A 115343-nucleotide genomic window follows, 5' to 3' on the forward strand; every position below is an offset into this window, starting at 1 on the left:
CCTGAACAAGGAAAAAAAGAAACCCGAGAAGAGAAGAACCGATGAAGGAATTTGAGCTAACCTCACCCTCAGTCCGCTCTACTTGGGAGATGGGTGACTAGGTAGTTAGCCATTAGGCTATATCTGATGACGAGTAGGTCAAGAACTTTCGTGAACGAAGAGATTGCTTCGTCCAACGTTTACCGTTTCGGATTTTACTTCTGCATGGCCGTTTTCCAATCTTCTGGAATGGCAACTGATGCATTTGTCTCATAATCGAAGGCTACAATGATGTTGGTGCCTTTTGCCGCAGGACGCTCGCCTTTTTTGTCGGTTTTGGTGATGAGGCATTCGAGCACTACGCTCTTCCCTCCTATTTTAGCGGCACGCATGTAGACCTTTACCTTGTCGCCAAGGAACACTGGCTCCATATAATCGATGGAGACATGGGCGAGGATGAAGCCGATTTTTTTCCAATCTATTTCGGGTAGTACGGCATCTGTAAACGCCATTCTTCCCAACTCCATCCAACTCAGATACACTGCGTTGTTTACATGTCCGAGGGCATCGGTGTCTCTAAATCGTAGCTGCGCCTCTACCGTTGCTTGAAATTCTTCCATTTTGATCGTTCGTTCTGTCTGATTGCTGTTATTAAAATCCCCCGCCTCTATCGATCCGCAAGCTCCACTTTAGAGCCACCCCCTTTTAAAGAGGGAAGGGCTCTTCACGTTTTGAATACGTGCGGCCCGATCGTTGAACTTTCGGATTTATCTGGTTGATGGATTTTAATATGCGAATAGCGGTCGTCCGCTCATCATTTCGTGTACTTCCTTTTTCACTTCGGCAATCACTGCTTCATTTTCTGAATTGGTGATCACGCGGTCCATCAGGTCAACAATGGTTTTCACTTCTTGTTCTTTAAGACCACGAGTTGTGATAGCTGGTGTTCCAACTCGGATACCTGAACTGATCATTGGTGGCTGATCATCGAACGGAACCATGTTCTTATTGACGGTGATTTCGGCCTTGCCCAAAGCTGCATCGGCATCTTTTCCTGTGACGCCTTTAGAGCGTAGATCGATAAGCATGGAATGGTTGTCTGTGCCGCCAGAAATGATCTTGTAACCACGGTCCATAAATTCTGCGGCCATCGCTTTTGCGTTCTTCACCATTTGCACGCAGTATTCCAAGTATTCGTCTGAAAGAGCTTCTCCGAATGCCACCGCTTTTGCAGCAATTACGTGCTCTAACGGACCACCTTGCATTCCTGGGAACACCGCACTATTAATGAGCATGCTCATTTTCTTGACGGTTCCTTTCTGTGTGGTCAAACCCCAAGGATTATCGAAATTCTTTCCGATCATGATCATACCTCCACGCGGACCACGAAGCGTTTTGTGCGTGGTAGTGGTAACGATGTGGCAATCTTCCATTGGATCAGTCAACAAACCTCTTGCAATCAATCCTGATGGATGCGAAATATCGGCCATAAGCAATGCTCCTACTTCATCGGCAATCTGACGCATGCGCTTGTAATCCCAGTCGCGGCTGTAAGCAGATGCACCAGCGATGATCATTTTCGGCTTGCATTTTTTGGCCGTTACCTCCATGGCATCGTAATCGACCGTTCCTGTTTCGCGACCAACACCATAGAAATTCGCTTTATAAAGAATGCCGCTATAGTTGACCGGTGAACCGTGGGTCAGGTGTCCGCCATGCGAAAGATCGAAGCCAAGAATATCATCTCCAGGCTTTAGACAGGCCAAGGCCACGGCCGAATTGGCAGATGCGCCAGAATGCGGCTGAACGTTCACGAACTCGCAATTGAAAAGTGTTTTAGCACGTTCTCTTGCAAAGTCTTCTACTTGATCTACAAACTCGCAACCTCCGTAATATCTAGCTCCCGGAAGTCCTTCTGCATACTTGTTGGTAAGCACAGAACCTTGCGCTTCCATCACTTGCGGACTGACAAAATTCTCTGAAGCGATCAGCTCCACTCCTTCCAATTGTCGGTGATTTTCCTTCTCGATGAGGTCAAATATTTCTTGGTCGCGTTGCATAAAATGTTGGTTTTTCTGTATGACTTAGTGGGCAATCGTAAGCGTCAAATGTACCTAGCGAGGTAGAAATTCGAAGCACGAAATGAAGAAATTCGAAACGGGTTTTGAACATGCACTTCTTGAAATCCCAAATGAGAAAATTCGAATAATTGAAAGCCGAAATTCGAAACCGAAATGTGTGAAGCACCAAATTCGAAATCAAGAAATTCGAAAAAGGGAAATTCGAAATTCGAAACGGTGATGTGTGAAGCACGAAATTCGAAATCAAGAAATTCGAAAAGGGAAATTCGAAACGGTGATGTGTGAAGCACCAAATTCGAAACAAGGAAACTCGAAACCGAAATGTGTGAAGCACGAAAGTCGAAGTGAAGACGAAAAGTTTAAATTCGAAACGTGACTGGCGAGAAGAAATACGATTTAGAAGACAGAACCCTAGAGTTTGCGAAACGAGTTAGGAGGTTTATTCGAGAATTGAAGATGGATGTTCCTAACCGCGAAGACGGGAAACAACTGGTCCGTTCATCGGGATCTATTGGCGCAAACTACCGAGAAGCTAATGATGGATTGAGCAAGAAAGATTTTATCTATCGAATCAAGATCTGTCGGAAGGAAGCAAAAGAATCGTGTTACTGGCTCCATCTGCTTGACACGCTCGGAAATCAAATTATGGAAAATTCCAGAACTGAATTACTTCAAGAAGCGAATGAACTTATGCTGATTTTCGGTTCAATTCTGAGAAAGTCTGAATAGAACCGTGTTTCGAATTTTAATTATTCGAATTTCGTGCTTCTTCTATTGTTTCGAATTTCCATCTTAGGATTTCGTGCTTTATACTTCAAATGTCGTGCTTAATGAAAAACAGAATAACCGAACTCTTTCAAATTGAATATCCCATCATTCAGGCAGGCATGATCTGGTGCAGCGGCTGGCGATTGGCAAGTGCCGTGAGCAATGCTGGAGGCCTCGGAATCATTGGTGCAGGGTCCATGTATCCAGATGTGTTGCGGGAGCACATTCAAAAGTGCAAAGCCGCAACCGACAAACCGTTTGCTGTTAATATCCCGTTGCTTTATCCGGATATCGACAAACACATTCAGATCATTATTGAAGAGAAAGTTCCCATCGTTTTTTCATCCGCTGGAAGCGCTAAAAAATGGACGCCTTTGTTGAAAGAGCACGGAATAATCGTGGTACATGTAGTGGCCAGTTCTGCCTTGGCGAAGAAGGTGGAAGATGCTGGTTGCGATGCCGTGGTGGCAGAAGGATTTGAAGCAGGTGGGCACAATGGGCGAGAAGAAACAACCACAATGGTTCTGATTCCGCAAGCGGTGAATGCCGTAAAAATCCCAGTGATAGCTGCCGGTGGAATTGGCACTGGAAGAACCATGGCCGCGGCATTTGCTTTGGGGGCAGAAGGCGTGCAGATAGGAAGCCGATTTGTGGCTTCGCCCGAAAGTTCAGCACACGAATATTTCAAGCAAGCGATAATTGAAGCCAAAGAAGGCGACACCAAATTGAGCATGAAAAAATTGGTTCCTGTGCGTTTGCTGAGGAACAAGTTCTTTGAAGAAGTTCAAACGCTCGAAAACCGTGGTGCTGAAGGTGACGAACTATTGGAATTGCTTGGACGAGCGCGCGCCAAAAGAGGCATGTTTGAAGGCGATATGGAAGAAGGCGAATTGGAGATCGGGCAGATTTCAGGCTACATTGATGCCATGAAACCAGCTGGTGACATCGTGAAGGAAATTGTGGGAGAATTCAACTACGCGTGCGAACAATTAGGAGGCCTTCGGCTTTAGATAGAGAATAGAAAAACCAGTAATGGCGTATGACCATACGCCCCTACATAACGAGACAAAATGAAACAACTGACATTCAGAAACGGAGACAAACTCGACATTCTCGGACTTGGAACTTGGAAATCTAAACCTGGTGAAGTTTACACAGCCATCCGCGAAGCGATCAAAATCGGATACCGCCATTTCGATTGTGCCTTCATTTATATGAATGAAAAGGAGATCGGGCAGGCTTTTGCCGATGCGTTCAAAGATGGTGACGTGAAACGGGAGGATGTGTGGATCACTTCGAAGCTTTGGAACAACTCTCATGCTCAAGAAGATGTGATTCCGACCTTGAAGAACACGCTTACCGACCTTCAGCTCGATTACCTCGACCTATACTTGGTGCATTGGCCGCACGCGTTCAAGAAAGAATTTGTTGGAGCGAGTTCGCTAGAAGAAGTGCATGTGGCAGACACGCTTCCGCATATTGAAACATGGCGAGGAATGGAAGCGGCAGTAGCGCAAGGCTTGGCCAAACATATTGGCGTTTGCAATTTCAATAAGCACAAACTGAAAGCGCTTTCGGAGCAAGCAACCATAGTTCCTGAAATGAACCAAGTGGAATTGCACCCAATGCTTCATCAAACGAATCTGTTGGATTTCTGTAAGAAGAATGGAACACACGTTACGGCCTATTCCCCGCTTGGATCGCCTGATAGAAGTGCAGGAATGAAAGCGGCCGATGAACCGAACTTGTTTGAAATTCCTACAATCGTTGAATTGGCTGAAAAGCACAATTGTTCTCCCGCTCAGATCATGATCGCATGGGCCATGGAACGCGGAACGGCCGTCATTCCAAAATCGGTGAATGCTGGAAGATTGAAGCAGAATTTTGAATCTAAGGAAATCCAACTTTCAGCAGAAGACATGGCCAAAATGACTGCATTGGATAAAGGCTATCGCTTTGTGAAAGGACAGTTTTGGGCCTTTCCAACAAGTGGTTACACGGTAGAATGGCTTTGGGATAAATGAGTCTTAAGACGTCAGATTTCAGATGGTAAAGTCTGTTGCCTGATATCTCTCATCTGATATCTAGTTAAAAACCTTCGTTCGATTATGTTTCTTTGGGGCATGAAAAATCTCGTCACCCTTTTTTCCTTTTTCGTTTTCTCTTCTTCCCTTTTCGCTCAAGGAAATATCATGCTGATGCCCTTTGAACCATTGATGAACGCCACTTGGAAGGCTGAAGGAAAATGGAGCGATGGAAAACCTTTCAAGCAGGAAATCGAATACAAATGGAGCGATGGTGAAGAAACTGTGGAAATGAAAACCATGAGTTATTTGGACTCGACTTTCAAAGAATTCGGTCACTTTTCAGATGGTGTTCACACTTGGGACACGACTTCCAATTCCATCCAATTCCGTATTCAAGATGTGAACGGGAAGGTGATAGAAGGCTCTATTATGACCAAGCAGAAAACAATCATGTACAATTATGCCATCGAATCTGAAAACGGCATGAAAACCTACATGACCGATGCGCTTATCTGGATCAAACCAGACAAGTACATGTACAAAGTGGGCACCATGAAGGATGATGAGTGGGAAGCTATTTATCTAGAAACGTACTTCTTTAAGAAATCAATCGATTAATCAGATTTTGATTCAAAATCCTTTAAAGAGGTACCGTCTTTCTGTTTCCACTCAGTGAGCCCATTTGCATTTCTTCCCAAAACGAGGCAGGCTGCTGCTGAAGGACTGCTGAACACATAATCCTCCTGTAGGAATAATCGTCCGTCTTTGTTTCCTACGGAGGAAGAATTTACAATTCGATTTCTCTGATCATCAATGCTTTTCGTGATTGAAGGAACAGTTGAATTGGCAATTTCAGAACCTTCGAATACCACAAATCCATCAGATGTTGGCTCTCCGCTTGCATTGGCCCCTCTGGGCGCCTTGATGTGAAACGCGCCTTTTGATTTCTTCCCGACCGGGGTTTCTCTTTTGTCCTCGAAAACTTTATGACCTAGGGTGTTCACCAGGATTTTAACGTTACTAATGAACTCCTCCATCTCCGAAGTATCTGATTCTGATATAGATGATTGAGTTGGAATTGTATTGTTGTCAATTTGATATCGATTGACTTTCGTGGCTATTGTATGAAGTCGGTTTTCGAGATACTTGACGTGCGCCTTGTTTAAATTTTCGTCCTTACTAACGAAGACGATTGCTTCATTCCAAAATTCTTTTTGAGTGAGGTGTTGTCCGAGGCGCTTTAAAACAGTCTCGGCTTCTCCAATGTAAACCTTATCCAAACCGGATTCATCCTTGCCAAAAAGAAGATATATTCCGGTATTGAGAAGATCAGGACGGTCGGAACATTCTTTAATCTTAATACGAGGAATTTTGTAAGCTTTTCCTGTCCAGTTTGATAGTTCGCATGTCATCCGGCCATTCGGTTCTCCATCAATCAAGAATAGCTTTATCGTTTTTCCAAATCCCATTTCGTTTGAATAATTGTTGGGTTAAAACTAAGAGATCACAATCCCAACCGGACAATGATCCGATCCTTCCACTTCGTTCAGAATGAAAGCATCTTTTACTCGCGGAGCAAAGCTTTTGGAGACCAAAAAATAATCGATCCTCCAGCCCACGTTATTCTTTCTTGCTCCAGCGCGATAGCTCCACCAGCTGTATTTCTCGGTTTCGGGATTGAGGTGTCGGAATGTGTCAACCAATCCTGAATTGATGTAATTGTCGATGCCATCGATCTCTTCCTGCATGTATCCAGCGCTCTTGTTGTAATTGGCCTTGTCGTTTTTCAGGTCGATGCCGCGATGTGCCACATTCAGATCACCACAGAAAACCACTGGCTTTTTCTCTTCCAGTCCTTTTATATAGGAAAGAAGCGCTGCATCCCACGTTTGACGATAAGGCAAACGCGCCAATTCGCTTCCCGAATTCGGCACATATACATTGAGAAAATAGAATTCTTCGAACTCGCAGGTAATGGCGCGACCTTGATCATCGTGTTCTGGAATACCGATTCCGTATGCCACGCTCAACGGCTCTTTTTTGGTGATGACAGCCGTACCTGAATAACCCAATTTCTGAGCAGAAAAGGCATATATATGATAATCCAAACCGAAGAGCACTTCGCGCACTTGCGCTTCTGTCGATTTGATTTCTTGGAATCCCATGATGTCGGGATTCATTTCCTGAATGCTTTCCAGCAGGCCTTTTTTAGCCGCTGCGCGAATTCCGTTTACGTTGAAAGAGATGAGTTTCATAAATGACAATTTGCCGCAAGATGCTAAATCATGTGCAAGTTTTAGGCTTGATCAACTCAATTTTAATCCTGATCTTGGGCGCCCATGGCGATAAGGGTTGTAGAGCTTTTTGCAGGTGTTGGTGGTTTCCGTTTGGGCTTGGAACGCGCCAGTCCTGAATTTGATGTTGTGTGGAGCAATCAGTTTGAGCCAAGCTCTAAAATTCAGCACGCGAGCAGGGTTTACGAAGCACGGTTTCCGCATGCCAATCATTGCAATCAGGATATTTCTAGCGTTCCAACCAAGGAAATTCCTGACCACGACCTCTTGGTTGGAGGTTTCCCTTGTCAGGATTATTCGGTGGCTTCTACACTGAAGCTTTCAGGCGGATTGATCGGCAAGAAAGGCGTGCTGTGGTGGCAGATCTTTCGCATCCTAAAAGAGAAAGAAAAGCATGCGCCCAAGTTTCTGATGTTGGAAAATGTGGATCGTTTACTGAAATCGCCTGTGGCGCAGCGAGGCCGCGATTTTGCTGTGATGCTTTCGAGTTTGAATCAACTTGGCTATGCGGTTGAATGGCGCGTGATCAACGCTGCCGATTATGGCATGCCGCAGCGCAGAAGACGCATTTTCCTGCTTGGGTACAAAAAAGGAACGGCTGCTTTCAATCAGCTTTCGAAACTGAAAAATCCTGAAAGTTGGATTTTGGAGCAAGGCTTATTTGCAGACTCCTTTCCTGTTATGGCTGATGGAAAAGTGACAAGTGACAACCTGGAAAGCGACCTTGTAGCGCTTAGCGAATCTTTTAACAAAGGCAAGAAACTGAGTCCGTTCTTCAATTCGGGATTCATGATAAATGGTAAGTTCTATACCATGAAAACAAAAGCGAATGCTGATGAGCAAGAAGTCCAGTTGAAAGACATCATTCTTCCTCTGGATGAAGTGCCTGAAGCATTCATCATCGATGAATCTGAGCTTGAGAAATGGAAATATCAGAAAGGCGCGAAGAGCGAACAGAAATTCAGCAAGGCGGGAAATTACCACTACAACTATGCGGAAGGCGCCATGGTTTTTCCCGATCCATTGGACAGACCATCTCGCACCATCATTACGGGAGAAGGCGGTAATTCGGCTTCGCGTTTCAAACATGTGATCTTTCAGGATGGCGTATACCGCAGACTGACACCCGTGGAATTGGAACGCCTGAATCAATTTCCGGACGACCACACGAAACTGAAAGGCACCACCGATGCCAGACGCGCCTTTTTTATGGGCAATGCCTTGGTGGTTGGTATCGTAGAAAGATTGGGCAAGGCCATTGCCAAACAAAACAAGGCGTGATAATCTGATAGGATTATTGGAAACCTAAGGGTTATCAGTCCAATCATTAACGTTTCCTCAATGTTATAAACAATGATTCATTTGGATCTTGGGTAGTCTTTCTATCAGAACAAACTTCTACTGTTAGAAACTAATTTCCAGCGAAATATCAGAAACTTAAACCATCGACATTTTTGTTCTGTTGGTCGTCTATTAATAACATCTGATTGACGTTTAACACCAACTGTTCTTATATTTTCGTTGGATACTATTCGCTTTGGAACTCCAAAACAACACGATCAATATGCTCAGCGCCATCTGGTCTTCAACGGCCTTCCGTTCCTTCAGCAGAATAGCATCGTTTCTCATTGTCCTATATACATTAACGGCACATTCGACTGCTTTTGGACAAGCAACATTACCTGTTTCAAGAACTACCTGGACTGGAGCTGAACCAACGGGTTGGACAGAAAACGGCACAGTTGACAGGACTTCCTCGTTTGCTTGCTCAGGAAGTAATGGATCCACTTTTAACAGTACAGGTGACAAAACGACTATCAATTTCTCTTCAGCACCGGATGAATTGGTATTTAAATTGAAGAAAGCCAGCATGAGTGGCGCCTCCAGTATGTTGGTAGAACGCTCTGACAACGGTTCGGTATGGACGACTATTGGAACGTTCGGAACTGCAAGTGGAGCTACAGCAATCTCAGATTGTGCAGACATTTCGATTTCATTGACATCAGCAACAAGATATGTGCGTTGGACTTACACAAAAGCAACCGGCAATTGCGATTTTGATGATGTTTCCATTTCCGCTGCCACAGTGGCTCCAACCATCGTTCTTTCATCTCCATCGCAAACAGGTGTAGCAAACATCGCTCAAAGTTCGACAGACAATATTCTATCCCATTTTCAAGCAGAAGTAACTGTGGCAGACGCTACACTCAATTCGCTTGCGTTCACAACAACCGGTACATACGGAGCTTCCGATCTAACTGGAACATTTAAACTTTATTATGGAACTTCAAGCGTATTCGGTTCTGCTTCAAGCATAGCAACTGTCGCAGTTGGCGCTGCAGGCACTTACACTTTTTCAAGCCTTTCGCAAGCGATCAGTAGCGGTAATACTGGATACTTTTGGATTGTTGCTGATGCTTCTGGCACCTCAGGTGGCAACAGAACTTTGACTATTTCCGCTAATCCAACGCTGAGCTTTGCTTCGGGCAGCGTATCAGGAACCATAGACGTTGGTGGAACTAAGACCTTCGTCATTCCGTCATCGCCAACCTTATCTACTACATCCATTACGGCATTTGGCACGCAGTGCATTGGAGGCACTTATGGTCCCAACTCATTCGATATTTCGGGAACAAATCTCACCTCGGCTGATATAACCGTTGCAGCCTTGAGTGGATACACATTCAGCACCACAACCGGTGGAACTTACACGCCAACACTTACACTTACACAAGCTGGCGGCACGTATTCGCAGACCGTTTATGTGAAATTCTCGCCTGTTGCTGCTAGCGTATACAACGGCAATATCACCGTGGGCGGTGGCGGTGCTTCAGATGTAGATGCTGCAGCCTCTGGCACAGGAACCTACGGAACACCGGCCGTTACAACCGTAACTGCAACAGGCGTTACCATCATCTCGGCATCAAGCGGTGGAAACACCATCAGTACCAGCTGCGGCACCATTACAGATAAAGGCGTGGTTTGGGGCGCATCGGCCAATCCGACCATTATATCCAATTTGGGAATAACCAGCGATGGAACAGGAACAGGAAGCTACACAAGCAGTATCACCGGACTAAGTGCCGCTACCTCCTATCATTATCGTGCGTACGTAACCAATAGCAATGGCATAACCAGCTATGGTGCTGATCTTACTTTCGTTACTCCAACACCTACCCTTTCGGCAGGTTCGCTCACGGCTTTTGGAGCGCAATGTCCTAATGTGACCTACGGTCCAAACTCATTCACCATCACAGGTACAAACCTCAGTGCAGCCAACGTGACTGTTGCTTCATTAACGGGTTATACTTTCAGCACAACAAGTGGAGGAACTTATACGCCTTCCCTATCGCTTACACAAGCTGGCGGTGCGTATTCTCAGGCCATTTATGTGAAGTTTACACCAACAGCAGCTACTACTTACAATGGTAATATTGTAGTTGGAGGCGGTGGGGCATCAAACATCAACGTGGCTGCATCTGGCAGCGGACAGACAACCGTTCCGACCGGACTTTCCATATCATGCAACAACGGCACAGCAACTGCCACTTGGAGCAATCCTGCCTGTTATGATGAGTTGATGCTGGTAGTTTCGGCAGCATCTTTCACTGCGGCCATGCCTTCTGGCGATGGTTCGGCCTACACAGCAAACTCGGCCTTTGGTTCGGGAACTGTCTTTGATGCTGGAAGAGTGGTTTACAAAAGCACAGGCGCGGCCAGCGGAACGATCACAGGACTAACCAACGGAACTGCTTATAACTTCAAGTTGTTTGCGCGCAAAGGATCTTCGTGGTCTGTGGCAGCTACAGTAGAAACCTGCACACCAGAAAACATCTGCGAAACGGAAGATATGGATGGTGGAAATGTGGGCAGTGGCTCTTACTGGAATTCATCTTATTCCAAATATTCAGGAGCTGTCGTTTACAGTTGGACAAACGCCATCAAGGAAACCTCCACGGCTTACACACACAATTCATCCACCTTCGCTATTCGATTACGTGATGTTGCTGGGTCTTCGTTCACTGCTAAACTGACCGATGGCGGCATGGGCATATTTTCGGCCTATGTTAGAAGATGGAATAGTACTCCTGACCCTAATTATACCGTAGAATATTCTACCAATAATGGTGGAGCTTGGACAGCAGTGACGACCATAAACAATGCTTGGCTTGGCAATAGCGATGCTTACAAGGAATTGACCTTTTCTGTGAATGCGTACAGCGCCCCGGCAAACAGTGCCGATGATATTCTTGTAAGATTTACGAACGTGAGTGGCGAGCGTCTCATAATTGACGATGTGATGTGGAGTTGCTACGCAGCTAACCCTGTCGTTTCGTTGGGAATCAGCCCGTCTTCTGGAACGGAAACGGCAGAAACCACCGTTAGACTTACCGCTACGGCAGATGCTGCTGTGAGCGGAGATCAATCAGTGAATGTGATCATAACCGCAGGCGGAACTGATACCGATTTTTATAATGGTGCCGATTTCAGTGGAACGGTGAGCATCACCATTCTGGATGGACAGACCTCAGGATACATCGAATTCGATATTAAAGATGATTCGGACATTGAAGGCGATGAGACCGTAACGTTCTCTTTAACAGGTCCTTCAGCAGGTGTCAACTTGGATGTTCCTGCCAATATTTCTGTAGATCTTGACATTACGGATAATGACAATATCACCTCTTACGAAAGTGCGGTTGTTGAACAAGGCGGTGAGATAGCCACCATTTCATCTTTGACCACTGGTTCTATAGCAAACGTTTCTAGTGGTGTACAGGTTTGGAAATTCCGATTGTATGATGGCGATGGATCAGGCAGTGATGTGGATGATCTTCCGACCATTTATTCAGGTTGGACCATTCGAGCTTCTGCCGGAAACGAAGTTCCAGATTGGGATTTGGCCATTGGCGATCTTGCGTTCTTCAATGGTTCAACAGAATTATCAGCTGGTGGCGTATTGATCAGTGGTTCTTCCATCACCTTTTCCTTTCCATCACCTGTCAACTACATTAGTGTAACAGATAATGGCTATGTGGAAATTGACATGCGCCTTACACTTCAGTCATCGCTTCCATTGGGTTCTGATGGTCAGCATTTCGGATTCAGTATTGACGATGCAGATGTGTACGTGGATTCTGACCTATTGGCATCATCGCAATTGGGAACGTTTACCGAAACAAGTGATGCTACAAAGAATGAGATATCGGTAGTTGGAACGTTACAGTTCATCAATGCACCGGCTGGCGTTACGTTGGGAACAAATTTCAGCGCCACGGTCAGTGTAGTTGATGCAAACGGCAATATTGATGCTGATGTGACGAATTCCATCACATTGTCGCTCACGAGCGGTTCTGGCACGCTTACAGGTGTTCCGGTCACTGCCAGTTTGGTTGGTGGCACCTACACCTTTTCTGGACTGAATCACGATACGGAAGAAACCATTGAGATCACAGCACATGATAACGGAAGTGTCTATGCAGATCTATCGGTATCCATCATAGTCAGTATTGAACCACATCAACTATTCGATGATTTCAATCGGGCAAACAATGCAGTTGTTGGAGTTCCGAGCAGCGAAACGGTTACCGCTTATTCGGAAGTAGGTACTGGTAATGGAACACGAACAAGGATTGAGGATAACCAATTGCTATTGACGAACTGCGATAACGGTTCGGCCACAGGAGGAACCAACGGCATGGAGCGCGTGATGTTCAACGTGGAGAGTCGCTACGAGACCATTTACGATAATACCGCAACAGATATGGAGTGGGTATTCAACATCAATCAGAGTAGACCCAGCCCATCAGGTCTTGGTACTGGAACGAACAACACCTATGCGGCAGCAGTTATCTTGGGCTCAAGCCATGAAGATGTATATGACCCATCTGCATTAGGATACGCGGTGATCATCGGGCATCCAGGCGCTACACCTGATTATGTTAAACTAATCCGTTTTGCAGGAGGACTTGGCTTAGATGCCAATACAACGGATGTTGCTCTGTCTACAGAATCCAATGCAGACAATCATTTCAGTGTGAAGGTCATCTATTCTTCTTGCAGTGGTGAATGGTCCATATCCGTCAGGGATGACGGAGGCAGTTTCGCAGATCCAAATGTTGGAAGTTTGGGAACTCCAGTTACCGCCATTGACCAAACCCACGTTTTAGAAGATCTGAAATATTTTGGATACGTCTGGAAGCACGGTACCAGTTGTACTGAAACTGCCACCTTCGATAACGTAAGTATTCCAAACTCAGTATCAGGAACACCCACATCCAGCAATAAGATCTGGAACGGTTCGGCCAATAGTGATTGGCACGTTGGAGAAAACTGGGGTCCTTGCACTGGAATCCCCACACTTTCTGATAATGTGACTATTCCTAATACCACAAACAAACCTCACATTTATACAGGTCTACTGGGTCTGTGCAATACAATTAGTGTACAGACTGATCTAGGTGCAAAATTGTACATAGACGGCACTGGAAAATTAAAGGTTCACCTACCTTAGAACAGCAATAAAGATGGATTACATAGCCAATAGAACAGCAATGAAAAATGTTTTCAAACCGTGGATAGCACTTGCGTGCACTTGCATTTTGACCGCAAATGCATTAGACCTGAAGGCGCAATCGGTCGGAATTGCCAATACCAGTATTGTGCCTGACGCCCAGTCCATCTTGGACATTCAGAGCACTACAAAAGGAATTCTGATTCCTCGAATGCTTACAACGGAAAGAGTGGCCATTTCGCCTACCAATGGCTCAGACCTTGGTCTGTTGGTATATGATACCGATTTTGGTTCTTACTGGTACTGGAATGGTACTGCATGGCAAGAGATTCCAAACAGCGGAAGTCTTCCATCTGGTGGTGATTTCATTGTGAATGGAACTGCGCTTCAGACAAGTGCCAATTTCAACATAGATGGAAATGGAACCTTATCTGACCTTTTCTTAACGGGAGGAGACATTGAATCTTCGGGAATTCTTCGAATTGGATCTACAACGGATGTAAGAGTGAGACTAGATACAGATGGAAACGGTTCTCAAGAATTTCAGATAACGAACGATGGTGGCTCAACACCTGTTTTCACCGTTTCGGAAGTTGGAAACCTGATTGCAGAAGGTCGAGGACAGTTTAACGGAAACCTTACGCTGATCGGAGCCAATCGCAACCTAGTTGCAGGAGATAATTTTAGAGTTGCTGGAACTTCGGGTATAGATGTGGTGATTGATAGCGACAATACTTCTACCAACGCAGCGTACAGAATTCAGAAAGACGGCTCTACAAATCTGTTTGAAATTCAGGAAGATGGAGATATTTTCTTCTCAGACCTTGTAGGCGTTGGAACGAATCTTCTTCAAAGTGATGCTGCAGGGCAAATGACACGATCAACTACAGATGCTGCCACGCTTATCTCAGGAACAGGAACTGCTACTCAGATCGCCTATTTTAATGCTACTCAGACCATTACAAGCGAAGCAGCTCTTTTTTGGGATGCAACCAATGATCGACTCGGTGTTGGAACTGCTTCTCCAGCAGCCAAGCTGAACATAGATGCCGCTTCGGGCGATTTGTTTCTTGTAGCACAAGGAGGGGCACAACGAATGCTGATCGATGGTAGCGGAAACACAACGATCACTGGTAAATTCAATTCAAACGGAATTGAAGAAACATCTGATCTCCGATTCAAAACCAACATCACTGATCTATCAAGTTCATTGGAAAAAATCACCCAATTGCGAGGAGTAACCTACAATTGGAAAGTGGCGGAGTTTCCAGAACGCGCTTTCAACGATAGAACAGAGATCGGTGTGATTGCTCAGGAAGTTGAGAAGATCTTCCCTGAGTTGGTAAGCACAGATGTCAACGGCTATAAGTCTGTTCAATATAGCCACATGGTTCCAGTACTGTTAGAGGCGATCAAGGAACAACAGTCCATCATCAATTCGCTGACATCAGAAGTTGGTGGTCTTCGTTCGGAATTTGTGAGTTTGAAGAGCTTGATCGAAACTCAGTTAGAATCTGCCAACAAATAATCAGAGAAATACAGGTGTAGGTTCATCTCTCCGCAACCAACCCGTAATGCTGAATCGCGTGCGATTGGTTGTGAGTACTTCGTGTGGCACCAGATCACTTCTGAAACACACCAAGCGCCCGATTATGGGCTGAATATCTACGAATTCATCGCCCTCGTACACGCGTAATTGTCCACCATCTTCTGCTTTCCAATCTACGTTCAAATAAAGAATGACGGAGAAGATGCGGTTGTTCGTTTCGCGGAATTGATCAATATGTCTGGTGTAAAAGCTACCGACCGGATAAGTAGCCAAATGGCATTCGAACCAAGGCAAGGAAATTCGGAAGTAATTAGATAAATGCTCGCGAAGCTGCTCAAGGAAAATGAAATATTCTGTTTGGGCAGAAGTGAGATTTTCCTTTTCCAACCACTTGATCTTATCGCCACGCACCTCTTTTATGCGTTGAACAGCTACGCCTCTTCCTACATGAGCAGGCTCAAAATCGCCCTCATTCAGCAATTGCCTTGCATCAGATAAAAGTTCTTTCAGTACGAATTCAGGAAGAATATCGTCTACAATCGCGATTGCGTGCCGATCAAGCTGTTCGGCAATCAGCTTAACAGTGTTAATCACGCGCTTGGCTTAAGAAGTGCACGAATGTACGCGCGAATCACGATTCAAAAACCTGATTATATTGCACGTTCAAAATCTTAAAACATGAAATCAATTTTCCAATTCGCGCTATTCCTTCTGCCTGTTTTCGCCATCACTTCTTGCAACTCGAATGATGATGACAATAACTCATTTAGCATCAATGATCTGAGCGGAACTTACACAGGCGCCATGAATGTTACTACTCCCGATTTTACCAACGCACAATACAACGTGGTGGTAACAAAGGTGGGTTCAACATCCGTTAAGATCACTCCTTCTGGTTCGGCAGGTTCTGAATGGACAGCCACGCTTACCAATGTACTTGGAGTCTACACTTGCTTGAGCTGTGCACTGAACAACCAGATTACCTTCACCAACGTGAGTGGTTCCATTCAGTTGTCGTACAACTACGATGACAATAACGAGCAATTTGCTGGAGCAAAGCAGTAAAAGCGAGGCTGCGCTTCAAAGTACTCAATCCACCGTTTCTTAGCCATCCACCCTCTTTTTATGTTGACCATGAACAAGACAATCCAACTCAGTCTAGGTATACTTAGTATGTTGGCCATTACCGCCTGCAACTCAAATTCCGAAGATTCTTACCGATGTGCCACTGGCCTTTGCGAGTTAGTTTCGAATGGCAATTATGACAACGCTGAAGAATGCCAATTGGCCTGCAATGCTGGTGCTGAAGTCACGGATATTGATGGAAATGTCTATGGTACCGTCATCCTATCAACACAGGAGTGGACCAGGTCCAACCTCGATGTGGTCACCTATAGAAATGGAGATCCAATTCCAGAAGTTCAGGATTTTACAACTTGGAAAAATCTGACCACTGGAGCTTGGTGCCATTACGAAAACAACTCTGCAAATGGACCTATCTACGGTAGACTTTACAATTGGTATGCTGTGAATGATCCACGCGGGTTGGCGCCCGAAGGATGGCATGTGGCATCTGATGCCGAATGGGCAGTAATGGTTGAACTCCTTGGAGGAACGAATGCCGCAGGCGGGCCGCTTAAATCAACTGGCACTTCGCTGTGGATGGCTCCAAACGAAGGAGCCACTAATGCAAGTGGTTTCTCTGCCCTTCCTGGCGGTAAGCGAGATTCAAATTTGGACTTCGTGAACCAAAGTGAATCAGGAAGCTGGTGGACATCCAGCGATCAGAGCATTCCGTTTGCAAAGTTGAGGATCATTGAACACGGATCGGATGCGGCATTGGGCGGCTATTATGGCGATAAAAACAATGGCTATGCTGTGAGGTGCGTTAGAGATTGAAACGCTGAAACGCTTATTTATCCTTACCGCAGGTCTCGTTGTAAGATTCGGAGAGTCTTATAACACCCGAAAAGAAATCGCTGAAGCCGCTTTTGTTCATCTCTTTGCATTCCTCAAAAAGAGGCATCAGATACTTCTTGTAATTCTTGATACTTGGAATGAACAGCGGACCGCCATCCACTGACGCAAGGATGTATTGAATGGTATGCACACGACCTAATTCATTTGGCATTTTGAATTTATCAATATGCTTGTGATTATTTGACCAGATAGTGATGTATCCTTCTGTTGAACGGAACATGTGCTGCTGCGCCTTTTCCGGTTTTTCCGGATTGGCAGGCATCAGTTCCATAATAGCCCCTTCGGTTTTGAACGCGATGGCGTTCCTACAGTCAGTTCCTTTTATTACTGTATCGCGTCCATCTATCTGAAAAGATAGTTTTATTGGATCATTGCTTGACATTTTCATTTCCACTTTATCGCAGAATATGGTGTCTTTTCGTCCTTTCAGAACCACAAAATCGGGCCCATCATAAAGCTTCTTGTATTGTTTGGCCTTTTGTTCGGATTCTCTGAACATGTCTTGAGCGTTTGCTGAAACAACGAATAACATAAAGAGGATTAGAGGAAGTGTTTTCATAAGATTTATTTTAAAACGCAATATAGGAATGCGCGGTGTTTAAACCTTCGCAAATTTCCTGCTGGCGCGGATGATGTGGTAGATGAAGAAACTGTAGGGGCGTATGGCAATACGCCCGTTATTGAAACATTGGTAAATGGGCGTAAATCCTTACGCCCCTACACCTTCGCAAATTTCCTGCTGGCGCGAATAATGTGGTAGATGAAGAAACCGGAGGAGAGACGCATGAAGAAATCTACAATGAGCATTCCTCCATGTGTATCGGGAAGTTTATGAACGGGATTTAGCAAGTAGAGATAGCTTCCAACGAAGTCTGCCGTTGCTCCCCATTCTTCAAGGTTTGAAGTGAAATAGAACCCGTTGTAACCAACTGCAATTGCAATCAGGAAAAAGAACATGTGAAAAACAAACAGCCAAAACAATGGTCTCATAAAACTTTGACCATGATCACTTACGTGATAACCTAGCCACAGTAAAAACTTGTTCTGCCAGTCTTGAAGCCCTCTTTCGACACCGTAAATCCGAGAAAACAGGAATGATTGGTGAAGACCTGTACTCTTTGGGTGTCTAACTAACGCCCAATGCGCTTCCATTTCGTTGCGATATAGAACTAAGCTGTCAAAATTATTCCCATCATTCAACATAGCTTTTTTGAGTTGGCGATACGACTCTCTTAAGGAAGCATACTTCTCTTTACTATTCTCGGGGTGAATAGAGCATAATTTCATGTCTTTAGGCCAAGTAACGTTCGAGAAAACACAATTACTTAGACGGGTGTTGTCAAAGTATAGTGAGCAATCTTGTAAATCGAGGTTCAAGGCATGTAGTTCATGTGGTGCTGCATACTTCATATTCCACGAAGACTTAATCTTACTATTCAAAAGCCTAAAAGATGACTTACCGATTTCATAGTCTAAAGTCAATGTTCCAATCTCAGCATTTGCAACTAACACCTCTATCGTACTTCCAAAAGAGTCAATTAGTAGTTTGTCAATTATGTTTTTTACTCCTATTATCTGAAATTGCTTAATATTCGCATGCGAAGAAATTGAAGAAAATGTTCCGCTTTCTAACAGAACTCTTTCAAATGCCAATCCATGACTTAAGCTCAAATTCCCGCATTCAGAGCTTGAAATTCGGACTTGATCCATTTTCAATGGAAGTCCATAAGCATCAAAGGAAATTTGGCCCTTAATGGTTGATGACCGAATATAGAGCGATGCATTATGGCACGTCAAGAACTGAATTTTATTCTCAACGAGTGATTCTCGTATTGTTATTTGCGAAGACCGAAGGTCTTCCGCTTCAATCGAAAAAATAGATGGGCAGGCATCAAACAATACAGTTGCGCCTTCTTTATTAGATTCAATGTAAAATCTTCCTTTGATCTCAGAATTATAGAATCTAATTGAATTCACTTCATCAATGTGAACCACAAGCTCATTTGCAAAAACACATTCACGAAAATTGATTATTCCAGTCCTTTCAGGTAACCGAACATTAACGTTTCCAATTATCCGCTTACACGAAAATTCTTCAATTCCAGACTTAAGTTGTTCAACAAACTTATCAGCAGAGATGTTGATTAGTTGAACACCTTGGTTTTCTGAATTCTCTTCCATCACATATTTCTTCGGTATTGTCCTCCAACCTCAAACAGCGCATCGGTAATTTGTCCTAGGGAGCAATGCTTGGTGGCTTCCATTAGTTCTACAAACATGTTGTCGTTTTGAATGGCCGTCTGCTGTAGTTTTTTGAGAGCCGTTTTGCTCAGTTCTTCCTTGCTCTTGTGGAGGTTCTCCAGCATGGTGATCTGATACTGCTTTTCCTCTTCCGTAGCACGGATAACTTCCATGGGTAGCACCGTTGGAGAACCCTTGCTGCTGAGGAAGGTATTCACGCCAATGATCGGGAATTCGCCCGTGTGTTTCAGCGTTTCGTAGTACAGGCTTTCTTCTTGGATCTTGCTGCGCTGGTACATGGTTTCCATCGCTCCAAGCACGCCTCCGCGCTCCGTCAGGCGGTCGAATTCCATCAGAACCGCTGCCTCCACAAGGTCGGTCAGTTCTTCGATGATGAACGCACCCTGAATCGGGTTCTCGTTTTTGGCGAGGCCCAATTCCTTATTGATGATAAGCTGAATGGCCATGGCTCTACGCACGCTTTCCTCAGTAGGTGTGGTAATGGCTTCATCGTAGGCATTGGTGTGCAGCGAATTGCAGTTGTCGTAAATAGCGTAAAGCGCTTGCAGCGTGGTGCGGATGTCGTTGAAATCAATCTCCTGCGCGTGCAAACTGCGACCGCTTGTTTGAATGTGATACTTGAGCATCTGTGCCCGTGGGTCAGCGCCATATTTCTGCTTCATGGCCTTGGCCCAGATCCTTCGTGCCACACGACCGATAACCGCATATTCAGGGTCGATTCCGTTGCTGAAGAAGAAGCTCAGGTTTGGCCCGAATTCGTTCACGTCCATACCACGACTCAGGTAGTATTCCACAAACGTGAAACCGTTGGCGAGCGTGAAAGCCAACTGCGAAATAGGATTGGCACCTGCCTCGGCAATGTGGTATCCCGAAATAGAAACGGAGTAAAAATTCCGCACGTTCTTGTCAATGAAATACTGTTGCACGTCACCCATCAATCGCAGCGCGAATTCGGTGCTGAAAATGCAGGTGTTCTGCGCTTGGTCTTCCTTCAGGATATCTGCTTGAACCGTACCGCGAACTTTGCTTAATGCATCGGCTTTGATCTTGGCGTACACATCGGCAGGAAGCACTTCATCGCCCGTCACGCCAAGCAACATCAAACCAAGACCATTATTTCCTTCTGGAAGCTCTCCTTGATATACAGGTCGCTTCAGACCTTGGTCATCCCATTTTTCCTTTTTCTTTTTCTCTACTTCACCTTCCAAGCCATTGGCTTGGATATATTTTTCACATTCCTGATCAATGCAGGCATTCATGAAGAAGCCGAGCAACATCGGTGCAGGACCGTTGATGGTCATCGAAACCGAAGTCAAAGGATTGGTCAGATCGAAACCCGAATAGAGTTTCTTCGCATCATCCAAACAGCAAATACTTACACCCGAGTTTCCGACTTTTCCGTAGATATCAGGGCGATGGCCGGGGTCGTTTCCGTAGAGCGTCACGCTATCGAAAGCGGTGCTCAATCTCTTTGCTGGTAAACCCATCGAAACGTAGTGGAAGCGTCTGTTGGTACGCTCTGGACCGCCTTCTCCCGCAAACATCCGCGCAGGGTCTTCGCCTTCGCGCTTGAAAGGATAAATACCAGCCGTGTACGGGAATTCTCCAGGAACATTCTCTTGCAAAATCCATCTCAAAAGATCGCCCCAGTTCCTGTATTTCGGTGTGGCAACTTTTGGAATTTGTAAGTGTGATAAAGACTCAGAATGCGTCTTGATTTTGATCTCTTTGTCGCGCACTTTAAAAATGTAGAACTCATCCTTGTAGCGCTGCGCCTGTTCGGGCCAACCTTCAATAATGAGCCAATTGCGCGGGTCTAAATCCAACTTTACACGGTCGAACTCTGCTTCCAACACCTTCTTGATCTCTGCGTCAGCAATCGTTTCAATCGTTCGCTGAATAGAATAGAGTTTATCCGCAGTCTCCGCCTGTTCCTTCGCCCATTTATCATAGGCGCGGTTGTTCTCCGCAATCTCCGATAGGTAGCGCGTTCTGCTCGGAGGAATGACGAACACCTTCTCACTCATCTCGTCCGTAATTTGGAAAGTTGAGTTCAGGTCAGCGCCCGTTTTCTTCACCACCTCATCCATAATGGCCTTGTAAAGCGAATTTGTGCCAGGATCGTTGAACTGACTGGCAATCGTCCCGTAAACAGGAACATCCTCATCCTTCATGTCCCACAACTGGCGGTTGCGCTTGTATTGCTTCTTCACATCACGAATAGCATCCAGTGCACCGCGCTTATCAAACTTGTTAATGGCCACCACATCGGCAAAATCCAGCATGTCGATCTTCTCCAATTGCGTGGCCGCACCGAACTCAGGCGTCATCACATACAACGAAACATCGCTGTGATCCATGATCTCCGTGTCGCTCTGCCCGATGCCCGAAGTCTCGAGAATGATCAGGTCGTACTGTGCGGCTTTCAGAATATCCACCGCTTCCTGCACGTGCTTGCTCAACGCCAGATTACTCTGACGCGTAGCCAACGAACGCATGTAAACACGTGGGTTACGAATAGAATTCATTCGAATTCTATCGCCCAAAAGCGCACCGCCCGTTTTACGTTTCGATGGATCCACCGATACAATCGCAATCGTTTTATCAGGAAAATCAACCAAGAACCTGCGCACCAATTCATCCACCATTGATGACTTTCCGGCACCTCCCGTTCCTGTGATTCCCAAAACTGGAACCCCTCCTGACCTCCCCGAAGAAACCCCCTCCGTCTCCCCCGAAGGGGGAGTGCCCGCAGCTTCAATCAGCGTGCGATACTCTGAATTGTATGTATCTGTCTTGTTCTCAGCGATAGAAATCAAACGAGCAATGATGTTGCAGTCCTTTTCACGCAGACTCTTCACAATTTCCTTCCCTTTGGGAAGGTCAGGATGGGTCGTATCACAACGCCCGATCATATCGTTGATCATGCCCTGTAAACCCATCTCGCGGCCATCATCCGGACCATAAAGCCGTGTAATACCGTAGCCATGCAATTCCTCCATCTCCGAAGGAAGAATAGTGCCGCCACCGCCACCGAATATCTTGATATGACCAGCGCCTTTCTCTTTCAACAGGTCGAACATGTACTTGAAATACTCCGTGTGCCCGCCCTGATAACTCGTCATCGCAATGGCCTGCGCATCCTCCTGAATGGCGCAATTCACCACTTCCTCCACACTGCGGTCGTGCCCCAAATGGATCACCTCCACGCCCGTGGCCTGAATAATCCTCCGCATGATATTGATAGCCGCATCGTGCCCATCAAACAGACTGGCTGCGGTCACAATTCTGATCTTGTTCTTCGGTTTGTATGGCGCTACTTCCTGCATCTTCAATTCTTATTTCGCGAATTTACGATTTAGACATTGCCCACACTTGATGACTCAATCGCAACTCCATTCATCGTAATAAACCCCAAAGCGCATTTCGGTGCCTGAGAGTTCTGGGATCACAGCCTCCATCTTTTCGAAAAGTCGCTCCAAAATCCATGGTTCGGGCACGGCCATGGTGTTCGTTTGCTGGATGTAAAAGAGATTGACGTAGAAACGCCAAGCTGCGTCTGTTTGCACGCAAGCCGTGCCAACTTCATCCGAAGGTTTATCCTTTAAGCAAACATACCCGTACGGGTCATCGGCACTATAAAGATGCCAACCACAGGACCGCGGTGCGAGATGCAGCATGGTAGCAATTGGCAACAGCCAGATCATCGCCATTGGAACGATGGTACGCCAATTCCACACCACTAGTTCGTGCTTCGTTTCGAGGATGAAGGAACTTAAAATGGCCATCATAAACAGATTCCAAGGCCAAACGGTAGGATTCCACTGAAGACCAAAAGGCCCGATGGCGAGCAATATAATGACATGTGTTGCAATGAGAAGTAAGGCTGCATACTTCCGAAAGGCTCGGAACAGCAGTCCAGCCCCGAATAGAACTTCCAAGAATGCGCTGAAATACGCAAGCAGCGGCCACCTGCTTTCGGCCCAATAAGAAGGCAGATGGAACAGCTGGTAGAAGGTGTTGTAGAAGGCCGATTCGGCATAATGCGCATTAAATTTGTGCAGCCCGCTCCACACATAGATTCCCGCTAGTAAATAAGGCAAAATAGACACGGCAATTGACGTTCGTTCCTTATCGGCACAGAACAAGAACAGCAAAAACAGGTACATGTAATTGTAGGGTTGCAACAGGTTCACGTCTACAAAAAGCACATATGATAAGAACAAACCAATGGTTAGAATTGCCAAGGAAGTACGAAGCAGAATCGCTGCAACTACGGCTGAAAATCCTGTAAGAAACAAGATGGAAATGGCAAATGCGTACGAAACGTTCATATCCCAAACGGGAATCCAAAGCCACTGGTTGCTCATGCTGAACAACTTTACACCAGCCAGATTGGATAGCAGAAAACCCAACACTGTGAGAACTGAAAAAAGTCGTTTTCCTGCAATCATCAATCAAAAAGTCTGGATATGAAAGGGCTGGAAAACTGCCCATCGGGGTCCAGATCGCGTTTCAATTTCTGAAATGCGTTCCATTGCGGATAAACCGATCTCAGATACTCGGAATCCAACGTGAATTCCTTTCCCCAATGCGGTCGACCATTGTGTTTGACGGCCATTTCTTCGAAGTCAGAAAGCAACTGATCCCAACCACGGTTATCTGCATTATACGCCCCGACATAAACACTATCTCGACCATAGCACGGACTGAGCGCAAAGTCATCGCCTTTCACAAATCGGATTTCCTGAATGAAGTTGATCAGGTGCCCCTTCTCCTCTACCATACGTTTGTATTCTCTTAGCAAAACAGGCGTCAACGAAAGATCAAAAGCCCATTCCGTCTCTCGGTGAATGGGCGGTTCGGGCACGTTGAAAACCTTGTAGCTACGCTCAATTCGATCCACGTTGGGCAACATTCCTTTCACGATCTGTTGGTTCACCCATTTTCTGCGAATTGGTTTACGATCAGCCCACCAAAGCATCAATCGATAGGCATGAACCGAGACCCATTCATCCATGAACTTCTGACGGAAACGACTGTCATTTTCGGGTTCGTAAGTGGTGTTGTAGCGATACACCATCATCTTATCTGTGTGCGGAAACCACCACATTTTGATGTGATTTTCATGCTTCACCCAATCAAGAATATTATCGCACACCTCCTCAAAATCCATCAGTCCAGACCGCTCGTGTAAATTGAACTTCGGCACCACACGGATTGTCATTTCCGTAATAATTCCCAAAGAACCAATAGAGATAATTGCGGTCTTAAATAACTCCGGATTCGCTTTTCTATCCACTTCCAAAACCTCGCCATCAGCTTTCACCATGGTAAAACGTTCCGCCTGCGAAGCCAAGATCTGATGATGGATTCCAGAGCCATGGGTTGCGGTGGAAATGGCTCCTGCCAAACTTTGCCTTGCAATCGAACCAAGGTTTGAAAAGGCATAACCCTTTGCCCAAAGGATCAAATTAAGATGCTCCAATTTGGCGCCTGCTTGAATGGTTGCGAGATTGGTGACCGTATCAACGGAAAGCACTTGATTCAGGCCATCGGTCGCCATCAGAATATCTTCTGTTGGCGCTAGCTCGCTCCAAGAATGGCCCGTTCCAATGCAACGGATCTTTCGTCCCGTCTTAACGAGTTGAACCACATCCTCAGTACTTTCGGGATAGGCGACCTCGTTCGGAGTGAATTTGACGTTACCTGCCCAGTTTTGCCATTCCATGCGGCAAGTTAGGTTTTGCTACTGCAAACTGAAACTCCATTCACACCGACATTTTAGCATCTTTACCGTTCATGCTACTATCCATTCAATTTCTGATCAGACGAACGGAATTTTTTCTCTATCCATTCACGTGGGTTCTGATACTGCTCGTTCTTGCTCTCTTAACATACGATCAGAAAAAGCGTAGGAGACTGCTTTTGTGGGGTTTAGGAGTGATGTTGATCTTCTCCAACTCATTCATCGTGGATGAATTTGTGAGGCTTTGGGAAACCGAGGTAACGCTTCTTTCAGACATTGACCCGCAGATCAAAACCGCCATTGTGCTAGGCGGTGGTGTTTTCTATGATAATGAGACCGACATGGTAAAATACGGTGGAAATGCCGACCGTTACCTTGGCGTTTTACGACCATATCGTAATGGAAAAGTGAAAAAAGTCTTAGTTTCTGGAGGTGCCGCCAATTATCTGGAGCCTAACACGCGGGAAGGTGAAATGCTTGCGCGACTTTACCTCTTGTGCGGCATGGATCAGAACGACATATTGATAGAAGACCAGAGCCTTAATACCTACGAGAATGCCCTGTATTCCAAACCGATTTTAGAAGCTACAGGCGAACAACGATTTCTATTGATCACCTCTGCAGCTCATATCAGACGAGCTGTGGCATGTTTCGAAAAACAAGGATTGAACGTACAACCATTTCCAGTGATGCAAGGCGTAGGAAACAGACGCTGGGAACTCGATTATCTGTTCGTTCCACAGGTCGCCAATTTTCACAAATGGCACAGCCTGATCCACGAATGGGTCGGTTTCGCGACCTACAAATTCCGTGGTTATATCTGACCTATTTCTTAAAAATGAAATAGACAGCCAAAATCAGAAAACCAAAACCGATCAAGTGGTTCATTCTTAGCGTTTCGGTCTTAAATACCAGCACAGCGATGAGTGTGAAAACCACCAATCCCACCACTTCTTGTATGATCCGTAGCTGAAAAAGGTTGAAAGGGCCACCATTGCCTTCATAGCCGATACGGTTGGCCGGAACCATGAAATTATATTCGAAGAACGCCAATCCCCAGCTCAATAGAATGACGCCAAATAGGCTCAAATTCTGCGCCCACGACATGTCCTTGAATTTGAGATGTCCGTACCACGCAAAGGTCATGAAGGTGTTGCTCAAAACGAGCAATGCGATGGTATAGACCGCCTTCATGATCTACAGCGCCTGTAATTGCTCTTCCAAGGCTTTTATCTTGGATTCAGCGTCAGCTTGTTTGTTACGCTCGGCAGCAATCACCTGTTCTGGAGCACCCGCCACAAATCGCTCGTTGCTTAGTTTTTTTAGCACGGAAGCAAGAAATCCTTTGGTGTATTCGAGTTCTTTCTGAAGCTTTTCCTTCTCTTCGCCAGCATCAACCAATCCCTCCAATGGAACGAAATATTCCACTCCTTTAACCACAAAACCAGCGGCAGAAGCAGGGGCTTCCGCTACAGTTTCAATACTAATCAGGTTGGTTAGTTTGCTGATGACCGGACCGAATTTTGCTTCCCAATCGCCTTTCACAAGTAGACTCAATTTCTCCTTCGGAGCAATCTGTTTCTCGTTTCTGATTCTGCGAATTTCCATAATGGCCTTTTCGGCTTCCTCAAATCCAGCAAGAAGTGTTGAATTCACGTTGCCGCCTTCTGGCCAAGCTGAAACAATCATACGGTCTTTCTCAGTTCGTTCGCCCATCAGATCCCAAATTTCTTCGGTGATGAATGGTGTGAATGGATGAAGAATTTTCAAGAGTTCTTCCAAGAATTCAACCGTAGAATCCAGCGTTTTCCGATCGATCGGTTTCTGATATTCAGGCTTCACCATTTCGAGATACCAAGAACAGAAATCATCCCAAACCAACTTGTAAGTGGTCATTAGTGCATCGCTCAAACGGAACTTATCGTAGTGCTCGTTCAGCAATTCCAATTCCTTGTTGAAGCGAGAACGGAACCAATCAATGGCAATTTTTGCTTCCGCTGGTTGTGGAATATTCTCATCAATCTCCCAACCTTTTATCAGTCGGAACGAATTCCAGATCTTGTTGCTGAAGTTTCTTCCTTGAAGGCAAAGTCCTTCGTCAAACAAAAGGTCATTTCCAGCAGGAGAAGAGAGCAACATGCCAACGCGAACGCCATCTGCACCGTACTGCTCAATCAGTCCGATCGGATCAGGCGAATTGCCCAAAGATTTACTCATTTTCCGACCTTGCTTATCGCGCACAATTCCTGTGAGATACACGTTTTTGAACGGAAGATCACCACGCCATTCGTAGCCGGCCATTACCATTCGTGCTACCCAGAAAAAGAGAATTTCGGGAGCCGTAACGAGGTCATTTGTTGGATAATAATAGTTGATGTCCTTTCCATCGGGATCTTTGAAACCGTTGAAAACCGAAATCGGCCACAACCACGAAGAAAACCAAGTGTCAACCACATCCTCATCTTGCTTCAGGTCCTCAACTTTGAACTTGGAACCTTGAACTTTGAACTTCTCAATCGCTTCTTCCACAGATTTAGCAACTACATATTCTCCATTCGGAGCGTAGTAAACAGGAATACGCTGTCCCCACCACAATTGGCGGCTGATGCACCAATCGCGCACATTCTCCATCCAATACTTATAGGTATTGATGAACTTGTTCGGGTGGAATTGAATATCTCCGTTCAGCACGTGCTCCAAAGCTGGTTCGCTGAGTTTTTTCATACTCACAAACCATTGCTCTGACAAACGCGGTTCAATCACAGCATCGGTGCGTTCAGAATAGCCAACCTTATTCATGTATTCCTCCACTTTCACCAGACTCCCTGAGGCTTCCAGTTCTTTCGCAATTTTCTTACGAACGATGAATCGGTCTTCACCAACGAAAAACTGAGCAGCTGCGCTCATCGTTCCGTTCGGGTTCAGAATATCAATGGTTTCGAGCTTGTGCTTTTTGCCAAGATTGTAGTCGTTCTCATCGTGTGCGGGTGTCACCTTCAAACAACCCGTTCCAAATTCCATATCCACATATTCATCTTGAATGATCGGTATGCTGCGGTTTACCATCGGAACAATGGCGCGCTTGCCATGCAAATGCGAAAAGCGTTCATCATTCGGATTGATGCAGATAGCTGTATCACCCAAAATGGTCTCAGGGCGAGTAGTGGCAATTGTCAGCCATTCATCGGTTCCCTCAACCTGATAGCGAACGTAATAGAGTTTGGATTGAACCTCTTTGTGGTTCACTTCCTCGTCAGAAACCGCGGTCAAAGCCGATGGATCCCAATTCACCATTCGGTGACCTCTGTAAATCAAACCTTTATTGTACAGGTCGATGAAGGTGTCGATAACTGCTTCGCTCAGGTCCTCTTCCATCGTGAAACGCGTACGTTCCCAATCGCAGGAAGCGCCTAGTTTCTTCAATTGTTCGAGGATGATGCCGCCATGTTTGTGCGTCCATTCCCAAGCATGCTCTAAAAATTCCTCACGAGAAAGGTCCCACTTGTTGATGCCTTGCTCCTTGAGCTTGTTCACCACTTTAGCTTCAGTAGCAATTGAAGCATGGTCCGTTCCAGGAACCCAGCAGGCATTCTTTCCTTGCATACGCGCTCTTCGCACCAACACATCTTGAATGGTGTTGTTGAGCATGTGCCCCATGTGCAAAACTCCGGTCACGTTCGGTGGTGGAATGACAATGGTATACGGCTCACGCTCGTCCGGCTCCGAATGGAAATATCCTTTTTCCATCCAGTAGCTGTACCATTTGTCTTCGGTTTGGCTTGGGTCGTACTTTGCTGCAATCTCGCTCATCTGCTCCTTTTTTGAAGGTCGCAAAATTAGGGATTGCGTTCCAAGATGAACGCCTTAATACCGATACTACACGGAGTAAGCTTTGAGCAGCATTTCGCCAACTTCCTGATATCCGAATTTGCTCGAAAAGCGACTGGCGATTTCAGGTTTGTCATAAGGAGTAGATGTGGCTTTGATGATTCCGTTTTTCCACTCAGAAATCTTGTTTTCCACGAGAATACCGTTCGAATCATTGATCAACTCAGGAATGGCAGCCACATTCGATGCCACCACAGGCGTTCCACATTTCAGCGCTTCGGCAATCACCACCGAAAAGGTTTCGTATTCGGAACCGTGCAATAGAAGATCGGCCCGTTGAAACTCGCGGGCTACCATTTCCTTATTCAGAAATCCGTGAAACTGCGCGTGAACATCATTCTGAGCACAGAATTTTTTGAGTTCCGGAATTCGGTCGCCATCGCCAATAATGCCAAGAATGACCGGTTTGTCCAATTCTTTCGATGCCTGAGCAACTGCTCTGATGATGAGTTTCGGGCGTTTGATTACGCGTTTTCCTTTATTCCATTTGGCAGCCATCACGAAGTAATAACTGGAGCCAATAGGCGCTGGCCGAAACTTGAATTCTTGAGACGAAACCACATTCGGAATAACCTGAAGCTTGCTGTCATCCGAAACGAATTCAGACGTTTTCTGCTTCAAAAATTCGGATACCACAAAAATTTTCCTCGCACTCGCGTAAGCTTCCTTTCCCCAATTGCTAAACAGATTTTTGGAGAAATAGTAAGCCAAATTCGACCAATGCTCGCTGATGAAATGAGGAAGCTTGTGTTCCTGCGCCAATCGGTGACCAATAGCTCCTGCAGGATGAATGACGTGCGAATGAAACACATCAAACGAACTAAAATCGAGTCCGCTTTTCTTCAACAATCTTCTGATCAGAAAGAGTTGAACGGGATAAACCGTGTAAACCAACTTCCAGAGATTGCCAGAAAGATCAATTCGCAACAATCGGATTCCATCTTTCTCTGATTCTTGGAATTGATTTTTGACCAGTCCGGAACCTTGCGTAACGTGAATGTGAATGATGGTTACATCAACCCCAACAGACACAAGCGCTTTGGCCTGTTCGAGAATAAAAATGCCCGCCTGAGGATTCTCTTCTGTAGGAAACCAATGTGTGAAAAACAGAGCCCGCATCAGAATCCGAATCGTTTTTTGATGGCCAACACAAATTCGTGTGCATCTTCCGACAATCGTAAGGAGATGGCCAAAGGGATAAAAATGACCACAATAATCGCTGACCTCACAGCAATATCAATTAAAAGCGGTTGTCGCGGCAACAGTAAACTGACTCCGAATGCTGCGCCACCCAAAATCAACACGGCAGCAGATTTCCAAGAGAACGGTTCGAAATTGAACTTGATCTTCAAAAACAAATACTTGGAAATATTGAAGACAGTGAGTGAAATGGCCGTGGCCATGGCGGCTCCTTCAATTCCATAAATAGGGATAAAAATGAGGTTGAGAAGAACCGTAACGATCAAAAGCACCACATTGGAATACGTATCGAACTTATAATGTTTGGAAGTCGTGATGATACCACCATTCACTCCGAAACCGACATCTGCCAAACGGGCCAACCCAACGAAAAAAAGCACCCACTTTCCGCCAGCATATTCGGGCGGAAGTATCTCGAAAATATTGGCCTGATTGGCCCAAATTCCCACAAAAAGCAATGTGCCGATCAACAATTGGTTGATAGAGGTTTTCGCATAGATCTTCTGAATGGTCTCTCTATCGTCCCGTTTCCAAGCGTCAGAAATTACCGGAACGGCAATGTTTCCGAGTGCGTTCCTTGGTATGTTGAGCAGCGCTACGATGTAAAAAGCCACAGCATAGAATGCGGTCTGATCCAACCCGATCATCGAGGATATCATGATCACATCAATATTCATCAGGAAAAGAGCGCTAACACTCGAAAGGAGCGTAAACAGTCTGTAATGTGTGAGTTCTTTCTTGAAATCGGAAGTGATGAATTGGCGCTTAACGGCTAGACTGAACCGACCGATGAAAAGGAGGTAAAGACCTAGTCCGAGGGCGCAAAAGCCAAACTGCGCAATGAACAACTGCATGAACAATTCGAACTCAATAATACCAAAGTGAAACAGCAGAATGAGAACGGTTGTGCTTGCCCGAAGGAATATCTCCCGAAAGAAAACATTCACAACTGCATGATACAAGGCACGGGAATAACTTGTGAATATTTGGAACAGCACTTCGAACAAGAGGTACGGCAAAAGCAGGTAGTAGAAATGAACGAACAATTCGGACTTCTCGCGGTAATGGTCCACCACAAACGGTTGGGCCAAGAGCAATATCCCAGCAACAACAGCAGTGCCGATAAATCCAGAAATAAGCGACCAACTCAGAATTCCGTTCTGCGTTTTCTCATCTCCTTCGCTGAATTTTGGAAAGTAACGAATGATCGCATTCGTAAGTCCAAAGAGCGCAAACTGAGAAGAAACACCGATAACCGCTAGCAACACACGCGTGAGGCCAAATTCCTCAGCAGCAAAAAACTTCGGGAACAGCAGCACCACATTGACGTAGCCAAGCACAACTCCCAAATAAGAGAGTATGGAGGTTTGAATGCTTTGCTTGCGGATGATGCCCATCGAGGATCAAAGGACGTAATTCACAACTGCTTATTAAACAGCATTTGCTAAAAAGGGTTAATTGTGCCGATAAAGAGTAACCGTACCCTTAAATACCTTTGGTTCGAACGTATTGAATTCTCTTAGTCTGAACTTGTAGACATATAACCCTTGTTTGACGCGCTCATTACTGTTCATGTGCGTTCCATCCCACCACTTTAATGGATTGTCCGTTCGCCAAATGAGGCCTCCCCAACGATCAAAAACTTCCAATTCATAGCTAGCTACCTCGTAATTCAACCCAACTGGACCCCACGTATCGTTTTTTCCGTCACCGTCAGGAGTAAAAGCATTGGGCACGTAAAAAGTGAAAAAGGGATCAACCTCAACATAACCATAAGTGGTATCAACGCATCCAAAACCTGGTTGACCATAAGCTATCAACATCACGAGATAAACTCCAGCCGTATCATACGAATGTTCAGGGTTTTCCTCGTAGGTTGTTTCTCCATCTCCAAAATGCCATTCAAACGAATTTGCTCCTATACTTTCGTTATCAAACAGAACAGTAGGATCGGTGAATTCAACGGGTTTTGATCTTGTTTCGAACGCTGCCGAAGGAGGCTCAATTCGTGGCACAGTTACCACTCCAGTTACTTGGTAGCCGTCTGAATCCTCAACCACCACCGAATAGTTACCCGTTAATAATCCATCAATCAGATTCGTATTTGTGACCGTATCCGTATAGAAATGTGAAGAGTCAGCAATCGTATTCCACATGAAGATATATGGCGGTGTTCCTCCTGTAACCTTCACTTGGGCAAACCCCGTGTGTCTGTAACAAGTGTCTGTACCAACCTCAAACTCCAAAATGAATTCAGGAATTTGCGTTGTATCTATCACAAAACCAGCCAATCCTCCGCTGTTCATTCCGACCCAAGGCCTGTTCAGATTCGAAATATCTATCGTTTCAATATAATTGTCTGGAAGAGTTGAGTTGGTAACATCAAATATCTGAAACGAATTTCCATCATATTTTGCCACGCCTCCAGTCACCGTTCCAATCCACAAGTTTCCGTTCTGATCTTCTGCCAAAGACGAGAGGTCGTTGGAAGGAATACCTGAGTTGGACATCACGTAATCTGTCAATACGGTCCCAACAATGGATGTTAATCTAGTAGTTGAAGCACACCAAATTTTTCCGTCCGTTGTTTGAATCACAACTCTTGAAAAATCGCCTGAGTTGTAATTGGTCCATGTGGCCCCATCAAATTTGCTAATTCCACTGCCCGTTGCAGCCCAAATATTCCCTTGAGAATCTTCCAATACATAGTTAACCCAGTTGTCTGCTATTCCAGAATTAGTTGTGTTGTAAACTGTCCACGTGGCTCCGTCATATTTTACCAATCCTTGTTGACCCGCTGCGGACCAAAGGTTTCCAAACTGATCGGTGGTCATTCCCCAGCTTTCGTACGAAGGAAAACCCGAATTGCCTGGGTTGTAAGTCGTGAAAACAAGAGAATTGGTATCCAACGAAATAATGCCTTGATCCTTAGTTCCCATCCACAATATTCCGTTAGGCGCAAAGGTTAGCGTTCGGAGTTTATCAGACGGAATATTCGAATTGGAGGTGGTGAAACTTGTAATCGTTTCTCCAACTACTTTACCTAATCCGCCATTGAAAGTAGCAACCCAATGCACCTGAGATTGTTGATCATACAATAAAAAATACGCCCGATTGTCCGCTAAACCAGAGTTACCTGTGGTGAAAATATGCCAATTAGGTGGTTGTTGTAATTGAGCAAAAGACGTGATGCTCGACAACAAAAAACCTATGAACATCAGCCATTTTACAGGCGCTGAAATCAGATTTGAGTAAAAACGAACCATCGGTTAAATATAAACCGAAAAAATGTTTCTCCTTGTTCTTTGTTGTAAAATGATTTTCTTGAACTCAACCGTTCGTACTCATATTCTTGCAGAACCAAGCCAGCAACCTCATTCGCGCAAGCAATTTCAATAGGAAGAAGGTCATTTTTCCAACGGTCGGCATGTTTATCAGACACTGCTTCAAATTGTTCCCCTGTCGTACTATTTCCGCCCCACGATTCGCCCAAATGCGATGGACGAAGAAGAATCGGTAGAAATTCGATGTTCAGGAATTCAGAAATCGATTGCATTGTCGATTCTGTTTGAGATAGAATATCCTCGTAGCGAACAACCTTGTAATTCTTGATGTATTTCTGGTTCTCGAACAGATAATGATAACTGTTCCGAAATGTCTTCACCATTCGGTTCAGCAACGGAAACCCTACTCCTACACTCTTGTATTTTCTTAGCGATACAAAGTTGGAATATGGATTGCGCACGATATGAATGAACCGTGCGTCTGGAAACATCTCCGAAAGTTCTATGGCGAATTCGGCATTCTCCACAGATTTTTCGACCACTCGCTTCGAATCGGGCAACAAGCCAGAACTCAAACTTTGATGAATGGACTCCATATATTTTTCAAACATCTGTTTTGTCGAATCATTCTCGCTTAAACTGATGCTATTCTTAAACCGGTCAAGGTCCAATTTACCTGTAACAAAAGTATCTCCCATGGGATCAACAGCTTCGTTGCTGGTCTTGATCCAATCTACCAGATTTTGCTCAATCTGCTTTTTACTTAATCCTTTGGCAGTGTTCTTCCTGTACTCATAATCTACATTTCGATCCGTCAATTGAAAGAAGTGAGACTCGAACGGAACAACAAACAGATCAGGATGACCGCTCAACAAATTCCGAAGCAAGGTTGTGCCTGATTTGTGTGCTCCAAGAATGAAAATTGGCTTCTGATTCATTTTGGAAGATCATCAATCAATTTTGAAAGCGACTTGGTCAACGACCGTCTCGAATACTTTCGAAACGCATCATTTTCAATATTGGCATCATCTCGTTTCCACAAATCAAAACTTGATTCGATAAACGCTGAAATCCCAGCCTCATCAGCATAATTGAACATTTTTCCAGCTCCGGTTTCTGATAGAATTCGTGCTGCATCGCCATCTGTCGGACCAATGGCCAAAATGGGTCGTTTCAGTGCTAAGTATTCAAACATTTTCCCTGTTAGAATTCCTTTGTTGCTTTCCACTTTTGGAATTACCAATAACAGAATACTGCAAGAACCTGCTTTGGCAATGGCCTTTTCGTGACTGAGATAGCCAGTAAATTCGCATCTGGAAGAAACAGATTGGAAATGCGCTTTCAACTCGGAAGGCATATCTCCAATGAATCTGAAACCCACATCCAAGTTGTTTTTTCGCAATGCCGAAAGCAATGAACTTGCGTCATATTGCTCCGTTATCGTTCCCATATAACCAATGGTGAATTCTGGATCTAACGAATAATCGATCTTAAAATCATCTTCATCAAATCCGTTTGGAATCACAGCAACATTCTCTGGTTTGAGATTGGGAGCCAACTCGCGGAATTCATCAGCCAAATTTTGGCTCACCGTAATTACTCTATCAGCCGTTTCCAACACCTGTCGTTCCAACCTGGCATTTCGATTTTTGGCCCAGTTGGTCTGAAGCAGTTCCGATACATAATAGATTTTGGTCCAAGGGTCGCGCATATCTGCAATCCACTTGATCGCTCTTGTTTTCTTCAATTCGAGCCCGATCAGCTGTGTAGAATGAGGTGGTGAAGTAGTGATCACTGTTTCAATCTGAAACTGATCGATCAACTCCTTCGCCTTCGCCACAGCAAAGCGATTCCAGCCTTTCCGCGGATCAGGTATGAACACATTTCCTCTTACAAAACGGGCAAAGCCCTTTACGAGTCCTGAAAGCCCCGATGCACTCTCGTTGGCAAATCCGCTCGAAGGAGCATTTTTACCGAACATCTTGTAAATGGCGTAGGGCTCTGAAGTCTTTGTCGTGTGAACAAATATCCGGTCAGAAACATCAGCAATCAGCGACTCATCGCGTTGCGGATATGTAGCATATTCTGGAGCCACAGTGAGCACATGAACCTCATAACCGAGCTCTGGTAAATACTTTGCGAATTTGAGCCATCGTTGTACTCCTGCGCCTCCGCTAGGCGGCCAGTAGTACGTAATGATGAGCACCTTTTTCAAGGTTACGCTGCTTTTTTCGAGCGGCCATCCAAAGCCACTCCACCAACCACAAATAGAACCAGAAGAATTGAGCCAGCAAGTGACATACTTTCTCCTGTGTAGTACACTTTAGGTTCGAATTTGAACTCTACTTCGTGCTTTCCAGCAGGGACACGCATACTTCTGAGCACATAATCTGCTCTGAAATGTGGCTTCAATTGGCCATCTACGTACGCATTCCAACCATTGGCGAAATAGATTTCGGAGAACACAGCTAACTGTTCTGTACTTGCCTCAGTGGCATACTTCAAATAATTCGGTTTGTACTCCAAGAAGTAGATTCCAGCAGCGCTATCTACCGAAGCTTGAAATCCACTTAGTTCTTGCTCAAATCGTTTGTCGATAATGGCTAGTCTTTGTGGGTTGAAATCATCATCACTAAGCGCTGCCAATTCCTCGTCTGCATTTTCTACAATTCTCAGATCATCCACAAACCAAGCATTTCCAAGTGCCAATGGATTTCTTCTTACGGTTGGACGACCTTCCTTATCTGGTGTGATGAAATATTTGGTATTCAACATATTCAGCACTGCCAAATTGGTTTTGCTGATACACGAATCAATCAGTTCCTGATAACGTTTCAACTTGGCGCCATGATATCCACCAATGGACTTGTGGAAATAGGAAGTCTTAGAATCGTTGAACGTGTTTGCTGCTAAGTTGATGACGCGGAAATTCGGGTCTGAATCTGCCAGTATCTGCTGATCAGCAGCAGTTGGGGTAATGATGTTCTTGTTCTTGCGAGCACTCACAAAATCATCCTCATCCAAATAGCGCTTGTCCACTTGAACCAGATCTATTAACACCAAAACCGCAATAATTATGGCGGCCACATTCGCATTCACCTTTTTGTTGATGGCTCCGAAAAGTATAGCTGCGCTGATCAGAATGAACAACAGCGACCTCAAGGCATCCGACTGCAACAGTGATTCTCTGTCATTGAGCAGAGCAGCTACCAACCAATCAGGAAATCCTGCATTGGCCAATTGCGCATCGTTTGGTGATGAGAAATCGAAGAACGCGCCCGGAAGTAAAACGAAAAGAAGGCAGATTCCACCCACGATGCCAACAGCGATCATCAAATTCTTCGTCATCGCTTGCTTATCGCTTGCATCGAGGAATTTTTTCAGACCAAGAACAGCAGCAATGGGCAAAATGAGCTGCGCGATAACCAAGGTCATGGAAACCGCTCTGAACTTGTTGTAGCCAGGAACATAATTGAAAAACAGGTCGGAGAAGAATGCGAAATTGTGTCCCCACGAAAGCATGATAGAAAGAACAAATGCTGCGATCAACCACCATTTATTGCTTGATTCAATGATCAGAAAACCGAGCATGGCCAAAAAGCAAATGATGGCGCCCAAATAAACCGGGCCAGAAGTGAAGGGTTGCGTTCCCCAATAAAGCGGCAGACTGGAAATGATGCCTTTCGCCTGATTTTTCGGAATTCCCTTATCAACCATTGCTTCGAAAACTTCCGACTTCTCGTCCAAACTTCCTTGCGATGAACCTCCCATGAAATCGGGAATGAGCAATGTGAAGGTCTCTCCTACTCCATAACTCCATCGCATGGCGTAATCTTTATCGAGGCCGGAACTTTCCTGTTTGCTGGAAAGCTCAGATTTTCCGCGCATGGTTTCCGCGCCATAATCGGCAGTGGTCCAAAGGCCAGAAATATTGGGGCCAATGGCGATGAATGCTGCCACAACCATCACTCCTGTTGCTTTGGCAAAATTGGGAATCGTGCCATTTTTGATGGCATCAACCAATTTAGATGCTCCAAGAATGAGTACAACGAGAAGCAGATAATAGGTTATTTGAAGGTGATTGGTGGCAATTTCCAAGGAAAGAAAAAGGGCAAGAAGAGCCGAACCAAGGAAAAATCTGCCTTTGTAAGTGAGCAGAATGGCACCGATAACTGGAGCCATGAACGCCATAGCAAACGCCTTGGAATTGTGTCCCGCTTCAAGAATAATAACCGAATACGATGCCATCGCGAAGCCGATTGAACCGACCAACGCATAGCGCCAACCCACGCCCATCATCAAGAACATGAAATACGCTCCAGCCATCATCCAAAAGAGATAATTGGCAGGTTTGGGCACAATGGAATTCATGGCCGTAAGCAATTGCCGACTCCAATTGTTCGGGTACAATACGGAAATCTGATAAGCAGGCATTCCACCGAACATGGAATTGGTCCAAAGCGGTTCTTCTCCAGTTTCCTCTCTAAAATCAGCAATCTCTTGGCTCATCCCCAAGAAGTTGACAATATCCGATTGGAACAACTCCTTACCCTGCAACAATGGATGCATGTAGGCCAAAGCGATGGCAGCAAAAACAAGCAGTACCACAACATGTGGTATGAGACCTTTCAGTTTTTCCATAATGGGGAGATTGAGATGTTTTCCGAAGCCATTTTCAGCTTCTAATCTTTGATTTCTTCGAACTCTACATATTCACCTTCAGAATCGGAAACCGTTCCTGATTTGTGCTTTTCTGCACCTTTCTGAATGATGACATCACCTTCGTGATCTGCGTAGTTATTGCCTGCTTGCTGATCGTAAGCCTGACGCATTCTGTCCTCCATGTTCTGCTGCGCCTTTTCGACCACTTTTTTGGCAACTACAGGAAAAAACAGCCTGAAAAGCAGTTTCCAAACGTAATAGACAACTACAAGAAATAGTATGGTTTTCAGTACGCCAAACATGCAGCACGATAAAGTTTAGCGGCTAAGATATAGGTTACGCTCCGAATAAATTTCGCGGAAGAACTCGTCATTGAGGTCATCAATAAAACGTATTGCTTCTCCAGTCGACTTCATTTCGGGGCCTAATTCCTTGTTTACGTTCGGGAATTTATCGAACGAGAACACCGGAATTTTAATTGCGTAGCCTTCTTTATGCGGATTGAATTTAAAGTCTTTTAACATCTTCTCGCGCATCATCACCTTGGTGGCGTAGTTCACATAAGGTTCGCGATAAGCCTTGGCGATGAACGGAACCGTTCTCGAAGCTCGTGGATTGGCCTCGATAATGTAAACCAATTCATCTTTGACAGCAAATTGAATGTTGATCAACCCGATGGTTTTCAGCGCCATGGCAATCGTGCGCGTGTGCCGATCAATCTGTTCAAGCACATTTTCGCTCAAGTCGAATGTTGGAAGCAGCGCGTAGCTATCGCCAGAATGAATTCCAGCTGGTTCGATGTGCTCCATCACTCCAAGAATCTGAACATCTACGCCATCGCAGATTGCATCCGCTTCGGCTTCGATGGCTCCTTCTAAGAAGTGGTCGAGAAGAATTCGATTGCCTGGAATATCTTTCAACAGATCAACCACATGATTTTCGAGTTCTTTCTCGTTGATCACAATCTTCATGTTCTGTCCGCCAAGAACGTATGAAGGGCGGACAAGCAGTGGAAATCCAAGGTCTTTGCAAAGCTCCAGAGCTGTATCTGCATCTTCGGCCACTCCAAATTTCGGATACGGAATTCCGTGTTCTTTAAGTAGTTCGGAGAAACGACCGCGATCTTCGGCAAGATCGAGCGATTGAAAATCGGTTCCGATGATCTTAATGCCATATCGCTCCAGTTTCTCTGCCAATTTCAAGGCAGTTTGTCCACCAAGCTGCACAATGACGCCTTCAGGCTTTTCGTGCAAAATGATATCATATATATGTTCCCAAAAAACGGGTTCGAAATAGAGCTTATCGGCCACATCAAAATCCGTAGAAACCGTTTCGGGATTACAATTGATCATGATGGTTTCGTAGCCACATTCTTTGGCCGCCAAAACGCCATGAACGCAGCAGTAATCGAACTCAATTCCTTGTCCGATACGATTTGGACCTGAACCTAAAACAACAATTTTCTTCTTGTCGGAAACAACACTTTCGTTCTTATCCTCAAACGTGGAATAGTAATATGGTGTTTGAGCCGGAAACTCAGCAGCACAGGTATCAACCAATTTGTAAACACGTTGAATATTGAAATCCTGCCGTTTATTGAACACTTCGCTTTCCCAACAATTCAGGAGGTGAGCAATTTGTCTATCAGCATAGCCTTTTTGCTTCGCTTCGTAAAGCAAGGCCTTCGGCAATGTTTCCAATTTGTGGCGCTCAATCTCGTTTTCCAACTCAATCATCTCGTGGATCTGATTCAGAAACCACTTATCAATGCGCGTTATCTTTTGGATGGTAGAAACCGGGATTCCGAGTTTAAAAGCATCATAAATGTGGAACAAACGGTTCCAACTCGCGTGCTTCAAACTATGGAGAATCTGGTCTTGATTCCGAAGTTCCTTTCCATCGGCACCAAGTCCATTCCGTTTAATTTCCAGTGACTGACAAGCTTTTTGCAATGCCTCTTGGAACGTGCGTCCAATTCCCATCACCTCACCAACAGATTTCATCTGAAGTCCCAATTCGCGATCTGCTCCTTTGAACTTGTCGAAATTCCAACGTGGAATCTTTACGATCACGTAATCGAGCGTTGGCTCAAAAAACGCTGAAGTTGTTTTGGTTATCTGATTCTGAAGTTCATCCAAATTATAACCGATGGCCAGTTTGGCTGCAATCTTAGCAATTGGATAACCTGTGGCTTTTGATGCTAAGGCAGAAGAACGACTAACCCGTGGATTGATCTCGATGGCGATGATGTCTTCCTTTTCGTCATCGCTAACAGCGAACTGCACGTTACAACCTCCAGCAAAATTGCCGATAGAACGCATCATGTGAATGGCCATATCGCGCATTCGCTGATAGGTCTTATCACTCAATGTCATGGCCGGTGCAACGGTGATTGAATCGCCCGTGTGAATTCCCATCGGGTCGAAATTCTCGATGGAACAGATGATGATAACGTTGTCATTATTGTCGCGCAGCAACTCCAACTCGAATTCTTTCCATCCGAGCACGGCTTTATCGATCATCACCTCATGGATAGGAGAAAGATGCAATCCGCGATTCAATAGATTATCGAAATCTTCTTGCTCGTAAACAATGGCTGCTCCTGCTCCACCAAGTGTGTAAGATGCGCGGATGCAAAGCGGAAATCCGAATTTCTGAGCAACTTCTTTTCCTTCCAGAAATGATTTGGCCGTAGCCTGCGGTGCCATTGCAACTCCGATCTTTTCCATCAGTTTGCGGAACTTCTCGCGGTCTTCTGTTACTTCGATGGCTTCCACATCCACACCGATCATTCGCACACCATACTTTTTCCAAATTCCCATTTCCTTGCATTTGATGGCAAGGTTGAGTGCTGTTTGACCACCCATTGTAGGTAAAACACAATCGATCTTGTGCTTCTCAAGTATCTCAATGATACTTTTTGGCTCAAGCGGGTTCAGATAAACGTTATCGGCTGTAACCGGATCGGTCATAATGGTTGCCGGATTGGAATTGATAAGTGTCACCTCAATTCCTTCCTCGCGAAGTGAGCGCGATGCTTGAGAACCAGAATAATCGAATTCGCATGCTTGGCCGATCACTATTGGACCGGAACCAATGATCAAAACTGATTTTATGGAAGTATCTCTAGGCATATTTCACTTATTTTTTTGGACGGCTCAAATTCCTGCGAAGTTAGTATCTATGCGGAGGCGACTTTGTCAAAAACAAGGTCAGTTTTAAACATTTTATCCCCGAAACGAAACTTGCGCAAAACACTTAAAATAGGACGCGTTGATTGGACCTATCTTGACAGTGGTAGTGGTGATGAGGTTTGGCTTGCATTTCACGGCTTTGGGCAAGAAGCAGAAGTGATGATGCACTTTATGAAAAACATGAAGCCAACTGCCCGAATCCTAAGTTTCGACCTTCCGCTTCACGGGAATACGATAATTAAGGGTGAAGCAATTAGAATAGGAGACGTTGCAGATCTCCTAGGAAAAGCACTCCGCGAAACTGGTGCTTCAAGTTGTTCCTTGGTTGGCTTCAGTTTGGGTGGGAAAATCGTCTTGAAACTGGTAGAACTCGTTCCAGGAAGAATTAAAGAAATCATACTTATTGCACCTGATGGACTCAGAGTAAATCCGCTTTACTGGTTTGTGACCAACACATTAATAGGAAAAGGATTATTCCAATTGGTGATCAGATTCCCGCAGCCTTTGCTATCGACATCCAAACTGCTTGGCAATTTGGGCCTGATGAATAAAAAGATCGATGAATTTGTGTCGTCTCAACTCAGCACAAGGGAAAAACGTGAAAAAGTGCTCAAAACCTGGATAACCTTTAAGAACCTGACTCCAAACTTAAAAGACGTTCGAAGTAAGATATGGCGCTATCATATTAAACCAACGTTGGTTTTTGGAACATACGACCGCGTAATTCATCCAAAGTTGGCGAAGAAGCTTTCTGGCAGCAATTGCACGACTTCTGAAGTGATAATGATCGATTCCGGCCACAACCTCATTACAAAAAAACACGCGTTGTTCCTCAAGTCCAAGCTAGATCCCGATCAGCAGCTTACCAGCTAGACACCAACTTCAAAATCGTCACCAAATTGGATGATTCCATCCATCGCAGTTCATTTAGTTTTCGCGGCTGCGTATCTTGCGGAAAATTCAGCGCAGCCAAAGCAACCTGCAGAAATTACCCTCGTTATCTAATCGCGTGCAACCAACCGACCAAGAGCTCCAAGATCTAATAGCGGGTTGTCTTAAAAACGACCGCAGATGCCAGCAGAAGATCTATGAACAGTTTTATGGAAAGATGTTGAGCGTATGTATGAGGTATACGAAAGACCTTGATCAGGCAAAAGAGTTGGTGCAAGAAGGATTTATCAAGCTTTTCGGAAACTTAGAGAAATACAAGAACGATGGTTCTTTTGAAGGTTGGGTACGAAGGATTTTCACAAACAATGCGATTGACTCGTTCAGACGGAAAAAACATCAAGATCTGGTGCCAGATGATGATTATCAAGTACTGAATTTGGCAGATGAGAAAGATGAACATGAATTTTTAGATCCGGAAGAGGAAACCATTCAGCCAAAACACGTCATAGAAGCAATGCAGCAACTTTCACCAGCATATCAGATGGTTTTTAACCTGTATGTGATGGAAAATTTCTCGCATCAGGAAATAGCAGATGAACTTGGAATAAGCGTTGGCACATCCAAATCGAACTTGGCGAAAGCCCGAATGAACATGAAGAAGCTTTTGAAGAAGCAATTTGCCGACCGATTTTAATATAGAATATGAGCAACCCATTCGATAATAAATTAAAGGAGAGTCTCGAGCAATTCGAGATGCCTTATGATGCAAATGCCTGGGCAGAGCTGGAGAAGCAGCTTCCTAAAAGTGGCGGTGCTTCAACAAACAGGTTTAGCTGGAAAGCGGCTGCGTTAATAGCAGTGCTAGCTTCATCCGTTGCAACGCTTTTGTATTTGAATTCAGATACGGAAAGCACTAATTCGACTGAACAGACTGAATTGGTTCATGAGCAATCAACCATTCAAGAATCAGCTTCCGAACAAAAAGATGAAGTGATTGTAGCTAAGAAATCGAATCATACCATCAACGCTTCTGAATCTGAGGCTGTAGAGTCTGAAAAAATGGTTCCAGTGGTGGCAGATCAAAATCCTGAAGCCCAAAAATCTGATTCTGAGAATGATGCACAACTACCAATTCCTCTTACCGCAAGTACTGATACGAAAACAGTGCCTACCGAAAAACCTACCACACCTAAGCCTCAAATAAAGCCTTTGGTTGTGAATGTCATTCCGAGTGCTTTGCAGGTTTGCGTTGGAGAAGATCTCAGCTTCCTCGTCACATCATCTGACCCTAAGGCAATCATGAGCTGGGATTTTGGTGATGAGACATCAAGTCGAGAGCAGAATCCATCACACAGATACGTAAACCAAGGCGATTATTCAGTTGTGCTGAAAGCGGAAAACGCCAACCAAACTACAGAACAATTGGTTGCCATAACGGTTAAATCGAAGCCAATGGCAACGCTTGAGTCAATCAAAAGGTTGGATCAATTTGAATCTATTCCTCTCTACGATTTTAACACAACTCTACAACCTAGAGAAACGGCTATTTGGGAATTTTCTGACGGAGCAATTGTAAAGGGAGAAAAATCAAGTCGTTTATTCACAGAGGCTGGTAAGCCAAGTGTCAAGCTAACTGTAACAAATATTTCAGGTTGTAGCACTTCTGAAATCTGGGAAGAAGATAGTCGTGATAAGTTCGACATTTTGGCTCCAACGATATTCACTCCAGACGGAAACAATGATAATGAAACATTCATGCCTGCTACCTTGCCATTTATCGGAATAGACTTCGAATTCAACGTCTTGGACCAGAAAGGCCAAACGGTTTTCCGAACAAATAATCCTGATGAAAGATGGAATGGAAAACTGAATAATACCGGTGAAAAATTAGGCCCGGGAACCTACATCTGGACCGTTGTTCTAAAAGAAGACATCGCGAAGAAAAAAGTATTCAACGGAACAATTATACTTCAGCGCTAGGTGCAATTCGTATCTTTGAAAATTAGCAAATTGTTAAAATGAACTACCTCAACTTGAACAAATCATTAATCACCATTGTAGGATGCTTGGCAATCGTACTTTTTCATTGCTCGCCTAGTTCCGTCAGTGCTCAAACTGTGGATGTCGGACCACCCGACACTTCCGTTTGTAACGGAACGCCAATAACCTTAACTGCCATTACCACAGGTGTTGTTGGGACTCCAACATTCACAGATTTTTCATTCAATGTGGATGACCAACATGGACCTGTTGTAGATATTGGATTTCCATTCGATTACTTCGGAAATACTTATACTCAATGTGTTGTGTCCACTAACGGGTATATCACCTTCGATCTTGCTACAGCCAACACTGGCTCTCCGTGGAGCATCAACAATGCTAGTCCAACCCCTGGAGTTCCAGATAATTCAATCATGTTCCCATGGCAAGACATCAATCCTGGATCAGGGTCAGGAGGCACGAAATCTGCTGATTGCGGTGACGGAACCTTTATCGTTGATTTCGTGGATATTGCTATGTTCAGCTGCACAAGCTTGAACTTTTCCATGCAAGTGAAACTTTATCAAGGCAGCAATATCATAGAAACATATATTGCAAACAAACCATTATGCACAACATGGAACGGAGGTGCAGCCATCCATGGTCTTGAAAATGCAACAGGAACACAATCGGTTATCGTTCCTGGAAGAAATTTTCCAACGCAATGGTCAACTACTAACGATGCTGTGAGATTTACACCTGATGGTTTTGGAAGCTATACCATAGACCAAACCATTCCTTTCAATCCTACTCCTGTTGGAAATGAGACAATAGAATGGACAGATGGCCAAGGCAATGTGCTTGGTTCTACCAATTCTATTACTGTAACACCAATTGCACCCACATGGTATTATTGCACTTATCGTTCTGCTTGTTCAGCCATAACAGTTTCAGATTCAATTCTAGTCACACTTGGTAATGTGAATATCTCAACCCAGCCAACAGATGCTTCATGCTTTGGCTTTGCAGATGGCTTTGTAAAAGTTGACCCTGTTGGAAGTGCTTATCCAGTATCACTTGCATTAAGCGACCCAAGCGGAACACAACTTCAATTAGTAAACGGTGTTTACGGTATCGACACCCTTTTCGGATTGGTTGCTGGAGATTATACGGCAACAGTTACCGATGGTGTAGGCTGCCAAACATCATTGGATTTCACTATTGACGAGCCGACCCTTTTGGTTCCCAATGCCGGGCATTTCGATATATTATGTAATGGTTATGATGACGGCAAGGCGTATTCGTATCCTTTCGGTGGAATTGGTCCGTATGAAACTGTTTGGAATGACCCACTGGCCCAAACAACCGATACCGCCTATTGGCTTGCTCCTGGCGCGTATACACTCACGGTAACTGATGCACAAAATTGCGTTTCCGATACGACACTATCCATATCTGAACCGCTACCGCTTATCATAACGATGAGCTCAGGAGCTGATACTTGTTTGTATACAAATGGCGCGGTTAGAGCTGTTGTGCAAGGCGGAACTGTTCCGTACATCTACACGTGGAACAATCTTGGTGGCGATTCTGCCAACTTCGACATGGACAGCGTCAATTACGCTTGGAGTTTGCTCTCCAACCTTTCCCAAGGTGAATATGGCGTTCTTGTAACTGATGCTAACGGATGTTTTATTGAAAGCAGCATTTCTGTACCTGTGATTCCACCTCCCTATGCAGACTTCTTAAGCCGTTCAAAGCCGCTGGAATTCGTAGACCCTGAGGTTCAGTTTGACAACGAAAGCTCTGCGGCATTGACATACGAATGGCATTTTGGAGACAGTCAGATTTCTTACGAAGAGAACCCACTGCATTCTTACGACACTGCAGGTGTGTTCTTAGTGATGATGATAGCCTACAACGACCCACAATATGGATGTGCTGACACTACATTCAAGTACATTGAAGTGGAGCCGATGTTCACCTTCTATATTCCTAGCGGATTTACGCCAGATGATGACGGCCTGAACGATACATGGGGACCTTCTGGTCAGAATTTCCAATATGCAAGCTACAATGTCAAGATTTTCGACAGATGGGGAAAATTGATCTGGCAAACTGACAATCCAGACAAGTTTTGGGATGGAACTTATCAAAGCTCACTTAAGCCAGTAAAGCAAGGCATGTATGTTTATGTGTTCGATCTGAAAAAATCGAGTACGTTTGAACCAAAGACAATTACAGGAACTGTTTCTTTGTACAGGCACAAGTAAATTACATGAACTTGCAGAATCCAGAATTCAAATGATTTTCCACTATATACGAAGGACCGTTTGTCTTTTATTTATAATTGGTATCTCATTTCATACTGCCTTCGCCCAACCTGGCTGTCCAAACATTACCTGCGGACCAAACCAAATTGTTGATTGCAATGTAAATTGTGCGAATCTGACTGCAACTGTTCTGGAAACAGGAGCAACCACGACCTACACCGTTTCGTCAACTCCTTATGCACCGCCAGCGCCATTTACAGGAGGCACGGCACAGTTCATTAACACCGATGATATTTGGGGCGATATTATCACCTTACCCTTTAACTTCTGCTTCTACGGTACCAGTTACAATCAACTTGTGATCGGAGCAAATGGTCTACTGACATTTGACCTTACTCAAGCAAATCAATATTGTGCTTGGGAATATACCGCAACGTGTCCAACTACCACCCCGCCTGGAGCTCCAAATTACGGTCTATATACAAACTCGATCATGGGTGCATATCATGATATTGATCCATCTGTGTGCACCGGTTTGTTTAATCCAGTCTGTCCTGCAGACATTAACTACATAATCGGAGGCTCTGCTCCATGTAGAACTTTTACTGTGAATTTCACAACCGTACCACTGTATAGTTGCAATAATCTGGAAACAACTCAACAGATCGTTCTGTACGAAACAACAAATATTATTGAAGTATATCTTCAGAATAAACCAGCATGCGCAAGTTGGAACAGTGGAAACTCAACTGTAGGAATCCAAGACGCCACGGGTGCAAACGGCATCACACCTCCAGGAAGGAACACTGGTAATTGGAGTGCCAGCAATGAAGCTTGGAGGTTTACGCCAAGCGGTGCTCCCAACTACGTTGTAAACTGGTACGATGGAGGAAATCTTGTTGGAACAGGTCTTACGCTCAATGTTTGCCCAAGCGCTACCACTACGTACGATGCTGAGGTTGTTTACACAAATTGTGATGGTGCCGTAGTAACGGTAACGGACCAAGTAACTGTTACTCAAAACAGCACCGTTTCTGTAAACGTTAATCCAACCATTGCTAATATCTGTAGTGGTCAATCAGTAAGTGCTACCGCAAGCAGTCCAAACGCAGGCATTGTATACTCTTGGTCGCCTGCAACTGGTCTTTCAACTACTTCTGGCCCTACAGTCACGGCATCTCCTACTACTACTACACTTTACACTGTGACTGGTGATGATGGTAATTGTGCAGCGAGTGCAAACGTAAATGTGGTAGTGGTAGATATTCAATTGCAAACTAGCTCAACTGATGCTTCGTGCGCAGGAGATGATGGTACCGCAACTGTGACTCCTTCGGGCGGAGTTGCTCCATACGCCTATTCGTGGTCGACAGTTCCAGCTCAAAACACACAAACTGCAACGGGATTGGCAGCCGGAAACTATGATGTGACGGTGACCGATGCTACGGGGTGTTCTCAAACAACTACCGTTACAGTTTCGCTTACGCTAGGTTCTTTATCACCTCCAACAATGACTTCAACAGATGCTGTGTGTACCTCAGCAAATGGAACAGCAACTGCGACCCCGATAGACGGGATTGCTCCATACACCTATTCTTGGAATACGAACCCAGTGCAAACGACTCAAACAGCAACAGGGCTTACCGCTGGCACGTACACAGCAACAATCACCGATAATGGAGGCTGCAGTGCTTCCAATACTGTAATTGTAGGAATTGATCCTGGTAACTTGAGTGTTGCAATTTCTTCGTTCGCAGACGCCCTTTGCAACGGTTCATGCGATGGAACAGCCACTGCTTTGGCGCAAAATGGCACAGCACCTTTCCAATATGCATGGGACGACCCAACATTTCAACAAACAAGCGTTGCAACAGGGCTTTGCGCGAACACTTATAACGTTGGTGTTGCGGATGCAAACGGATGCCTTGCAACGGCTCAAGTGGTCATTACAGAACCAACACCAATTGTAGCAAATGCCGTGATGGACAACCAATCCAATTGCGGTAATCCTGATGGTGGAGCCAGCGTTGTGGCTAGTGGTGGTACTGTCGCGGTTGATTATACTTACACTTGGAATTCAGTTCCTCCTCAAATAACCGCAACTGCTGTTGGACTTCTTCCTGGAAACTATACGGTTTCCGTTACTGACGATAATGGATGCTCTGAAATAGCAAATGTGGTTGTTACTTCAACACCTGGATTTACTGCTAGCATCACGTCATCTACCGATGTTAGCTGTTTCCTAGGCTGCGATGGCAACGCTACAGTTCAAGAATCTGGAACTGCCGTGTTGCCCGTTACATATTCGTGGAACACGGTTCCAGTTCAGCAATCTGCAACAGCAACGAACCTTTGCGCTGGCAGTTACACGGCAACGATCACCGATAATGTTGGGTGTATCGCTACTGCTAGCGTTACCATCGCTGAACCTACCAAGGTTACTGCGAATGCTATCAATAGTTCAAACTTGATCTGTATTGGAGAATCTTCGGATTTAACGGCTTCTGCATTTGGTGGAACTCCTCCGTACCTAAACTTTGGCTGGACATCAAATCCGAACGATCCTACTTTGAATGCAACGCAGCAAAATCAAACTGTTAGCCCGTTGGTGACCACCACTTACACGCTAATTGCTATTGATGCCAACGGCTGCACAACCGCTCCAGTGACTACTACTGTGCAAGTAAGAGACCCATTGACATTGAGCGTTACGCGTCCGATTTTCAGTCCAGACACTGGAATTTGCCCATACGATTTTGCCGTAATTGACCTTCAGGCTTTTGGAGGTGATGGTGATTACAGATACTTCTTAGCCCCAGATAACCTCAACCCAGTTGTATTGCCAATGCAGGTTCAACCAAATACAACAACTACTTACAATTTCAATGTACTTGATGGTTGCACAACGCCACCAGCATTTGCATCTTCCACTATTACTGTGTTCGTTATTCCTACCGTAGATTTTATCGGAGACGACCTTTCAGGATGTGATGTGCACACGGTTCAATTTTCGGATGAAACAACTCCAAACCCGGTTCTTTGGAACTGGAGTTTCGGTGACCCAAATTCATCGGCAAATACCAGTACGGCAGAAAATCCTGTGCACGAATTCTCTGGTCCTGGATTGTATAGCATCAGTTTACATGTTAAATCGGCTGAAGGCTGTATTTCTGACAGTACTAAGAATTCGTATGTGGAAGTTTTTCCGCTTCCAATTGCCAGATTTGATCTCAATCCTGAAAAAACCAATGTTTTGGATGGAACGATTCAGTTCACCGACCAATCTATTGGAGACATAGCCGCTTGGAGCTGGAATTTTGGAGACGGTGAAATTTCCGACATACAGAATCCTGAACATAATTATCAAGATACTGGAACTTTTACCGTTTGGCTTTTGGTGACAACCGTGGACGGCTGTGAGGATGAAACGACACGTCAAGTGGAAATTGAACCTGACTTCATGTTCTATGTTCCTAACGCCTTCTCTCCAAACAGAGATGGAAAAAATGATCTATTCCGTGGATACGGAGAGGGAGTAGATTGGAACACGTACCAGATGAGCATTTTCAACCGATGGGGTGAAGAATTGTACTTCACAAGCAACATTGATGAGCCTTGGAATGGATGGTTCAAGAACCAAGAGGTTCCGAATGATGTGTATGTATATACGATCAGAATATTCGACCTAAAGGGTAACGAACACAATTACTGGGGTCACGTTACACTCTACCGCTAGAGGCATTTCAAGTCTGTCATTCGCATAACATTTAGATCTTACCTGAATAAATACCTTTTCCAAGAAATCTTAACATTAAACCGTTAAGATTAAACGAATTTGTGCAACTTGACCTTTGAATGAGCAACCTACGCAACCGTAGATAGTCTTGTTCAGTAACCAATCAAAATAACTCGTGCAATCGACCAACCTCCTTCATTTTAGGACCAGCAGTCTACTCTTAATACCGCTTCTCCTATTTTCATCGTCTTTATTCTCACAAAATCCTGAAGCGCTTGAGAACGCTGAAATCTACAGTCAGCATGGCGTATCTATTTCCTCAGCTTTGGAAAACTGCGAAAACATCCACAATGGAACAGCCAAGCAATTCCTACTGCTGACTATAAAGAACGAAACCACTTCTCGATTAGAGGTTTCTTTCAAGCGAAACACTTGGTACAACGGAATATGCAGCTCATGTGATTCCAGTAGCTCGGAAAACACGATAGAAGTGACAATTGAACCCAACAGTGAACTAAAAGGCGAATGTGATGCGAACAATGGACTTCGCATTTTCTCAAAAATGCTGAACTTGAATAACGTTCGGCAGCTCACTCATTATGAACTCGTAGATGTTATCGTTCATGAAGCAGACTAGACCATTCTATTCTCGGGGCATTTGGTTTGCTCTTATTTTAGCTCCGTTCATTTCGTTAAATGCATTTGCACAATGCGATGTAATTGCAAATGCCACTTACTCGGAAATAACTTGTGGAGAATGTGTGACGCTTTCTCACTTTGGTTCCACTCAAGGTAACATTAGCTTCTCCGAAGATTTCAACAGTGGGCAACCGACTGGTTGGTCGTTCACGCAGCAGGCTTCCTTCAACAATCCTTGCAGCCCGAATGGAGTTGATGGAACCACGCATCTTTGGATGGGAGACCAATCAGCTGCGCCTCGTTCATTGGAAACACTTCCATTGAATTTTGGTCCTGCTGTAGCACCCGCAGGCGGTACCATTTGCTTTGACATGTTGTTTGCCCAACAGGGAAACGCATCACCATGTGAAGGCCCTGACGAACCTCAGGAAGGCGTATATCTACAATATTCGATAAATGGAGGTGCCACATGGATCACTATCAACTATTTCGATCCAAATGGCGGTAACGACCCTCAATTGGTTAACTGGAACAATTGGTGCTTTCCAATTCCAGCTGGAGCTTTAGTCAACGGGGTTCAGTTCCGCTGGTTTCAAGATGCGGATTCAGGTGCTGAATACGATCACTGGGGAATTGACAATGTGGAAATTATTGTGAATGATCCCACCGTACAATACACTTGGGTTCATGATGGGTACACAACTCCGCTTCCAGGAGACAATCCAACTCCAGTATGTCCACTCGCGACAACCACTTACACGGTGAACATGACTTCTGCTAATGGCAACTGTACGGACAACATTCAAGTTGTGGTAGTGAATCCAGTAGTAACGGTTAACGCTGGGCCAGACCAACAAGTCTGCCCTGGCGATTGCATTAATTTAGCTGGAACGGCCACTGTTATTTTTGATCCAGGAGGCCTTACAACCTTCTCCAATAATCAAACTGAGGATTTTGATGCATCTATAATTGGCGGAGCAACGGTCAATGTAAATGTTCAGGATCTGAACATGACTACAGTTAATCCTAATTCACTGGTTGAGGTTTGTCTTTCTAGTCTGACCTTTGAAGGTGGTCTTCTAGGTACGGATGGAGTCGAACTGTTAAGCCTAACCCTTGTCTGTCCTGATGGTACAACAGTATTGCTAACTCCAGATGGCATTGCACCAGCAGGCGGAGGATTATTCGGTAATCCATCATATTATGAAAACGCGTGTTTCGTTAGCTCAGGTGGCACCGCATTGTCTGGTGCTAATCCCGAGCCAATAACCGGAACATTCAACTCAAACCAATCTCTTTCCGGTATGGACGGGTGTACAGCAAATGGAGTTTGGTCCATTGAAGTATCGGCTGGTGGCTTAATTGGAGGCAATGGAACATTTGATGGTTGGTCCATTACTTTCAATGATGAACCAGAAGAATACACTCCTGATGTACTTTGGTCTCCTACGACCTATATGGCCGCTGGACAGGAAACAACATTAACTCCTCAAGTATGCCCCAACGCTGCTACCACATATACGCTAACTGCTTCAGACGATGCTGGTTGCGTAACCGTAACTGACAACGTTTCTATTACTATCGACCAGAATTGCTGCGACCCGCAAACACCACCTATCCAAGGACCAACGCCTCTTTGCCAAAACGCAACTGGAAACGTTTATTCAGTAACCAACACCCCTGGTTCCACTTACGCTTGGACTGTTCCTGCGGGAGCAACTATTACAGCTGGCCAAGGAACAAATTCGATCACTGTTAGTTTCGGCACTTCTGGCGGACAGATCACGGTTGTGGAAACCATCAACTGCGGTGATGGACCTGCCATAACCTTTGATGTGGTTGTTGACCCAGCTCAAACATTGGTCGTCACAAATCCGGCTGCTGTTTGTCAACCAGGAACGGTTGATCTTACATCTGCTGCAGTCACCGCAGGAAGCACTGGTGGAGGAGCATTGACATATTGGACAGATGCGGGTGCCACCAATGCGTTGGCAAATCCTGCTGCAGTTGCAACATCTGGAACGTACTACATTCAAGCAGGATCGGGAAGTTGCTCCGACATTCAACCTGTGTCTGTAACCGTTAACAATTGTGTTGGATGCACAATGGACGCCTTGGACATGCAATTGAGTGATTGTTATACTTCTGGTCAAGGATTTCTGCAATATGATGTGGAAGGAACTTTGACATTCAGCAATCCACCAGCCACCGGTCAATTGATAGTTTCTGACTGCTATCAGAATATTCAAACCTTCAATCCACCGTTCGTCAGTCCATTGGTATTCACCTATTCTGGTCTTCCTCAAGATGGTCTTCCATGCGATTTCGGAGCCGTTTTCACAGACGATCAGGCTTGCCTTATTTCTGCCACTTATATCGCTCCACCAACCATAACATATTATTTTGCGGAATGCACAAGTGGTGCAGGAGTGGTAGATGGAACAATCGAATTCAATAACCCGCCAGCTACTGGAACAATTGTCGTTAGCATTTTTGATGGGACAAATACGCAGGTCACTAATATTCAACCTCCTTTCAATAGCCCAGAAGCATGGCAGGTTACTGGACTCGATCCAGCGGCATCTACTTACGTTATCACCTATTATTTCTCCGATTTTCCAACGTGTGAACAGATTCAAACCATACAATGTGGTTGTGCAGCAGAAGGAGGAACGACAACTACGACAGTTTCCGGAGATGGAACCATCGATTTCATTCTCTGTGATGGCGATCAATTGGATATTGTGAATAATGGAGATTATAGTTTCCCTGAAGATGAAGGTCCTCTAGGTCCATATCCTTACCAACCGGCTTACACATTCCTAGTGTATGGTTGCCCACCGACACCTGGGGTTTTTCCTGGAGATGATCCTTGCTTTGCCGGAATCATTCCGAGTGATGGCAGTATGATGGATATCAATGATCCAAACTCCATTTTCGCATTATTCCCACCTGGACTTCTTCCAAATAATGAACTTTACTTCGTTCCAATAACTCTTTACCACTACGACCCAGTTGCAGGTAATTATATTATTAACGCCAATTGCTGGAATATTGGAACCGTAACAACCGTTAGTTATCTCCCACCAGTAACGTCTGTAGTAACCCCAGATTGCCAGACAAATACGGTAACAGTTACTGTAAATGGAGGTTATCCAGAGGTTTTTGGAGGTGACTTCACTGCATCCAATTTGGTTCCAGCTACGGCCAATTTCGTAAACATCACATGTCAGAATGGAGGTGATATTGTGATTGAGAATCTACAGGATGGTGACAATTATTCGTTCGATATTACCGATGCAAATGGCTGTCCACATCCTATTACCGGTGGACCATTTGTTGCGCTACCAATTGCAGATGCTGGTATTGATGCCCAAACATGTATTCTTTCCTATGATCTAGAGGCAATTGCCAGCTACGGAACGGGCTCTTGGACCGGAGGACCTGCTGGAACAGTATTTTCTCCTAGTGCCAATACCCCAAATGCAACAGTTACCGTCCCATCTGCTGGCACCTTCACTTTTACATGGACAGAAGACAACGGAAACGGGTGCGTTGCATCGGATGATGTTGTCATTACCTTCTCACTAATGAGTATTCCTGCTGTGATAACAGATGCGGCTTGCGGATCAACAGACGGACAGATCGTTGTTGCGCCTCAAGGTGGAGTTGGTCCATACACTTACAGTTGGACCAGTGGAGGAAACTCTCCAGTAGAAACAGGTTTGGGAGCTGGCATCGTCACCGTGACGGTAACAGATGCAACCGGTTGTAGCCTAGATTCTACGTTCGTGGTAATGCAACCTATCACGTTCAATTATGTGGTGAACACCGCTGATGAAACATGTTTCGCTGCATGCGATGGGCAAGTGAGTATTGTACCTGACGGCATTGGTCCTTACACCTACGGATGGACTCCGAATGTGGGTAACTCTGGACAAGAAAACAACCTTTGCCGAGGAAACTATCAAATCCTAGTAGCTGATCAAGATGGTTGCACGCAAGTTGTACTCCTTACCATTGGCGGTCCAACAGAAGTCGTAGCTCAAGTAAGTTCCGATGTAAGCGAAGTGTGTATCGGTAGCTCTGCGAATCTCACAGCAGTAGTAGTCGGTGGAACTCTTCCGTACAGCGCGTATCAGTGGACCTCCAATCCAAATGACCCTTCTTTGGTTGCCAATGTTCAAAATCCAACTGTAAGCCCAACACAAACAACGACTTACACGCTTGTAGTGACAGATGCAAATGGCTGCACATCAGCTCCTAAAGTTGTGACCATTGATGTCCTTCCTCCTCTTACGCTAAACGTGATCAGGCCGTTTTTCAGTCCTGATACCACGATTTGCCCATATGATTTCGCTACACTGAACCTAATAGCTGGAGGAGGCGATGGAAACTATCAGGTCTACCTTCTCCCCGATAACGTCAACCCTGTAACACTTCCACTAGACACACAACCTGCTGTTACGACCACATTCAATTTCATGGTGCTTGACGGATGTGGAACACCTCCAGCGTTCGCATCAAGCACGGTTACTGTAGTTCAGCTACCATTAATTCAAATTGATGCACAACCTGATAGTGGTTGCCACCCACTCACAGTTGATTTTACCGATCTAACGCAACCAACACCCACATCGTGGAATTGGAATTTTGGAGACCCAGAATCAAACTCGAATTCTTCAACTGTTATTGACCCGACACACGTTTATTCCAGTCCAGGGCTTTATGATGTATCGCTGTCAATCACAACAGCGGAAGGCTGTGTTACTGATACTGTATTGAGTGATTTCATCGAAGTGTTCCCACTCCCTTATGCGAATTTCGATATGAACCCTGAAGTGACAAACCTTCTTGATGCAGAAATAGATTTCACCGACAATTCTACAGGAAACATTGCGAGCTGGAATTGGAACTTCGGTGATGGATCCGCATCAAATATAGAAAACCCAACACACTTGTATAGCGATACTGGAACCTACACCATAGACCTTTTAGTCACAACTATTCACGGCTGTACAGACGAAGTTTCGCGCCAAGTAATCATCGAGCCAGACTTTATGTTCTACGTTCCAAATGCTTTTACACCAAACGTTGACGGAAAAAATGATGGCTTCCGAGGTTATGGTCAAGGTATAGATTGGGACACTTACCAAATGTCAATTTTTGACCGATGGGGAGAGCTCATTTATTATACCGAAGACATCAATGACCCATGGGACGGAAGCTACAAAGGAGCTCAAGTAGAAAATGATGTCTACGTGTGGAAAATCGGATTCAACGACTTTAGAGGAAACGACCACCAGTATTATGGACATGTCACATTACTTCGATGATTAATCAGTCAATGTCAATCAAAGCTCTGCAATTCACCCATTTACCGAGGTTGTTGCTGATTGAATGGATTGAACATTTACTTACATTTGACAATTCTATAAAACCCCCTTCAATGAGAATATATTTTAGATTGTTTGCGACAGCAATGATTATGTTGCAATTGTTTTCCAATGGAACTAGCGCTTTAGCTCAAGACAACGTTGGTATTGGCACTACAACTCCTCATGAGAATGCCATATTGGATGTTTCTTCCAATAAGAAAGGACTTCTTATCCCCCGATTGAATACACTTCAGAGAACTACACAGATCAACCTAATTGCTGGAGCCGATGGTCTAATTGTGTATGACACTGATCTTTCTCAATTCTGCTACTGGGATGAAACCAATGCACAATGGGTCTGTATTGGAGGTGGCTTTGGGTCTACTGGCCCAACAGGTCCTACAGGAGCTCAAGGTGCTGCGGGCCCAGCTGGAGCACCCGGCAGTAATGGAGCAACAGGCCCTCAAGGCCCAACAGGTGTTGGAGTTGCTGGCCCAACTGGTCCAACCGGTCCCGTTGGAGCTAACGGATTACCTGGAAGCACGGGAGCCACTGGCCCTGCTGGCCCTGCTGGCCCAACTGGAGCAGACGGAATTGCTGGTCCTACTGGCCCACAAGGACCAACAGGTCCTTCGACAGGAGTTCCTGGCCCGACAGGACCTGCTGGAGCGAATGGTGCAACTGGTCCCGCTGGTGCGAACGGTGCAACTGGTCCTGCTGGTCCTGCGGGCGCTCAAGGGCCTGCGGGAACAAATGGTACGAACGGAGCAACTGGTCCTGCTGGCCCTGCCGGTCCTCAAGGGCCCGCTGGAACGAATGGTACGAACGGGGCAACAGGACCTGCTGGTGCTCAAGGCCCTGCGGGCCCTCAAGGTCCCGCTGGACCTACAGGCTCTTCCGGAACTGCGGGTCAAGGAATTAGTCAAGCCTCCGCAACATCTGAAGTTCGAATTATTGGAACAAATGACGGTTCATACAGCAGTTCAGCTGGAGTGGGTTACACTCCTGGGGCGTTTCAATTGGTTGATGCTATGTCTGTCACACGAACTGTGACGAGCGGAAGCTCCTTATTGGTCTCTTTCAGTGGTCATGTCGAAGTTGACGACCTAAACTGGTATGGACCTGAACTAATCTATTTCAGAATTTTGCGAGATGGAACAGAAATAGGTAGAACAGCAACGTACACACATGATGACGCTTACTATTTCATTAATTCTAATGTTGCCTTGGTTGTAGGTGATACGCCCGCAGCTGGCAATCGAACGTACACTGTGGAATGCTGGATTCCCGACACTTATGGTTCAGGAACGGAATCTTTTAACATAAAAGAGAGGTATCTGACCGTAACGGAAATTCGACCGTAAACCGTTGATGCAGAGCATTAAGCTAAAACTTTTACAGAAACTCAAAACACATAACACAATGAAGTCTACATCCGCAATCATACTAGGATTTTCGCTGGTGGTACTATGCTCCAGCAATGGATTTAGCCAAGGTTCACCCGTCAAACGCAATACCAATTTTGAAGTTGGAGACGTCCTTAGTTCTTCTACAGGAACTATAACTGGAGACCTTCGAAAAGCTACTGTCGGAGATGACGAAGCGATTGCTGTGTTCACTGGTTCAAACTCGAACCTACGTAGTGATGTAATTAGAACCAGCGGTGTGGTCTCAGTCAAAGTATCGGAAACAGTTAAAATTTCGAAAGGCGATTTGTTAGCCGTTGCTGAAGACGGAAAGGTTGGGAAATTAGAGAAAAGTGGAACTTCGATAGGAACAGCTGTATCAGAACCACAAAACGGTATGGTAAAAGTGAGATTGAACTTTGAATATGTAACAGTTAAGTGATTATAGCTCATTTAATGAGCAATACAGAGTCAATTGCAGAAAAAAGGGGTGTTTCAAACGAAACGCCCCTTTTTTTTGTAGCTAAAAACCAAATTACGCATCAATCTTAGCGTATTTCGCGTTCTTTTCGATGAACTCTCTACGCGGTGGAACTTCATCCCCCATAAGCATGCTAAAGATTCTATCTGCCTCTGCAGCGTTATCTATAGTGACTTTTCTTAGGGTTCTGAAGCTAGGATCCATGGTCGTTTCCCAAAGCTGCTCAGCATTCATCTCTCCAAGACCTTTATAGCGCTGAATTCCTACAGAACTCTCTTTGCCTTCGCCTTTCAACTTCATCACTGCAGTGTCGCGTTGAACATCATTCCAGCAATATTCTGATTTAGCACCTTTTTTCACCAAATAAAGTGGAGGAGCAGCTATGTATAGATAACCTGCCTCTACCAATTCGCGCATATATCTGAAGAAGAATGTCAGAATAAGGGTAGCGATATGACTACCATCAACATCAGCATCGCACATGATGATGACCTTATGGTAACGAAGTTTCTCCATGTTCAACTCACGCTCATCTTCAGCAGTACCAATGGTTACGCCAAGCGCTGTGTACATGTTCTTGATCTCTTCATTCTCAAAAGCCTTGTGTTGCATGGCCTTCTCCACGTTCAGAATCTTTCCGCGCAAAGGAAGAATGGCCTGAAACATTCGGTCACGGCCTTGCTTGGCTGTTCCGCCCGCAGAATCTCCCTCGACAAGGAATAATTCGCAGTTTACTGGGTCTTTATCAGAGCAATCAGACAGTTTTCCTGGAAGGCCAGAACCGCTCATTACGTTCTTACGCTGAACCATTTCGCGCGCTTTGCGAGCAGCATGACGAGCAGTCGCTGCAAGAATCACCTTCTGAACGATGATCCTCGCATCAGCAGGATGTTCTTCCAAATAGTTCTCCAGCATTTCACTCACTGCCTGGCTAACTGGAGCTGTTACTTCTCTGTTTCCCAATTTGGTCTTTGTCTGACCTTCAAATTGTGGCTCTTGAACTTTAACAGAAACAATTGCCGTCAAGCCTTCACGGAAATCATCTCCTGAAATCTCGAACTTGAGTTTGTCCAACATTCCAGAAGCATCTGCGTACTTCTTCAATGTATTGGTCAAACCTCGTCTGAAACCTGAAAGGTGCGTTCCTCCTTCGTGTGTGTTGATGTTGTTTACGTAGGCATGGATATTCTCCGAGTAGGAGGTGTTGTAAACCATCGCCACCTCAACAGGAATCCCTCCTTTCTCTCCTTCAATACTGATGACATCACTGATCAGTCTTTCACGATTTCCATCAAGAAAAACGACAAATTCTTTCAATCCTTCCTCTGAATGGAACGTTTCTGTTGGAAACTCTCCTTTATCATCTGGATTTCTTCTATCAGTTAGCGTTACGGTAATTCCTTTGTTTAGGAATGACAGTTCGCGCATTCTTGTAGCGAGCGTTTCGTAATTGAACACCAGCGAATCGTCAAAAATCTGATTATCAGGGTAGAACTCAACTTCGGTTCCGCGAAGTTCAGTTGTTCCAATTTGCTTCACCTCATTAATTCTCTTACCTCGGCTGTACTCCTGTTGCCAGATTACACCTTCGCGATAAACGGTTGCCCTCAAATTGACCGAGAGCGCATTGACCACGGAGACTCCTACCCCGTGCAATCCGCCAGATACTTTGTACGAGTCTTTATCGAACTTACCACCTGCACCGATCTTGGTCATTACAACCTCCAAGGCAGAAACGCCTTCTTTCTTGTGCATATCAACCGGAATACCTCGACCGTTATCACGGACAATGATTCCATTGTTTTCGGTAATGGTGACATTAATGTGGTCGCAATGTCCAGCAAGTGCCTCATCAATCGAGTTATCGACAACCTCGTAGACGAGATGATGAAGTCCTCTTATTCCTACATCTCCAATGTACATGGATGGACGCATTCTTACGTGCTCCATCCCCTCCAAGGCCTGAATACTATCGGCCGAATACGCCTTTTGCGGCTTATCTTTTTCTTCCACTGTTTTCGATTATTTTGGGTTAAATCAAATCAACCCCCGAAGATACTCAAAACACCCCCGAAAGCCCCGTAAATACTGGGGTTTCGTTCTCATTTATCAACAAAAAACGGGCAGTTTTACACACCCTGAAATCAGAAGCTGAAATGCAGTCCGGCAATGAAGCTGAACCGTTGTGCTTGATACTGATTCCATACTTCATAACGAAGTGCAGCAATGTTTCTTAGGTCCACAAAAGCACCCAGCCATCTTCGGTAGCGGTATTCTACTCCGATATTGGCATCCGCATATCCTTTAAGCGTTATTGGAGTCATGCTCACAACTCCCATGGAATCGGTACTGAACCCGCGCGCAACTCTTGCTCCATAGGCGCTGATGGAAGCCTTGAAGATGAGTTTGTCTTTGAGATTGTAATTACCTGCAAACGTGAACCGGAATGGTGCCTCGTGCCAAGGTTTGATACTGTCTGTTGGCATTACAAAAAGTCTATATTCCGCTTCGGCAACCAGTTGAAGTTTGCTTTTCAATTGATAACTCAAAGCTCCTTTAAAACTCGTTACGCGCACGTCATGGAACTCAGCGAGAAACTTATTGCCCAAGCCGTTTGATGTGTCATTGACGAAGAACATCTGCTGTCCGGTAATGATTTCTGCTACGGAAAGATCATAACCAATGCTTCGTGTGATGCTTCCTTTAAAGCCACCATAAATATTCAACCTTTCCCAGCTATTGCTAAGCGCTTGGTTTGTGTTGAAATATGGATTGACCTGAGAAATGGAGCGCAATCCATTACGTTGAACTCCGCCTTTTGCTCCTACATAGAATCGGAGCATGTCTTTCACGATGAAATAATGAAAATTCACCACTGGAAAAAGGAGAATCTTGGTAGTCGTGTCGTTTACATCGAGTGCGAAATTCACTCCAAGATCAATTCCCCAACGTTCTCTTCTTGCTCTGAATTCAGGCTGAATTCCCCAGATTAAATTATTGGTCTTAAGACTTGGTTGAGCCAGATTGTAATAATCGAACGCAGTTCGGATGAACATCTGTTCTTTCTTGATCTTGAATGCAACTCCAGCCGATAGTGCGGCATAATGCTCTTCGGCTTGGAAATTATCGCGCGTGTATTTATAGGCAATGGCTGCTTCGTTGAGCAGATGAAGCTTTTTCTCGCGCAGCGCATTCAGATCTAAATTGAAGCCCACATGATGAAATACCTGATGCATGCTATCACCTTTGGCCGCATTGGCATTGCCAAATGTGACATCTGAAAACTTGAATCCGTAGTAGTAATTTTCATCCACATCATATTCCAGTTTGCCAGCCAACACATGATTCTTCATGAAATATTTACCAAATCCGGTGATGCCAGCATCAGTAAAACCAAAGTTTCGAACCTTGTTCAGCTTTGCGAATGAAGCGTGGTAGCGAGCAAAGAAACCTGCTTGATATTTTTTACTGCGTAGGCTGCTAAAACTCGCCTCGAAAAACGGCATGGTGTAATTCCCGAATCCAGCTTTCACAAATCCGTTGTAAAGCTTTGCCAATGGCTCGTTCGAAAGTGTTGCTGCCCGCAATGGCTCCGCTTCATAACCGATCTCCTTGGTTTTTGGCAGCACAGAATAATTGACTGGAGCCAAACTGGCCGAATCGTGTTTTACTTCTGGCTTGGAAAGGATTTTTCGGGCATCTCTGGCCACAGGACGATAATCTTTGCGAATAGTGAAGCGCAAACTGTCTGGAAGTTGCTGACTTGTCTGCGCAAACAGACCGCTACCAACACTGGCTAAAAGCAGCACAAGAACGATTCGAGAAACCATCTTTTTCATTCTACTTCCATTTCAAGTTGATACTCCTCGTCCTCATCTACTTCAAAAATGTCGTCACGCACTTTTCCTTCCTGCTCAAATTCAATATCCCAGCCAGCGCCATCTTTTCGTTCTTCCAATTTTGGCTGCATATCATTCACTCGTTCAAGCTTGAGCTGCGCCTCTTTCTTTAGTTCTCCGTCATAATTGTCGATGAGATTTTGAAGCGTCAGTTTGGCCTGAAACAGGTCATTCCTAGCGATGTAATCATCAGCAAGAAGCAGGAACGATCTCGAGATCCATTCTCCGTAACTCGGGAAGATGTTGACCATTTCGAAGACCAATTTTTCTGATTGGTCATACTCCTGCTCCAAATAATGAATGTAAGCCAAGTTGTAGAGCGCTTCTGCTCCAATCTCGCTGTTCGACTCAAGTAAGGTTTGCTTGAATCGCTCTTGCGCCATACGCAAATTGTTCTCCGCTAAGGCACATTTGGCCGATGTCAAGCTCGCTTCGGCAAGAATTTCTTCGGGCACTTTATCCGAGCGCTGAAGCTTTAAGGCATATTCATGTGCTTGCTCGAAATTGTTGAGCAAATAATTGCAGCGCATCAAACCAACTCGTGCTTCCATGAGGTTTTCTGCGTTTTCGGCAACTTCCTCAAGCATGGTAAATCGTAATAATGCATCGTTGTACTTTTTCTGGAAGAAATAGATCTCCGATGCCGACATCAGCGACCTTTCGGTGAATCCGTTCTTTTTGAACTCCAGCACATGATCAAATCCAACAAGTGCCTGATCATAATCCTTTAGCTGAACCGCAGCTTCTGCTCTGTAGAAATTGGCGTTCAATTTAAAATATCCGTTCGGGAACTTATCGAGATAGGACTTGAACTCTGTCATTGCTCCCGCAAGGTTTCCGCGCAAGTACATCAACTCAGCACTTTCGTAATAAGAGGTGTCCAATGCGCCAGTTGTGATGTCAGGGAAATTGTTGGCGGCCACGTATTTTTCAAATCCAGGAACATCGCCCCGTTCCACGTAGATCTTTTGGATCTTCATCAATGCTTCCTTGGCTTCTTCTGTTGCCGGATAATTCTCCGCCACATCTTCAAACAATGGCAGCGCCTGCGCGTCCAAACTTTGATTGTAGAACAAAAGTCCTTTGTTCAGTTTGGCTTTAGGCACATAACTCGAATTCGGATGTTCTGAAATCACCTTATCGAAATACCTGATGGCTTCGGAACTGTTATCCGTAAAGAAGAATGTCTCGGCAATTTCATATTTGGCATCGGCTGCAAAATCGGTTTCAGGATAGTTCTCCAACATGGCTTTCAACGTTTCCACTTTTGAAGCATTTTGCCCATCTAGCCCATAGCAAACAGCAATTTGGAAGATCGCGTAGTCAGTATCGAACTTATCGAACTTGATGGCCCTATCGTAAAACTCGATGGCTCGCTTGTTATTCTTTTGCAGATAGTAAGCATCGGCAATTCGTAGCAAACCATCGTTCACTCGAAGCGAATCCACTTTTTCGTAATCGACAAAACGTCTGAACCAACTGATGGCATCATCAAAGCGCTGATTCTCGAAATAAACGTAAGCCAGTCCGTAATGAGCCAAACCGAATTCGGAAAGATTGATGGCGCTTGGCGCCTCCATGAATAGCTTGTAGTGTGACTCTGCAGCATTCCAACGCTGCATCCTAGAATACGTTTCTGCTTGCCAAAAAATAGCCTGTGCAGTGATTTTCGGATTGACCGGATACTTATCTGAACGTTGGAAAAAATTGACCGCTGTCTTAAATATCAGGTCATTGAAGAGTTCAGTTCCGCGCAGATAAGCAATGCGCTGATAGGTTTCCTTCAGCCCATCGTTCACCACTTTCATCTTATCTATAGATTTCAGCGCGCTTTCGTAATTGTGAGTCGTGAGATAAACCTTCAACAGAAAATTGTAGGCTTCGTCAACCCGTTCGCTGTTCGGATTCTTATCAATGTATTCTTCAAACGCTTGAACGGCCTCATTATAAGGGTCGTATGAAAGTTCGTATGCTGCCTTGGCAAAATTGAACAGCGCGTCTTCTTGAATCTGCTTATCGAAGGCGTATTTGGATGCAGAACGGAAAGCACTTCTGGCTTCCATTTTCTGATCGGTCTTCAAGTAACAATCGCCCATATGATAATAGGCCAATTGCGTAAGCTCGTCTTCTTCGTCTGTTACTTGTTTATAGTACAGTAATGCCTTTTCATAATCTGCTCCGCGATAGGCTGCATAAGCCAATTTGTATCGGTCATCGCGATTTCCACCCAATTCAGAAATGGCAATTTCCATCTCTGGAACAGCTTCCTTATACTGGCCCAAATTGTAATAAGCTTCGCCAAGCATGCGATGTATTTCACCACTTTTTGACTTTGCAAAATCCTTTTCCAGCAGCTGCTTTCCGTAATCTATCACCTCTTGGTCCTTGCCTTGCCGGTAATAGATCTGTAGGATATAAAATGGCACCACATTACCGAACAGCTTATCCGATTCCAGCTCCTTGAATCCCGTCAGGGCAACTTCGTTCTTTCCTTCCCTATATAATATGTAAGAACTGTAGTAGAGTGCCGGAGATCGGTATTTCTTTCCTCCATTCAGCACATGCGAAAGCGCCTCCTTGGCCTTATCGTACTCTTCTTGTTGAAAATGCGCGTAGCCTTTTTTGAAATAATACTCTTCGAGATATTGCTGATCAAGCTTCAATTCATCGACCAGATCAAATTGGTCGAGAACGGATCTGTACTGCTTCTTGGTGAAATAATAAGTGCCCAATTGAAAATTGGCCATGTTGACCATTGGATGTTCGGGATGAAACTCAATGAAAGTTTGCATCAACGATTCTCCATCCGCATTGAAAAGCTCCAATGCACACGAAGCCTGATAGTAAATCGCATTTTCCTGTTGAATGCTTGGAAGCGCTTTGGTGTGCTGGAGTGCTCGCGAAAACCGTTCTTGCGCTGCCGCGTACTTCCGCTTTTGAAAAAGCTCTATGCCTACGGAATACTCACGGATCGGGTCCACATCCACCGAAACACGCTGAGCCATTGAACCTTCAATTCCCAGAAACAGAATTGATAAGCCAAAACTCACAAAAAAGCAATATTTCTTCCACATTTTCGGCCAGGTCATCCGTGCTAAATTATTGTGATAGCAGCCAGCCATTTTTTTAAAACACAATACTTTTCAACGCGAACATGTTAAGAGTTAAAGGCAAAAACCATCTGCTTGCCAGTTGTTCAGAATATTAACTTTGAACCCATCTCAATGGAAAATCACGATCATATTGTTCAGCTTTCAGACGTCACGGTTTACATCCGCGAAAATGTGGTATTGAATAAAGTTTCTTTCGCCATCGATAAAGGCGAATTCATCTATCTCATAGGACGGACAGGCGCTGGAAAAAGCAGTCTGCTCAGAACGTTGTATGCTGATCTTCCATTGCGCGATGGCGAAGGCTACGTAGCTGGGCATGCATTGGCGGGTATTCAACAAAAGGAAATTCCATTCTTGAGACGGAAATTGGGAATCGTTTTTCAGGATTTCCAACTGCTGACAGACAGAACAGTTGAGAAAAACTTGAAATTCGTGATGGAAGCCACTGGCTGGAAAGACAAGGCAAAAATGGACGAACGCATAGACGAAGTTCTGACGATGGTCAACATTTCCCTTGAATCTAAGTTCAAAATGTCGCATCAACTATCTGGAGGTGAGCAGCAGCGTGTTGCAGTTGCCCGCGCATTGATCAACCAACCGGAAGTTATTTTGGCCGATGAACCAACAGGAAATCTTGACCCCGAAACTTCGGATGGCATTTTGCAGCTGATGATTGACATTACCAAGACAGGAACAAGCGTTCTTCTTGCTACTCACAATTATTCCTTTTTCAAAAAACACCCTGCGCGCACCCTCAAGTGCGAATCTGGTTACGTGATTGACACGCTTCAACGAGTGGGCCCAGAGGATTTCTGAGAACATTCTTTGTCTTCATATTAACCAAAGCCATGGTTAACGTTATGATAATTGAATTCAGGGAAGTAATTTCACGTTCCAATTAATTATCAAACCCAAATGATGAAAAAATCTACTTTATTCATTCTGCCATTGGCCCTTTTCGGCAGTGCCTTTGCTCAGAACCGTGCTACACTGCCTAATTCAATCTCTACTGTTAAAGCGACATCTGGAAAATCATTCTCTGGCAATGAATCGCAACAGCTTAGCAATCCAAGCGCTACTCCATCAACCGCTGAGGCTGGAGAATTTGCAGAGGAAATAATTGGCGATACCAAGTACGATCTTCAGACAAACTCTTCACTGTGTAACAGAATCGTGAATCACGAAACTGGAATTTCAGCCACTTGGACCATGTCTCAAACTGGCGGTCAATACGTTGATCGTGGAACAGGTTACAATTATTGGGATAGAATTCTTGACCAATGGGGATCGCAACCAACAACACGAATAGAATCTGATAGAAACGGTTGGCCATCAATTGCTGTTAACGCAGATGGAAGCGAACACGTGATTTCTCACAACACAAATACAAACAATCTTATTATTAGCTCTCGAGCAGTTGCTGGAACAGGAGCTTGGACTGCTTCTGAAACACTTCTTCCTCCTGTAATTGCAGACGGAAACTATTGGCCAAGAATGGTTGCTGGTGGTGCAGACGGAAATTCACTTCACGTTCTTAGCATCTCTTATCCTTCTGACCCAGTAACTGAAGATTGGATTCTTTACAACGGACAGGCTGGTGCCATCTGTTACTCAAGATCCACGAACAGTGGTGCAAGTTTCGATATCGTTCATGAGGTTATTCCTGCAATCGATTCTACGTTCTACTTCGGTTTTTCTACTGACGATTATGCGATTGATGCAAACGGTGACAACGTAGCCATTTTGATCGGTGGTCTTTCAGCTGGTGTGACATTACTTAGCTCTACAGACAACGGTGATAACTGGACCAAAGTTGTTGTGGATGAATTCCCAATTGCGAAGTATGACTACAAAACAATGATCTCTGACATCGATGATGACCAAATTGCCGACACCGTAGAGTGCAATGATGGATCATTGTCTGTGTTGATAGATGACAACGGAACAGTTCACTGCTTTTGGGGAATTACCCGAATGCTTGATGATGTGATCGCAGAACCTTACTCTTATTTCCCAGGTTGGGATGGTTTGGCCTATTGGAACACCACACGCTCCGTTGAAGATGTAGATACCATTGCTTTTGCCCTTGACCTTAATGGAAATGGCACATTGGATGTACCGACAACAGGAAGCCCAACTTTCCGATTCGGAATTTACAGTACAGGTCTTACCTCACATCCATCTGCCGGTATTGATGCGGACGGAGTACTTTATCTTTCTTATAGCTCGGTTGTGGACGGATCTGATGATGGCGCTGGCCGACTTCTTCGTCACACCTACGTAATGGAATCAGGAGACAACGGAGATACTTGGTCTCCACCAGTTGATATCTACGAAGATGATTTTTCTGAGTGCGCATTCGCTTCTATGGCTAGAACTGTAGACGATTGTATTCATATTCTTTATCAACGAGATGACCAAGCGGGACATTCACTTTCTCAAGATGCAAGCGGAAACCCAACAGACCCAGGAAACACTGGAGGAGAAATCGTTTACACATGCGTTCCACGCGATGCTGTTGGAATTCAAGAATTGATTCCTGCAAGCAGTGCATTGTCTACTTTCTCAGTTTACCCAAATCCATTTCAGGGACAAACTCAATTCTTTATTGACCTGAAAGAGCAAACACGCATTACTGCTTCTGTTGTTGATCTTACTGGTCGTACAGTACTAGAAATTGTAAGCGGAGAATTGAACCAAGGTCGCCACAACTACGTGGTTGAAATGGAATCAGTAACAAGCGGAATCTACTTCGTGAATCTGAAATTGAACGATGAGATGTACTCACAAAAAGTTGTGAAATTCTGATCTGATCAAGAATAAAATCAATAAACCCGATTCAGAAATGGATCGGGTTTTTTTATGCCTTTACATCCGCAAAAATCAGCGAATAGAGTTTCTTGGCATTCACCTTATTGCAAAACCGTGCATTCAAAATCTCCTCACGTCTTTCCACACTATCGCCATTGAACTCTTCTGAGAACAAGGCCTGAACCGCTTCAGCAAATCGTTTATCGGTATTTTCCACTCTACACAACGATTCCAATCCGGTGTTTTCGACCATAAAGGAATTCACCAAGCAGTGGCGTCCCATGTAGAGTGCTGCCAATAACTTCAACTTAATGCCTGTAGCTTGAAAAGTGGGCAAGACATTTATCTGAGCATCCTTGATCAATTGATGGATATCCTCGGTATTCAGGTTTGACCGAATCTCGACATTAGAATATTTAGCAACAGCCAACCTCAGCTCCTGAGATGGCTTATTTCCAGCAATGACGAGCGGGACATCGATCTTGGAGAAAATCCGGTTTACCAGGTAAAGTGCAGCTTCATTGTTTTCTCCTATTTCCAAACTTCCATGATACAGACAGAACGTTCCCATTCCTTCAGAGATCTCGACTTTGTCGTTTGGATGAAAAGCCGAGACATGCTGAACATTCGGATACTTAGGGTCTAGATATGCCGCGTCTGCTCTGGAAATAGCCGCAATCAATTGGGCATTGCAAAGCGTTCGTTCAAAGCGCTCCAACTTCACAGCTTCGTTCAAAAAGTAGTATTTCTTAAAAAAGTCCTTTTCAACCTTCGCCAGATTGCGGTAATAATCATGTTCGATATTGTGCGTTCTCACAATTTTGAATTGACCTGAAAGTCGTTCATCTTCCAAGTGATAACAAGTATGTAAACCCTCAAACAGTATTGGATGATCATCTTTAAGTAAGCGCTGCACAAGTTCTTCTGATGAACGGGTTACGGCAATGAACGGACGCCTTCGAAAAAGATAGCCTCTTGTGGTTTTTCGATGGTAGTAAAAAACCTCCTCGCAGTATTGTTCTAGCTCGGGCGCTTGCTTTCGGCCGTATTCGTAGCAATGCAGATGGATCTTAACGCCTTGCGATGCAAGCGCTTTCAGCTTATAGAATACATCGATGACGCCTCCGTAATTGGCAGGAAGCGGCACATCAAATGCTATGACGTGCAAGTGCTTAGACATGGATAGAATCAATCATTGTTGAAAGAGCCTCAGTTTCGTTTTCCCAGTTAAGCTCTGCCCTTGCTTTGAGGGCATTCTGCTTCCATTCGTTCACCTTTGGTGAAAAAAGCATTTCGCGAATCTGCTGAGAAAGCAACGGTGGATTGAACGATTTCACAATCTCCCCTACTTCATATTGCTCCACAATCCGCTTTACTTCTACAAGATCTGAAGCAAGAATAGGAATTCCAGCATGGATATAATCAAAGAGTTTATTCGGCAAACTGAAGCGGTAATTCACGTTCGTATCCTTATCCAGCGAAAGCCCAAGATCAGCCAATCGTGTATGTGCCATCATTTCCTGATAAGGCATTCGCCCCTTGAAGATCACTCGGTCAGAAATCTCAAAATCAGCGACCATTTGCTTCAACTTTTCCACAACATCTCCTGAACCTACAATCAATAGAACAGCATCATCGATGTAACGCATAGCCTCCACGGCTTCTTCTGCTCCGCGATGCATGTTAATGCCAGCGCCTTGTAGGATGATGACCTTCCTGTATTCCGGAATGCCAAGTTCCGATTTTGACAATTCGCCAGTGAGTTCAGAAACCGGAGGAATATTGCGCAGCACCTTCATTTTCACTCCGTACTTCTGCTCATACAGGTCCGCAATGGACCTATTGACTGTAAGTGAAAAACGAAGTTTAGGCAAAATGCGCTTTTCAATAGCCAACCAGATCTTTTGCACGCGCGGCCTTTCTACCAGTTCAGGAACTTCGGTGAAGAATTCATGACTATCGTAGATCAGTGGTTTGTGTTTGATCTTGCTTGCCAGAAAGTTAGGAAGCAGCGTGTCCAGATCATTGGAAAAGAGCAGGTCTGATCTTCTAAAAAGAAGATGGAAGAACAACGCGATATTGAACGAAGCATAGAACAACGGTCCCTTTTCGAATGGCAGTTTCATGCGGTGCATGGAATAGGTCCGCTGCTCCAATGGGACGCTCGTTGAGGTGTGCCGTCCGATAAGAACCACTTCAAATCCTTTTTGACCCAACAACAGGCAATGCTTGTGCACGCGCTGGTCGGTAGAAAGATCGTTGATGACTGACACGATGGCCCTTTTCAATCTGTAGGTATTAATCCAGAATCAGAATAGGAAAAGTGTATCGATGCGCGCTTGTGTTACGGAATTATAACGGCCAAATTAAGCCAATTTTCTGGCTACGAGCAAACCATCTCTAATGGGCATCATTACGTGTTCAACACGGGAATCGGTCTTCACTTTTTTCGCGTAATCTTTCAAGGCAATCGTGTCCTTATCCAAGGTGGAATCATCTTGCAACACTTTACCACTCCAAAGCACATTATCGGCAATGATGTAAGCGCCAACGTTGACCTTATCGAACACCAGGTCATAATAATTTGAATAATTCTCTTTATCGGCATCGATAAAAACAAGGTCAAACCTCTTATCCAAGTTTGGAATGATCTCTACCGCATTTCCGATCAGAGAATCGATACTATCCAACTTTCCTGCCTTTCGGAAATATTTAAGAATGATGTCTTGCAACTCCTCATTCACATCAATGGTGATGAGTTTTCCACCTTGCTGAAGACCATCGGCCAAGCACAGTGCCGAATACCCGGTGTAGGTTCCGATTTCCAGAATATTCTGTGGCTTTATCATCATGGAAAGCATGCGCAGCACTTGACCTTGCAAATGCCCCGAAAGCATTCTTGGTGTCATGATCTTGGCGTAGGTTTCCCTGTTCAGTTCTGCCAGAATTGCCCCTTCTTCCCGAGTAAATTCCTCGGCATATGCCTCTATTTCCTTTGGAAGAAAATCCATTTTAAAATTGCCAGCTTAAGCCCAAACTTGGCAGTATCGGCAATTGGTTCACACGCTCATAACGAACGCGATCGATGTAGAACACATTCTTACGATTGTAAACATTGGTCAGACCAACAACTATATCCAAGGTGGTGCTTCCCACCTCAAATTTACGTTTCACAGAAAGGTCCAATCGGTGATAATATGGAAGTCTTCCTTTGTTGAGTTCGCCATATTGAACACCCAGCGTACCATTCTGAGTGGTATAATCGGTATTGACCCCGTTGGTGAACACAAGATTTTCGTAAAAACCAGCTGTTTGCGTGAACGGGAAGCCTGAACCCAGATTCCAACGTACGCTTGCTTCCCAATTAAGGTCTTTTCCGAAGGTGTAAGCCGCTACCAGATTGACGTTATGACGTCTATCGAACAGTGGGTAGTATTCTCGTATGCCATCATATCGCGTTACTTTACTCAGCGAATAAACCGCCCACAGATACAAGCGTTTGTGGCTGTATTTGAACACGAAATCGATTCCCATCGCTTTTCCGGTTTCGATGATGAAATCCTTTTTCAACAGATCAGGAACGCCTGCGTTCTGATCATCGTCTGCAAAAAGTTTATTCCTGTTCACATTGCTCAATTGAAGGAAGTTTTTCAGATATCCTTCCACATTCAAGGTCACACGTTTTCCGAGATCAACTTCAAACCCAACGATATTGTGCATGGCACGCTGAAGTGGATTATTGATCGTCTTACCATCGAACTCTTTCGGAAGATTCTCTGGCGCTGTTAGAAATCCGTAGAACAAGTTCACAACATCTCTATCGGAATTGGCGCTGATCATGTTCTGCGCAAACAGACCGAATGCATATTTCAGACGGAGCCATTTGGTAATGTTCCACTTGGCACCAAGGCGTGGCTCTGGAGATGCAACGCCTAACGATGCATAATAATGGAGACGGAAGCTAGGCTCTAGGACGATCTTGTCTTTCCAACTCCATTTGAACTTGGCAAAGACTCCGAAATCGGTCGTGTTCTGCGATTCGTTGTTGCCTATCTTCTGTCCAACCGAATTCACAAACTCATATTTGGTCTGGAAACCCTGTAGGAATGGGCCGAATTTCAACTCGCTTTTGCCGAAATAATAGGTGAAGTTCATTCCACCGTTGAAACCACCGATCTGGCTGAAGCGTCTGTCATCAACACCCCCACCGGTAAGTTCAATCCGATAGCTGGAATAATTGAAAAACGGCTCCAACAATACTTGCGAACCAGAAGGAACTACAAGCACATTCATTGCCACTCCATAAGAGTTCCATTTGTAGTTATTGATAGACTGATAGGTGACCTGATCATTGAAGCTGAAACCTGACAGATTGATCTTACTTCCGCTATTCGCATTGTAAGACAACTTGGCAAAAACGTCCGTGAAATTGAAGGGAAGTCCATCACCATTGTTCACGTAAGGGTAAAGCACTTTTGAAGTGTATTTCAGGTAAGAGGTCTTACCAGAAACCATGTAAGTAAGCGTTCCCCCACGCTCTTCTTTCAGCTTAATGATGGGCCCTTCCAACAAAAGATTGGTACCAAAAGGATTGGCCGAAACTTTACCTGAGAATTTAACACGGTTACCATCGCGGGTCTTGATATCCATGATGGAAGAGATACGATCGCCATACTCGGCATTGTAACCGCCCGTATAGATGTCGGCAGTTTTGATGATATCGGTTTCAAAAACAGAAAAGAAACCAATGCTATGAAATGGATTGTAAACGATCATCCCATCCAAAAGAACCTTGTTCTGAATTGGCGAACCACCTCGAATGTATAACTGTCCGCCTTGGTCGCCTGTGAAGATCACACCAGGTTGCACCTGAAGTACTTGAGCAAGATCCGATTCTCCACTTACGGTAGGAACCTGCTTCATTTCCTTAGGCGTAAGTTGCGTTACGGATGTTCTCACTTCCGAAAGTGCTTCTTGGCGCTCTGCACTGATCTGAACCTCACCCAGTTTTACCGAAGATTTTTGGAGATAAAGATTGACCGAAGCAATACGATCGGCCTGCACCTCCACAGCAGAATAAAGTGTGTCATATCCCAAGTAAGTGATCATCAGTGTTTGGTTGCCAACAGGAACATTGGTGATGGTGTAATATCCATTCACATCGGTGGCAGCGCCCAAGGTGGTGCCTTTCAGCGTCACATTCGTAAACAGAACAGGTTCTCCGTTCTCCTTATCGTACACAAAACCTTTAACCTTTCCTGTTTGTGCCTGAGCAAGCGAGCACACAAATAGCAGAATGATTGCGATAGAGATGTCGCGTGTTCTTTTCATAAAACGAATTAAGCGCGCAAAGGTAGAAGTAATCAAATGCGATTTTGTCAGCACGAGGATAATTACGGGCAGCATCCCCTGCTCCAACAATTCGAGATCTTATTCGATACCTATTGATTTTCAATACATTGAAAACCCATTGAAATTCAGAAGTGTAATTAATGGAAGATTGTTGCTTGCCGACAGACACAGTTCGCTGAACCGACCTCAATGTAACTCCCCCAATGGTAAAATGAACTCCCTCGATGGCGGAGGGGACTCCCTCAATGACTGAGGGAACTCCCTCGATGACTGACGGAACTCCCAAAATCGAAATTTGACTCTCCGCTAGGTCAATAGCAATCCTATTTCAGCTGCGGAGCATTCTTTCTGATTCCTTAAGTACATATGGTTCCCTCCACGCAACGAAATCGGCTCAGCCATCAAACATTTGAATAGAATATCTCCAAAAACCAATTCAGCAGAAGCGTTACTTTTTGCCGTTAACCCTAAGCAACCCGAACCCAATTTCCATGTCTAAAGCAGTGAGCAGATAAGTTGTTTTTCCAATTGGAATAAAGCCTTGTTTGAGATACTTTAGAAGACTCATTCGCCAACCCGTCAAATGATGATAACCCGTAGCGGTTTTTCACGATACATACTGATCATTGCAACGCTTATCGCTTGCCATGGGAATGCCTTTGGGCAACTTACCACCACAAGCGGTTTGACGGCCACTGCCCTTGCCCAATTGCTTGCCGGACCGGGAATTACCGTATCAAATGCTACGCTTACGGGATCGCCTTTGGCTGCTGGGTCTTTCAATGGAACCGCCAGTAATATTGGACTGCCAAGTGGTGTGATCCTATGTACTGGTCCGACAACATGGGCTCCAGGACCAAATAATTCTGGAAGCGCAGGTGAAGACAACGGCCTTCCGGGAAATGCTCAACTCAATGGCCTGGCAGGCGCTGGAACATTTAACGCAATCGTGCTCGAGTTCGACTTCATCCCTCTTTCCAATACCATTGAATTCGATTACGTATTCGGTTCGGAGGAATATCCTGAATTCGTGAATTCGGGCTACAACGATGCCTTTGCATTCTTCATCAGTGGGCCAGGCATTGCAGGTCAACAGAACATTGCACTTGTTCCCGGCACTGCTATTCCTGTAACCATCGATAACGTTAACGCTGGTTCATACGCTCAATATTATGTGAATAATGCAGGAGGCGCCACTGTTCAGTATGATGCCTTCACCACCGTACTCACCGCTTTTTCCAATGTTCAGGCATGTGAAACATACCATTTGAAAATCATGATTGCCGATGCTGGTGATGGCATATGGGATTCTGGAGTATTTCTTGCCGAAGGCAGTTTAACCAGTTCTGTAGTAGAGATAACAACCACAACTGCCACTGCCGATTCTACTGCGTACGAAAACTGCTCAAACGCTACAGTCACGTTTACGCTGAGTGAGAGCATCTCGACCGATTATGTGGTGAATTTCAGCGTGACCGGAACAGCAACAAATGGTGTCGATTTTCCGGCTATTCCAACATCAGTCACCATTCCGGCAAACACACTTAGCACCAGTTTTCTGATAGAACCCGTGTTTGATGGCACGGTAGAAGGCGTTGAAACGGTGATCATTGATGTACAGACCAGCGTTTGCGGTTCAGACACGATCTTGATCTACATCAACGATGTTTCTCCCGTAACGGTGGAAGCGTTTGGAGACACGGCTTTTTGTGGAGGAACGGCCAAGCTTTGGGCAACTTCTACTGGCGGTGCTGGGGGAAACACCTATTCTTGGTCTACTGGCGAAACAACGGATACGATTTTTGTCAGTCCGGCATCAACCACCACTTATACCGTCACTGCAAATGATTTCTGTGCCTCAACGGTTCCAGAACCTTCTGCTACAGCTACGGTCACCATCGACCCAACTCCTGTTGCAGATGCTGGGCCAGATATCCCTTATTGCGCTGGCGACCCTGTGACCTTAAGTGGTTCTGGCGGAGTGGTGTTTGAATGGTATGACATCACCAACGGAACCGTGGTTGGAAATGCGGGAACAATCACCATCAATCCCGTGGGGAATGTCGATTACCGAATGATCACGTTGATAGGTGTTTGTAGCGATACGGATTACGTTTCAGTTACCGAATTGCCAGCTTCGCCTGCAAATGCCATTGGCGATACTTCTTTCTGTGCTGGCGGAATGGCTCAACTAGATGTAGTAGGTGCCGTAAATTCTACTTTTTCTTGGTCGCCAACCAACGGATTAAGCAACTCACTCATCAGAAATCCAGTGGCATCGCCAATGGTAACAACCGTTTACACCGTTACGGTAACGAGCAATAGCGGATGCATTAAAACAGACTCCGTAGTGGTAGTAATCGACCCACAACCGATTGTTGATTTTGTGGTAGATGATGTTTGCTTGAATGCACCTTCATTCTTTGGCAACCTTTCAAGCATTTCGGGTGGCGTGGTTCAAACTTACCAGTGGCATTTTGGCGATGGAAACAGTAGTTCAAACCCAAATCCTACAAGTGTTTACCTCTCGGATGGCGCATATCAAGTTCAACTTGTGGCAATTTCTGACCAGGGTTGCAAAGACAGCCTTACGCAAACCACCACCATTCACCCTTTCCCGATAGCAAACTTCAATTTTGCGAGTGATTGTGAAGACAAGTTGATTCCATTCTTTGATCAATCGACCGTTTCAAGCGGACAAATCACATATTGGAACTGGGATTTTGGAAACGCAAGCAGTTCAACACTTCAAAACCCTCCATCACAAGCATATCCCAGCGATGGATTTTTCCAAGTGAACCTAAGCGTGGCCACTGCCTTCGGATGCGAGGATGACACGACAGGAACCATTGAAGTTTTCCCAGTTCCCGTTGCTGCCTTTGCCTTCGACTCGGTTTGTTTGGGCAATGCGAATCAATTCACAGACTTTTCCAATCCTAACGGCTCTTATCCTATTGGAACTTGGAGTTGGGTTTTCAGCGACAACCAAACTTCTCTTGTTCAAAATCCAACTATCACTTTCGGGCAGCATGGCTTTTACAATGCAACCTTGACCGTTACTACAGCAGCAGGTTGTGCCAATGCCATAACGTTAGGCAATGCAGTTGTTCATCCGTTGCCGGTCTCTGAATTCAGCAATGCGATCAAAAATTGTTTGGAAGACACCACTTGGTTCGAAGACCTTTCATCGGTTCCTGTTCAGTTGAATGATGTGATCATAGATTGGAGTTGGGATTTTGCCGATGGCGCCAATTCAAGCAATCCGAACACCGAACATCTTTATTCTGATCATGGCTTTTACCCAGTTTCATTGATCACAACCACGGATAAAGGTTGCACCGATACGGTCGTTCATCAAGTGGAGATTTTCCCATTACCAGAGGTGAGTTTCACTTCTGATGTTGTGGATGGTTGCCAGCCGCTTCGGGTCACGTTCACAGAAACCTGCTATATACCTGCCCCCTATTCCATTTCTCAATGGACATGGAATCTGGGCGATGGCGATGGCCCGACAAACAATCAGAACCCAATGAACGTGTATTACAACGATTCGCTGGATGATCTGAGCGTGGCCGAGTACACGGTTTCACTGCGTGCAACCTCAGGCAATGGATGTGTGAGCTACGATACGGTGGTCAACTACATTACCGAATATCCGAAACCCGATGCCTTGTTTTCAGCCGACCCATACATCACCGATCTTCTCAATCCTGAAATCAATTTCACCGACCTATCTTCAGAAAATGTAGTTGAGTGGCACTACGATCTGGGCGATGGAAATTACAGCGCAGACCAGAATCCATCCAATAATTACAATGAACCTGGCACGTATGACGTGACGCAATACGTAACCACTCAATATGGTTGCAAGGACACAATTGGCACTTCCGTAAAAGTGGAACCTATCTACACCTTTTACATCCCGAATGCTTTTACTCCGAATGCCGATGGGAATAACGAGGAATTCTATGGCGATGGAGAAGGTTTTAAATCCTATTCCATGTATATCTACGACAGATGGGGAGAAGAGATCTTCACATCATTCGATCGAGATTACACATGGGATGGTTCGTACCAAGGACAACAAGTGGAGCAAGGCGTTTACATCTACTATTTCTACATAATAGATTGGAAAAATGATGACCACGCGTACAGAGGCCACGTCACGTTAACGCGTTGATGGAAATGAAACTGAGGTTATTTCCTGTAGTACTCGTATTTCTGTCGGTCATACTCATACCGCTACAGAGTGCTGCGCAGTACCAGATAAACGGAAATGCCGCGCAAACGTCTTGTAATTGCTATAGACTTACGCCAGCGAATAATGGTCAGAACGGTTCAGTATGGAACGTGAACCTATTTGACCTGAGCAACTCTTTCAATTTCACTTTTGACGTTTTTCTAGGTTGTAATGGTGGTGGTGCTGATGGTCTAGCATTTGTCCTTCAGCCGTTGAGCGTGAATGCTGGTAGCTCTGGAGGAGGCATCGGTTATCAAGGCATTAACCCAAGTTTTGCGGTAGAATTAGACACCTACCAAAATGGTGGCGAGCCAGCCTATGATCACATGGCTTTTCAGACTAACGGAGTGGTATCTCACGGTGGCCCGAACACGCTTGCCGGACCGACCCCGATCAGCGGTAGTGTGAATAACGTAGAAGATTGCGCTTGGCATCAATTGAATGTTGTTTGGGATGCTGTCGCGATGACCATGACCGTTTACTTCGATGGTGTGCTCCGCTTGACCTACACTGGGAATATCGTGAACAATCTTTTTGGCGGAAACCCAAACGTGTATTGGGGATTTACAGCGGCCACTGGAGGCGCAAACAATCTTCATCAATTTTGCAATGCACTGAACCCTGCACTCATTGTCACTTCTCCTGTTCAATGCGCAGGAACACCAGTAGATTTTCAAAGTTCGTCTGTGGTTTCCACTGGACTTATCACTGGCTTTCAGTGGGATTTTGGGGATGGAGCCACTGCAACAGGAACACAGGTTTCGCACACTTATGCTGCTGCGGGCACATATACAGTTACGCTTACTATCACTTCAGAAGGCTGCACTGCCAGCAACTCCGTCCAAGTCACAATCAATCCAGCGCCTTCATTCAGTTTAGGGTTAGACCAGTCAATCTGCGCAGGGGATTCATACCAAATGGCGCCAACAGGTTTGGCTGGAGGAGAAACAGCTCAATGGTCGCCAACCACAGCACTCACCAATCCAAGCATTTCGAATCCATCATCAAACCCAGCCTCAAATACCACATATACATTGACAATTACCGATGCGAATGGCTGCACGAATACAGACGATATCGGGATAACGGTCAATCCGCTTCCTACCGCCAATGCAGGACCAGACCAAACTATCTGTACGGGCAGTGCCACTGCAATGGCAGCTTCTGGTGGTGTACAATACAGCTGGAACCCAACAACTGATCTTGCAAACGCAAGCAGTGCAACAACACAGGCCTCACCAACGATCACTACAAATTATACGGTAACGGTTACCGATGCCAATGGCTGCATCGATACGGATGACATGTTACTCAGCGTGAATGCACTTCCTGTGGTGAGCGCTGGAGCAGACAACAGTATGTGCAATGGTCAGACGGTGCAGCTTTCCGCTTCTGGAGCTGTTTCTTACAGCTGGTCGCCAAGCACAGGATTGAGCAATGCAAGCATCAGCAATCCGATTTTCAGTGGCGTTGCAACGAGCACATTTACAGCAACAGGAACTGACGGAAACGGATGCGTAAACACGGATGATGTCACAATCACTGTTTTTGCGCTTCCAACAGCAAGTTTTCCGCAGCCAGCTGATGTCTGCCTTGGCAATGCTACTGAGTTTACGGATAATAGCGTAGGCACAGGCCTGAATTACACTTGGGATTTTGGCGATAGCAGTCCCCTGAACTATTCGCAAAGCCCAACCCATACGTATGCTAGCGATGGAACTTTTACGGTAACGCTATCCATCACTGATGTGAACGGATGTTCCAATACAACAACTCAAACAGCAACGGTAAATCCACTACCAGTTGCGATTGCCGGTATCGATCAATCCATCTGTTTGAACACACTCACCACAATGGCTGCATCGGGAGGTTTACAATACAGTTGGAATCCCGTAACAGACCTCGTTGATGCAACAAGTGCTACCACGCAAGCTTCTCCAAGCTCAACCACAACTTACACCGTTACGGTTACTGATGCTAACGGCTGCATTGATACGGATGACATGACGATTACTGTAAATCCGCTGCCCGTTCCAACAATCAACGTGGTTGGCGGATCAGTGTACTGCGAAGACGAAGTCATTCAATTCCAGAACGCCACCGTTGGGAACATTACCGATGTTTTGTGGGATTTTGGCGACAACAATTTCTTGCCCGCATTTCCGAACACCACAAGCACGCTGAACAATCCAAGCTTTGCTTATGGGAATTTTGCTTTCGGTCCGTATACGGTACGACTTGGTGTGACCGACAACTTGGGATGCTACGATCAAGCATCGATTCAGATCACCATCAACGATAATCCTGTTGCAGAATTTGATCAACCTACGGACGTATGCCTCGGAGATCCAACGGTCATTATTGATAATAGCACAGGAACAGGCCTTGTGTATGCTTGGAATTTCGGTGACGGAACAGCGATAGATGCTTCGGCAAGCCCAACCCATACCTACGCCATAGATGGAACATTCAACATTGGTCTGACATTGGTAGATGTAAACGGATGTCAGGCCACGGCAAGTTCAACGGCAACAGTATTACCACTTCCTAATGCAGCCATGAACATCAATACTGGAGAAGATTTCTGTCAGGATGAAGTGATTCAGTTCATGAATGAAAGCACAGGAAACATTACCGATGTTCTGTGGAATTTTGGGAACAACGCTTTTCTTCCTGCATTCCCCAACGCCACAAGTACACTGGATGATCCGACCTTTGCCTACAACAATTTCGCATTCAGTCCATATACCGTTACACTTGGCGTCACCAATTCGGCCGGCTGCTACGATCAAACTCAAGTTGTAGTGGTTATCCATGATAAGCCAATAGCCGAGTTCAGCTCAACGAATGCCTGCGAAGGAGACGCCACACAATTCACAGACGAATCAACCGTGAATTCTGCTGCAATTGATGGCTGGAAATGGCAATTTGGGAACAACAACAGTTCGTCAGTACTGCAAAACCCAACTTATTCGTACCCTCAAGCGGGCGTTTATCAAGTACAATTGATTGTGGAAACCGAATTCGGATGCCTGGATACGGTCCTTCATGATGTGATTGTGAATCCGACACCTGTTATGAGCATTTCGGGTATTGATACGTGCTTGAATGACGAGACTTCATTCGTAAACAACTCTGTTCCACAGGATAACACGATCCTAAGTTGGGATTGGGATTTTGGCGATGGAACAACTGCAAACAGCATCACCACAGCACATACCTACACGAACCATGGTGTCTACACGGTTTCGTTGACTGCAACATCAGACAGCGGTTGCGTGGCAACAGGTACAACTCAGATTGAGGTGTTTCCGAATCCCATTCCTGCATTCCAAGCGATTGAGGCAGAAGGTTGTGCTCCGCTGGATGTGCTATTCTTGAACCAATCTACCATTGCAAGTGGATTCATTTCGAGCTACGAGTGGAACTTGGGAGACAGCACTTTTTCTACCGCTTCAAGCCCACAGAACACTTACCCTGATTCTGGCTACTACGACATTACCCTTTCCGTGACCAGCGCAGAAGGCTGCAACACTGTTCTGTTCGCAGACAATGCCATCAGAGCCAATATCACTCCCATTGCCGACTTCACCATAAACGAAGATGTGCTTTCACTTTTGGATGCTGAAGTCGTACTAACGGATCAATCTCAGCACGGATTGATCTGGGATTGGAATTTAGGCGATGGCACAAGTTCATCAGCTGTTAATCCGACCCACATTTACACGGAACCCGGGATTTACGATTTGAGCCTTACTGTTATTAACGGAGATTGCGAAGACACGAAATACGGGCAAGTAAAGGTAGAACCGATCTACACCTTCTATATTCCGTCTGCGTTTACGCCTGATGATGATGGACTCAACGAAACGTTTTTCGGCACAGGCGAAAGCGTGAAAACCTACAACATGAAAATCTCTGACCGTTGGGGTGAAATGATCTTTGAATCAAACGAACCCGACTTCCATTGGGATGGCACTTATAAAGGAAAACAAGTGGAGCAGGGAAACTACGTTTATGAGTTCAACCTGCTAGATCTGTTTGGCAATCAGCACCGCTACTTAGGAGTAGTGACACTGATGCGATGATGCTAATGCATGATCTTGAACACCAGTTCTTTCATCAGATCACCCGCATCTGTTCCTGAGTTTCCGATGCCTTTGCTTTTCAGATCCACCTCGCGCAAGTAGCCGATAATGCTGCGCAGTTTCTTTTGTGTGAAATTCCGCGAACCCAATTGATAATCCTTTACAAAGTATGGATTGACACGAAGCACTTTTGCCGCCTCATTTGCCCGATTATTTTTCTGCAAATACTGCAACATGATGATCTTGAAAAAGAAGCCATAAAGCGTGGCCGTCAGCATCTGGATCGGGTGTTCTTTCAAATTCTTTGAGAAGTGAATGATGATGCGATTCGCCTTGTTCACGTCTTTATTGATCATCGCATTCTGGAGTTCAAAAACATTGAAATCCTTGCTTATACCGATCTTCTTTTCAATTAAGTCCAAGGTGATGGAACCGCCTTTTTCGAGGTCGATGAAAAGCTTCCCTAACTCGTTATCGATCTTGGCAAGATCATTTCCAAGATACTCGGCCAAAATACTGGCCGTTCTTGGGTCGATGTGATAACCGAGTGTTTGCACATGTTCGGTTATCCATGTACTCAGCGTCCAATCCTTTACTTTTTCTGACGTGTAGAAAACACCATGTTTTTCTACGGCAGTCTTGAGCTGTTTTCCAAGCTTTTTCCGAGCATCGATCTTCTTGTATTTGTGACAGAAAACCAGAACGGTGCTTGGCAGCGGATTCTCTAAATAGGAAACCAATTCGCTCTTAGCGTCATCGCCCGCTGGAATCAGATTCCGAATTAGCTGCGCTTCTTTTATGATGACCACTTGCCGCTGCGCCATCATCGGGAAACGCTTGGCTTCTGACACGATTGTTCCCACATCTGTATCCAGACCATAAAGCACTGTTTGGTTGAAGCTTTTTTCGTCCTCGGTCAGCGCGTGCTCCGCAATATAATCTGAGATGCGGTCGATGTAAAACGGCTCCTCTCCTTGAAGAAAATAAACAGGCTTGTACTTTCCGGCCCGCATATCGGCCATGATGTTTCTGATCGGCATTCTAGAAAAGCAAGTGTTTTACCGTAAGTCCGTTATTGATCAATTGCTCCAACGATTTGATGCCGATACGAACGTGACGATCAACGTACTCAGAGGTCACTTTTCTATCGCTTTCCTCGGTTTTCACACCTGCAGGAATCATTGGTTGATCAGACACCAAAAGCAAAGCGCCTGTTGGAATCTTATTAGCGAAACCCGCTACGAAAAGCGTGGCCGTTTCCATATCAATGGCCATGCAGCGCACTTTTCTCAAACGCTTTTTAAAACGTTCATCGTGCTCCCAAACCCTGCGGTTGGTAGTATAAACCGTTCCTGTCCAATAATCGTGACCGAAATCGCGGATGGTAGTAGAAACAGCTTTTTGAAGTCCGAAAGCTGGCAATGCCGGAACTTCTGGCGGAAGGTAATCGTCCGAAGTTCCTTCTCCGCGTATCGCTGCAATCGGAAGCACAAGATCACCCAACTGATTTTTCTTTTTCAATCCGCCACACTTACCCAAAAACAGGCACGCTTTGGGTCCAACCGCACTCAGCAGATCCATGATGGTCGCTGCATTTGCCGTACCCATTCCAAAATTGATAATGGTGATATCGCCAGCAGTGGCCGAAGGCATGGAATTTCCTTTTCCATTCACTTCCACGCTGTTCATCTCGGCAAATTTTTCCACGTAATTCTGGAAGTTGGTGAGTAAAATATACTTCCCAAAATCTTCAACCGCCACGCCCGTGTAGCGCGGTAGCCAGTTCTGCACAATTTCTTCTTTGCTTTTCATTGGGCGGTGAAGTTACAGAAGCTGTGTGCTCTTCGCAAAAGCTGAATTGCTTGTACTTGTGCGATGATGCGGAAATCCAATTTCACAGACTACATTTTCCGTTCTTTGCAGCAATGGCGCACGATCTATTCAGAAAGCGGAACCTTGGGTTCGTCATCAAGTTGGTGATCGCTTGTGTGGCGCTGTGGTTCATTTACCGCGAAATCCAACTCAAAGACCAGAACACCGACCTTTCTGACGGAATCGGATTTCTTCTTCAAAAGGAACAACTGCTCACATTTGCTTGCCTGGTTGGACTCATGTTCTTGAATTGGCTGCTTGAAGCACTTAAATGGAGGCTTTTGGTCAGTTACATCGAAAAGATAAGCCTTTGGAAATCGCTGAAAGCCATTTTCTCAGGAATAACGATTGCCATTTTTACGCCAAACCGTGTTGGAGAATACGGTGGGCGGATCTTCCATTTGCAAAAAGCCGATAGGCTTGATGCCGCGCTTCTCACCATTGTTGGTAGCTATGCTCAATTGGTGGTAACGCTCGTAACGGGAATTTTGGCCACCATGTTCTTCCTTCCGGATTACATTGGTTTGGGACCAATAACACCGATGCAGTACAATCTCATAGCTATTTTGATGGTAGGATTGTGCGTAATTCTGGTCGTGCTTTTCCTCAACACACGCTTACTCACTACGATCATAAAATGGCTACCCATTCCTAAAAAGTATGGTCATTATGCCGAGGTTTTTCAATATCACAGCTCATTTACACTGGCGAAAGTGTTCTTGGCCAGTTTAGGTCGCTACTTCATTTTCACGCTTCAGTTTTACATGCTGCTACAGATCTTTAAGGTAGAAGTGAACTACCTGCAAGCCATGATGATGATCTCGATGACCTATTTTGTCATGACGGCCGTACCGACCATCGCCATTACAGAATTGGGCGTACGCGGTTCCGTTTCGGTCTACTTTCTCGGAATGATTTCCGAAAATCTGTCGGGAATCTTCATGGCCAGTTCCATGCTTTGGCTCATTAATCTGGCCATGCCCGCACTGCTCGGAGTTGTGTTCATTTTCCAACTCCGTTTTTTCAGAAAATCCAATTGATGATGCATTGGCTCTTGGATGCTCTATTCGGATTATCGATTGTGGTGATGGTGCTTTATTCTGCCATGATCTTATCTGCCATTTCCGGCTGGAAGAAATTGAAGGTCGAAGAAGAAAAAACGCCTGAATTCGGTGTCAGCATTCTCGTTGCTGCGCGAAACGAAAGTGCCAATATCGAAACGGTTATCCGCGATATTTTCAATCAGAGTTATGCAAAAGATCTGTTTGAGCTGATCGTTATTGACGATCATTCTGAAGACGACACCTTGGCCAAATGCGAAGCGCTGAAAGAAGAATTCACGCGTTTGAAAGTCATTTCGAATGTAAATGGCGAGGGTAAAAAATCTGCCCTGCGAAGTGGAATGCAACAAGCGCAATTCGGAATCATAGCCACAGTTGACGCTGACTGTCGCGTGCCATCTGAATGGCTGATAAGCATGATGTCGCATTGGCAAGAAAAGCAAACCAAAATGCTGCTTGGCCCGATCGTTTTGGAACCAGGAACTTCGACACTGGAACATGTTCAGTCGCTGGAAATGTTGGCGATTATGGGACTGACAGGCGGCTTTGCGGCAAACAACAATCCGATAATGGCAAATGGTGCCAATCTGTTCTTCGATAAACAAGCATTTGAAGAGATCGGAGGTTACGGAAATTCAGACAACCCTTCGGGAGATGACGTTTTCACCATGCTCAGTTTCAGCGAAAAATGGCCCGATTCTGTTCGGTTTGTCAACCATTACGAAGCGGTGGTTTCAACCCGACCTGAACCAAAATTCTCAAGTTTTTGGCAGCAACGGAAACGTTGGCTTTCAAAGAAAAGCGCTTACAGTAGCGTTTTGGTAAAAGGAACGGCCATCGTCACTTACCTGGCAAATGTGGCCGCTTTTTGTTCGCTCATTGCCATTATGGTAGCGCTCGGAAGTTATTGGACAGACCGATTGATGTGGATTCTATTCGTCAAAACCATTTTGGATCTGATGATCACACGAACGGTGAGCCGCGACCTTCAACCGTACTGCGGCATTGCGAATATTCTGGTCGCAGAAATTTTCATTTCGGTCTACGTTACGTTTCTTGGCATTTTTGGCAACGTGAGTAACTATGTTTGGAAAGGAAGAACCATCGACCTAAAAGCACGAAATTCGAAATGATAAATTCGAAACATGCAATTCTCTGTGTATCTCTGAACCCCAAACTTTCCCTGTGCAATAAATGAGCAAAGGCACATCACTCGGACAATTGGCCTGGCGCAGGTTCAGTATGGATGGCGCAGCCATTTTCGGTGTGGTCGTAATTGTGATTGCGGTGATCTTGGCTATTCTTGGACCGTTGATCACACCGGACGGAAGTCCGCATGCCAATCGCCAGATCATTGAATTGGCAGCCAAAAAACCTGGTTCGACTTTCACCTTTCTGAAAATTCCGCGCTCTTCTGTTTCGGCTGACGATTTTACGGACAGATTACTTGTTGGCAAGCAGGAAGCCTATTCTTGGGTTCCAATTTTCAGTCATTCGTTTGTAAATGACTCTCTCATCATCGAACGCTACACGGGCGATACTCCGAATGATGGTGAACTGGTGAAATACAGCTTTGGTTCCCTTTCATCAGAAGGAAAAACCTCCGCAGAAATAGAAAAGGAACTCATCGAAACCCGCACCTTCTGGCTCGGCACCGACCGTTTTGGCCGCGACCTTTTGAGCCGAATGATCCTTGGAACACGCATTTCCCTTTCCATCGGTTTTGTGGCGGTGTTCATTTCGCTGATCATCGGAATTCTGATGGGTTCGCTGGCAGGTTTTTTCCGTGGATGGATCGACAATGTGGTGATGTGGTTCGTGACGGTAGTGTGGAGCATTCCACTGCTACTGCTCGTTATTGCCATCACATTGGCCATGGGAAAAGGGTTTTGGCAGGTGTTCATTGCCGTTGGATTGGCCATGTGGGTAGACGTGGCGCGTATCGTACGCGGCCAGATCCTCAGCATCCGCGAAAAGGAATACGTGGAAGCTTGTCGCGCTTTGGGTTATTCGGGTTTCCGAACCATCGTTAGGCACATACTTCCTAATATTCTCGGTCCGGTCATCGTAATATCCGCAGCCAATTTTGCCTCAGCAATCTTAATTGAAGCAGGTTTGAGTTTCCTAGGAATTGGCGCACAACCGCCCATACCAAGTTGGGGCGCCATGATCAAAGATCACTACGGTTACATCATTATGGATAAAGCATATTTGGCCCTCATTCCCGGAGCGGCCATCTTGCTGATGGTGTTGGCCTTCACGTTAGTTGGAAATGGAATTAGAGACGCGCTAGATGTGAAATCCAATAATTAGCAAAAAACCACCAGCAAATAGTAAACAAGACTATCTCAAAACCTTGAAGGTGTTTCACTAACTTTGATAGCATGGACGTAGCACATCTGAAATACAGCATCATTGAACGTTTGATTCGAACGGACGATGAAAAGCTCTTGGAGCGAGTAGCTGAACTCATGAAATCTGTTCCCATTCCCTATGTAGAATCGGAACTGAAACCGATGACGGTGGAAGAATTGAACGAACGACTTCAAAAGGCTGAGGAAGATATTATTGAAGGAAGGATTTATTCTACTGAGGAGGCAAAGAAAAAACTGGGGCTCTGATGGGTTCTCCAACCAAGATTATTTGGACGGAACGTGCAATCGATGACCTTCAATCAATCCGAGAGTTCATTTCGAAGTATTCGGAATCTCAAGCGATCAAACTGCTACAGCGAATTTTCCAGAGAGAAATTCAATTACTTTCCAATCCGCACAGTGGTGGATTACTGCTTGGTTCAAATTCAAAATTTGAGATCAGATACTTAGTGCAAGACAACTACAAGATCCTGTACCGTTACACGGAAAGCGAAATTTACGTACTGACCGTTTTCGATACCCGCCAAGATCCTGAAAAACTGAAACTCTGATCATGAAAAAAGCAGCTTACTCCGCACTCATCCTCATTATTGGGATTTCTGTAGCATACATGATTGGACCCCAAGCGCCAGAACCAAAGCTCGACCCAACGCCTGTTTCATTATCCGTTGGAATCGATTCATTGGACAATTGGATTGCCCATCGCGAAGCCAATCACACGGCCATGAAGCCCGGAAATCAGGCCGAGATTGTATGGTTTAACGATTCGGTTTCCGCAACCGAATATGCGGTGGTTTACATCCATGGCTTCACCGCTTCTAAGGTTGAGGGCGAACCCGTTGATAAAGATTTTGCTGCGCGCTATGGCTGCAACCTTTACCTACCAAGATTGTACGGTCATGGTTTGGACACCACCGAACCGCTTATTGATCTGACACCGGAGAATTACCTACAATCGGCAAAAGAAGCGGTGGCCATTGGAAAGAAGATCGGAAGAAAAGTGATTCTGATGTGCACTTCTACTGGCGGAACATTGGGACTTTATCTGGCAGCACATGACCCCGAAATTGATGCAGTGATCTGCTACTCTCCCAACATCGATATCTACGACAAGAACTCGCAAGTACTTACCAAACCGTGGGGACTGCAACTGGCGAAAATGCTTGTGGGAAGTGATTACCGCGAATATGAAGCAACGGATGAATTCAAGAAAAACTGGCAGACCAAATACCGAATTGAAAGCTTGGTTGCTCTTCGCTCATTGGTTGACGCGACCATGACTTCCGAAACATTCAAAGCAATCAATCAGCCTGTTTTTGTTGGCGCTTATTATAAGGATGCTGAACATCAAGACAATGTGGTTTCTGTGGATGCGATGCGATTGATGATGCCTCAGTTGGCAACATCCAACGACCAAAAGCGCTTTATTGAATTCCCAAACGTAGGCGCACATGTGATGACAAACCCGCTACGATCCGAAGATGTGAAAAGTGTAGAGACTGCAACTTTTCAATTTGCAGAAGAGGTCATTGGTCTAAAACCGATTGAATAGGACGATACCATTAAAAGTTAGCGTTCTGTTATTTTCTTATCTTAGCCTCATGCGTTGGAACGTCTTGGTTTTCCTTGTCATTTCTTTCTCTTGCTTTGCGCAGGAAAAGGTGGATTCAACCATCGTTTCTGAACCCGAATGGGAAACAAAAAACTACAGCCAAGAAGACAAGATCTTCAACCGCTCGGTTTGGACCTTTGTAGACAATCCCGCATTGGCTGGCTTTGACCGAAAATTGTCTGTCGCCTATCGCTATCAAATGAAAAACCTAGCGATGGGTGTTCCGAACAAGAAGGGGAATTTGACTTTGGGATTCCAACGGCACGAAGCCTTTGTTGACCTTCCTTTTGGTGGACCCAAACAAAATTGGGGAATGGGATTGTACTATTCCTACGAGAAAGAACTTCAACACACCTATCATCGGGTTCAGATGGCGCGTTCGCTGAGGATCAAACTGATCAAGGAACACTATCTGATCTTGGGTTTTTCCTTTGGAGTTCAATTTGCAAAACTCAACGACTGGGACAAGCTGATTTTTGGTGATGCGATTGACCCGAGGTATGGCTTGGTCTATCCAACGAACGAGATCAGGCCGAACACTAAAACGATCATAAGCTATTTTGATGTGGGGCTGAGATACTATTGGCGAAGATTTTCTTTTGATTACGCATTTCACCAAGGACCTAATGGACTTGGAGGCTTAGCTGGATCCAGTTCTATAGTTTTCGCTAACCGAATTAAGGCTGCTTACCATTTCAATGTTGGAGACGGAGTGACAATTTCGCCTGAAATGGCACTTAATATCACTCGAGTCAATGTTCGAACAAATGCAGCTTCCATCCTTTCTGCCTATGCAACCGTTACCTATAAAGACATGGCCTTCGGACAATTGGGAATAACCGATTTGAATAAACTCAGTTTCCGAGCTGGTTATCAATTGAAGGATATGATGGTCGTTCAGTTTGGGCTTTCCTCATATTTGGACAAGACCATGCAACGTATAGGCGGCATTGCAAGCATTGACTTAGGAATCAGGTATCAGATAAAAGCTTGGAACCGATGAAAAAACTTGTGCTACTTCTTATGATTCCACTGCTTTCCGGCTGTTTCAAAGACGAACCGAAACTTCCACAGTACTACGCCAAACAAGAAATTGATGTTGCAGTAGATTCGGTTATCTGTTATTCGGCTCAAGAAGATTTTGACTATTTCATACTCACTTGTTCCACTCCTTTCGATTCCATCCATTGGTACAACGGCTATCAAAATCAGGTTTTTCTGGGAAGCGGGCAGCCATTTGAAATTCCAAACAATCCACATGAATGGGAGGTGATAAAATGCATTGGGTTCAATTCCTCTGATACCACCGAGATTCTCTTGAATTTGAATTATTGTGCTCGGAATCTCTATATCCCAACATCTTTTACACCAGACGACAACGGAATCAATGACAAGTGGTATCCTATATTTTATCAGACCGATTGGGATACAAAACCATACTCTATTCATTGGGAAATAAGAACGACTGATGGCCTCAAAGTATTTGAAGCAGATGACCTGAACGGTAGTGCTTGGGATGGCGAATACAATGGATATGGAATGCCACGTGGTATTTACTTCTATCAAATCGAACTGACCATTTCTGGTGAAGAACCGATCGTGTATACTGGTTGGCTTGACATGATAGGCTAAAAAAATCGTGCCTCGTCCGAAGATGATTTCGCCTTACTTTCGGAGCCAAAGGCATGAAACACGCAAGGCGATTCGGTAAGTGGATGGTGATGGTGAGCGGAATCATTGCGCTTGTCATGTTTGTGCTGGCTTTCACAGATGTTCCTTATCTCGCCTACCACCAACTTGGCACGCATTGCAGACCGCTGAAAGTAAAACCGAATGTGATCGTGATTTTTGGTGGAAGCGGCATGCCAAGTGCTGATGGTTTGATGCGAACGTATTATGCTTCGGAGGCTGCGCTCAAATTCCCGAAAAGTGAGATCATTATTGCGCATCCTTTCGACAACGATAGTTCGAATACTTTTCAACTCGACCTGATGAAGAAGGAATTGGTGATTCGTGGTGTGGACAGTACGCGCGTCAGCTACGAACCTCGCGGATTCGACACGCATTCTCAGGCAGAGAATATTTCACTTTTGCTGAAAGGCAGAACGGAAGCTCCTGTATTGGTCATCACGAGTCCCGAACACATGTTTCGTTCCATTCGCTCGCTTCAAAAAGCAGGATTGCAATTGGTGGGCGGACTTCCATCTTTCGAAAAACCCATCAGCGAACGAAAACTGAAAAGCACAAAATACCCCAAACGCTCAGGCGATCTGCCTTGGCGCTACAACGTTTGGAGTTACCTCAAATATGAAATTGTGGTGCTCCGCGAGTATTGCGCCATCTCTTACTACAAGCTAAGAGGTTGGATATAAAAAAAGGCCCTTCCGTTTTCACGGAAGGGCCTTTGCTAATCGCTAAATCCTAATGCTAACAGCTATTAAGAAAGTGCTTCTTTTACTTTCTCAGCAGCTTCTTTCAACGCAATAGCAGACATTACTTTCAGTCCACTTTCGTCAATGATCTGCTTGGCTTCTACAGCATTGGTTCCTTGCAAACGAACAATTATCGGCACGTTTATCTCGCCCATGTTCTTGTATGCATCAACCACACCTTGTGCAACTCTATCACATCTTACAATTCCTCCGAAGATGTTCACCAGAATGGCTTTTACATTCGGGTCTTTTAAGATGATTCGGAACGCTTGCTCTACACGTTTTGCATCGGCAGTTCCTCCCACATCTAGGAAGTTGGCAGGCTCAAAACCAAGCAATTTGATCATGTCCATGGTGGCCATGGCCAAACCAGCACCGTTTACCATACAACCAACGTTTCCATCCAATTTCACGTAGTTCAAGCCAACTTTACCAGCTTCCACTTCTGTTGGATCTTCTTCGCTTTCATCGCGCATGGCAGCATAATCCGGATGACGATAAAGTGCATTTCCGTCCAATGTTACTTTGGCATCAACAGCAAGGATCTTATTGTCTGATGTTTTGAGAACAGGATTGATCTCAAACATGGCGCTATCGCTGCTCACATAAGCTTTGTAAAGCGCAAAAACGAACTTGGTCATTTCCTTAAACGCATCACCCGACAGACCCAAGTTGAACGCGATCTTACGTGCTTGAAATCCTTGAACTCCCAAACCTGGCTCAATCTCTTCTTTGAAGATCAAATGTGGCGTGTGCTCGGCAACTGATTCAATGTCCATTCCACCTTCGGTAGAATACATGATCATGTTCTTTCCAGTGGCACGGTTCAAAAGAACGCTCATGTAGAACTCTTCCGTTTGCGATTCGCCCGGATAGTAAACATCCTCCGCGATCAAAACCTTGTTCACCTTCTTCCCTACTCCATTTGTCTGAGCGGTTTCCAAGTGCCCACCGAGAATTCCTTTGACAACATCCTCAACTTTATCTAACCCTTTGGCAAGTACAACTCCGTGAGAACCTGTTTCTTCAACAACTCCTTTTCCTCGTCCACCTGCGTGTATCTGCGCCTTTACCACAAACCAAGAAGTTCCTGTTTCTGCACTCAACTCCTTTGCAGCAGCTACCGCATCTTCCAATTTATCGACAACTTTTCCGCGTTGTACCGTAACTCCGAAACCGCTAAGAATTCCCTTAGCTTGATATTCATGAATGTTCATATGCTTTTTGCTTTTGAGGTGCCGAAAATAGGTCTTTTTTGAACGGATTTCTGTCGTTTTTCCACATAACTTTTCAATATCCGTCTACAATCGGTTTAGAAATAGAAAATGAGGTCAGGAGACGGTGTGCTCCTGACCCATTTCATCCTCATTTACTCACGCCTCCGTACCAATCCACTTTTCGGCTCCAGATCATGATGGTGGCCAAAATGATGAACAGTCCGATGCTACCAACCAGCAAAGCGGTGTCTTCCAATTGTAGAATGGTGAAAATGAAACCGTACATCACAGTAAGCAAGCCCAAAAGAAATGCCGTGAGTTTTTTGCTTGAGAGAATGCTGGAACTATAGATGACAATCAACAGCGTGGTGGCTCCAGCTCCAACGGCATAGGCTGCATTGAAGCCAATGAACTCAGACAATGAAAGCAACAGTACAAAGAAGATGGAAAGTGCCAATCCGACCAAAATGTATTGAATTGGGTGAATCCGCTTTTTGTTGATGGTTTCCATAAAGAAGAATACCATGAAGGTGAGCGAAATGAACAGGATGGCATACTTGGCCGAACGCATGCTTTGCTGATAATGGTCGTTGGGCATAAAGAGTTTGAAACCGAAAGCTGACTCGAATATTCCTGTACGCACGCCTTTCCATGCTTGCGGGAAATTTCTGTTCAGATCAAGTACTTTCCAAGATGCAGTGAAGCCATTTTCATCAATCAAATGCTCATCTGGCAAAAACGCTCCTTCAAAACTCGGATGCGGCCAATCGGACGAAATACTGACCTGCGTTTCTCTACCGATCGGAACAAAATTGAGTAGCTGACTTCCCTTCAGATCTAGTTTGATTTCGAATTCGGAAGATGCAGTTGGCTTCAACGGCATTCGAACAGAAATCCCTTCATCAAAGAGGTCGTTGGTTGGAACACCCGGACCAAATTCGGCAACCGTATCATTGAAATGCAGACTCACTTTCTCATTTATTCCGCGCATATCTGGAATGCCCATGCTGATAATGGCCTGATCCGTGAGAAAGTACTCGGGGTCGATATTCAATTGTGCTGGGTCGGGATTGGTGAAGTTTCCGCTCAAGGTCATATCCGAGCTATAAACCACCACTTCATAAATACCTCGCTTCCGATTTTCAGTGGTGATATCAGCCACAATATTCAAGTTCTCGGGCAAGAAATGACTCCAATTCTTGGTGAAGGTCCGTTTTCCTTCCTTGTCTTCTGTGTAGGTCAAATACGGCACAGACACGACCGGGCCGACTACCGTTTGTTCGAAGCCCCACTTGGCGCTTACTTCGCTAATGGCATCGTTGCTGGTCATCTGCCGTTCGCGAATGATGTCGCGGATCATTGAGTTGGGAATCATAAGCAGTAGCACGAGAATGGTGATACTGAAAATACGCACGGTAACCGAGCCGTTGAGCCAGAGATTGAAACGTTCGATTGTGCCAGGGTTTGAATTGTTGTTTGGTGTTTCCATAATGTTTTTTGTGTTAAGGTTTGCTCGCTAACGGCCGTGTTGCTCCGATCATTTGACGGTTAACAGACTTTAAGATTTGGTGCGCGCAATGCTTATCATTGCAACCCAATGGGAAAGATCAGTTTTGAAAAATTCGTGCTGGACAATGGCCTTACGGTCATTGTGCATCAAGACACCTCCACGCCACTTGCCTGCCTCAATATCATGTATGATGTAGGCTCGCGCGATGAAGACCCCGATAGAACAGGATTTGCGCATCTTTTCGAACACTTGATGTTCGGAGGCTCCGTGAATATTCCTGACTACGATGGTCCGCTACAGTTGGCAGCGGGTTCAAATAATGCCTTTACATCCACCGATATCACCAATTATTACATCACGCTTCCCGTAGAAAATCTGGAGACTGCCTTTTGGCTAGAGAGCGACCGTATGCTGAATCTGGCCTTCACCGAAAAGAGCCTGGAAGTGCAACGGAATGTGGTGGTGGAGGAATTCCGTCAGCGTTATCTGAATCAGCCTTATGGCGATGCGTGGTTGCTGATGCGCCCTTTGGCATTTTCTACCCATCCATACAAGTGGGCAACCATTGGTAAGGAGGAAAAACACATTGAAGAAGCGACCATGCCGATGGTAAAGGCCTTTTTCGAAAAACACTATCGCCCGAAAAATGCAGTGATGGTGGTGGCGGGAAACGTGAAGACCGAAGAGGTAAAACAACTTTCAGAAAAGTGGTTCGGCCCAATTCAAAAAGGCGAAAAACCAGTTCGAAACCTTCCTGTAGAACCTGTTCAAACAGAAGCCAAACGATTGGAAGTGGAGCGGCCCGTTCCTTTAGATGCCATTTACATTTCGTTTCATATGTGTGGAAAGGAAAATGATGAATACTATAAATGGGACCTTCTTTCGGACGTGCTTGCTGGCGGAAAATCGAGCAGGTTACACCAAAAACTGGTGGAAGAACAACGGATGTTCACATCGGTAAACGCTTTTGTAATGGGCGAACGCGACCCAAGTCTTTTCACCATTGCCGGCCACATTTCTCAAGACCGAACAACAGCCGAGGCGGAAGAAGCCATTTGGAAAGAAATTGAACTGTTGCGGACCGAATCTGTTGGAGTAACCGAATTGGAAAAGGTGAAAAACCAGGTGGAAGCAAATCACGAATTCTCTGAAATGAACCTGCTGAACCGCGCCATCGGATTGGCCTATCATGAATTGTTGGGAGATGCAAACAGCATCAATGAGGAAGCAGAGAAATATCAGCGGATCACCCGCGAAGACCTTCAATCTCTTGCGCATGAAAACCTGACCGTTTCCAATTCATCAACATTGATATACAAACGAAAAAGCTGATGTTGGACCGCACGCAAAGCCCTTCTTTCGGGAAAATTGAAAGTATTGACCTGATGGAGCCTAAAGTCTTTCATCTGGACAACGGATTGCCTGTTTTCTGCATTGATGCAGGCGCACAGGAAGTACTGAAAATAGAATTGGTGTTTCGGGTTGGCACAGCTACTTCCGATAAAAAACTGGTTGCATCTAGCACTGCAAACCTGCTGACATCAGGCACAAAACATCGCTCTGCGCATGAAATTGCCGAATCGGTCGATTTTTACGGTTCACATCTTCAAACAGAGGTCTCACACGATGAATGTTCGCTGAGTCTTTACACGTTGAACAAACATGTGGAACGAACCATTACAACGCTTGCAGAAGTGTATAGCGAACCTACTTTTCCTGAAAGGGAAGTGGAAACCTACATGATGAACAATCGGCAGGAAATGCTGGTGAATGAGGAAAAGGTGAGCTATTTGGCGGCCAAGGCATTTTCGTCCACGCTTTTCGGTTCCGACCATCCGTATGGAAGAAGTGCAGATCTGGATGATTACAATCAGATTGACCGATCAGAGCTGGTTGATTTTCACGCAGCTTTCATAAAAGACTGTATCGCTTACATTCTTGTGGCAGGCAAACGTGATGAAAAAACCATCGGAATACTGAATGCTCATTTTGGAAAAAGCGCTAGAAAATCGAATTCAGCCAATGACATTCCAAAGGAACACGCTACTCAAAGTTCAACGCACGTAGCAAAGGCTGGTGCTGTTCAGAACTCAATTAAAATCGGTAGAGTACTTTTCAACCGAACCCACGCTGATTTTGTCGGAATGCAAATTCTGTCCACCGTTTTGGGTGGGTATTTCGGTTCACGGTTAATGGCCAATATCAGAGAAGATAAAGGTTACACTTATGGCATAGGAGCGGGCGTAGCGAGTCTCCAACATAGCGGTTACCTTACTATCTCCACTGAAGTGGGATCAGATGTGTGCGATGCAGCCATCAACGAAATCTATTTTGAAATCGAACGATTGCGTAAACATCTGATTCCAATAAATGAATTGGAACTCGTTCGGAATTACCTACTTGGCTCCATTCTTAAAAGCATTGACGGACCTTTTGAGATTGCCGGAAAATGGAAAGGCTACATGAAATATGACCTGGGAATCAGTGCTCACCATGATTTTATCCGCCAGATAAAAACCATTACACCGGAGCATCTGCGCGAACTAGCAAACAAGTATTTGCAAAAGCACGATCTGGTGCAAGTGACAGTAGGATCGGGCAAATAATTTGCGAAGCAACTTAAAGCGCGTAAGTGCGTTCTTAATTACAGTTCATCGCCCCTACAGAAAGGGCAATAAATCATAACTTCGCACGCTTAGGTTTCTCCTATCTCTGATGAGTTCAATCAAACACGTTTTCAGGATTCTTGCATTGGCAATATTTGCCGTGTTGATGGTTCCGAAACGAACACAAGCGGCTCACATTATTGGAGGAGACGTGTATTGGGAATGTATCAGTTCAGGTCCAGACGCTGGTAAGATCGTATTCTATCTCACACTTTATAAGGATTGTTCGGTCAACACTTTCGTAAGTCCCGCTCAAGGAGTCTGGATCCGAAACCATCCTACGTTGAGCGAAATTCCAGTAACTCTTATTTCTCAGGTAGACATAAGTGCTGCGCAATGCGGGCTAGATTGTGCTTCAGGCGCTGTCGGTGCCGTAGAAAAATATGTTTTCGCTTCAGACCCTATTGCCATGACCGGAGTTCCGCCTCCGAACGGTTACCGAATCGAGTATTTCAAATGCTGCCGTGGCGACTCTGACAATCTACAGAGTGCGGTTGATCAAGAAATCTTCTATTCTGCCACCATGTATCCGTACAACGGACAGAACATGTTTCCGTGCTACGATTCAAGTCCACAGTTTGCCGAAGAACCGACATCCGCCATTTGCCTAGGTTACCAGCTGAGATACAACAGCAACGCAATTGACAACAACTTGGATTCGCTCTCGTACGAATTCATTGACCCGTTTGGTACGAGTGGAATTCCAATACCGCATATTTCAGGTTACAGTGCCAACCAACCGATGCCTGGTCCAAACCCGATAAACCTTGATCCAGTGACCGGGCAAATGGAATATGATGCACCTGCCAACAATCCTGGCAGATACACCATGGCAGTAGCTGTAAGTGCTTGGCGATGCGGTCAGCGTATTTCGGAGACCATTCGTGAAATGATGATCACCATGGTGAATTGTCTGGAGCCAAATAATGTTCCAACCGTAAGTGTTCCAACGTGGATTGCGCCTGCAACGGGAAGCAACTATGCGGTTACCGTTCAGGCAGGAGACCTTGTCAATTTTTCGTTGACAGGAACAGATAACGACCTGTCCAATGGCGTTCCGCAGATATTATCATTCTCTGCATCGGGCTCTCAGTTCGGAACCAATTTCAACAACCCAAACGGTGGTTGTCTACACACTCCTTGCGCCACCTTATCCAGTGTAACGCCTCCTTCTACTGGCACAGGAAGTATTTCTACCGAATTCAACTGGCAAACCTCTTGCGACCACGTATCTGTAACAAACGAATGCGCCACTCTTACCAGCACGTATAATTTTCTATTCAAGTATCAGGATAACTACTGCCCAGTTAGAGCTACACGCATGGTAAATGTGTCGGTTACCGTAGTTGGAGAATCGATTGTTAACAGTCCTGATCCGCATTGCGTAAGTCTTGATGCCAGTGGAGACGTGACACTTACTTGGGAACCGGTGACCGACAATAACGTACCGCCAACTTTTGTTGAATATGTTATCTATCACAGCACTTCGCCCAATGGGCCCTTTCAAGAAATAGGAACTGAGCTCAATATCAGCACTGGCACGTACGTGCATAGTAGTGCAAATCCGGTGGCGGCACCCAATGTATCAGGACCAAATTACTACCTGATAAAAACCCGTTCAGGCTGCAATCAACTGGATGCGCCTATAGATACAGTTGCATCCATTTATCTGACGTTTTCTGATGGAGGCACTACGGCCAACCTTTCTTGGAATCCGGTGGCTACACCAGACCTTCCTTCTTCCAATGGTAGTGGGTCAGCCCTTTACGAGGTTTGGCGTTTAGAACCCGGAGGTGTTTGGGAAATTGCTGGCACCACGAACAATCTTTATTATTCTGACCCTGTTATATGGTGCAACAATGAAATTATCACCTATCGCATTGAGCTTTCTGATGATTTCGGCTGTACTTCTGTGTCGAATGAGGCTGGTGGTCCGCTAAACAACCCAAATCAGCCTGACCCACAACCATTGGATTCATTGACGATAGACCCGCAAACAGGATTCATTACCATATGCTGGCCTCCCAATACGAGTACTAATGTAGTGCAATACAACATTCTGCTCAATCCAGATGCTTTTGCCTGGGTTCCGATGGACACGGTTTATGGATATAATAACACTTGTTGGACAGACAGCACATCCGATGCGTCATCCAATTCTCTATGGTATCAGGTATACGCCACCAACAGTTGCGGAGTGCCTGGAATCCCTGCAGGGTCTATTCAAAATAATACGGATCATCATGAAACAATCTTATTACAAGCAGAATACGATAGTTGCCAGCAAACAACCTCGCTTAATTGGAATCGGTATTGGTACTGGCCCGAAGGTGTTCGGGAATACGATATTTACACATCGATAGACGGTGCACCGTATTCCAAAATAGGAACAACTGCTGATACGGTTTTCGTACACGAAGACCTTCAAGCTTCAGCAGAGTACTGCTACATCGTTCGTGCAGTGAAAGATGTAAGCATAAGAGTCACATCCACTTCCAACAGAAGATGTATAGTAGCTGTCGTGCCAAAACGTCCAGATTATCAATATAACTACAACACCACTGTGCAGACCGGAAACACCGGTATTGAGGAGTTTTTCTACGTTGACAGCACTGCTGGCTATCTTGGCTTTCAGATCATGAGAGGCAAGTCGCCTGATGCGATGAGCAACCTCTGGTTCATTCCGTTTGATCCTAGCACCCGTTTTTATCAATACACCGATCCAGGGGCTCGGCCTGCCTTCTACAGTTACTACTATTCCATCATAGGTGTAGATAACTGCAACCTCAATGCAGATACGCTGAACATGTCGCGAACCATGTTGCTGGAAGCAGAGGCCAATCCAGATCGGACCAACGATATTCAATGGAATGCATACGAAGGTTGGCGAGGTCCAATCTCCGCATACAATATCTATCGGAGCGTGGATGGCGTTTACGACTATCTAACAACTGTTCCGCCCACGCAACTTACCTACACTGATACGGTAGAAGAGATTATTATTGGTGAAGGAAGGTTCTGCTACTACATTGAAGCGGTAGAGGGCATTGCTGGACCATTGGCGAACGACCCCGACCCTGCATTGGTCCCACAGCTCAGTAATTCCAACGAGGCTTGCGCGCTGCAACATCCGAACGTTTTCATGCCAAACGCATTTATGCCAGAAGGCGTGAACAACGTTTTTAAACCGGTTACGGTTTACGTGAATGCCGAAAGCTACCTGCTGCAGATCTATAATCGTTGGGGACAACGACTGTTTGAAACAACCGACCCCAACGAAGGTTGGAATGGTACCTACGGCTCACATAAAGAACCACAGGGCACCTATGCCTATTTCGTGAAATTCGTCTCCTCTAAAGGAGAAACCTACACCAAAAGCGGAACGGTGACACTTATTCGATAGTGAGGTTCTGCGAAAGTTTAGATTTGCAATTGAAATGAGGATCATCCCGATCATATTAATTGCCTTGCTGGCGCAATTAGGCAATCTGAGAGCGCAGCAACTGCAATGTGGAACATCGCAACGTATGCTGGCACAATTGGCCACAGACCCCATGTTGGAATCGCGAAGAGCCGCCATTGAGGAACAGACCCAACGATGGATTGAAGAGAACGTAGGGAACGTAGGGCGTGCAGTCATCACCATTCCTGTGGTAGTGCACGTGGTTTATAGCAGTAGTGCTCAGAATATTTCCGATGAGCAAGTCCAAACGCAGATAGATGTGCTGAATGAAGACTACAGGGCACTGAATGCCGACATCTCTGGGGTGCCATCTATTTGGACAAACCGTGTGGCTGATAGCGAAATTCAATTTGCCCTTGCCGCCCGCACACCTGACGGATTCCTTACCAACGGCATCACGCGTACCGAAACAACGGTGACAAATTGGAACGGCTCCGATAATGTAAAATTCACCTCCCTGGGCGGACATGATGCATGGCCCAATGACAAATACCTGAACATTTGGGTATGTAACATCGGCTCTGGGCTTTTGGGATATGCTTATCAGCCGGGTATCAATGCTTCGCTGGATGGTGTGGTTATCGGTTATCGGTATTTCGGAACCATTGGCAGCCTATCGAATGCATACGATCTTGGCCGCACATCCACACATGAAATAGGACATTATCTTAACCTCGATCACCTTTGGGGACCGAACAATTCGAACCCGAATTGCACGGCTGACGACAACGTATCGGACACCCCAAAGCAAACCGACCCCAACTTTGGCTGCAACACTACTTTTCCGAACGAAACCTGCGGCAATGGAGTGAACAGCGATATGTTCAACAATTACATGGATTATGGAGATGATGAATGCCTCTTCTTTTTTACCAATGGGCAAAAGGAGCGCATGTTGGCCGCACTTAACGGACCTCGTTCTGGCATTCTTACATCTGATGGGCTTGTACCCGGACAAGTAGGAATTGAAGAGCAGCTCCTCCACAGTTCGCTTAGCATTTATCCGAATCCTAGTACGGGCAATGTCCATCTTCGTTTAGACCAAAAGGCCAACGCCATGGTAGATATCCGGATAATGGACCTAATGGGCAAACAAGTATTCGCTCAATCCAACGTGAATATGAGCGTTAATATCTACACCATCGACCTGAGTGAACTAACCCAAGGAACCTATGTTCTAGAGATGACCTCAGAGAAAGAACACTTCAGCACAAAGATCAATATTGTTGACTAAATGAATCAGAACGGTCTGGAACACATCCTATCAAGCAACCTGGATAATAAATTCAAAACCATCACCGAAAAGGTGCTGAAGGAAGAACGCATCAGCTTTGATGAGGGCGTGTTCCTCTACGAAAAAGGAGAACTGGCCTTCTTGGGTTCGCTTGCCAACCACATCAAGGAAAAGCGTCATGGCGATAAGGTATTCTTCAACAGAAATTTCCATGTAGAACCGACCAATATCTGCGTATTCGATTGCAAATTCTGTTCGTATTCCAGACTTCTGAAACAAAAATCGGAAGGTTGGGAACTATCTGAAGAAGAGATCTTGCAGATGGTAAGAAGCTACGAAGGCAAACCTGTTACCGAAGTGCACATCGTAGGCGGTGTGCATCCAAAAATGGGACTCCATTATTTTGCTTCGCTGATCAAAAAGGTGAAGGAGATACGTCCCGATATCCACGTAAAGGCCTTTACGGCTGTAGAACTCGAATACATGTGTCGCAAGGCAAAAGTGAGCTACCGCGAAGGGCTTCAGATCTTGAAAGACCACGGACAGGATTCGTTACCTGGCGGTGGTGCCGAGATATTTGACGAAACGGTGCGTGCCGAGATCTGCAACGATAAATGCACGTCTGAACAGTGGTTGGAAATGCATCGCACCGCACACCAATTAGGCATGCCAAGTAATGCCACCATGCTTTACGGTCACATCGAATCGTTTGAACATCGGGTGGACCACATGAACCGCTTGCGAAACCTACAGGACGAAACGGGTGGATTCAACACCTTTATTCCGCTCAAATACCGTAATGGCAACAACCAGATGAGCCACATTAATGAGGTGAGCACCATCGAAGACCTCCGCAACTATGCCATTGGCCGTATTTACATGGACAATTTCGGGCACGTAAAAGCCTATTGGCCCATGATTGGTAGACAGACCGCTCAGATGAGCCTTGCCTTTGGGGTAGATGATATTGATGGCACCATAGACGATAGCACCAAGATCTACAGTATGGCCGGTGCAGAAGATCAGAATCCAGCTCTGAGTACCGAGGAATTGGTGGGCCTGATAAAAGAAGTGGGCCGCCATCCTATAGAGCGAGATACGGTTTACAATACCGTTACCGATTACATGAATTACGATTTTGCTGCTGAGAAGGCAATCGGAGTTTAATTCTTTTTTTGCTAAGCAAGCATCAATCACGGAAAAACGTAATAAAACCTGCAAAGCAATAAGGCTAAGAACCGAAGGCCCTAAGCCAAAATATACAGATTGATGATGGCCACAATAAAGTAAGGCACCAATCCGCCAGCGCCTGCATAGTCTTTGGCCATACGCTGCCCAAAGAAGAGCATCAATAAAGAGGCTGCCGAAAGGGATGTTCCGATCAGCGGAAAGGTGAAACTGCGAAAGGCCACTACTTCCACTACACCAACTGCCGATGCCAATCCGGCCGAAATCTCTACAAGCGTAATGACACTGAGTAGCATCGGCACCATTCCCGCCAAGGGTGATCTGGCAAAATGTCCCGTCAACCATTCGAGGTTTCCTTTACGGTCTATTACCTTATCTATTCCAGACTGTAGAAACAGAATGGCAAAGAATGTTGAAAGCAGCGCCTGAATAAGAATGAAGGCATTGGGCGTGTATTGACCGATCAAGTTGAGGAGCATGTGCTTGCGTTTGTACGTTTTACGAATATATCAATTGAACAGGAAAGACCAGTGACTTTGATTGAGCGCAACGGAACGCTCTTGCCACGCTTCAGAAAGTTACGAATCCCTTCAGTTGTGTTTCAAGCTCCCGATTCAATGGCTCATTCACCAAGGCGCCATCCGCAGTAAGCGCCAAATGAACCTGCGAGAGGTACACTTTTTTGCTGTACACCTCAGAACCTAGGTAATGAAGGATTCCTGTCAGATGATCGAGGCCACGCACATTGCCCGACCGGCCACTGGCCAATCCCATCAAAGCCACTTTCTTATCGCGGAAATCGCCATGATCGCAAGCATCCATAAAGAACTTGAGGTATCCGGGAAATCCGCCATTGTATTCGGGAACAATGAAAATGAGCTTGCGCACATTCCGAATGTACTTGGAAACCACCGCTTCAAATTCGGGCACATTCTTACCGTAGTTGCTTTCCTGTATCCAATTCACTTCCACATCGCGTAGGTCTAGCACCTGAAACGATTCGCCTAATTGCTCAAGCAAATTGGCATACAGCTCAGCTACGCGTTTGGTATTGCTGTCCGGCCTATTGGTGGTACAGATAACGGTGATCATTGCTTAAGGTCGGAAGACATTTGGTTGAAGTAATTCATATCGCGCTCCAGCAGACCTTTTCCCAAATAGTAGATATCGTCCGTTTTGATGTTCTCCAAGTAGCTTGTCTTTTGCTCAAACATGGCTGTTCCCAAGTAGTACCAATCGTCTGTAACGATCTTATCCAATTCATCGCGCTTGCCAGAAATGAGTGCTGCACCTAGAAAATACAGGTCATCGTTGTTCACATATTTCAGCTTCTCGGTGCTTTTTAGGAACAGGCTTTTAGAGAAATAGTAGATGTCGTCATTTTTCACATTCGCCCAAGCGGTCGTATCGCCAGTAAGCAACACGTAACCTAGATAATGAAGATCATCACCTTTATAGATGGTGATCTTCTCGCCTTGCGCAAGAACAGAACTTCCTATGAAGATCAGTGCTGCTGCAAGGCAGGAAATGCAAAAAGTATGCGGTCGCCTTTTGGTCACTTGGTAAATTCGGTGAGTGTATCTTTTATAATGCGCAAGCAATCGCTCAACTGATCTTCGGTCATTACCAACGGTGGCGCAAAGCGAATAATGTTTCCATGGGTTGGTTTTGCCAACAGACCGTTCGAAGCCAACTTCAAACAAATGTTCCAAGCGGTTTTGCTGTCGGGAGAATCGTTGATGATGATGGCATTGAGCAATCCTTTTCCTCTTACAAGTTTTACCAGATCGTTGGTAGCAATGAATGCTTCCAATTCCTCGCGGAAGCGTTTTCCTAGTCGTTCGGCATTCTCTGCCAATTTCTCGTTTTTCACTACTTCCAATGCTGCCATGGCCACTTTACATGCAAGCGGGTTGCCACCAAAAGTTGAGCCATGTTCTCCTGGTTTGATGCAAAGCATTATTTCATCGTCTGCCAACACGGCCGAGACAGGCAAAACGCCCCCAGAAAGTGCTTTCCCCAAAATGAGGATATCTGGTCGTACGTTCTCATGATCAACCGCCAGTAGTTTCCCCGTTCGGGCAATTCCAGTCTGAATTTCATCAGCAATAAGCAGCACATTATATTGTGTGCAAAGTTCCCGTGCTTTGGTCAAATAGCCGGCAGTTGGCACATTCACGCCTGCTTCTCCTTGTATCGGCTCTACCAGAAAACCAGCCACATTCGGATCTTGCAGTGCTTTTTCCAACGCTGCCACATCATTGTACGGAATGGATTCAAACCCAGGCGTAAATGGCCCGAAATTGTTGCGCGCATCAGGGTCGTTAGAAAACGAGATGATGGTGGTTGTTCTTCCATGGAAGTTACCATCGCACACAATGATCTTCGCTTTATTGCTTGGAATTCCCTTTTTCTCGTACGCCCATTTTCGGCAAAGCTTCAAAGCAGTTTCCACTCCTTCTGCGCCCGTGTTCATCGGCAATAGCTTATCAAAACCGAAATACGCGGTGGCGTATTGCTCAAATTCGCCCAATACGTCATTGTAAAAAGCACGGCTGGTCAGCGTCAGTTTCTGAGCCTGCTCGGTAAGTGCACCAATAATACTTGGATGGCAATGCCCTTGATTGACTGCCGAATAGGCTGAAAGAAAATCGTAGTAGCGTTTGCCGTCTGTATCCCACACAAAAACGCCTTCGCCCTTCTCTAACACCACTGGTAGCGGATGGTAATTGTGCGCACCATAGCGATCTTCTGTATCAATGATCTGTTGCGCTTTGGCTGATATTTCCAACAATTCTTCCGTCATCATGCTTTTTACTTTTTCAAATTCAATTTCAGGTAATCTATGATGTCTTCTCCATAGGCCATCAAGGTAGTATCAACGAACAACGCAGGATACACGAAAATATCATGTGGCGGTTGTACATGCTGAAGATCCACGTTGTAAATATCCGCATCAATACCGGAGGAACGGACAAAATCCTTTACCAATCCGCATTGATGACACCAATTGGCAACATAGATCACAGGCTTCATACCAACTTGTCTGTTTGATGAATGAGAATCGTCTTACGATCAAAATTGATCAGCTCCTTTTCCTTCAACTCATTCAATACGGTTGTTACCGTTTGGCGAGATGTGGCAGTAAGACTGGCCAGATCTTGATGCGTGAGCGAGTGTTCTAAAAGCACTTCGCCCCCAGCGAGCACTTTTCCTCGTTCCGTTGCCATTTCGCGGATCAGATCCACAATTCTAGTTCTGGCATCTTTAAAGATCAGCGATTCGAACTTCCTCTCGACCTTAGACAATCGATTTCCAATGGTGGTTGTGATCTTCAGACCGAGTTCCGCATTTCCACGCATCATATCCAAGATCTCTTCCACATTCAAGGTGCAAACCCGCACGTCATCATCCATGGCAATGGCGAAATCGTTACGCGTTTCCTCCCCTACCAAACCCATCTCGCCAAACATATCACCCGGATGCATAATGGCTTTGATGATCTCTTTCCCGTCAGGCGAATAGCTGCCGATCTTCACTCTTCCATTTTTTAGAAAGAAAATGATCTTAGAAGGTTCGTTTGGGAAATAAATATGCGTTCCCTTTTCCTTGGTCTTCATGGTAGAACGCTGTTCTACTTTTAGCATTTCCTTATCGGAAAGCCCCTCGAAAAGATGGATTTTTTCGAGCCACCAGAGTTTTGTGAAGTTGTTCAAGGGAGTTTGTTTAATGATCGGTCACAAATATATTAATTGCAAAAGCGGTCAAATTGTTCGCTGCATCTAGCATTCGCCCTTGGTCGCTCGAAAAAAGGGCTATTTTTGCGCAGCCCCGCCCAGGTGGTGAAATTGGTAGACACGCTAGCTTGAGGGGCTAGTGGCCGTTAGGCTGTGCTGGTTCGAGTCCAGTCCTGGGCACATTTTTAAACGATAGTAGCGTATGAACAGAATGAACAAGCGTATTTTGAAGATGTACACGCTTCTAATACTTGCTGTGTTGTTCAGTAAACCGCTTCTTGCCCAAGTGGTTGAGTTCGGAGAGGAATTCAATAATGTTGGTCGATTGAAAAACCCAGGAACTGAATGGACCACCAACGTTTGGCCCAAAAACCTGGTGATCATGTACAACAACGGCAAGACCACGATCAACGGAAATGCCATGAACATCATTATTGAACCACTAAGCGGTTCAGAACCAACAGACGAAGTGAAGTTGGTGATTGGTCAGGCACGAAATTGGGCAGCACTCAAATACGCTTTTAAGCTTCCAGGAAAGTACAAGGTTAGCGCGTTGGACAGAGAACGTAAGTTTTTGGCCAGCAGCATTATCACTATAAATGGCCCTGTAAAACCAGAACCAAAGCCAGAACCTGTAGCGGAAAAACCGGTCGAAAAGCCTGTGAAAAAAGAAGAGCCGACCAAGGAAGAGATTCTTGAAAATGCTCCAGAACCGATATTCGTTGAATCTGTTATTGAGGAGGAACTGACCGAAGAAGAGAAAGAGACCTTGCTTTTCGAAAGCTTCTACATTGCTTTCGGAAGAACGGTGCAAAGTGGAATGCTGATGGGACAGAACGAAAAGTTCAAAGGGATTCCTGGAGGAGTTGATCTGCAAGTACTTTTCTCAAACAATGAAGGATTTGGAACAGAAACCATCTCTGTTGACATCTGGTTCAAACCAGACGGTACCAAAGAATACAGTGAGCATTTTACCGAAATGACCGTTCCTATTGGCAAGAATGTAACCCAAGCCAACTTCCCACTGAACATCAGAGACCGAGGAAGCTACAAAGTATCGCTTTATACAGGCGATGCAGATGCCGTTTGGATAGGTTCAGGATACGTTAGTATCTACTAAATCCCCGAAATAAATTATTGTTTTAGCACGCAGGTAACGTCTACCGTGTCTCGATAATAGGTGCAAGAAGCGGTGGTTCCTATGTCAAAAGCTCCTTGCTTCCATGCAGATTCCAAACTATCTGTAAACTCCCTATCGCCACAATTAACGCCAGATGTTGTTGGCCCAAAGCCAGTGACGACAATACATTCAATGCAGGTATGATCTGCACTGAGCTGGTCTTCCTTTCCCTTGATCTCCTTGTTCGTTCCGCAGTACTCGTCCACGTAACCTACAACTTCTTGAGATTGCTTGAGTTTCACCTCGCACTCTACGCACTTGCTGCAGCCAGCGAGCAGAATCGGAAACAGAACGAGTGATAAACCGACTTTTTTCATCAGTTCATACTTACCATCCAACCGAACTTATCCTCAACTTCTCCATAGCGAATGGCGTTGAGCTGCTTTGATATAAGCGCAGACATTTCTCGCTCCTCAATCGGTCTAAGCACCATATCCACTCCATTGTATCCGATCAATTCAATCGGAGCTACGGTTGCAGCAGTTCCTACTCCAAATGCATCTAAGAGATCTCCTCGTTTATGCGCTTCGGCAAGCTCATCGATACTTATCCTTCTTTCCTCTACGTTGATTCCAAGGTCTGCGGCAAGTGTGAGCACGCTATCTCTTGTTATTCCTTTTAAAATGGTATCGCCCGTTGGCGGAGTGACAAGTGTGTCTCCAATCTGGAACATCACATTCATGGTACCACTTTCTTCAATGAACTTGTGCTCAACAGCATCAGTCCAAAGCAATTGATGATATCCTTTCTGCTGCGCCAATCTGGTCGGGTACAAAGAGCCGCCATAATTACCTCCAGACTTGGCAGAACCTGTTCCTCCTTTAGCCGCTCTGGTGTAAGTACTTTCTACCATTACTTTAAGCGGTGTGGTATAATACGGACCAACTGGGCCTGTGAACATCACACATCGATACGTTTCTGAAGGTTTCACACCTAAGAATTGATCGGTTGCAAACATGAACGGACGGATGTACAATGAAGAATTGAGAGCTTCTGGAACCCAATCAATATCAATCTTTATAAGTTCTTTCAATGCTTCCATCATCAATTCTACGGGAATGACAGGCATGCACATTCTTTCTGCAGATAGATTAAGTCGCTTGAAATTATCTGTTGGTCGGAACATCATTACTTCGCCATCAGAATTTCGATAAGCTTTCATCCCTTCGAATATGGTCTGCCCATAATGAAGTGCCAACATGGCTGGAGTGAACGGCATGTTCCCATAAGGTTGAATTCTGAAATCGGACCACTTACCGTTCGCATAATCTGCAACAAACATGTGGTCTGCAAATTCTCTTCCGAAAGGAATATTATTAAAATCCACTTCGTTGATGCGGGTTTTTGCTGCCCTTTCAACCCTAATTTGCATAATGTCGCTCTCCATCTATAGTTGTATTAATGCATCTCAATTTACAAAAACTGACCTGCTTTTATCGTGCGAAAGTCGGGAATCAATGATCAACCACCAACCTTTGCACTTGTCGTTGTCCGTCAATTATCGTTTCAAGTAAATAGATTCCTGTAGTTCTCGGCACATTCAAGGTGTTCAATCCCTGAAAAATGCGTCTCGATTCTCCTACAGCTCTTCCCGCAACGTCCCATATTTGAGCAGATCCCTCGTTCACCGCACCATCCACCTGCAAGTTAACGTAGTGCGATGCTGGATTCGGAAAGAGCGATACACGGCCACTTTTCTCAACGCTAGCAATTCCTGTTGTTTCCTCTACACTGAAAACATCGATTGCACCTTCTACCAAGTGACCAGGAAGGACATCTTCAACTTCAATAATAAGTTGAATTGGATTGGAAAGATTTGGAATATGGTCTAATAGTGAAAACGAAAAAGGCTTCCATTGATTGGCAGTAACAGGCAAACTGGCCACCGTTGTTATGCTTGGACCATATTCTACTTTAACCTTAAAAGTATCATTGCCAGCATCGTTTCCTCCTGAGTTGAAGAACCAATAATTAAATCGTAATGCTGGATGATTCAATGAGCTCAGATCCATCAGTGGCGATTTCAAAATCGTTACTCCTTGATCCACGTCATCATCACCAACTCCACCACCGCCATTTCCAGTAACGTAGGCGTTTCCATCACAGTCATTGATCATATCTGAACCTGGATTTGAAATACTATCCAGATAAATGGTTTCGATAGGAAATCCGCGTTCCCAAATTCCTGAAGCGGCCGTTCCTGAAACAGTCCAACCTAGATCCAACGAAAAATCATCGTAGTAACCTTTGAGCAATTCAATTGGATCAGGCACTGATCCAGAACTGAAATCTATCGAGCCACACTCGCCAATATATCCCCATTTTCCTGCAGTTACAGCATATTGTCCTGCATAGAAATTAGTATCCGAATAAACTCCGTTAGCATCAGTTGTAAGTTCCTCATCAAGAAAATCATTCACCACATGTACTGTAGCTCCAGACACCGGCTGTCCGCTAGCAGCATCAAGCACAAGACCTGAAAGAACAAATGGCACATCTGGAATCATCTGAACATCTAACGTAACCGTTGCTCCATTAGTGAGAACAACTCCGTTTATCGTTTGGGGTAAATAGCCGCCCTTTTGAAATGTCACGGAATACGTTCCTGCTGTAGCTGTTCCTGTTGCGTAATCGCCAAAAAGATCGGTGACATCTGTTAATCCTGTGCCCACCACATCTATCTGAACGGCATTTAGCACACTTCCCGAACCAAATTCAGTCACGTTTCCTTGCAGTCTGGCCGCGCGGACGTAATCAGGCCCAACTATAAATAGACCTTCTTCTATATCCGCAATGAGAATATTGCCCGAAGGAAGATATGGCCACGCTCCCCATGCGCCATTAAAACCTCCTCCGCTGAACGGACTTGTATCGAAATAGCCAGTGAGAATGATATTTGAGGGGTCTGACACATCGTGAATAACCAGTCCGTCTCTGTAATGCGATGTAACGATGTAATCGTTGATAAAATGCGTGTTATGCGGAATAACGCCTTCAGTCAGTGGATGACGAACCTTGTCGGTTTCCACTACATTATTAAGGTTGCTCATATCGTATGCAGCAACAAACCCGCTATTCACTTCATCTGTTGTGAAGCAATGTTCATTATTGTCAGATGGCCAAATATTGTGCGAAAACTGGCTTGGCGTATCCCAGTTTGCTAACACAACTGGATTGCTTGGCGTAGAAACGTCTACCACAAAAGACCCTTGTTCCAAGCAAGCAGCCCAAAGCGTATCACCTCTAACGAATCCATCGTGGATGTAATGATCATTCCATCTGCCAAGTTCAGTCGGGCTGGTCGGATTGGAAATATCGAGAATGAGCGCTCCTCCTACTCCATTGTTTGAACCGAAAATGTACGCCTTATCCGCCTCTGTATCAACGAACATATTATGCGCTTTGGTCCAAGGAAATTGGCTCCCGCTGTAGCTAACAGATGTGAGATTGGTGCTTCCGGGCAGTGGCGACATATCAACTATCAAGAGCCCTCCGCTGGTTTCATTTACACAATAAGCATAACCGTTGTGGTAGAACGGGTCGCGCCAAATTGAATTTGCACCAGGGGCAAAAAACACTTCAGTCGGTGTTGTCGGATCGGTAACATCCACAATGGAAAAACCATTGTAAACACCCACCAAGGCATATTCATGCCCATTATGAAATGCACCTCTCACTTCGCTCAGATCTTCCGTGTAAGCAAGATGACCGAGTTCGGTGGTATTGAAGGCATCTTGAGCCCAAACAGCCTGCGCTGAAAACCAAAGATTTATAGCTAAAAAGAGCCGAACGAAAGTTCTCATGGGCATGCGTTAATTATGTTGGTACAAATGAACGATTTTGAAATCACCACGGTGTCTTAACCATGACGCCAATTGAAGCAATAATGTCTCGTATTATTACCAGTCCAAACCTGAACACATAGGAGCCCAAATTGTTAGGCATTCCAAATAAACCATGAAACAGATACTTGCATTTTCTGGCAGTATGAGTGCCAATTCCATCAATCATCAGCTGGTTGAATTCACTGCGGATCAGGTCTTAGGCGCTGAGGTTAAAATCATCCGTTTGTCTGATTTTGAAGCACCACTATACCGTAGCGAAATGGAATCGGAACTTGGATTCCCTGAAACCATTGTCAGCCTGCGAAAGCTTTTTGACGAAGCAGACGCCTTCATCATTTCCACTCCAGAATACAACAGCAGCATTCCGGCTGGTTTTAAAAACACCATCGATTGGCTTTCAAGAATGGAAGTGAAGGTTTTTCAGAACAAACCCGTTCTGTTGATGGCGACTTCTCCGGGAGCAAGAGGTGGCCGATCTGTTCTTGATCATCTTTCGGCCATCATGCCATTTTGGGGCGCTCAAATGGTCGGAACATTCAGTCTGCCCAAATTCAAAGAGCATTTTACGGAAGGAATTCTGGCTGAGCCGTTTCAACAAGAATTACAAGAATTGTTAGCTGGGTTACCGAAATGACCATTCCTTGTACCGACATTCATGTAAATGTTCGGTTCAGGAGCAAATAGTGTCATGAAATTCAATCGCGGTCAGGTCGCGAAGCGAAAGAAATTTGGAGACATCACAGAAGCCCGCCACGAAAAGCACAAGGAACTCGTTGACAAGCAAATGAGTGCTTCTCAGTTTGAGCGATTTAAACAAGACCTGAAAGAAAGACGAAGAATGGAATCGTTTAAAATAGGTCTGACGCTGTTTGTAATAACCTTCGCGGTCACAACGGCATTCATACTCGTTTTACGATAATCTCAATTCTTCCACTTGGCCAAGAACAAGTTGGTGTCGTGGGTTCCGCCATTGTTCCTATTGCTAGAGAACAACAAATATTCGCCAGAACGTGAGAACATCGGAAAAGCATCGAACACACCATCATAAGTAATCTGTTCCAGACCCGTTCCATCAACGTTAATCGTGTAAAGGTTGAATGGATAACCTTTCTCAGAAGCATGGTTTGAAGAGAAAATGATTTTCTCGCCAGAAGGATGAAAGAATGGTGCCCAATTGGCTTTTCCCAAATTGGTCAATTTCTTCAATTCAGAACCATCAACATTACATATATAGAGTTCCATTTCGGTAGGCGTTACCAAGCCTTCCAACAACAATGCTTTGTAATCAGCTATTTCTTCCTCTGTCTTTGGACGGCTGCTTCTGAATATCAGTTTGGTTCCATCCGGAGAAAAGAATGCACCGCCATCATACCCCAATTCGGAAGTGATCTGCGTTACATCTGAACCATCAATTTTCATGGTATACAGTTCCAAATCGCCAGACCGTAGACTGGTAAACACGATCAGATCGCCATTCGGAGAAACGGTTGGTTCTGCATCATAACCTTCCTCGCTTGTCAACTGACTTAGGATGTTTCCTTGCAGATCGGCCACAAAAATGTCGAACCCCGCATACACAGGCCAAACGTACTTGCCGTCTTCACGCTTAGCAGGTTTTGGCGGACAGTCTTCACTTGCCAAATGTGTTGATGCATAAATGATGGAAGTATCGCCCGGCATGAAATACGAACAGGTGGTTCTCCCCTTTCCTGTACTGATCATGGTTGGTCGCTCGGTAAGCATGTGCTCTGCATCCGCTACGGTGGTGAAATAGATCTGATCGCACGAATCGCCCCAAACCGCATTCGTTGCTTGAAAAACGAATTTGCTATCGTCAAAACTCCAGTAAGCCTCTGCATTGTCGCCTCCGTTCGTAAGTTGAATGATGGTATCGAAATGCACTTCCTGCGGATAATGCAACATGGAGGTCTTTGTTGCTCCGGAATATCCATCATGCTTGTGCTCGCTTCCGCACGAAAGGAGGATAAGGGAGAAAACAAAAAACGCAGTAGCTCTCATTAGATTCGGGTATTTGCGCGCAAAACTACGCTGATGAATGGAATGTTGCGAAATTCGCGGCAAATCACTCAAATGAAGCGCATACTTTTCTTTTTCTCCTTTTTCATGTTCGCAATCGCTGCTTGGTCTCAAACAGCGGTGGAACAGCTTAAGGCTGATGTTTCTTACTTGGCAGATGACAAATTGGAAGGGCGCGAAATAGGCACAAAAGGCGAAGAACTGGCTGCCATCTATATTTCTGAACGAATGGCTCAATTGGGATTGACACCAAAAGGAACTGAAGGCTATTTCCAAACATTCAGTCGTAAACTGGAGCAAGACCCACATTCTGCCAGTCCTTCTGACACAGGTAGGATTGCTGGCCGAAACGTAGTTGGGTTCATTGATAATGGCGCTAAAACCACCATCATCATTGGCGCGCATTACGATCATTTGGGATACGGGGCACAAGGTTCGCTATATGCTGGAGATCCAGCCATACATAATGGAGCAGATGATAATGCGAGTGGTGTTGCTGTGATGCTTCAACTTGCAGAAAAACTGAAAAAGGCATCTGAATCGAACAACTATTTGTTCATCGCTTTTTCTGGTGAAGAACGCGGATTGTGGGGCTCAAATTTCTTTGCGAAAGAACCAACCTTGAAATTGGATGATGTGAACTATATGATCAACATGGACATGGTGGGCCGATTGAATGAAGAAAAAACCTTGGCCATCAATGGCATTGGTACTTCGCCTTTTTGGAAAAATGCGCTCGAAACCTTGAACCAAGGTAGTTTCAAATTAGTGCTATCTGAAAGTGGTGTCGGCCCGAGCGATCATACGTCATTCTACCTTAAAGACATTCCTGTATTGCATTTCTTTACTGGTCAGCACGATGATTATCACAAACCAAGTGATGATGTGCATAAGGTGAATTTTGATGGAATGGAAAGTATCGGCCAGTTCATCTTCAAGCTCATTTCTGAATTGGACGATGAGGGCAAATTGGCCTTCACAAAAACAAAAGACGCGGACAAAAGCAATTCGCCAAAGTTCAGCGTTACGCTAGGCGTTGTACCAGATTACTTGTTTGATGGTGAAGGCATGCGCATTTCTGGCGTCAAGGAAGACCGTCCGGCTGCAATTGCTGGCCTTTTGGAAGGCGACATCGTGATCAAAATGGGCAAAATTGACATCACGGACATGCAAAGCTATATGCAAGGTTTGGCAGCTTTCAAAGAGGGCGACAAAACAACAGTCTTGGTAAAACGAGGCAAAAAGACGCTTAAGAAAAAAGTGCAGTTCTGATCTGCACAATCTTTTTCAACTCCTTGCGTTAAACGCGCGTGAGACTACTACTTCCATCCTTTCTAGCAGTCGTACTGCTGTTGTCTGCCTGTAAATATGATTCCGATGTTGAAGAGATTCCTGAGTTCGAAAACACGTTTTCGTTGAATGGAAATCAAGAAGCGAATCGGTTGATTGCCGTTTCGGATGGCATTATTGGAGTGGGCACTTCTGATGTTGGCGGTGTGAAACGTCTGCTCCTCCTCAAAACCGATTTTAGCGGAAATCTGCTCTGGCAAAAGGAATTGGAAAGCGGAACTGAAGGCTTTGGGATCAAGCTGACTGCTGATAAGTATCTGATTCTTGCAGGAACAATAACAGACGAAAATGACAACAGAGATCTGCTCCTAACCAAGACAGATCAACTTGGAAATGTGCTTTGGTCCAAGCATTTTGGCGGTATTCTGGCCGATCAGGGAAAGGATGTAATTGAATTGGAAGGTGGCGGATTTATGGCAATAGGACTTGCACAAAGTTTTGGTGCTGGTCCAGTAAGCATGTACGTGGTAAAAACCGATGTGAACGGAAATGAAATTTGGAGCAGAACCTTTGGTGGCGAAGGTGTAGATGGCGGATCAGAACTACTGCAAGTGAACAGCTTTGAAGTATTGCTTTTAGGTTTTACTGGAAGTTTTGGGGCTGGCGACCGCGATATTTATGTTCAAAGTGTGAGCATCGATGGTGACAGTCTTGCTTCATTTACCTACGGTGGCGCTGGATACGAGGAAAGTCAGGCAATTCAACGAAGCTCAGATGGTGGATACGTCATGTCCAATCATTCTGCCAGCAATGAGCCGAATCACTCATTACTTGCAACTAAATTGGATGCCAACGGCATGGTTGTTTGGGAAAAGGAATTTGGCTCAGCTCAAGCACATGAAGGTG

At 45.1% G+C, this 115343-nt stretch carries 83 protein-coding genes and 1 tRNA gene (1 of these 84 running past the window's edge); 43 read left to right on the plus strand and 41 right to left on the minus strand.

The features are described 5' to 3' along the window. Positions 1-194: 194 nt before the first annotated feature. Positions 195-599: an acyl-CoA thioesterase gene (locus K9J17_08600; GenBank protein ID MCF8276779.1), complete on the minus strand. Its 405-nt coding sequence runs from the start codon at positions 597-599 to the stop codon at positions 195-197. Positions 600-764: 165 nt separating this feature from the next. Beyond that, positions 765-2039, minus strand: a complete 1275-nt coding sequence (locus tag K9J17_08605) for a serine hydroxymethyltransferase (GenBank protein ID MCF8276780.1) — start codon at positions 2037-2039, stop codon at positions 765-767. 393 nt (positions 2040-2432) lie between these two features. Here K9J17_08605 and K9J17_08610 point away from each other — a divergent pair, with 393 nt between their 5' ends. The 4 genes from K9J17_08610 (at position 2433) to K9J17_08625 (ending at position 5473) form a co-directional block, all read left to right on the plus strand. Then, positions 2433-2789: a four helix bundle protein gene (locus tag K9J17_08610; GenBank protein ID MCF8276781.1), complete on the plus strand. Its 357-nt coding sequence runs from the start codon at positions 2433-2435 to the stop codon at positions 2787-2789. A 101-nt stretch (positions 2790-2890) separates the two neighbouring features. Then, positions 2891-3838, plus strand: a complete 948-nt coding sequence (locus K9J17_08615; GenBank protein ID MCF8276782.1) for a nitronate monooxygenase — start codon at positions 2891-2893, stop codon at positions 3836-3838. A gap of 60 nt (positions 3839-3898) precedes the next feature. Continuing rightward, on the plus strand, positions 3899-4852 hold the full coding sequence (locus K9J17_08620; protein MCF8276783.1) for an aldo/keto reductase: 954 nt from the start codon (positions 3899-3901) through the stop codon (positions 4850-4852). A 99-nt stretch (positions 4853-4951) separates the two neighbouring features. Beyond that, the gene (locus tag K9J17_08625; protein MCF8276784.1) at positions 4952-5473 is read left to right on the plus strand and encodes a hypothetical protein; all 522 of its coding nucleotides are present in this window, start codon (positions 4952-4954) and stop codon (positions 5471-5473) included. Here K9J17_08625 and K9J17_08630 read toward each other — a convergent pair. Further along, positions 5470-6324, minus strand: coding sequence for a GIY-YIG nuclease family protein (locus tag K9J17_08630; protein MCF8276785.1), 855 nt, complete (start codon positions 6322-6324; stop codon positions 5470-5472). The genes K9J17_08625 and K9J17_08630 overlap by 4 nt on opposite strands. A gap of 27 nt (positions 6325-6351) precedes the next feature. Beyond that, a complete protein-coding gene (gene xth / locus K9J17_08635; protein MCF8276786.1) occupies positions 6352-7110 on the minus strand; it encodes an exodeoxyribonuclease III in 759 nt (252 codons plus the stop codon). An 84-nt stretch (positions 7111-7194) separates the two neighbouring features. On the opposite strand from xth, the gene dcm reads away from it, so the two are divergent. From dcm to K9J17_08650, 3 genes are all read left to right on the plus strand, one after another. After that, positions 7195-8430 carry a DNA (cytosine-5-)-methyltransferase gene (gene dcm / locus K9J17_08640; GenBank protein MCF8276787.1) on the plus strand — a complete coding sequence of 412 codons (1236 nt, stop codon included), beginning with the start codon at positions 7195-7197 and terminating at the stop codon, positions 8428-8430. 283 nt (positions 8431-8713) lie between these two features. Then, the gene (locus tag K9J17_08645) at positions 8714-13663 is read left to right on the plus strand and encodes a hypothetical protein (protein ID MCF8276788.1); all 4950 of its coding nucleotides are present in this window, start codon (positions 8714-8716) and stop codon (positions 13661-13663) included. Between the two features lie 40 nt (positions 13664-13703). Then, positions 13704-15191 carry a tail fiber domain-containing protein gene (locus K9J17_08650; protein ID MCF8276789.1) on the plus strand — a complete coding sequence of 496 codons (1488 nt, stop codon included), beginning with the start codon at positions 13704-13706 and terminating at the stop codon, positions 15189-15191. On the opposite strand, the gene K9J17_08655 is transcribed toward K9J17_08650, so the two are convergent. Then, a complete protein-coding gene (locus K9J17_08655) occupies positions 15192-15806 on the minus strand; it encodes a 2OG-Fe(II) oxygenase (GenBank protein MCF8276790.1) in 615 nt (204 codons plus the stop codon). An 84-nt stretch (positions 15807-15890) separates the two neighbouring features. Between K9J17_08655 and K9J17_08660 the strand changes: the two genes are divergently transcribed. Both K9J17_08660 and K9J17_08665 read left to right on the plus strand, forming a co-directional pair. Beyond that, positions 15891-16277, plus strand: coding sequence for a hypothetical protein (locus K9J17_08660; GenBank protein MCF8276791.1), 387 nt, complete (start codon positions 15891-15893; stop codon positions 16275-16277). A 60-nt stretch (positions 16278-16337) separates the two neighbouring features. Continuing rightward, positions 16338-17111 carry a fibrobacter succinogenes major paralogous domain-containing protein gene (locus tag K9J17_08665; protein MCF8276792.1) on the plus strand — a complete coding sequence of 258 codons (774 nt, stop codon included), beginning with the start codon at positions 16338-16340 and terminating at the stop codon, positions 17109-17111. A 13-nt stretch (positions 17112-17124) separates the two neighbouring features. On the opposite strand, the gene K9J17_08670 is transcribed toward K9J17_08665, so the two are convergent. The 5 genes from K9J17_08670 to K9J17_08690 all read right to left on the minus strand — a co-directional run bounded on the left by K9J17_08670 (position 17125) and on the right by K9J17_08690 (position 25185). After that, a complete protein-coding gene (locus K9J17_08670; GenBank protein ID MCF8276793.1) occupies positions 17125-17691 on the minus strand; it encodes a hypothetical protein in 567 nt (188 codons plus the stop codon). Between the two features lie 218 nt (positions 17692-17909). Continuing rightward, positions 17910-19373: a hypothetical protein gene (locus K9J17_08675; protein MCF8276794.1), complete on the minus strand. Its 1464-nt coding sequence runs from the start codon at positions 19371-19373 to the stop codon at positions 17910-17912. Then, positions 19373-22783, minus strand: a complete 3411-nt coding sequence (locus tag K9J17_08680; GenBank protein ID MCF8276795.1) for a methylmalonyl-CoA mutase family protein — start codon at positions 22781-22783, stop codon at positions 19373-19375. Before K9J17_08680 ends, K9J17_08675 begins: the two co-directional genes overlap by 1 nt. A 54-nt stretch (positions 22784-22837) precedes the next feature. Further along, complete coding sequence (locus K9J17_08685) at positions 22838-23908, minus strand: DoxX family membrane protein (GenBank protein ID MCF8276796.1); 1071 nt, start codon at positions 23906-23908, stop codon at positions 22838-22840. Further along, positions 23908-25185, minus strand: a complete 1278-nt coding sequence (locus tag K9J17_08690) for an FAD-binding protein (GenBank protein MCF8276797.1) — start codon at positions 25183-25185, stop codon at positions 23908-23910. The genes K9J17_08685 and K9J17_08690 overlap by 1 nt, the downstream gene beginning before the upstream one ends. 71 nt (positions 25186-25256) lie before the next feature. Here K9J17_08690 and K9J17_08695 point away from each other — a divergent pair, with 71 nt between their 5' ends. Beyond that, complete coding sequence (locus tag K9J17_08695; GenBank protein MCF8276798.1) at positions 25257-26027, plus strand: YdcF family protein; 771 nt, start codon at positions 25257-25259, stop codon at positions 26025-26027. A gap of 1 nt (position 26028) precedes the next feature. Here the strand turns inward: K9J17_08695 and K9J17_08700 are convergent, their stop codons facing one another. The 10 genes from K9J17_08700 to carB all read right to left on the minus strand — a co-directional run bounded on the left by K9J17_08700 (position 26029) and on the right by carB (position 41371). Then, on the minus strand, positions 26029-26397 hold the full coding sequence (locus K9J17_08700) for a DMT family protein (protein MCF8276799.1): 369 nt from the start codon (positions 26395-26397) through the stop codon (positions 26029-26031). Positions 26398-26400: 3 nt separating this feature from the next. After that, on the minus strand, positions 26401-29013 hold the full coding sequence (locus K9J17_08705) for a valine--tRNA ligase (GenBank protein MCF8276800.1): 2613 nt from the start codon (positions 29011-29013) through the stop codon (positions 26401-26403). A 66-nt stretch (positions 29014-29079) separates the two neighbouring features. Continuing rightward, complete coding sequence (locus K9J17_08710) at positions 29080-30210, minus strand: glycosyltransferase (GenBank protein ID MCF8276801.1); 1131 nt, start codon at positions 30208-30210, stop codon at positions 29080-29082. Beyond that, positions 30210-31688, minus strand: coding sequence for a polysaccharide biosynthesis C-terminal domain-containing protein (locus K9J17_08715; protein ID MCF8276802.1), 1479 nt, complete (start codon positions 31686-31688; stop codon positions 30210-30212). Before K9J17_08715 ends, K9J17_08710 begins: the two co-directional genes overlap by 1 nt. Positions 31689-31745: 57 nt before the next feature. Further along, complete coding sequence (locus tag K9J17_08720) at positions 31746-33509, minus strand: gliding motility-associated C-terminal domain-containing protein (GenBank protein MCF8276803.1); 1764 nt, start codon at positions 33507-33509, stop codon at positions 31746-31748. A 23-nt stretch (positions 33510-33532) separates the two neighbouring features. Next, positions 33533-34513 (minus strand): sulfotransferase, encoded by a 981-nt coding sequence (locus tag K9J17_08725; GenBank protein ID MCF8276804.1) that lies wholly within the window; start codon positions 34511-34513, stop codon positions 33533-33535. Beyond that, entirely contained in the window at positions 34510-35790 is a 1281-nt protein-coding gene (locus K9J17_08730; protein ID MCF8276805.1) for a glycosyltransferase family 4 protein, read from the minus strand. The genes K9J17_08725 and K9J17_08730 overlap by 4 nt, the downstream gene beginning before the upstream one ends. A gap of 2 nt (positions 35791-35792) precedes the next feature. Continuing rightward, entirely contained in the window at positions 35793-38216 is a 2424-nt protein-coding gene (locus K9J17_08735) for a hypothetical protein (GenBank protein MCF8276806.1), read from the minus strand. Between the two features lie 41 nt (positions 38217-38257). Next, the gene (locus tag K9J17_08740) at positions 38258-38539 is read right to left on the minus strand and encodes a DUF4834 family protein (GenBank protein MCF8276807.1); all 282 of its coding nucleotides are present in this window, start codon (positions 38537-38539) and stop codon (positions 38258-38260) included. A 15-nt stretch (positions 38540-38554) separates the two neighbouring features. Further along, positions 38555-41371 (minus strand): carbamoyl-phosphate synthase large subunit, encoded by a 2817-nt coding sequence (gene carB / locus K9J17_08745; protein ID MCF8276808.1) that lies wholly within the window; start codon positions 41369-41371, stop codon positions 38555-38557. 111 nt (positions 41372-41482) lie between these two features. Between carB and K9J17_08750 the strand changes: the two genes are divergently transcribed. The 9 genes from K9J17_08750 (at position 41483) to K9J17_08790 (ending at position 58176) form a co-directional block, all read left to right on the plus strand. Beyond that, on the plus strand, positions 41483-42304 hold the full coding sequence (locus K9J17_08750; protein ID MCF8276809.1) for an alpha/beta hydrolase: 822 nt from the start codon (positions 41483-41485) through the stop codon (positions 42302-42304). Between the two features lie 136 nt (positions 42305-42440). Next, positions 42441-43016 carry a sigma-70 family RNA polymerase sigma factor gene (locus K9J17_08755; GenBank protein MCF8276810.1) on the plus strand — a complete coding sequence of 192 codons (576 nt, stop codon included), beginning with the start codon at positions 42441-42443 and terminating at the stop codon, positions 43014-43016. 8 nt (positions 43017-43024) lie between these two features. Next, positions 43025-44302, plus strand: coding sequence for a gliding motility-associated C-terminal domain-containing protein (locus K9J17_08760; GenBank protein ID MCF8276811.1), 1278 nt, complete (start codon positions 43025-43027; stop codon positions 44300-44302). Between the two features lie 38 nt (positions 44303-44340). Further along, positions 44341-46575 carry a gliding motility-associated C-terminal domain-containing protein gene (locus K9J17_08765; GenBank protein ID MCF8276812.1) on the plus strand — a complete coding sequence of 745 codons (2235 nt, stop codon included), beginning with the start codon at positions 44341-44343 and terminating at the stop codon, positions 46573-46575. Between the two features lie 31 nt (positions 46576-46606). Further along, positions 46607-50311 carry a gliding motility-associated C-terminal domain-containing protein gene (locus K9J17_08770; protein MCF8276813.1) on the plus strand — a complete coding sequence of 1235 codons (3705 nt, stop codon included), beginning with the start codon at positions 46607-46609 and terminating at the stop codon, positions 50309-50311. Positions 50312-50636: 325 nt separating this feature from the next. Next, complete coding sequence (locus K9J17_08775) at positions 50637-50948, plus strand: hypothetical protein (protein ID MCF8276814.1); 312 nt, start codon at positions 50637-50639, stop codon at positions 50946-50948. Beyond that, on the plus strand, positions 50935-56286 hold the full coding sequence (locus tag K9J17_08780; GenBank protein ID MCF8276815.1) for a gliding motility-associated C-terminal domain-containing protein: 5352 nt from the start codon (positions 50935-50937) through the stop codon (positions 56284-56286). Before K9J17_08775 ends, K9J17_08780 begins: the two co-directional genes overlap by 14 nt. 113 nt (positions 56287-56399) lie before the next feature. Further along, positions 56400-57692: a hypothetical protein gene (locus K9J17_08785; GenBank protein ID MCF8276816.1), complete on the plus strand. Its 1293-nt coding sequence runs from the start codon at positions 56400-56402 to the stop codon at positions 57690-57692. A gap of 58 nt (positions 57693-57750) precedes the next feature. Continuing rightward, positions 57751-58176, plus strand: coding sequence for a hypothetical protein (locus K9J17_08790; GenBank protein MCF8276817.1), 426 nt, complete (start codon positions 57751-57753; stop codon positions 58174-58176). 93 nt (positions 58177-58269) lie between these two features. On the opposite strand, the gene gyrB is transcribed toward K9J17_08790, so the two are convergent. The 3 genes from gyrB to K9J17_08805 all read right to left on the minus strand — a co-directional run bounded on the left by gyrB (position 58270) and on the right by K9J17_08805 (position 65203). Next, complete coding sequence (gyrB, locus tag K9J17_08795) at positions 58270-60228, minus strand: DNA topoisomerase (ATP-hydrolyzing) subunit B (GenBank protein ID MCF8276818.1); 1959 nt, start codon at positions 60226-60228, stop codon at positions 58270-58272. A 131-nt stretch (positions 60229-60359) separates the two neighbouring features. Continuing rightward, positions 60360-62054, minus strand: a complete 1695-nt coding sequence (locus K9J17_08800; protein MCF8276819.1) for a hypothetical protein — start codon at positions 62052-62054, stop codon at positions 60360-60362. After that, complete coding sequence (locus tag K9J17_08805; GenBank protein MCF8276820.1) at positions 62051-65203, minus strand: tetratricopeptide repeat protein; 3153 nt, start codon at positions 65201-65203, stop codon at positions 62051-62053. Before K9J17_08805 ends, K9J17_08800 begins: the two co-directional genes overlap by 4 nt. 135 nt (positions 65204-65338) lie before the next feature. Between K9J17_08805 and K9J17_08810 the strand changes: the two genes are divergently transcribed. After that, on the plus strand, positions 65339-66043 hold the full coding sequence (locus K9J17_08810) for an ATP-binding cassette domain-containing protein (protein ID MCF8276821.1): 705 nt from the start codon (positions 65339-65341) through the stop codon (positions 66041-66043). A gap of 102 nt (positions 66044-66145) precedes the next feature. Further along, positions 66146-68035, plus strand: coding sequence for a T9SS type A sorting domain-containing protein (locus K9J17_08815; GenBank protein MCF8276822.1), 1890 nt, complete (start codon positions 66146-66148; stop codon positions 68033-68035). A 52-nt stretch (positions 68036-68087) separates the two neighbouring features. Here K9J17_08815 and K9J17_08820 read toward each other — a convergent pair whose 3' ends face one another. The 4 genes from K9J17_08820 to K9J17_08835 form a co-directional block, all read right to left on the minus strand. Further along, positions 68088-69218: a glycosyltransferase gene (locus K9J17_08820; protein MCF8276823.1), complete on the minus strand. Its 1131-nt coding sequence runs from the start codon at positions 69216-69218 to the stop codon at positions 68088-68090. Then, complete coding sequence (locus K9J17_08825) at positions 69211-70326, minus strand: glycosyltransferase (protein MCF8276824.1); 1116 nt, start codon at positions 70324-70326, stop codon at positions 69211-69213. The genes K9J17_08820 and K9J17_08825 overlap by 8 nt, the downstream gene beginning before the upstream one ends. 78 nt (positions 70327-70404) lie before the next feature. Then, complete coding sequence (locus tag K9J17_08830; protein ID MCF8276825.1) at positions 70405-71049, minus strand: O-methyltransferase; 645 nt, start codon at positions 71047-71049, stop codon at positions 70405-70407. Position 71050: 1 nt separating this feature from the next. Further along, positions 71051-73369, minus strand: a complete 2319-nt coding sequence (locus tag K9J17_08835) for a TonB-dependent receptor (GenBank protein ID MCF8276826.1) — start codon at positions 73367-73369, stop codon at positions 71051-71053. Between the two features lie 604 nt (positions 73370-73973). Here K9J17_08835 and K9J17_08840 point away from each other — a divergent pair. Beyond that, positions 73974-77570 (plus strand): choice-of-anchor L domain-containing protein, encoded by a 3597-nt coding sequence (locus K9J17_08840; protein MCF8276827.1) that lies wholly within the window; start codon positions 73974-73976, stop codon positions 77568-77570. A gap of 5 nt (positions 77571-77575) precedes the next feature. Next, entirely contained in the window at positions 77576-81718 is a 4143-nt protein-coding gene (locus tag K9J17_08845) for a PKD domain-containing protein (GenBank protein ID MCF8276828.1), read from the plus strand. A 2-nt stretch (positions 81719-81720) separates the two neighbouring features. On the opposite strand, the gene holA is transcribed toward K9J17_08845, so the two are convergent. Both holA and K9J17_08855 read right to left on the minus strand, forming a co-directional pair. Further along, entirely contained in the window at positions 81721-82758 is a 1038-nt protein-coding gene (holA, locus tag K9J17_08850) for a DNA polymerase III subunit delta (GenBank protein ID MCF8276829.1), read from the minus strand. Between the two features lies 1 nt (position 82759). Further along, complete coding sequence (locus K9J17_08855) at positions 82760-83530, minus strand: AMP nucleosidase (GenBank protein MCF8276830.1); 771 nt, start codon at positions 83528-83530, stop codon at positions 82760-82762. Positions 83531-83643: 113 nt separating this feature from the next. On the opposite strand from K9J17_08855, the gene K9J17_08860 reads away from it, so the two are divergent. From K9J17_08860 to K9J17_08900, 9 genes are all read left to right on the plus strand, one after another. Then, positions 83644-84630, plus strand: a complete 987-nt coding sequence (locus tag K9J17_08860; protein ID MCF8276831.1) for a flippase-like domain-containing protein — start codon at positions 83644-83646, stop codon at positions 84628-84630. Continuing rightward, positions 84630-85784 carry a glycosyltransferase gene (locus K9J17_08865; protein MCF8276832.1) on the plus strand — a complete coding sequence of 385 codons (1155 nt, stop codon included), beginning with the start codon at positions 84630-84632 and terminating at the stop codon, positions 85782-85784. The genes K9J17_08860 and K9J17_08865 overlap by 1 nt, the downstream gene beginning before the upstream one ends. Before the next feature lie 61 nt (positions 85785-85845). Further along, the gene (locus tag K9J17_08870) at positions 85846-86964 is read left to right on the plus strand and encodes an ABC transporter permease (GenBank protein MCF8276833.1); all 1119 of its coding nucleotides are present in this window, start codon (positions 85846-85848) and stop codon (positions 86962-86964) included. Between the two features lie 71 nt (positions 86965-87035). Beyond that, complete coding sequence (locus K9J17_08875; GenBank protein MCF8276834.1) at positions 87036-87272, plus strand: hypothetical protein; 237 nt, start codon at positions 87036-87038, stop codon at positions 87270-87272. Further along, positions 87272-87577 carry a type II toxin-antitoxin system RelE/ParE family toxin gene (locus K9J17_08880; protein ID MCF8276835.1) on the plus strand — a complete coding sequence of 102 codons (306 nt, stop codon included), beginning with the start codon at positions 87272-87274 and terminating at the stop codon, positions 87575-87577. Before K9J17_08875 ends, K9J17_08880 begins: the two co-directional genes overlap by 1 nt. 2 nt (positions 87578-87579) lie before the next feature. After that, on the plus strand, positions 87580-88578 hold the full coding sequence (locus K9J17_08885; GenBank protein MCF8276836.1) for an alpha/beta hydrolase: 999 nt from the start codon (positions 87580-87582) through the stop codon (positions 88576-88578). Between the two features lie 49 nt (positions 88579-88627). Continuing rightward, entirely contained in the window at positions 88628-89641 is a 1014-nt protein-coding gene (locus K9J17_08890) for a type IX secretion system membrane protein PorP/SprF (protein ID MCF8276837.1), read from the plus strand. Next, positions 89638-90270 (plus strand): gliding motility-associated C-terminal domain-containing protein, encoded by a 633-nt coding sequence (locus K9J17_08895; protein MCF8276838.1) that lies wholly within the window; start codon positions 89638-89640, stop codon positions 90268-90270. Before K9J17_08890 ends, K9J17_08895 begins: the two co-directional genes overlap by 4 nt. Before the next feature lie 53 nt (positions 90271-90323). Then, on the plus strand, positions 90324-91010 hold the full coding sequence (locus K9J17_08900; GenBank protein ID MCF8276839.1) for a YdcF family protein: 687 nt from the start codon (positions 90324-90326) through the stop codon (positions 91008-91010). A gap of 65 nt (positions 91011-91075) precedes the next feature. Here the strand turns inward: K9J17_08900 and sucC are convergent, their stop codons facing one another. Together sucC and creD are read right to left on the minus strand one after the other, a co-directional pair. Further along, the gene (gene sucC / locus K9J17_08905; GenBank protein ID MCF8276840.1) at positions 91076-92287 is read right to left on the minus strand and encodes an ADP-forming succinate--CoA ligase subunit beta; all 1212 of its coding nucleotides are present in this window, start codon (positions 92285-92287) and stop codon (positions 91076-91078) included. 148 nt (positions 92288-92435) lie between these two features. Continuing rightward, complete coding sequence (gene creD, locus K9J17_08910; GenBank protein MCF8276841.1) at positions 92436-93776, minus strand: cell envelope integrity protein CreD; 1341 nt, start codon at positions 93774-93776, stop codon at positions 92436-92438. A gap of 108 nt (positions 93777-93884) precedes the next feature. On the opposite strand from creD, the gene K9J17_08915 reads away from it, so the two are divergent. The 5 genes from K9J17_08915 to mqnE all read left to right on the plus strand — a co-directional run bounded on the left by K9J17_08915 (position 93885) and on the right by mqnE (position 102327). Further along, complete coding sequence (locus tag K9J17_08915; GenBank protein MCF8276842.1) at positions 93885-95129, plus strand: insulinase family protein; 1245 nt, start codon at positions 93885-93887, stop codon at positions 95127-95129. Then, positions 95129-96403, plus strand: coding sequence for an insulinase family protein (locus K9J17_08920; GenBank protein ID MCF8276843.1), 1275 nt, complete (start codon positions 95129-95131; stop codon positions 96401-96403). Before K9J17_08915 ends, K9J17_08920 begins: the two co-directional genes overlap by 1 nt. 109 nt (positions 96404-96512) lie before the next feature. Further along, positions 96513-99866 carry a gliding motility-associated C-terminal domain-containing protein gene (locus K9J17_08925; GenBank protein ID MCF8276844.1) on the plus strand — a complete coding sequence of 1118 codons (3354 nt, stop codon included), beginning with the start codon at positions 96513-96515 and terminating at the stop codon, positions 99864-99866. Between the two features lie 34 nt (positions 99867-99900). Continuing rightward, positions 99901-101160 (plus strand): T9SS type A sorting domain-containing protein, encoded by a 1260-nt coding sequence (locus K9J17_08930; GenBank protein ID MCF8276845.1) that lies wholly within the window; start codon positions 99901-99903, stop codon positions 101158-101160. Then, complete coding sequence (mqnE, locus tag K9J17_08935) at positions 101161-102327, plus strand: aminofutalosine synthase MqnE (protein MCF8276846.1); 1167 nt, start codon at positions 101161-101163, stop codon at positions 102325-102327. 80 nt (positions 102328-102407) lie between these two features. On the opposite strand, the gene K9J17_08940 is transcribed toward mqnE, so the two are convergent. The 6 genes from K9J17_08940 to K9J17_08965 all read right to left on the minus strand — a co-directional run bounded on the left by K9J17_08940 (position 102408) and on the right by K9J17_08965 (position 106064). After that, positions 102408-102785, minus strand: coding sequence for a DoxX family protein (locus tag K9J17_08940; protein MCF8276847.1), 378 nt, complete (start codon positions 102783-102785; stop codon positions 102408-102410). 133 nt (positions 102786-102918) lie between these two features. Further along, on the minus strand, positions 102919-103440 hold the full coding sequence (locus K9J17_08945; protein ID MCF8276848.1) for an NAD(P)H-dependent oxidoreductase: 522 nt from the start codon (positions 103438-103440) through the stop codon (positions 102919-102921). Beyond that, on the minus strand, positions 103437-103907 hold the full coding sequence (locus K9J17_08950) for a hypothetical protein (GenBank protein ID MCF8276849.1): 471 nt from the start codon (positions 103905-103907) through the stop codon (positions 103437-103439). Before K9J17_08950 ends, K9J17_08945 begins: the two co-directional genes overlap by 4 nt. Next, positions 103904-105154: an ornithine--oxo-acid transaminase gene (rocD, locus tag K9J17_08955; protein MCF8276850.1), complete on the minus strand. Its 1251-nt coding sequence runs from the start codon at positions 105152-105154 to the stop codon at positions 103904-103906. Before rocD ends, K9J17_08950 begins: the two co-directional genes overlap by 4 nt. Before the next feature lie 8 nt (positions 105155-105162). Beyond that, positions 105163-105384 carry a hypothetical protein gene (locus K9J17_08960; protein MCF8276851.1) on the minus strand — a complete coding sequence of 74 codons (222 nt, stop codon included), beginning with the start codon at positions 105382-105384 and terminating at the stop codon, positions 105163-105165. Beyond that, the gene (locus tag K9J17_08965) at positions 105381-106064 is read right to left on the minus strand and encodes a Crp/Fnr family transcriptional regulator (GenBank protein MCF8276852.1); all 684 of its coding nucleotides are present in this window, start codon (positions 106062-106064) and stop codon (positions 105381-105383) included. The genes K9J17_08960 and K9J17_08965 overlap by 4 nt, the downstream gene beginning before the upstream one ends. Before the next feature lie 117 nt (positions 106065-106181). On the opposite strand from K9J17_08965, the gene K9J17_08970 reads away from it, so the two are divergent. After that, a tRNA-Leu gene (locus K9J17_08970) sits at positions 106182-106265 on the plus strand. A 31-nt stretch (positions 106266-106296) separates the two neighbouring features. After that, positions 106297-107205: a hypothetical protein gene (locus K9J17_08975; protein MCF8276853.1), complete on the plus strand. Its 909-nt coding sequence runs from the start codon at positions 106297-106299 to the stop codon at positions 107203-107205. Positions 107206-107219: 14 nt separating this feature from the next. Here the strand turns inward: K9J17_08975 and K9J17_08980 are convergent, their stop codons facing one another. From K9J17_08980 to K9J17_08990, 3 genes are all read right to left on the minus strand, one after another. Then, positions 107220-107582 (minus strand): hypothetical protein, encoded by a 363-nt coding sequence (locus tag K9J17_08980; protein MCF8276854.1) that lies wholly within the window; start codon positions 107580-107582, stop codon positions 107220-107222. Then, the gene (locus tag K9J17_08985; GenBank protein MCF8276855.1) at positions 107582-108652 is read right to left on the minus strand and encodes a branched-chain amino acid aminotransferase; all 1071 of its coding nucleotides are present in this window, start codon (positions 108650-108652) and stop codon (positions 107582-107584) included. Before K9J17_08985 ends, K9J17_08980 begins: the two co-directional genes overlap by 1 nt. Before the next feature lie 67 nt (positions 108653-108719). Beyond that, positions 108720-111068, minus strand: coding sequence for a choice-of-anchor B family protein (locus tag K9J17_08990; GenBank protein MCF8276856.1), 2349 nt, complete (start codon positions 111066-111068; stop codon positions 108720-108722). A 154-nt stretch (positions 111069-111222) separates the two neighbouring features. Between K9J17_08990 and K9J17_08995 the strand changes: the two genes are divergently transcribed. Further along, the gene (locus K9J17_08995; protein MCF8276857.1) at positions 111223-111744 is read left to right on the plus strand and encodes an NAD(P)H-dependent oxidoreductase; all 522 of its coding nucleotides are present in this window, start codon (positions 111223-111225) and stop codon (positions 111742-111744) included. A gap of 54 nt (positions 111745-111798) precedes the next feature. Further along, positions 111799-112029, plus strand: coding sequence for a hypothetical protein (locus K9J17_09000; GenBank protein ID MCF8276858.1), 231 nt, complete (start codon positions 111799-111801; stop codon positions 112027-112029). A gap of 2 nt (positions 112030-112031) precedes the next feature. Here the strand turns inward: K9J17_09000 and K9J17_09005 are convergent, their stop codons facing one another. Next, positions 112032-113129, minus strand: coding sequence for a hypothetical protein (locus tag K9J17_09005; protein MCF8276859.1), 1098 nt, complete (start codon positions 113127-113129; stop codon positions 112032-112034). Between the two features lie 72 nt (positions 113130-113201). Between K9J17_09005 and K9J17_09010 the strand changes: the two genes are divergently transcribed. Beyond that, positions 113202-114419, plus strand: coding sequence for a M28 family peptidase (locus K9J17_09010; GenBank protein MCF8276860.1), 1218 nt, complete (start codon positions 113202-113204; stop codon positions 114417-114419). Between the two features lie 38 nt (positions 114420-114457). Then, positions 114458-115343: the 5' portion of a hypothetical protein gene (locus tag K9J17_09015; GenBank protein MCF8276861.1), read on the plus strand. The gene runs 251 nt beyond the window's last position; 886 of the gene's 1137 nt are visible here — the first part of the coding sequence; it begins with the start codon at positions 114458-114460; the stop codon falls past the right edge of the window.

It is taken from the genome of Flavobacteriales bacterium (genome assembly GCA_021739695.1).
In the GTDB taxonomy this organism is placed as follows: Bacteria; Bacteroidota; Bacteroidia; order UBA10329; family UBA10329; genus UBA10329.

What these genes read in the sequence shown, in the direction of transcription:
- K9J17_08880 (MCF8276835.1), top strand. Translation starts at nt 87,272, where the DNA reads ATGGGTTCTCCAACCAAGATTATTTGGACGGAACGTGCAATCGATGAC.
- K9J17_08685 (MCF8276796.1), bottom strand. Translation starts at nt 23,908, where the DNA reads ATGATTGCAGGAAAACGACTTTTTTCAGTTCTCACAGTGTTGGGTTTT.
- sucC (MCF8276840.1), bottom strand. Translation starts at nt 92,287, where the DNA reads ATGAACATTCATGAATATCAAGCTAAGGGAATTCTTAGCGGTTTCGGA.
- K9J17_08680 (MCF8276795.1), bottom strand. Translation starts at nt 22,783, where the DNA reads ATGCAGGAAGTAGCGCCATACAAACCGAAGAACAAGATCAGAATTGTG.
- K9J17_08885 (MCF8276836.1), top strand. Translation starts at nt 87,580, where the DNA reads ATGAAAAAAGCAGCTTACTCCGCACTCATCCTCATTATTGGGATTTCT.
- rocD (MCF8276850.1), bottom strand. Translation starts at nt 105,154, where the DNA reads ATGACGGAAGAATTGTTGGAAATATCAGCCAAAGCGCAACAGATCATT.
- K9J17_08835 (MCF8276826.1), bottom strand. Translation starts at nt 73,369, where the DNA reads ATGAAAAGAACACGCGACATCTCTATCGCAATCATTCTGCTATTTGTG.
- K9J17_08800 (MCF8276819.1), bottom strand. Translation starts at nt 62,054, where the DNA reads ATGAAAAAGATGGTTTCTCGAATCGTTCTTGTGCTGCTTTTAGCCAGT.
- K9J17_08630 (MCF8276785.1), bottom strand. Translation starts at nt 6,324, where the DNA reads ATGGGATTTGGAAAAACGATAAAGCTATTCTTGATTGATGGAGAACCG.
- K9J17_08650 (MCF8276789.1), top strand. Translation starts at nt 13,704, where the DNA reads ATGAAAAATGTTTTCAAACCGTGGATAGCACTTGCGTGCACTTGCATT.
- K9J17_08920 (MCF8276843.1), top strand. Translation starts at nt 95,129, where the DNA reads ATGTTGGACCGCACGCAAAGCCCTTCTTTCGGGAAAATTGAAAGTATT.
- creD (MCF8276841.1), bottom strand. Translation starts at nt 93,776, where the DNA reads ATGGAAACACCAAACAACAATTCAAACCCTGGCACAATCGAACGTTTC.
- K9J17_08790 (MCF8276817.1), top strand. Translation starts at nt 57,751, where the DNA reads ATGAAGTCTACATCCGCAATCATACTAGGATTTTCGCTGGTGGTACTA.
- K9J17_08665 (MCF8276792.1), top strand. Translation starts at nt 16,338, where the DNA reads ATGTTGACCATGAACAAGACAATCCAACTCAGTCTAGGTATACTTAGT.
- K9J17_08975 (MCF8276853.1), top strand. Translation starts at nt 106,297, where the DNA reads ATGAACAAGCGTATTTTGAAGATGTACACGCTTCTAATACTTGCTGTG.
- K9J17_08720 (MCF8276803.1), bottom strand. Translation starts at nt 33,509, where the DNA reads ATGTTCATAGGTTTTTTGTTGTCGAGCATCACGTCTTTTGCTCAATTA.
- K9J17_08675 (MCF8276794.1), bottom strand. Translation starts at nt 19,373, where the DNA reads ATGGAAGAGAATTCAGAAAACCAAGGTGTTCAACTAATCAACATCTCT.
- K9J17_08930 (MCF8276845.1), top strand. Translation starts at nt 99,901, where the DNA reads ATGAGGATCATCCCGATCATATTAATTGCCTTGCTGGCGCAATTAGGC.
- K9J17_08925 (MCF8276844.1), top strand. Translation starts at nt 96,513, where the DNA reads ATGAGTTCAATCAAACACGTTTTCAGGATTCTTGCATTGGCAATATTT.
- holA (MCF8276829.1), bottom strand. Translation starts at nt 82,758, where the DNA reads ATGCCGATCAGAAACATCATGGCCGATATGCGGGCCGGAAAGTACAAG.
- K9J17_08870 (MCF8276833.1), top strand. Translation starts at nt 85,846, where the DNA reads ATGAGCAAAGGCACATCACTCGGACAATTGGCCTGGCGCAGGTTCAGT.
- K9J17_08990 (MCF8276856.1), bottom strand. Translation starts at nt 111,068, where the DNA reads ATGAGAACTTTCGTTCGGCTCTTTTTAGCTATAAATCTTTGGTTTTCA.
- K9J17_08695 (MCF8276798.1), top strand. Translation starts at nt 25,257, where the DNA reads ATGCTACTATCCATTCAATTTCTGATCAGACGAACGGAATTTTTTCTC.
- K9J17_08715 (MCF8276802.1), bottom strand. Translation starts at nt 31,688, where the DNA reads ATGGGCATCATCCGCAAGCAAAGCATTCAAACCTCCATACTCTCTTAT.
- K9J17_08895 (MCF8276838.1), top strand. Translation starts at nt 89,638, where the DNA reads ATGAAAAAACTTGTGCTACTTCTTATGATTCCACTGCTTTCCGGCTGT.
- mqnE (MCF8276846.1), top strand. Translation starts at nt 101,161, where the DNA reads ATGAATCAGAACGGTCTGGAACACATCCTATCAAGCAACCTGGATAAT.
- K9J17_08645 (MCF8276788.1), top strand. Translation starts at nt 8,714, where the DNA reads ATGCTCAGCGCCATCTGGTCTTCAACGGCCTTCCGTTCCTTCAGCAGA.
- K9J17_08760 (MCF8276811.1), top strand. Translation starts at nt 43,025, where the DNA reads ATGAGCAACCCATTCGATAATAAATTAAAGGAGAGTCTCGAGCAATTC.
- K9J17_08625 (MCF8276784.1), top strand. Translation starts at nt 4,952, where the DNA reads ATGAAAAATCTCGTCACCCTTTTTTCCTTTTTCGTTTTCTCTTCTTCC.
- K9J17_08690 (MCF8276797.1), bottom strand. Translation starts at nt 25,185, where the DNA reads ATGGAATGGCAAAACTGGGCAGGTAACGTCAAATTCACTCCGAACGAG.
- K9J17_08660 (MCF8276791.1), top strand. Translation starts at nt 15,891, where the DNA reads ATGAAATCAATTTTCCAATTCGCGCTATTCCTTCTGCCTGTTTTCGCC.
- K9J17_08855 (MCF8276830.1), bottom strand. Translation starts at nt 83,530, where the DNA reads ATGAAAAGCAAAGAAGAAATTGTGCAGAACTGGCTACCGCGCTACACG.
- K9J17_08785 (MCF8276816.1), top strand. Translation starts at nt 56,400, where the DNA reads ATGAGAATATATTTTAGATTGTTTGCGACAGCAATGATTATGTTGCAA.
- K9J17_08980 (MCF8276854.1), bottom strand. Translation starts at nt 107,582, where the DNA reads ATGAAAAAAGTCGGTTTATCACTCGTTCTGTTTCCGATTCTGCTCGCT.
- xth (MCF8276786.1), bottom strand. Translation starts at nt 7,110, where the DNA reads ATGAAACTCATCTCTTTCAACGTAAACGGAATTCGCGCAGCGGCTAAA.
- K9J17_08860 (MCF8276831.1), top strand. Translation starts at nt 83,644, where the DNA reads ATGGCGCACGATCTATTCAGAAAGCGGAACCTTGGGTTCGTCATCAAG.
- K9J17_08670 (MCF8276793.1), bottom strand. Translation starts at nt 17,691, where the DNA reads ATGTTCAGAGAATCCGAACAAAAGGCCAAACAATACAAGAAGCTTTAT.
- dcm (MCF8276787.1), top strand. Translation starts at nt 7,195, where the DNA reads ATGGCGATAAGGGTTGTAGAGCTTTTTGCAGGTGTTGGTGGTTTCCGT.
- K9J17_08915 (MCF8276842.1), top strand. Translation starts at nt 93,885, where the DNA reads ATGGGAAAGATCAGTTTTGAAAAATTCGTGCTGGACAATGGCCTTACG.
- K9J17_08605 (MCF8276780.1), bottom strand. Translation starts at nt 2,039, where the DNA reads ATGCAACGCGACCAAGAAATATTTGACCTCATCGAGAAGGAAAATCAC.
- K9J17_09000 (MCF8276858.1), top strand. Translation starts at nt 111,799, where the DNA reads ATGAAATTCAATCGCGGTCAGGTCGCGAAGCGAAAGAAATTTGGAGAC.
- K9J17_08740 (MCF8276807.1), bottom strand. Translation starts at nt 38,539, where the DNA reads ATGTTTGGCGTACTGAAAACCATACTATTTCTTGTAGTTGTCTATTAC.
- K9J17_08615 (MCF8276782.1), top strand. Translation starts at nt 2,891, where the DNA reads ATGAAAAACAGAATAACCGAACTCTTTCAAATTGAATATCCCATCATT.
- K9J17_08600 (MCF8276779.1), bottom strand. Translation starts at nt 599, where the DNA reads ATGGAAGAATTTCAAGCAACGGTAGAGGCGCAGCTACGATTTAGAGAC.
- K9J17_08830 (MCF8276825.1), bottom strand. Translation starts at nt 71,049, where the DNA reads ATGGATTTTCTTCCAAAGGAAATAGAGGCATATGCCGAGGAATTTACT.
- K9J17_08945 (MCF8276848.1), bottom strand. Translation starts at nt 103,440, where the DNA reads ATGATCACCGTTATCTGTACCACCAATAGGCCGGACAGCAATACCAAA.
- K9J17_08725 (MCF8276804.1), bottom strand. Translation starts at nt 34,513, where the DNA reads ATGAATCAGAAGCCAATTTTCATTCTTGGAGCACACAAATCAGGCACA.
- K9J17_09005 (MCF8276859.1), bottom strand. Translation starts at nt 113,129, where the DNA reads ATGAGAGCTACTGCGTTTTTTGTTTTCTCCCTTATCCTCCTTTCGTGC.
- K9J17_08865 (MCF8276832.1), top strand. Translation starts at nt 84,630, where the DNA reads ATGATGCATTGGCTCTTGGATGCTCTATTCGGATTATCGATTGTGGTG.
- K9J17_08995 (MCF8276857.1), top strand. Translation starts at nt 111,223, where the DNA reads ATGAAACAGATACTTGCATTTTCTGGCAGTATGAGTGCCAATTCCATC.
- K9J17_09010 (MCF8276860.1), top strand. Translation starts at nt 113,202, where the DNA reads ATGAAGCGCATACTTTTCTTTTTCTCCTTTTTCATGTTCGCAATCGCT.
- K9J17_08960 (MCF8276851.1), bottom strand. Translation starts at nt 105,384, where the DNA reads ATGAAGCCTGTGATCTATGTTGCCAATTGGTGTCATCAATGCGGATTG.
- K9J17_08985 (MCF8276855.1), bottom strand. Translation starts at nt 108,652, where the DNA reads ATGGAGAGCGACATTATGCAAATTAGGGTTGAAAGGGCAGCAAAAACC.
- K9J17_08780 (MCF8276815.1), top strand. Translation starts at nt 50,935, where the DNA reads ATGAAGCAGACTAGACCATTCTATTCTCGGGGCATTTGGTTTGCTCTT.
- K9J17_08765 (MCF8276812.1), top strand. Translation starts at nt 44,341, where the DNA reads ATGAACTACCTCAACTTGAACAAATCATTAATCACCATTGTAGGATGC.
- K9J17_08705 (MCF8276800.1), bottom strand. Translation starts at nt 29,013, where the DNA reads ATGAGCGAGATTGCAGCAAAGTACGACCCAAGCCAAACCGAAGACAAA.
- K9J17_08735 (MCF8276806.1), bottom strand. Translation starts at nt 38,216, where the DNA reads ATGGAAAAACTGAAAGGTCTCATACCACATGTTGTGGTACTGCTTGTT.
- K9J17_08710 (MCF8276801.1), bottom strand. Translation starts at nt 30,210, where the DNA reads ATGCGGGCTCTGTTTTTCACACATTGGTTTCCTACAGAAGAGAATCCT.
- K9J17_08810 (MCF8276821.1), top strand. Translation starts at nt 65,339, where the DNA reads ATGGAAAATCACGATCATATTGTTCAGCTTTCAGACGTCACGGTTTAC.
- K9J17_08845 (MCF8276828.1), top strand. Translation starts at nt 77,576, where the DNA reads ATGAAACTGAGGTTATTTCCTGTAGTACTCGTATTTCTGTCGGTCATA.
- K9J17_08840 (MCF8276827.1), top strand. Translation starts at nt 73,974, where the DNA reads ATGATGATAACCCGTAGCGGTTTTTCACGATACATACTGATCATTGCA.
- K9J17_08620 (MCF8276783.1), top strand. Translation starts at nt 3,899, where the DNA reads ATGAAACAACTGACATTCAGAAACGGAGACAAACTCGACATTCTCGGA.
- K9J17_08770 (MCF8276813.1), top strand. Translation starts at nt 46,607, where the DNA reads ATGATTTTCCACTATATACGAAGGACCGTTTGTCTTTTATTTATAATT.
- K9J17_08820 (MCF8276823.1), bottom strand. Translation starts at nt 69,218, where the DNA reads ATGTCTAAGCACTTGCACGTCATAGCATTTGATGTGCCGCTTCCTGCC.
- K9J17_08700 (MCF8276799.1), bottom strand. Translation starts at nt 26,397, where the DNA reads ATGAAGGCGGTCTATACCATCGCATTGCTCGTTTTGAGCAACACCTTC.
- carB (MCF8276808.1), bottom strand. Translation starts at nt 41,371, where the DNA reads ATGCCTAGAGATACTTCCATAAAATCAGTTTTGATCATTGGTTCCGGT.
- K9J17_08875 (MCF8276834.1), top strand. Translation starts at nt 87,036, where the DNA reads ATGGACGTAGCACATCTGAAATACAGCATCATTGAACGTTTGATTCGA.
- K9J17_08815 (MCF8276822.1), top strand. Translation starts at nt 66,146, where the DNA reads ATGAAAAAATCTACTTTATTCATTCTGCCATTGGCCCTTTTCGGCAGT.
- K9J17_08890 (MCF8276837.1), top strand. Translation starts at nt 88,628, where the DNA reads ATGCGTTGGAACGTCTTGGTTTTCCTTGTCATTTCTTTCTCTTGCTTT.
- K9J17_08900 (MCF8276839.1), top strand. Translation starts at nt 90,324, where the DNA reads ATGAAACACGCAAGGCGATTCGGTAAGTGGATGGTGATGGTGAGCGGA.
- K9J17_08805 (MCF8276820.1), bottom strand. Translation starts at nt 65,203, where the DNA reads ATGACCTGGCCGAAAATGTGGAAGAAATATTGCTTTTTTGTGAGTTTT.